The organism is Pseudomonas fluorescens (genome assembly GCF_018614655.1).
GTDB lineage: Bacteria > Pseudomonadota > Gammaproteobacteria > Pseudomonadales > Pseudomonadaceae > Aquipseudomonas > Aquipseudomonas fluorescens_BX.
Genome location: NZ_JAGGOG010000018.1, coordinates 228,533 through 340,034, shown reverse-complemented (window position 1 = coordinate 340,034; position 111,502 = coordinate 228,533). Strand labels below are relative to the sequence as shown.

The window sequence follows — 111,502 nt, the reverse complement described above, 5'->3', positions numbered from 1 at the left end:
GCAGGCACAAAAAAGGCCACTCTTTCGAGTAGCCTTTTTTGATGTTTGGTTGCGGGAGCCGGATTTGAACCGACGACCTTCGGGTTATGAGCCCGACGAGCTACCAGACTGCTCCATCCCGCGTCTGTGTGTCGGCATTCTACAGAGGAACGACCGTGTGTCAACCGTTGATTCAAAGAAAAGCGCTTGTGGTTCAATCGCTTAGCTCTCCACGGCAACATCTTGATAGGGCGCGGGCCAGTCAGGGCGAGGCTTTCAGCTCTATTGAGGGGGCTGTTTCGATTGAGAAAATGAATTCATCAGGGTTTTTTCCTACCGCTTGTGCGGAAGATTCAAAGTACTGGTGCTATATACAGGTGTCAGTGAGATACTTGCATTTTCTGCCTTGGCCGCCTCTTTCTTTATATGACGCAGCGCAAAATCATCCACGTCGACTGTGATTGCTTCTACGCCGCCATCGAGATGCGCGATGACCCGAGCCTGGCACAAAAGCCCTTGGCAGTCGGTGGTTCGGCGGATCGGCGGGGCGTGATTGCCACCTGCAATTACGAGGCGCGGGCTTATGGCGTGCGTTCGGCGATGTCCTCTCGGCATGCCTTGAAGCTCTGCCCGGATTTGACCATCGTCAAGCCGCGCATGGATGCTTATAAAGAAGCGTCGAAGGAAATCCAGACGATCTTTCGTGATTACACCGACCTGATCGAGCCGCTGTCCCTGGACGAGGCTTATCTGGATGTCTCGGACTGCCCGCATTTTGGCGGCAGCGCCACGCGCATCGCCCAGGACATCCGGCGCCGCGTTTCCAATCAACTGCACATCACCGTTTCCGCCGGCGTGGCCCCGAACAAATTCCTGGCCAAGATCGCCAGTGACTGGAAAAAGCCCAACGGCCTGTTTGTGATTACCCCTGATCAGGTGGAAGACTTCGTCTCGGCGCTGCCCGTCAGCAAGCTGCACGGCGTGGGGAAGGTGACGGCGGACAAGTTGGCGCGGTTAGGGATCGAGGACTGTCTGCAGTTGCGGGAGTGGAACAAGCTGGCGCTGGTGCGCGAATTCGGCAGTTTTGGCGAGCGGCTTTGGAGTCTGGCCCGTGGGATTGATGACCGGGTGGTGCAGAACGACAGTCGCCGGCAATCCATCAGTGTGGAAAATACCTACGATGTTGACCTGCCGGATCTGCCCAGTTGCCTGGAAAAATTACCTGAATTGATGGAGACCCTGGCCGGGCGCATAGCGCGCATCGACAGCAGCTACCGGGCGGGCAAGCCGTTCGTCAAAGTGAAATTCCACGACTTCACCCAAACCACGCTGGAGCAGGCGGGGGCAGGGCGGGACCTTGAGAGTTATCAGCAGTTGCTGACGCAGGCGTTCAATCGTGGCGGGAAGCCGGTGCGATTGTTGGGGATTGGGGTGCGGCTACTGGATTTGAGTGGCGGTAATGAGCAGTTGGAGTTGGCCTGGTAGAAACCAGAAACCAATGTACTGGTCTGGTTGGAATGGTGGTGTAGCTGCTGCCGAGGTACGAGGCTGCGATGGGTTGCGTAGCGACCCCGGGGCGCCCCTGCGGACTGCATCGCAGCCTCGTACCTCGGCAGCGGCTACATCGCTATCGCGTAGCTCCCACATTTGGATCGTCTGCGTTGCTGAAAACTCAGCTCGACCCTGGATCCGCCACCAACCGCCCCGCATCCTTGGTCAAGGCCTTGAGGAATTCCTGTTGTAACTCAGGATCATTGCGAGTCAGCTCGATCAGGCTTTGTTCCAGCTCGCTGGCTTCTTCTTCCAGGCCCAGTTCAGACAAGCGCTTGACCCGATGTACCCACTGACTGACTTCGTCATCTTCCAGGTCGTCGTAGATCAAGCCATGGGCTTCCAGCAGTTTGCCCCGCAGGGTATTGCTGATTGCCAGGGAGGAGTCCGAATGCACATCATCCTGGGCATCGTCGACACTGATCTTCAGTGTGCCGATACGGTTCAGGTCCTGCTCGGCAAACGGGCTGTCCAGCAGGTTCAGGCGCAGCACTCCGCTGCGGTCGGTGGTCAGCTCATGAGTCTGCTTGCCTGCGGTAACCTGCACCGGGCGTTCACTCCAGGGCAGTCTTGAAGACTCCAGGCGCTTGTCGCGCTGGACTTCATCAATACCTGCCAGGTTCTGTTGTGCCCGTCCGTGGGATTGCACGTTCATGAACGGGTTGAGCCCGTCCACGCCGTAGCTGAGCCAGTCACGTGTCATGCTGGTGGGAAGGTTACCCAGCGCGAAGACATTGGCCACGTTGGCGCCGACACCTGCCACCAACGCCACCGCGCCCAGCGGCATCTCATAGAGCTTGCGCCATGGCTGGTAGGGCGTGTAGCGATCGTAACGACGGGTCACTTCGAACTCGGTGACCTCGAAGGTCTTTTGCTCATGAATTCGAACCCGGCGTTGCGGCAGCTCAAGCACTTTAGGCTCGCCCACATCAATCTGCAGGCTATGGTCGAGCAATTTGCGCTCGATACGTTCCTCGTGCTCGCTGCGCTGCGACATCTGATTGGCGCAGCCGCTGACCAGCAGGGCACCGCACAAGGCGGCGCCCCCCAGGGCTTGGGTGTTTCGCTTGAACATGACTTCTCTTGATCTGGTTTTCAGCGACGAATACGCGCCTGAAGGAAAGACAGCACGTCAGCCACCGGCAACGGTTGGGCTTCGGCTTCGGTCCGGCTCTTGTATTCCAGATTGCCATCGGCCAGGCCGCGGTCACTGACCACGATCCGGTGCGGGATGCCAATCAGTTCCATGTCGGCGAACTTGATGCCGGGGCTGGTTTTCTTGTCCCGATCATCCAGCAGCACTTCAAAACCGGCGGCCGTCAGTTCGGCATACAGTTTGTCGGTGGCTTCGCGTACCAGTTCGGTTTCGTAGCGCAGCGGTACCAGAGCAATTTGGAAGGGCGCCAGGGCGTCGCTCCAGATGATGCCTTTCTCGTCGTTGTTCTGCTCGATGGCAGCAGCAACCACGCGGGAAACGCCAATGCCGTAGCAGCCCATTTCCAGGGTGATCGGCTTGCCATTCTCGCCCAGTACTTCGCACTTCATCGCCTTGCTGTACTTGTTGCCCAGCTGGAAGATGTGCCCGACTTCGATGCCGCGCTTGATTTCCAGCGTGCCCTTGCCATCCGGGCTTGGGTCGCCGGCCACCACGTTGCGCAGGTCAGCCACGGTTGGCACTGGCAGGTCACGCTCCCAGTTGACGCCGAAGTAGTGTTTGTCATCGAGGTTGGCACCGATGCCGAAGTCGCTCATCAGTTCGACGGAACGGTCGATGATGATCGGCAGCGGCAGGTTCAGCGGGCCGAGGGAGCCCGCACCGGCGCCAATGGCGTCGCGCAGCTCGGCATCGCTGGCCATGACCAGCGGGCTGGCAACGCCAGGTTGCTGGGAAGCCTTGATTTCGTTGAGCTCGTGGTCACCACGGATCACCAGCGCGATCAGCTTGCCTTCTTCTTCGGCATGCACGATCAGGGTCTTGATGGTCTTTTCAATCGGCAGATTGAATTTCTCCACCAGCGCGGCGATGGTCTTGGTCTCTGGTGTATCCACCAGACGCAGTTCTTCAGCCGGTGCTGGACGGGAAGTTTCCCGTGGCACGGCTTCGGCTTTCTCGATGTTCGCCGCGTAGTCGGAACCGTTGCTGAAGGCGATATCGTCTTCACCGGATTCGGCCAGCACATGGAACTCATGGGAGCCGGCACCACCGATGGAGCCGTTGTCCGCTTCAACCGCACGGAATTTCAGGCCCAGGCGAGTGAACACGTTGCAGTAGGCCTGGTGCATGCGGTCGTAGGTGACCTGCAGGGACGGCAGGTCCGCGTGGAACGAATAGGCGTCCTTCATGATGAACTCGCGGCCGCGCATCAAACCGAAGCGTGGGCGGATTTCGTCACGGAATTTGGTCTGGATCTGGTACAGGTTGAGGGGCAGCTGTTTGTAGCTGCTCAACTCATTGCGCATCAGATCGGTGATCACTTCTTCGTGGGTCGGGCCGGCGCAGAAGTCGCGGCCATGACGGTCCTTGAAGCGCAGCAATTCAGGGCCGTACTCTTCCCAGCGCCCGGATTCCTGCCACAGCTCGGCCGGTTGGGTGCTCGGCATCAACACTTCCAGAGAGCCGGCGGCGTTCATTTCTTCACGAACGATCGCTTCGACCTTGCGCATCACCTTCAAGCCCATGGGCAGCCAGGTGTACAGGCCCGAGGCCAGTTTGCGGATCATGCCGGCGCGCAGCATCAACTGATGGCTGATCACGACTGCGTCGGATGGCGTTTCTTTCTGTGTGGCGAGCAAATATTGACTGGTGCGCATGGTAGGCCGTTGTCGGTTGCTTGGACTTGAAATGACTTGGGATTGTACGGGCGCTTGCTGCTCGCGTACAGGCATCAGGTTAAGGGCGGTACATGTAGGAGCGAGCTTGCTCGCGAAGGTCGTCAACGATAACGCGGGAAGCCCGGATAAACGCGGTGTTCCTGAGTTCTTTGCGAGCAAGAACCAGGCGTGCCCCTCGCTCCTACAGCGGATCGCCTTCCTCGGGAGGATTCAACCGTATCCGCCGATTTTCCTGAAACCAGTGCAAGGCAATCAGGAGCAGCGTCGGCACACCCAGCAGGGCGGTGATCAGGAAGAAATTGTGATAACCGAACTTCTCCACCATCACCCCTGAATACCCGCCAATCAAGCGCGGTAGCAACAGCATGATCGAACTGAGCAACGCATATTGGGTGGCAGAGAACTTGAGGTTGGTCAGGCTCGACAGGTAGGCAACAAACGCCGACGTCGCCAGGCCCGAGCTGAAGTTATCCAGGGAAATGGTGAAGATCAGCATCTGCAGGTCCGCGCCCATATCGGCGAGCATCAGGAACAGCAGGTTGGTCCCGGCCGAAGTGATACCGCCGATAAACAGGATCGGCAGGATCCCGAAGCGCACGATCAGCAGGCCGCCCATGCCGGCGCCTACCAGCGTCATGATCAGGCCGAAGACCTTGCTGACACCGGCGATCTGGTCTTTGGTGAAGCCCTGGTCGATATAGAACACGTTAGCCATCACGCCCATGACCGTGTCGGACATGCGATAGGTGGCGATCAGCCCCAGCAGCAGGAATGCCTGCCAGCGATAACGCAGGATAAAGTCGTTGACCGGTGTGAGTACGGGGGCGAGTCCGCGACGCCCCATGGCCGAGAGGCACAGGGTGGTGAGGAGGATGTAGAGGATGGCCCGCAGGAACGCACGGTCTTCCAGCAGCAGGTCGAGCAGGCTGACGCCTTGGAACAGCACGCTGGCGAAGTCGGTGTTGTACAGCTGGGTAAACATTGCGGGTACCGACACCAGCAACACGATCAGCACAAACACCGAGACCAGTTGATGGACGAAGCTGTAGCGCCCGGCTTGAAGTTGGGTGCGCAACGGTACATCGGGTTCGCGCATGAAGAAGGTGGTCAGCAGAGCCGGGACCATCAGCAGGCCGAACAGCACATAGGTGCCGGTCCAGGCCGAATGCTTATAGTTGAAGCCGGTGGAGCCGAAGCCTTCGGCAAAGAACAGCGCGCCGGCGGTGGCCAGCAACGCGGCGATCCGGTAGCCCGACATATAGCTGGCGGCCAGGGCGGCCTGACGGCTGTCGTCGGCGATTTCCAGGCGATAGGCGTCCACGGCGATATCCTGGGTGGCGGACGCGAAGGCGACGACTACGGCAATTGCAATCAGCCAGGACAAGTGTTTCTGCGGATCGCAAAAACCCATGCCGATCAATCCGAGGATCACCAGCGACTGGGCCAGTACCAGCCAGGAACGACGACGCCCAAGCTTGCCGAGTAACGGCAGGCGCCATTGGTCGAGCAGCGGCGACCAGACCCACTTGAAGGCATAAGCCAGGCCGATCAGGCTCGCATAACCGATCGTTTCGCGGGCCACACCGGCTTCACGCAGCCACACCGAGAGCGTCGAGAACACCAACATGTAAGGCATGCCGGCAGCAAAGCCGAGCAGCAACAGCACTAACGTCGAGGGGCTGGCATAGGCAGCGAGCGCGGCGCGCCAGGTTTTACGGGGCATGGGCTGGAGTCTGCCTCAGATTTGCGGAAACAAAGCGCGCACTCTAACCGCTGTGCTCTACCGGGCGCCAGCCATGACGCTGAATATCAACGCGATTGTTCAGGATACTGACACCTTCACTGCGCAAACGCGCACGTTGCTCGTCCCCGGAGGCACTCCCCACGGGCAGACTTATCCGACCGCCGGCACCCAGCACTCGGTGCCAGGGCAGTTTGGTGTCGCCGGGGAGTTGGCTGAGGGTACGGCCGACCCAGCGGGCCGCGCGCCCCAGGCCCGCAAGGTGCGCCAACTCGCCATAACTCACCACACAACCCTCGGGGACCTGGGCGAGGGTCAGGTAGAGCGCCGTTCGGCGTATCTGGGCAGGGCTTTGTTCTTCGTCGGCGGGGTCAATCACTTGGGCGTATCCCGTTGAAATCGTCAGTCTGTTTGTAAGAAACGTCTGTAAAAATGGCAATGAGAATTGAACTCAATATAGAGAGTCGAGTCAGTCCTTGCTAAGACTTTATCCTTGGCGATAATGCCCGTTTTTTTCGCAAACTTGAGTCCATCATCCGCTTATGCTGTCCAGAACCCTGCTATGCCTCGCTGTTTTCAGCGCCTCCACCCCCCTGCTCGCCGATACTGTCTGGTTGAAAAATGGTGATCGCCTGACCGGCAAGATCAAGGTCTTCGACGGCGGTAAATTGCTGATCCAGACCGACTATGCCGGCTCTATTCCGGTGGACTGGAAGCAGGTGAAAACCCTGGAAAGCGACCAGGAGTTGCTGGTCAAGCAAGATGCCTACACGGGCGAGAAAGCCAAATCCCTGCAGGCCGCCGAGCCCGGCAAGGTCACCCTGGCCAATGGCGAGGCACCGAAGACCGTCGAGTTGGCGAGTATCCAGCAGATCATCAAGCCCAAGCCTGTGATCGAAGATCTGGTGTGGAAAGGTAATGTCGACGTGGCGCTGGACTACAAGCGCGCAGAAAAAGACACCAACGACTATGACATCGACTTCAAGACCAGCGCCCGCCATGGCGCCTGGCGGCATACCGCCAAGGGCGAATACAACCGGGAGTTCCAGAACGACGTCGTGACGACCGACAACTGGAGCGCCGAGTACGACCTGGACCGCTTCCTCACCGAACAGTGGTTCTGGCAAGGTCGCTTGACCTACAAACGCGACAAGATCGAAGACCTGTCCCGCCAGCGCACCATCGGTACCGGCCCGGGCTACCAGTTCTGGGATGACGAATTGGGTGCGTTTTCCCTGGGCTCGTTGTTGAACCGTACCGACTACGAATACGCCGACGGCGGTAAAGACAATTTCTACTCGCTGGCCATGAAGTGGAGCTACAACCGTTATCTGGTTGGCAAAACAGTGGAGTTCTTTACCAACGGAGAATTGGGCAAACCCCTGACAGGACCTACCGACTATTCCCTCGATGCGGAGATGGGCTTTCGCTACAAGGTCACCGAATGGGCGTCTCTCAACCTCAAGGCTGAGCGCGACATTATTAGCGGTGGCTCGGACAGTGATTTGAGCAAGACCCGCTACACCGCGGGTTTTGGCGTGACCTGGTAATCGGGTCACGCTCGACCAGAATGTGGGCCCGGGCTTGCGGCGTTTTTAAATCCGCAAGCCGCCATCCATCTCCAGAATCCGGCCGGTGTAATAGTCGTTCTCGAAAATATACGCTGCCGAATGAGCAATTTCCTCGGGCCGTCCCATGCGCTTGAGGGGAATCCCCGACGTCATCTTCTCCAGTGCCTCAGGCTTCATGCCCAAGGTCATCTCGGTCTCGATAAAGCCTGGCGCAATGCCCGCCACACGAATGCCGTAGCGAGCCAGTTCCCTGGCCCAGGTCACGGTTGCCGCCGCGACACCGGCCTTGGCGGCCGAGTAGTTGGTCTGGCCGACATTACCTGCCCGGGAAATCGACGAGATGTTGATGATGGTGCTTTGGTTCTTCAACTCCACCATCTTTGCCGCCACTTCGCGGGTGCACAGGAAGACACCGGTCAGGTTAACGTCGATCACTGCTTGCCACTGAGCCAGGCTCATCGTGGTCATCTCGCCGTCCTTGACCTTGAGCAGCAAGCCATCGCGCAGGATCCCGGCGTTATTGATCAAACCGTGAATGGCACCGAAGTCTTCGGCAATCTGCTTCACCGTCTGGACGACTTGCTCTTCATTGGCCACATTGCACAGATAGGCGCGGGCCTTGACGCCACGGGCCTGGCAAGCGGCGACCGCCTGGTCGAGTTTTTCCTGATTCAGGTCCACCAGGGCCAGGTTGGCGCCTTTGCCTGCAAAATACTCGGCCATGGAGCGGCCCAAACCCTGGCAACCGCCGGTGATAATGATTACTTTGTCGTTGAGATGCATTCGCATGTCCTGTGAGCAGATTTAAGCGCTCACCCTAGTCCGTTTTTTGACGGAATTTACCGAAGGAGTCATAAGTTGAGCGCGCACGTTGCCAAGAATGCCCGAGAACTACTGCTCAAGGAATACCGGGGAGCGCTCTCCACGCTGTCCAAGGCCATGCCTGGATTCCCCTTTGGCTCGGTGGTGCCTTACTGCCTGGATGCCGAAGGCCAGCCGCTGATTCTGATCAGCCGCATCGCGCAGCACACCCATAACCTGCAGAAAGACCCCAAGTGCTCGTTACTGGTGGGGGAGCGCGAGGCGGACGACGTACAGGCGGTAGGGCGTCTGACCTACCTGGCTGAAGCGCAAAAGATCAATGATCCTGCGGCGATCGAATCGGCTGCCGAACGTTATTACCGTTATTTCCCGGATTCGGCGAATTACCACAAGGCCCATGATTTCGATTTCTGGGTGCTCAAGCCGGTGCGCCATCGTTATATCGGTGGTTTTGGCGCGATCCATTGGGTCGATCAACTGACCTTGGCCAATCCGTTCGCTGGCAAGGCCGAGCTGAGCATGATCGAGCATATGAACAGTGACCACGCCAAGGCCATTGCCCACTATGTCGAGCTGGCTGGCCTGCCGACGACAGAGCCCGCTCAGTTGGCCGGTATCGACAGCGAAGGCATGCACCTGCGCATCGGTCAGGCGCTGTATTGGCTGCCTTTTGCCGAGCCTTGCAACACGCCGACACAAGTACGCGAAGCCTTGGTTTTCTTGGCTCACGCGCAGGCCTGGCCGAAAAAAACGGTCGCCGAAGCTTGAATTCACGAAACGGCGACGTCATCTAAGGTGAACTAGCAAGGCATTCTTGCGTTGAGGAACCATTTGATGCGCCCTTTTTTATTGCTCTTTCTGCTGTTCCTGGTGTTGGAGCTGTTCGTATTCGTCAAGGTCAGTGCGGCCATCGGGTTTTTCCCGGCCCTGCTGCTGATTATTCTCGGCTCGATGCTCGGCGTGTTTGTGCTGCGTATCGCCGGCTTGGCCACCGCACTGCGCGCCCGTGAAAGTTTGAATCGCGGCGAGCTGCCGGCCCAGACCATGCTTGAAGGCCTGATGATGGCCTTGGCTGGCGGCTTGTTGATCCTGCCGGGTTTTGTCAGCGACGTGCTCGGCCTTGTGCTGTTGTTGCCATTCACTCGCAAGCTGTTGGCGGGCAAGATGCGCCAGCGTGCCGAAGAGGCTGCGATTCGTCAGCGTGCGTTCTCCGATGACCTGCAGCCACGCGGCGGCCCGGCCCCTCGCCAGCCTCTGGGGCGCGAGGGTGACGTGATCGAAGGTGAGTTCGAACACCGCGACGCCAAGTAGCCCCTTCACTGGCATGGCACCTTCGGGTGCTGTGTTGCTTTTAAAGACACAAAAATTTTCATCCCCAAGCCTTGTAATAAGCTTATGCGCCCTTATGTAACGGTCACCGCAAGGTTTCTGGTGGCGACACCAGACAGACTTCCGCGTTTCGTCCTGCGAACCGCGACCGGCGCCGCCGGAATTTAACCTGCCGGAATTGACACCGGCCGATGAAAAACACAATTAGGAGAGATCGACAATGAGCAAGCTTCGTCCTCTGCATGACCGCGTCGTCATCCGTCGCAGTGAAGAAGAAAAGAAAACCGCTGGTGGGATCGTTCTGCCAGGTTCGGCTGCTGAAAAAGCCAACCACGGTGTGATTCTGGCTGCTGGTCCAGGCAAAACCCTGGAAAACGGTGAAGTACGTGCGCTGGCTGTGAAAGTGGGTGACAAGGTTGTATTCGGCCCTTACTCCGGCAGCAACACTGTGAAAATCGACGGCGAAGACCTGCTGGTAATGGCTGAGAACGAGATTCTCGCTGTTCTGGAAGGCTGATTTCCCCGCTCATTTTCCCGTTACTACAAAGTATTTAAGGAATATCGATCATGGCTGCTAAAGAAGTTAAATTCGGCGACTCCGCCCGTAAGAAAATGCTCGCCGGTGTCAACGTCCTGGCTGACGCAGTAAAAGCGACCCTGGGCCCTAAAGGCCGTAACGTGATCATCGAGAAGAGCTTCGGCGCTCCGACCATCACCAAGGACGGCGTGTCCGTTGCCAAAGAAATCGAGCTGAAAGATCGCTTCGAAAACATGGGCGCGCAGCTGGTCAAAGACGTTGCCTCCCGTGCCAACGATGACGCAGGCGACGGCACCACCACCGCTACCGTTCTGGCTCAGTCGATCGTCAACGAAGGCCTGAAAGCCGTCGCTGCCGGCATGAACCCGATGGACCTGAAACGCGGCATCGACAAGGCGACCATCGCCATTGTCAAAGAGCTGAAGTCCCTGTCCAAGCCATGCGCTGACACCAAGGCTATCGCTCAGGTCGGCACCATCTCGGCCAACTCCGACAGCTCCATCGGCGACATCATTGCCGAAGCCATGGAAAAAGTCGGTAAAGAAGGCGTGATCACCGTTGAAGAAGGCTCGGGCCTGGAAAACGAACTGTCGGTTGTTGAAGGCATGCAGTTCGACCGTGGCTACCTGTCCCCGTACTTCGTCAACAAGCCAGAGACCATGACCGCCGAGCTCGACGGCCCGCTGATCCTGCTGGTCGACAAAAAGATCTCGAACATCCGTGAACTGCTGCCAGTTCTGGAAGCTGTTGCCAAAGCCGGCCGCCCACTGCTGATCGTTTCCGAAGACGTTGAAGGCGAAGCCCTGGCGACTCTGGTTGTGAACAACATGCGCGGTATCGTGAAAGTGGTTGCTGTTAAAGCACCTGGTTTCGGCGATCGTCGTAAGGCCATGCTGCAGGACATCGCTGTTCTGACTGGCGGTACCGTTATCTCCGAAGAGATCGGCCTGAGCCTGGAAAGCGCTACCCTGGAACACCTGGGTAATGCCAAGCGCGTCACCGTGACCAAGGAAAACACCACCGTCATCGACGGCGCTGGCGTCGAATCTGACATCCAGGCTCGTGTGACCCAGATCCGTTCGCAAGTGGCTGATACCACTTCCGACTACGACCGTGAAAAACTGCAAGAGCGTCTGGCCAAGCTGTCCGGCGGCGTTGCAGTGATCAAGGTTGGCGCGGGTTCCGAAGTTGAAATGAAAGAGAAGAAAGCCCGCGTTGAAGACGCCCTGCACGCTACCCGTGCAGCCGTTGAAGAAGGCGTGGTACCTGGCGGTGGCGTGGCACTGGTTCGCGCTCTGCAGGCTATCTCCGGGCTGAAAGGCGACAACGCTGATCAAGACGTCGGTATCGCTCTGCTGCGTCGTGCTGTTGAAGCACCGCTGCGCCAGATCGTTGCCAACTCCGGCGACGAGCCAAGCGTCGTTGTCGACAAGGTCAAGCAGGGTTCGGGTAACTTCGGTTACAACGCTGCTACCGGCGAATACGGCGACATGATCGAAATGGGCATCCTGGACCCAGCTAAAGTGACTCGTTCGGCTCTGCAAGCGGCTTCGTCGATTGCCAGCCTGATGATCACCACCGAAGCAATGATCGCCGAGATCAAAGATGACGCTCCTGCTGGCGGCGGTATGCCAGATATGGGTGGTATGGGCGGTATGGGCGGCATGATGTAAGCCAGCCTTACCCCGATACTGAAAAGCCCCGCCTGCAGTGATGCAGGCGGGGCTTTTTTTATGCTGTTGCAAGACCCATGTGGAAGAGGTCCCGTCAGATGTTCGACGGAGCGCTGTCGCGCAGACAACTGGATATATAGGCAACGCTGTTCACTTAAGCCCTTGCCGAGAAATGTTGGCTTTCGCTCCCTTGTAGCCGCTGGCGCAGCCTGCGATCGGCTGCGCAGCAGTCGCAAGGGTCTTGAAACCGCTGAAGGTCCTACGGCCCTTATCGCAGCCTCATTCTTCGGCAGCGGCTACAGGCCATGTCGATCACCTGTAGCCGCTGGCGCAGCCTGCGATCGGCTGCGCAGCAGTCGCCGGTCTCTTGAAACCGCTGAAGGTCCTACGGCCCTTATCGCAGCCTCGTGCCTCGGCAGCGGCTACAAGAGCCGTGTCGATCACCTGTAGCCGCTGGCGCAGCCTGCGATCGGCTGCGCAGCAGTCGTCAGTATCTTGAAACCGCTGAAGGTCCTACGGCCCTTATCGCAGCCTCGTGCCTCGGCAGCGGCTACAAGAGCCGTGTCGATCACCTGTAGCCGCTGGCGCAGCCTGCGATCGGCTGCGCAGCAGTCGTCAGTATCTTGAAACCGCTGAAAGTCCTACGGCCCTTATCGCAGCCTCATACCTCGGCAGCGGCTACAGGCCATGTCGATCACCTGTAGCCGCTGGCGCAGCCTGCGATCGGCTGCGCAGCAGTCGCCAGGATCTTGAAACCGCTGAAGGTCCTTCGGCCCTTATCGCAGCCTCGTGCCTCGGCAGCGGCTACAAGAGCCGTATCGATCACCTGTAGCCGCTGGCGCAGCCTGCGATCGGCTGCGCAGCAGTCGCAAGGGTCTTGAAACCGCTGAAGGTCCTGCGGCCCTTATCGCAGCCTCATTCTTCGGCAGCGGCTACAGGGTCGTGTCGATCACCTGTAGCCGCTGGCGCAGCCTGCGATCGGCTGCGCAGCAGTCGCAAGGGTCTTGAAACCGCTGAAGGTCCTTCGGCCCTTATCGCAGCCTCGTACCTCGGCAGCGGCTACAGAAAACAAAGCCCGCAAAAGTTGTGTAGATTTTTCGGTGAATCCCAAAAAAACGCCGCTTGCCCATCTCGGGGTAAGCGGCGCTTTTCCTTAAGTGAACAGCATTGGGCTATATACGAGATTTATGGTTTTGAAGGCTAAGGTTTAACCTTTTAAAATCAGTAACTTATTTTATGTTTGATCAGGGCGGGCTCAGCCGTCTTCGCGGGTCGATACAGCAAGAAGTAATACGTCCCCAGGCAGATCAGCCAGCAAAAAATTGCCGTCCACACGTTATGGGAAAAGAAGTGCGCGCCTTGCATCATCCGGCCGATGGAAAACACGGTGCCCAAGCTGGCGGCAAAGATGAAAGCGCTACGTGCCAGGCGCGGCCGACGATCGCGCAACACAAAGAACAAGGCGAACAAAGTGAAGCCGGTAGCCGCGTGACCGCCCGGCCAGCAACGTCCAGGTTTATCGGTTGGCGGGCGGGGGCTTAGCAGTTCGCTGTAGGTTTCCTTGCCGCCGAACTCTTTGAGGCTCCACGGGCATTGCACGGCGGTGACGGCCTTCATCGGCGTGACGAACGCCGTGGCCAGCGCCAGAGACAGCACCAGGCAACCCAGTTCGCGACGATAGGGCTTGAGGCGTTCAAGGATGAATGTGCCGATAAAACCCAGTATCGCCAGCAGCGAGAACAGAATGACCAACTGCTTGGCGCGGTCGTGAAGGATGTCTTCGAGGAAAAAACTGTGGCGACCGATAAAGCCACCCTCGGCCGGACTGTAGAAAAGCTTGGCCAGGCTCATATCCAGTGATGTCAGTTGCAGCAATAGCAAGGTCACTGCCGCGATGGCTGGAACGGCGAGGCATAGCCCAAGGTTGAGGGGGGGTGAAGCCGGTCGGGCAGCGGTGGATGACATGGCGAACTCGGTAGGGTGATATCGAATGGGCGCGATCATCGGCGCGGTGCTGTAGTGAGGTTGTGAACCTATAGTGAAAAACTTGTTAAGACGATCAATTGCTTGAAACACGTTATGGTTGCCCGTTCAACCCTAGCCCTGAAACAGACTTGGCCTTAAGCTGCGCGAGCCAACACGGCTGTTACCGCGTACGGAGACATTGCCCATGCGAATCCTATTGGTTGAAGACAACCGCGATATTCTAGCCAACCTGGCCGATTACCTGGGGCTCAAGGGTTACACCGTGGACTGTGCGCAGGACGGATTGTCGGGCCTGCACCTGGCCGCCACCGAACATTACGACCTGATCGTGCTCGACATCATGCTGCCGGGGATCGATGGTTACACCCTGTGCAAGCGCCTGCGTGAAGACGCCCGCCGTGATACGCCGGTGATCATGCTTACCGCCCGCGACCAACTGGATGACCGGTTGCAAGGCTTCAAGTCGGGTGCCGATGACTACCTGCTCAAGCCGTTCGCCCTGTCGGAACTCGCCGCGCGGATAGAAGCTGTGCTGCGACGCGCCCAGGGTGGCGGTCGCCGTGCCTTGCAAGTGGGCGACTTGAGCTACGACCTCGACACCCTGGAAGTGACCCGCGAGGGGCGCCTGCTTAAGCTCAACCCGGTAGGCCTGAAGCTGCTGGCGGTGTTGATGCAGAAAAGCCCTCACGTATTACGCCGCGAAATTCTCGAAGAGGCCCTGTGGGGTGACGATTGCCCGGACAGCGACAGCCTGCGCAGTCACGTCCATCAATTGCGTCAGGTGATCGATAAGCCCTTCGCCAAACCGTTGCTGCAAACGGTGCATGGTGTGGGCTATCGCCTGGCCGAGGGTCGTGATGGAGTTTAAGCAAAGCCTTGCCCAGCGGATCATCATTGCCTTTGCGTTGATGAGCGCGTTGGTGGCGGGGGCTTTCGCCATGGGCATCGTCGCGACGGTGCATCTGGTGGAAGAGAAGTTGATCTCTGCCGGCCTGGGGGGGGATCTGCAGCGTCTGTTGTTGATGGACAGTGTCGAGGACTGGAGCCACCGTCCCGAGCCGGACCAATTGTTTTACTTCAGCGGTGGCCCGGGCGACTTCGAGTTGCCCAAGGACCTGCGCCACTTGGACGTAGGCTTTCATGAGGTGTTTCGCGAGCAGCTTTCCTACCATGCGATGGTCGAGATCGTCGACGGTCGCCGCTACGTCCTGCTGCAAGACCAGAGCGACTTCGAAGAACGTGAGCGGGTGCTGTTTGCCGTGGTGCTGGTGGGTTTTATCCTCAGCTTGGCGCTGGCAGTGTTCCTCGGCTGGGTCCTGGCCCGCAAGGTGATGGCGCCGGTGGTACGGCTGGCCCGCCAGGTTCGTCATCGCGACCAATTGCTCGGCTTGGCTCCGCCCTTGGCCCCGGACTATGCCGCGGATGAAGTCGGTGAGTTGGCGGTGGCATTCGACGCCACCCTCGGGCGTTTGCGTCAGGCGCTATCCCGGGAGCGGTTGTTTACCAGCGATGTCAGCCATGAGTTGCGCACGCCATTGATGGTATTGGCCAGTTCCTGTGAGCTGTTGCTGGAAAATCCGGCGATTGACCAGCGCGGTCGCAACCAGGTTGAACGCATCGCCCGCGCCTGCGAAGAAATGCGTGAACTGGTGCAGACCTTCCTGATGCTGGCACGGGCTCAGCGGGAAGACGCCAGCATGTCGCCTCAGGTCAACCTGGCCCGGGTGGCCGACGACTTGCTGGGAATCTGGCGTGAGCCGATCAAAGACAAGGGCATCGAACTGATCTATCAGCCGGGTAACCCTCTGGACACCCGCTATAACGCCACCTTCCTGCACGCGGTGATGGGTAACTTGTTGCGTAATGCCCTGCATTACACCGAGCGTGGGTTTATCCGACTGACCCTGGAACCTACCGGGTTCGTGGTGGAGGACAGCGGTGTCGGGATCCCCGAAGACAAGCGTGAGGCGATGTTCGAGCCGTTTGTGCGCGGTAGCGAGAAGCGCGGCGAAGGCCTTGGGTTGGGCTTGTCACTGGTCCAGCGGATCTGCGAGAACCAAGGCTGGACCGTCAGTCTCAGCACCATGGAACCCAACGGCTGCCGTTTCCACGTTGAGTTGAGCCAGGTCAAATCCTGAATCCTGCACTGCCTCTACCCTCGCGGAGAGATCCCGGCCTTTTCGCCGAAGATAGCCCCGTGCCATGATGTTATCTTGTAAAATTTTGTATTGTTTTAGCGTTAGACGGAACGTTTTTTTCACAAAGGGTTGACCGGACGATGACAGACCGAAACATAAGGTCGTAGGCATCAGTAACCGGAGACCCGTTGATGTCTAGTCCGATCAAGCTTGATTTTTCCGAAAAGTACGACGATCAGCACGCGCAGAATTATTTGCTCAAGCATCAGGACACTTTCGCGCGTCGGATGTCCCACAAACGCGATGAGCAATTGGCTCGCGGTGCGTTGGCCATGGCCGGCGAGCCAGGCCTGGTGCTGGATCTGCCTTGCGGGGCGGGGCGTTTTTGGCCGTTGCTGGCAGAAAAACCCAACCGTGTGATCATCGGTGCAGATAACTCAGAGTCGATGTTGAAGATTGCCACCGTTGCCCAACCGGCGGATGTGGTGAAACGGGTACGCCCCTTGCAGACGTCTGCCTTTGATATCGATTTGCCAGATAACGCGGTCGATAGCATTTTCTGCATGCGCCTGATGCACCACATTGGCGAGCCTGAACACCGGCTTGCAATATTGAAGGAATTTCAACGGGTTACACGCGATAGTGTGATTATTTCGTTGTGGGTGGATGGCAATTTCAAGGCTTGGAAACGCAAGCGTTCCGAGGTGCGACGTCGCAACAGAGGGGAGCAGGGCGGTTACCAGAATAGGTTTGTGTTACCGGCTGCTACTGTTGAGGCTGAATTTGAGCAAGCCGGTTTTCGGGTTCAGGAACATTTGGACTTCATTCCGCTCTACGCCATGTGGCGAGTGTATGTATTACGCAAGAGGTAACAGGATGGCAGTTGAGTGTTTAGCCGGTAGTGAAGTAGCTCCCGAAGAGCGATTTGATTATTTCTGGCGCCAGACGGGCGAATGGGTCGAGGAGCCCAACCGTCGTCGCGGCGGTGAAAGTGGTGTGCAACGCGTGGTCGGTACTAACGGGCGTTTGCTCTATAGCAAGCGCCAGACAGGCCATATCTACCGCAGCTGGCTCCATCCTTTTGGACGCCCGACCGTGTTACGCGAGCGTGATGCCCTCAAAGGCCTGCGTTTGCTGGATGTACGTGTGCCGGAACTGGTGTTCTGCGGTGCTCGCCGTGATTCGGAGCATCAGTGGGAGGCCTTGCTGGTGACGGCGGCGCTGGAAGGGTTCGACGAGATCGAAAACTGGTACGCCGCCGGTGGCCGCGAGCAGTACGGTGAGGCAGTGCATGAGCGCCTTCTCCAGGAGTTGGCCGGGACCCTGGCACGTATGCACAAGGGTCGCTGGCAACACGGATGCCTGTATATCAAGCATGTTTTTGTGCGGGTCACGGGTGAAGGTGATTCGGCCACTGTTGAAGTGGCGTTGTTGGACTTCGAGAAGTGCCGCCAGCGCATGACCGCTCGGCAGGCGGCGTCCCACGACATGCGTCAATTGCGTCGCCACTCGTCGTGGAACAGTACCGACTGGCAAAAACTCAGCTACTTTTATGAGACGGCGTTTGGCAGCGCGATCAAAGGTTTAACCTGATGAAGCTAGAAATAGCACGAGGTTTGTTTCTGTTGGGGGCCTTGGGAATTGCTTCCCTGGCCATGGCTGCCTGGGAGCAGCCCCGGACACAAGTGCTCAGTGCGGTGCAAGGTGGCGGACAGTGTCTGTTGCCTCGGATCGCCAAGGTGAGTATTCCGGCCAAGCCAGATCATGAGCTGTTGCTGTTTATGTTCGGGATGTCTCAAGGGATGAGGCCGCAGAGTTGAAACTATTGAAACCCCCTGAAAAGGCCTCGCATAGCGAGGCCTTTTTTTTCGTCGTGTCCTCAGATCAGGTGCAGATGGTTGTCCCAGAGACCGGCTGGCAACTCCAGAGGCATTGCCACCAATGGCGACTGTCGGCAATCGTAGAACCGGCAACGACCCTGGCCGGAGGTCACCACAAACCCATCTGCTACGGCGCCTACGCCAGCACAGTCCGGCAACGGGCCGTCCAGGCGCAACTCACCGCTGTCCATGTCCCAGATAAAGAACCGATTGCCCCGTGGTGCCGTCAGGGCCACCAGGCGCAATTCGCTGTGCACGGCGACGCTGGCGGTGTAGTGCCCCATGGCCTGCAACTGTTCGTCAGCCACCGGAAACGGCACGAAAGGTTGGCCAGGGCGCTTGATCGCCAGCAACTCTGAACGTTCATGGGACGGCCCCATGAACTGCTGCCCGGCGAGGATGGTGCCATCGCTGGCAATCCCCATATGCCGCACGCTGTTCATCTGCTGGGCCAGGGTTTCCTTGCTCAACAGGGTGCCGTCACGTTGCATCAGTACCAGGCTCGGCTCCATGGCGTTGAGGTTCATCTCGACCCGGCTTTCGGCTTCGGTGCGGATGCCGCCATTGGCCACCACCAGGGTTTCACCGTCAGGCATCCATGACACTTGATGCGGACCTACCCCATGGGTGGAAAGCTCGCCGCTGTGCACCAGCCGCTCACCTTCGAATTTGTACACGCCGAGCAGGCCGCGGCCGGGATCGGAGGTGTCGTTTTGCGTGGCATACAGCCAGTCACCGCTTTTGTGAATGACCGCGTGGCCATAGAAGTGGCGATTGGCATGTGAGGTGATGGTTTGCAGGAGCGCACCGTCACGCAAATCGATCAGGTAGCTCTCGGTACCTGGCCTGCGGGCGACAAACAGCGCAATTGGCAGCGTCGGGTGGTCGATGATGTCGTGGCAACGTTGGCCGACCTGGGTGGCAAACACTGGCTTGCCGTCCAGGTGGTAGCCGACGGCGTAGTGCTTGCCATCACCGTCATCGCGCGCCGAGAGCAGCAGCGGGCTTTTGCCCTTCTGCTTGAACAGCGTCCAGCCACCCAGCGTGATCGCACTGAGCAGCACGCTGCCGATGGCCAAAGCCTGTCGCCTGAGCATCATCAGTCACCGTCGTTGGCGTTAAAGCCCAGTTGGATGCCCAGCGCCTTGGCCAGCTCACCTTCGTGCAGGCGGTGGACGACGTTGAGGCTGTCATAGATATCGTTGAGTTGCTGGCGCCCGGCGTCATCGGCCAGCAGTTCATTCAACGAACGCTGGTTACTGGCGAACAGTTTCAGGGACGCTGCATAAGCGGCATCGATCTTGTCGGTCAGCGGCTTCTGATCGGCTGGCAGCAGGCCGCGCAGGCCCTTGTTGTCGACGCCTACCCACACGGTCTGAGCCGCGGCGAGGCTGGCTTCCAGGCTCTGCAGGGACGACTGGCTGCGCCACGCGTCGGCCTGGAACGGTTGCGGGATACCTTTGCTCTGACGGCCCATAGGCGTGCCGAGTTTTTTCTTCAGGGTATCGAGGGCGGTCACCTGGACGCGCAGCAGATCGGCGATGGCTTCGTGGGAATCAGCGTAGCGCTGGTTCGGAAATTTGGTCATCTGCGCGAGCATGCCGTCGGTGGTGTTCCAGCGCGACAGGATCTCTTCGGCGAGGACTTTCTGCCGTTCGCCGATGGCCATCAACAATGGGCAATAGCGGGCTTTCTGCTCGGCATCGGCCAGGTCGACCTTGGCGTCATACAGGATGTATTCGTAGGCGGACAAGCCTTGCACCACGACGCTGGACTTGGCCAGCGCGGCAGCGTCGATCTGCGGTTGGGCGGTGACCAGTTGCTCGACCTGACGGCCCACCAGGTTTTTCTTGTCCGGCCAGAACTGCACCTGCCATGAGCGGTTGCCCTCAGCCAGCGGGCCGATCAGCAGTGGTTGCAACTCGGCCCAGGCCTTTTGCGCATGCAGGAAGTCAGCGCGGGCGGTTTCCAGGGATTCCTTGCCTTGGCAGTAGGCCAGCGCGCTGACGGCCAGTTGGCGGTCGGCGTCGACCCAGCGGCTGTAGGTTGGCAGGATCACTTGTTTGGCGATGGCCGCCGAGGTCACCGCTTGCGGGTCCTGGGGCGAACAGGCGCCGAGCGCGAGGGCGGCCAGGCTGGTGAACAACAACTTGGGACGGAACATGTCGAGCTCCCTTCTGTAATTGTGACAAAGCTTATAGAGAATTCAGGAATGCCAGCAACGCAGCGCGCTGTTCGGCATTAAACGACAACACATGCTGCTGCGCCGCCTGGGCTTCACCGCCGTGCCACAGCACGGCTTCCATCAGGTTACGGGCGCGGCCGTCATGCAAAAACTGGGTATGGCCACTGACGGCTTGTGTCAGGCCAATGCCCCACAACGGCGGCGTGCGCCAGTCGCGGCCACTGGCCTGGAATTCGGTACGGTGATCAGCCAGGCCTTCGCCCATGTCATGCAGCAGCAAATCGCTGTAGGGGCGAATCACTTGATTGGCCAATTCGGGTTCGGCGGCATTTTGTGCGGTGGTGAATGTTGGCGTGTGGCACGACTGGCAACCTGCCTGGAAGAACAGGTTTTTCCCGGCCAACACCTGCCTGGAGTTGACGTCGCGGCGGGCCGGCACCGCGAGGTTACGGGTGTAGAACAGCACCAGGCGCAGGATGTTATCGCTGACTTCCGGCTCGCCATCGGGACCATTGCCGTTGGGCGCCTGTTTGCAAGCCACTTGGGCATCGGTGCAGTCATCGAACGGTCTCAGGCTAGTGGTCAGGCCCATATCACCAGAGAACGCGTGAACATTTTGTTGATTGAGGTTCGGTTGCCCGGCTTTCCAGCCAAATCGGCCGAGGACGGTTTTTTGCTGGGCGTCGTCCCAGACCCAGTTTGCTCGGCCTGCCACGCCGTTTTTATCCGGCTGGGTGGCGGCGTTTTTCAGGAGGTCTGCGTCGGAGATGGCTTCGAGCAAACCCAGGCCGATCATCGGCGGCGCCACGCGGGCGGAGAAGCGTGTGTCCGGGTGCATCGGCCCGTAGCCGAGCTGGGTGATCTGCAGCGTCGGTTTGCGCAGTTCGACCACGGTGCCGTCCTTGAAACTCACGTTCAGCGGTGTGTAGTCGACCCGCACTTTGCCTTCCGGAGCGACGCCGGGTACCGCCATGTCTTGCAATTGGCCGCCGTAGATCGGTTCGGGAACGATCCCCATTTGCTCGATGACCTTGGCGTAGGGCGGCGCATCAGGAATCGACAGACGCACCAGCATCGACACGGCGTTGGGCGCGTCAGGCAGCGGCGGATGGCCACGACCGTCCTTGATATGGCAGTTCTGGCAGGCGTTGGTATTGAACAGCGGCCCCAGGCCGTCCCGGGCGGTGGTGGTGGACGGTGCGATTACCCAGGGACTGCGGAAGAAGCTGTTGCCGACGCTGAAGTCCAGGCGCCGGGTGGGCGCCAGGTTAGCTGATGGCAGGGAGAAGGCATTCTGATCGGTCTTTCTCACTGTCGTCGCGCCGCCGCTCCGCGCTTCACCCGGCTCTGCCTTGGTAAAGCGTGGCGCGTCATCGCAGGCACTCAGGCTCAGGGCCATCAAGCATGCACACAAGCGAAGAGGCGAACGAGACATCAGGTTTCCTGAACGTAGGCAGAAAATAAGGTCGCAAAGTCTAACAGGGCAGGGCTGATTGAATAAGAGCAATTATCGTTTGGTGCTATCGGATTCAATCCCGATAGAATGACCGTACATTTTATTCTGGAGGTGGCCATGCAGGCTCTCGACGCTTTGCTCAACCGTGTTTCCGTGCCGCGATTGCTGGAGCCGTCCCCTACCGCCGAGCAGCGCGAGGTGTTGTTCGCGGCAGCCATGCGTGCGCCTGACCACGGTCAACTGCGGCCTTGGCGTTTTCTGACGGTGGAAGGTACGGCTCGTGAACAGATGGGCACGCTGCTGGCCGAAGCGGCTCGCCTGCAAGATTGCGATGCGCCTCAGGCTGTGATCGACAAGGCACAGGCCGGCCCATTGCGAGCGCCGTTGGTCGTGGTGGTGATTGCTCGCCTGCAGGAGCACTTCAAGATACCCAAGTCCGAACAGCTCCTGGCAGCAGCCTGTGCCGCCCATGGCATCCTGCTGGCGGCTTACGCCCAGGGAATCGGAGCGGTGTGGCGGACCGGTGAGCTGTCCTACTCGGCGCACGTCGCCAAAGGCTTGGGGCTGAGCGCTGGCGAGGAAGTCATTGGCTTCCTCTACCTCGGCACCCCACAGAACCCGCCGCGTACGGCGCCGAAGGAAGACCTGGCGCCATTTGTCAGCGCCTGGACCGGGGACAGATAAACGCCACTCCCCTGTAGCCGCTGGCGCAGCCTGCGATCGGCTGCGCAGCAGTCGCAAGGGTCTTGAACCGCTGAAGGTCCTGCGGCCCTTATCGCAGCCTCGTGCCTCGGTAGCGGCTACAGGGATCTCCGTTGTTTTTTGGGCGGGGTTACACCCGGAACTGATCCATCAGCTTCATCTGCTGGCTGGCCAGCGCATTGAGCTGGCTGCTGATGGCCGCTGACTCGGTGGCCTGGCCTGTCAGGGTTTCGGTCACGGTGCGGATCGCCGAGACGTTGCGGTTGACCTCTTCGGCCACGGCGCTTTGCTGCTCGGCGGCGCTGGCGATTTGCAGGTTCATGTCGCTGATCACCGTTACCGCGTCGCTGATCTTGCCCAGGGCCTGCACCGCTTGTTGAATCTGCCCGGCATTGTTCTGTGCCTGGCTCTGGCTTGAATGCATGGTCGCCACCACACCACGGGTGGCGCCCTGGATACGCTCGATCACCAGGCGAATCTCTTCCACTGAATCCTGGGTGCGCTTGGCCAGGTTGCGCACCTCGTCGGCCACCACTGCAAAACCGCGGCCACTTTCCCCGGCCCGGGCCGCTTCAATCGCGGCGTTCAACGCCAGCAGGTTGGTCTGCTCGGCGATGCTGCGGATGACTTCCAGCACCGAACCGATCTGCTCACTGTTGACCGCCAAGGCTTCAACTTCTATCACGGCCTTGCTGACTTCCTCGGCCAAGGTGGTGATATCCCGCGTACTGCGCTCGATGATCGACAGGCCTTCGCGGGCCGATTGATCAGCGCCGCGGGCGGCACTGGCGGCGTTAGACGCACTGTTGGCCACGTCGTGGGCGGTGGCGCTCATTTCATTGGAGGCGGTGGCCACCTGATCAATTTCGCGGAACTGCACTTGCATGCCTTCGCTGGTCTGACGGGCGATTTCCGAAGATTGGTCGGCGGTGCCGCGCGCCTCGGTGATGCTCTGCTTGATCTGGGCGATGGTCGGTTGCAGCTTGTCGAGGAAACGGTTGAACCAGTTCACCAGTTCCCCCAGTTCGTCTTTTTTGTCGTAGGTCAGGCGTTGGGTAAGGTCGCCGTCGCCGCTGGCTATCTCCTTGAGCATGGCGGCCACGCTGTTGATCGGCCGGGTCACGCCGGTGGCGGTCAGCCAGATCAACAGCAGCCCCAGCAGGCCGGCGGCGGCGCCCACCAGCAAGGCTTTCAGGGTGCCACTGGCCTGGGCCTGGTCAAGCACGCCTTGCAGTTTCACCGCGTCGGCCAGCAGCACTTGCTTGGGCAGCTTGATCACCACGCCCCAGGGTTTGGCCTCGGCAATCGGCTTGACCGGGTACACGGCGCGGATCGTGTCGTCTTGCTCTCGGACCTTATGGGTGTCACTGGCCAGCAGTTGCACTATTTCTTTGCCTTCGCTGCCGAGGGTATCAACGAGGTTCTTGCCGATCATTTCCGGTTGGCCGCTGTAACTGGCGATCAGCCCGGTGCCGGAGAGAATTTCCATGACCCCGGCACCGTCGAACAGCTCTTGTTGCGCCGCGTTGGCTGCCGCTTGCAGGGAATCAAGGGCGAGGTCGACACCGACCACGCCGATCACCTTGCCGTCCGCCAGCAGTGGCAGGGAGATGGTGGTCATCAGCATCGATTTACCGGCCATCTCATCGGCGTACGGGTCCAGCAGACAAGTCCGTTGGGTATCCCGTGGGCAGGTGTACCAGATGTTGTAGGGCGTACCGCTGAGGTTGAGGGTGGTCTTAGTCAGGTCGTCTTCGACCATCACGGTGTTCAAGCCTTCACCGCCGGCACGGCTCCAGTAACTGGAGAAGCGTCCGGCTTCGTTGGAAGCACGCACCTTGTCGTTGACGAAGTCACCGTCCTTGCCATCCAGGGCGTTGGGCTCGAAGGACAGCCAGATGCCCAGCACTTTGGTGTTGCGTTCGAAGGCCGTTTTCAGGCTGCGGTTGAGTTCTTCACGCAGGGCGCTGGCGGGCAGCGACTGTTCGTGGGCGAGGGTGCGCAGGCCCTTGATCTGGTCGGCAAGGGCGGTGACCACCAACAGGTTTTCGCCGAAGGTTTTCTGCAGTTGCACTGCTTGTTCGGCGGCCTTGGCCTGGAGCAGGTTTTCCACGCTGGCAGTGAGCATTCGCGAGCTCGAGGTACTGATCAGTTGGTCGTTCTGGTTGGTCTGGTAGATGTTCATGCTGACAATCAGCGCGATCACCCCCAGCAGGCAAAGGCCGGACAGCAGCACGATTTTCAAGCGGATGGAGAGGGAGTCGAACATAGGATTACTCGCGAATGGACTTATTGGTATGCAAGCAGTGCATGGCCAAGTCCATTCGGCGCCTTGCCCGGAACATCGGCGCGGGCGGCCATTTCATGAGGGGCAGGCGATGAGCGGTAGGGTTGAATCAGGAAGGTTGTGGGAGCTGTTCCGGCCGTGACCAGATCCACAGGTTGCCCAGGCTCATCCCGGCAATGGCCAGGTAGATGGGCCAGCCATGTTCCAGCATCACCAGCATCAAGCCTGCGCAGAGCAGCATGCTCACGGTAGCGCTGACCTTGGCCCGGCGGGCGATGATTCTGCCGTTGCGCCAGTTGGACAGGATCGGCCCGAACAACCGGTGGTTTTCCAGCCAGGCACTCAGGCGCGGCGAACTCTTGGTAGCGGCCCAGGCGGCCAGCAGGATGAACTCGGTGGTGGGCAGGCCCGGCACGACAATCGCGATCAAGCCGATACCCAGGCTGACATAAGCCAGCAGGCCGAACAGCAGGCGCGCGGTTTTCGAGCGTGAAAGGGTAGGTCGAGTCATGGCCAATAATATGAGGTGAGTGTCCGGTCGCCATCAGCGACCGGTTGTTGCACGGCCATGGCCGCCGTTACTTATGCCGGCTGAGGGCTGGTGGCGCGTTTTCCAACGGTGCGCAACAACAGTTCCAGACGTGCGAAGGCATCTCTGGAGGCTTGGTCCACCTCGGCTTCCTCCTCGGCGCTGAGGGGCAGGTTGTCGAAGATAGCATTAAACGCTTTCCAGCCTCGCATGCGGCCGCCTTCGGGTTCTGCCAGATGACGTGCACCGTGGGTTTCGCTGAAACCCAGGGCAACCGCTTGCTTGAAGAGGATGGCGGCGCCCAGTTTCGAGCCTTCCGACACCCTGATCCAGGCCAGTGCCTGGGCCTTGGACGGCGCTTGCAGAGCGCCTGGAACGGCGGCTGGAACCTGTGCGCCGAGGTCGGCCAGATCGGCTTCGGCGGCCTTTACCCGGCAGCGCTCAGGCAGGTCGGCAAACAGTTTGACCAACTCGGGGTCGTGGTACAGCGCCTGGATTTCCGACTGAAACAGGTACTGCATTTGCACGAAACGGGTGAAGCCGGGAAGGGTGTCGGTAGGTGCCCATTCGCCGACGGTGTCCTCGAGGCTTTTGTGCAGGTCCTGGGTCAATTCTCTAACCCGCTGGGAGCGCAGGAGAGGGGCTTGGCCGGCTTCGGTGGTCGGGTGTTGGGGGTTCATGTGATCTTTCCTAGAGAAGTCGAGGTGCTCGGTGACAAGTGCTTATGAACTAGACGAACAAGAAGACGCGCCACCGTAAAAAATCCTCACTGCGCCCGTCACAAAACTGGCGCAGTGGTGTGCAGGGCTTAGATATCCCAGATCAGATTGATCGCAAAGTTGCGGCCCGGCTGGGTCAGGCGGTCCAGGCTGGCAGGTGAGGTCACGCCTGCTTCGCCGACGCCGTCGTAGCTGCGCACGTCATCCCAGTTCCAGTATTTCTTGTCGGTAAGGTTGTACAGGCCACCGTTGATGGTCACGTCGTCGGTAACTTTGTAGAAGCCGGTCAGGTCCACCACACCAAAGCCTGGCGTCTTGAACGGGCCGTTGGCCTTGTTGCCGTCGGGGGCGAAGAAGGTGGTGCTGTCGACGCGGTCCTGTTTCTTGACCAGGGTCCAACTGACCAGCGCACCGTATTTTTCCTGCTCGTAACCCAGGCCGAATACACCCTTGAGTGGGTTGACGCTGTTCAGCGGTTCGCCGGTGTCGTCATTGCGCCCGTGAGCGTAGGCAATCGAACCCTGGGTATACAGGCCGTGCGGCGCGCCCAGTGCGTCGAGGTTCAGGCGGCCTTTGACTTCCACGCCCTTGATGGTGGCGTGCTTGATGTTGTTGGCCTGGAAAGCTTCGACGGTGCCGCCAGGTACAGAGGCGTCTTCGTTGATGAAGTCGCGGTACTTGTTATAGAACACCGCCACATCGAAGTTGCCGGACTCGAAGTTGCCGCGCAGGCCGGTTTCGTAGCTTTTGCTGGTTTCCGGTTTCAGGCCGGAGTTGGGCTCGACAATGTAGCCCACGTCGAGGTTTTCAAAGCGCCCGTACAAGGCCTTGGCCGACGGGGTGCGGAAGCCTTCTGCGTACTGGCCGAACCAGGTGTATTGCTCGGTCAGGGCATAGGTCAGGCCGAACTTGGGCGACACGCGGTGCCAGGTTTTCTTTTCGTCGCTGACCGGATCGGTGCCGTTCGGGTTGACGGTATTGAGGAACTCCTGGGTCAGCTTGGGCTTGAGTTGCACGTAGTCGTAGCGCACGCCGGGCAGGAAGGTCCAGTTATTCCAGCTGATCTGGTCCTGGGCAAACAGGCTGTAGCTGTTGATGGTCGGGTCAGGGAAGTCGCTGGACTTCTTGACGCTGTCGGCGGCGGATGGGCTCGGCGCGCCGATAGCGGTGCAGCCTGCGCCGACGGCCAGGCACGTGGCGCCGCCTTCGCGGGAACCGGTGACTTTCTGCTGCTTGAGCGTGGTGCCGTAGGTCAGCAGGTGGTCGGTTTGGCCGATGTTGAAAGCCTTGTCCAACTGCGCATCGAATACCCACTGCTTTTCTTCGTACAGGGTGTCGCGGGTGCGCAATACCTTACGGGACGGCTGGTAGATTTCCTGGGTGGTCTGGTCGGTCTTGGCGACCTGGTAGTTGAGGCTGGTCTTGATGTGATCGGCAATCGGCGAGTCGAGGCTGAAGCGGTTTTCTATGCCGAAACGCTCGCGGGTGATGGTGTCGTTACCCTGGCGCCCGCGATAGAAGTTGAAGCCTTGCCCGGCGTTGAAGGGGCCGCCCACCGCACTTTTCTGATTGATATCACGGTCGTCCTTGTACTTCTCATAGGTCAGGCCCAGGCGGTTGTCATCGCCATAGTTCCAGCCCAACTTGGCCAGTACGTTGGTGGTGCGCGCATCTTCCGGGTTGGCGCCGGTGCGGGCCAGGCCGTTGGCATTGTTGCCGTCGTAGGACTCGGTTTCATGGCCATTGCGCTGGCTCAGGTGCAGCAAACCGTCGAAGTCCTGGACACGGCCGGCCACAGTGCCGGAGGTCAACCAGCTTTCGTCGGCGGAGCTGTAGCCGGTCTTGAGGCGTGCGCCGAAGTCCTGGCCGGGCTTGATGATGTCGTCAGGGTCGAGGGTGAAGTAGCTCACCGCGCCGCCGATGGCACTGCTGCCGTACAACACCGAGGCTGGCCCACGAAGGATTTCCACGCGCTTGACGATTTCCGGGTCGACGTAGTTGCGGCGAGTCTTGGCATAGGGGCCGTTGAAGAAGTTGTCCGGCACTTCAACGCCGTCGACCTGGGTCAGGATGCGGTCGCCGTCGATACCGCGAATGTTGTAGCCGGCGTTGCCCGAGCGGCTGCCGGTGCCGCTCACCGAGACACCGGGCTCGTAACGCACCAGTTCGCGAATGTTGTTCACGTTCTGGCGGTCCAGTTCTTCACGGTCATGCACGGTGACGGTGCTGGGCACGCTGGACACGTCCTGCTCCTGGCGGGTGGCGCTGATGGTCACCTGTTGCAGGTTGAGGGTGCTGCCGGCGGCACGCTTTTCCAGGACGATATTGTTATTGCCCAGTTTGCGGTAGCTCAGGTTGGTCCCCACCAACAGCCGGTCCAGGGCTTTTTCCGGTGTCAGCGAGCCGCGTGCGCCAGGGGAGGAAACACCCTGGGCCAACTCCGCCGGCAGGCCGATTTGCCAGCCGGTCACCGATGTAAAGGCGTTGAGTGCCGAAACCAGGGATTGTTGCTCGATGCTGAAGCTGTAATTACCGTGGCTGCGAGTGGCAGGCTCGGTGCCGGTGGCGGCCATGACAGGTGCGACCTGACTTCCCGCCAGCAAGATGGCGGCGGTCAGCAGGGACAAGCCATGGCGACGAGCGGGGGAAGAGGACCGATTGAAACGAGAGGACATCGAGAGCGCTCCGGAAGGTACGAATCTTATAGTTGCGAGACTGAATCAAATGGGAATCAGTTGCATTGGCTATAACGAGACGTACCGCCGTTGGCTATCGAGTAAAAATAATTCTCATTTAGTTGAGGATCACCAGCGCGGGGTATTCCGAGAGCTTGGCCGAAGTGATGTGGGCCAGGGAGCGCACCACGTCCAGCGGCTGGTCGAGGCGGTAATTACCCGTGACGTTGACGCTGGCCAATCGGTCGTTGTTGTTGACGATCCAGCCGGGGTAATAGCGGCGCAGTTCGGCCAGCACTTCGCTCATCGGGCAGTTTTCGAAGACCAGCCGGCCCTGAACCCAGGCCAGGTCCTTGCCGGCATCCAGGCGGGCGGGTTGGCCGAAGCCCTTGGGGCCGATGCGAATGCTTTGGCCGGCGCTCAGGCGCACCCGGGCGTCGTCGAAGGTATTGCTCAGGTCGACATCACCGCGTTGCACCTGGACCTGGGCTTCGCCATCGAGGTAACGCACGGCGAAGGTGGTATCACTGACACGGGCCCGTACGGGGCCGGCATCGATTTCCAGGGGCAGTTCGCGATTGGCCACCACTTCAAAAAATGCTTCGCCCTGATACAGGCGGGCAATGCGTTGATGGTCATTGATGGTGCTGGAGAAGGCGGAGTTGGTGTTGAGCAGGACTTTCGAGCCATCGTCCAGTTGCAGGCGCTGGCGCTCGCCCACCACGGTCAGGTGGTCAGCCTGCAAGCGCACCGGCAGGTTGCTGAAACTGAACAATCCCAGCAGTAACACGGCGGCAGTGGCCAAGGGTTTCCAGTGAGGCTTGATGCGACGCCAGGCGCTGGGTTTGCGGGGTGCGTTGAGGGCCACTGCGGCGCTGTGCACCGGTGCACCACCCCAGGCGGACTGGGCCTTGGCGAAAGCCTCGAGGTGCGCCGGGGCGCTGGCCAACCAGGCCTCGAACTCCGCCTGCTGCCCGGGTTGCGGGCACTGCAAGGCGATCAGCCAGTCGAGGGCTTGGTCCATGGTCGTGTCTTGCAACACCTCATGAGCCAGCTCATGGGGCGGCAGTTTATTCGGGTCCGTCACGGTGTTCCTCGGGTCTTCGCCCACGTTTTATTCAATCTTCTTGCCGTTTGAATCGACAGTGCTGTCGGCTTTGTCCGATAAAGCTTAAGGGCGATCCAGCCGTTCGGCCACACCCACACAGATTGCCATGATCAATTTCAGTTCCTTTTGCACCGTACTCAAGGACACATCAAGTTGATCGGCGATCTCCTGGTAACTGCAACCGTGCAGGCGGCTGAGGATGAAAATCTGCTGCTGGCGTGCGCTCAACTGACCGAGGCTGGCACTCAGGTGCTCCAGCAACTGTTCGGCCTGGGTGGCATCTTCGGGGGTACTGACGGGGGAGGCAACGCTCTGCAGGATCTCCATGGGTACATCTTCCTGCAACGTGCGGGCTTGAATCCGACGCGAGCGCAGGTGGTCCAGCGCCAGGTTGCGGGCCGTCTGATAGACGAAGGGTTCGAGGTGGTCGATCGGTCTTTCACTCAGGGCCCGTGTGACACGCAGGTAGGTTTCCTGCAACAGGTCCTCGGCGGTGCTGTGGTTATTCACCATCCGCTGCAAGGTGCGCAGCAGAATGACCCGTTGGCTGAGGAAGACTTGATTGAAGCGAGATTGGCTCACAGTGATACCAGACCGATTTGCAGCAAATGATAATGCTTATCATCAGCGCAAATGGCAAGGGACTAATGTGTGAGCCTGCAGGGTGCCAATGTGGGAGCGGGCTTGCTCGCGAAAGCGGAGTGTCAGTCGATATATCCTGTGACTGACACTCAGCCTTCGCGAGCAAGCCCGCTCCCACACAAGCCCGCTCCCACAAAGGTTATTCGGCGTTACACAGCGCCAGGCAGTTATCCAGCATCCGGTTGGAGAAGCCCCACTCGTTGTCATACCAGGCCAACACTTTCAGCAGCTTGCCGCTGGACTTGGTGTGGTTGGCGTCAAAGATCGACGACAGCGGGTTATGGTTGAAGTCACTGGAAACCAGCGGCAGGGTGTTGTAGCCGAGGATCTTCGAATGTTGGCTGGCCGCCTTGAGCAGGGCGTTGACCTCATCTGCGGACGCTTCGCGCTTGAGTTGTACAGTCAAATCCACCAGGGAGACGTTGATCACCGGCACGCGTACGGCCATCCCGGTCAGCTTGCCCGCCAGTTCAGGCAGTACCAGGCCTACCGCTTCGGCGGCACCGGTCTTGCTCGGGATCATGTTCTGGGTGGCCGAACGAGCCCGGTACGGGTCGGTGTGGTAGACGTCGGTCAGGTTCTGGTCGTTGGTGTAGGCGTGGATGGTGGTCATCAAACCGCTTTCGATGCCCAACTCGCGGTGCAGCACTTGGGCGACCGGCGCCAGGCAGTTGGTGGTGCAGGACGCGTTGGAAATGATCTGGTGGGATTGACGCAGGATGTCATGGTTCACACCGTAGACCACGGTGGCGTCAGCGCCCTTGGCCGGGGCCGAAATGATCACCTTGCGCGCGCCGGCGGTAATATGGGCGGCAGCCTTGGCACGGTCGGTGAACAGACCGGTGCATTCGAACACGACGTCGATCTTCTCGGCAGCCCAGGGCAGGTCGGCCGGGTTGCGAATGGCACTGACGGCAATCCGGTCACCATTGACGGTCAGGCTTTCCTGATCGTGGGCGACCTCTGCATCGAAAGTGCCGTGGACGGTATCGTATTTGAGCAGGTGAGCATTGATCGCGCTGTCGCCAAGATCGTTGATGGCGACGATCTGCAAATCCTGACGGTAACCTTGGGTATAAAGTGCGCGCAGGACATTACGGCCAATACGGCCAAAACCATTGATTGCGATTCGAAGTGTCATTGGAAAGCGCCTGTCGTCGATTTGTTGTAAGAATTACAAGATTATTCGCATAAAAATAGAAAACAAGCCTTTTTAGTGGCAATATTTTGTTCAATCTACAACGAGTGACCTGAATCAACTGGTCCGATGGGTCAAATAACACGCTGCCATCCCACGTGCAGCGGTGTTTGATCAGCATAGACATACAGGTCGCCACATCCGTTAGCCTGGAGTTCTACACATGCATCCCCGCGTACTTGAGGTCACCGAACGGCTTATCGCCCGTAGCCGCGCCACCCGTGAGGCCTACCTTGCACTCATTCGCGGCGCTGCCAGCGACGGTCCGATGCGCGGCAAGCTGCAATGCGCCAACTTTGCCCACGGCGTGGCGGGTTGCGGTACCGAAGACAAACACAGCCTGCGGATGATGAACGCGGCCAACGTGGCAATTGTTTCGTCATATAACGACATGCTCTCGGCGCACCAGCCGTACGAACATTTCCCTGAACAAATCAAAAAAGCCCTGCGTGAGATCGGTTCCGTCGGTCAGTTCGCCGGCGGCACCCCGGCCATGTGCGACGGCGTGACCCAAGGCGAGCCTGGCATGGAGCTGAGCCTGCTGAGCCGTGAAGTCATTGCGATGTCCACGGCGGTAGCGCTGTCCCACAACATGTTCGATGCGGCGCTGATGCTGGGCATCTGCGACAAGATCGTCCCTGGCCTGATGATGGGCGCCTTGCGTTACGGTCACCTGCCGATGATCTTCGTACCGGGCGGGCCGATGCCGTCGGGTATCTCCAACAAGCAGAAGGCCGACGTGCGCCAGCGTTACGCTGAAGGCAAGGCCTCCCGCGAAGAGCTGCTGGAATCGGAGATGAAGTCCTACCACAGCCCCGGCACCTGTACGTTCTACGGCACCGCCAACACCAACCAGTTGCTGATGGAGGTCATGGGCCTGCACTTGCCGGGGGCCTCTTTCGTCAACCCGTACACGCCGCTGCGTGACGCCCTGACCCGTGAAGCCGCGCATCAGGTCACGCGCCTGACCAAGCAGAGCGGCTCGTTCATGCCGATTGGCGAGATCGTCGACGAAAAATCCCTGGTCAACTCCATCGTCGCCCTCAACGCCACCGGCGGTTCCACCAATCACACCTTGCACATGCCGGCCATCGCCATGGCGGCGGGCATCCAGTTGACCTGGCAAGACATGGCCGACCTCTCCGAGGTGGTGCCGACCCTGTCCCATGTTTATCCAAACGGCAAGGCTGACATCAACCACTTCCAGGCGGCGGGCGGCATGTCGTTCCTGATCCGCGAACTGCTGGAAGCCGGCTTGCTTCATGAAGACGTCAACACCGTCGCCGGCCACGGCCTGAGCCGCTACACCCAGGAGCCGTTCCTGGTGGACGGCGAACTGGTGTGGCGTGAAGGCCCGATCGAAAGCCTCGACGAAACCATCCTGCGCCCTGTGGCCCGTGCGTTCTCCCCGGAAGGTGGATTGCGGGTGATGGAAGGCAACCTGGGTCGCGGAGTGATGAAAGTCTCCGCCGTGGCCCTCGAACATCAAATCGTCGAAGCCCCGGCCGTGGTGTTCCAGGATCAACAGGACTTGGCCGATGCCTTCAAGGCCGGCCAGTTGGAGAAAGACTTTGTTGCGGTGATGCGTTTCCAGGGCCCGCGTTCCAATGGCATGCCGGAACTGCACAAGATGACGCCGTTCCTGGGTGTGTTGCAGGACCGTGGCTTCAAGGTGGCGTTGGTAACAGATGGGCGGATGTCCGGCGCCTCGGGTAAGATCCCGGCCGCGATTCATGTCAGCCCCGAGGCTCAGCGCGGCGGTGCGCTGGCGCGGGTGCGAGATGGCGATATCATTCGTGTGGATGGCGTCAAAGGCACCTTGGAGCTTAAGGTGGACGCCGAAGAATTTGCAGCGCGCGCGCCTGCCACGGGCCTGTTGGGTAATAACGTGGGGGCCGGTCGCGAGCTGTTTGCATTTATGCGCCTGGCCGCAAGCTCCGCAGAGCAGGGCGCCAGCGCCTTTACGTCTGCCCTGGAGAGTCTTAAGTGAAGCTTGCGCTGGTCGGTGACATCGGCGGTACCAACGCCCGTTTTGCGTTGTGGCGGGATCAAGCGCTGCACTCGATTCGCGTCCATGCGACGGCGGATCATGCCAGCCCCGAGGAGGCCATCCAGGCCTACCTCAAGGAGGAGGGCCTGGCGCTGGGTGCCATCGGTGCGGTCTGTCTGTCGGTCGCCGGACCGGTGAGCGGAGATGAATTTAAATTCACCAACAATCACTGGCGCCTGAGCAAGACTGCCTTTTGTAAAACCTTGCAGGTGGATGAGCTGCTGCTGGTCAATGACTTCTCGGCTATGGCCCTGGGCATGACTCGTCTGCAGCCGGATGAATTTCGCGTGGTCTGCGAAGGCACGCCGGAGCCGTTGCGCCCGGCAGTGGTGATCGGCCCGGGCACCGGCCTGGGCGTGGGCACCCTGCTGGACCTGGGCGCCGGGCGCTGGGCGGCATTGCCGGGGGAGGGCGGCCATGTCGACCTGCCCCTGAGCAGTCCGCGAGAAGCGCAACTGTGGCAGCACATTTACAACGAGATCGGCCATGTCAGCGCCGAAACCGTGCTGAGCGGTGGCGGTTTGCCGCGTTTGTATAGGGCGATCTGTGCGGTGGACGGCCACACGCCGGTGCTGGAAACCCCCGAAGCCGTAACGGCGGCGGGTCTTGCTGGCGATCCGGTGGCTCTGGAAGTGCTGGATCAGTTCAGTATCTGGCTCGGCCGGGTGGCCGGTAACAACGTGTTGACCACCGGCGGTCGTGGCGGGGTGTATATCGTCGGGGGCGTGATCCCACGGTTTGCCGACTTCTTTATCAAGAGTGGTTTTGCCAAGAGCTTTGGTGACAAAGGCTGCATGAGTGACTACTTCAAGGGCATTCCGGTGTGGCTGGTCACGGCGCCGTATTCCGGGTTGACCGGGGCTGGTGTCGCGTTGGAACAGGCGTTTGCGTAGTACCGCCCCCAACCCTGTAGCCGCTGCCGAAGGCTGCGATGACCTCGAAGAGGCACAGGTTCTTGAAATCGCTGAAGGCCTTTGGCCTTATCGCAGCCTGCGGCAGCGGCTACAGGGTTAGCCATAACAAAAATAAGGATGATCCCCGTGAGCGTAACCAGTAAGTCCATTCTCCTTGTCGACGACGACCAGGAAATCCGCGAGTTGCTGCAAACCTACCTCTGTCGCGCCGGCTTCCAGGTCCGTGGCGTGTCGGACGGTGCGGGGTTTCGTCAGGCGATGAACGAGGCGCCGTGCGACCTGGTGATCCTTGATGTGATGCTACCCGACGAAGATGGCTTCAGCCTCTGCCGCTGGATCCGCCAGCACCCGCGCCAGGCGCAGGTGCCAATCATCATGCTCACTGCCAGCTCCGATGAGGCCGACCGGGTGATTGGCCTGGAGCTGGGGGCCGACGACTACATCGGCAAACCGTTCAGCCCGCGTGAATTGCAGGCACGAATCAAGGCCCTGTTGCGCCGTGCCCAGTTCGGGCAAGAGCGTAGCGGTGGCGAGGTGCTGGTGTTCGATGAGTGGCGCCTGGACATGGTCAGCCACCGCCTGTTTCATCTGGACGGGGAGGAAGTGATTCTCTCCGGCGCCGACTTTGCCTTGTTGAAGCTGTTCCTCGACCACCCCCAACAAATCCTCGACCGCGACACCATCGGCAACGCCACCCGTGGCCGCGACCTGATGCCACTGGACCGAATCGTCGACATGGCCGTCAGCCGCTTGCGCCAACGCCTGCGGGACACCGAAAAACCACCTCGGCTGATTCGCACGGTGCGTGGCAGTGGCTATCAACTGGCGGCCAGTGTGGTTGCCAGTAATGCCCACTGAACGCTTGAACGAACAACGCCGGCGGTTTCCGGTACCTCGCTCGCTGTTGGGGCGGATGTTGCTCCTGACCCTGCTGGCGGTGTTGTTTGCCCAAGCGTTGTCCAGCGTGATCTGGGTCTCGCAACTGCGGGCCACCCAACTGGAAGGCCTGGTCACCAGCGCCCGCAGCCTGGCCCATTCGATGACCGCCAGTGTCAGTTATTTCCGCTCTCTACCGGTCGCTTACCGCCCGTTGGTGCTGGACCAATTGCGCAGCATGGGCGGCACGCGTTTCGTGGTGACCCTCAACGACAAACCGCTGGACATGGCCATATTGCCCGAGACCCCGCGCAAGCAGGCGGTGCTCAAAGCCGTGGATGAAGTGCTGCGCCAGACCATGGGCAGCGACGTGCACGTCTCGGTGGAGTTTGTCAGCGCCGAGGACCTGCGAATCTTTAACGCGGGCCTGAAGCTAGACGAACTGCCGCGCTCCTGGGCGCATTACGCCTTGACCCTGGAACCGGTCAATCCGCCTGTGCTGGTGACCCAGATTCAACTGGCTCCCGGCGAATGGCTGTACATCGCCTCGCTGTTGCCGGAACCCTACACCAGCCTCGAAGAACAAGGCCTGCCGTCTCAGCAGGTATGGTTTATCGTGCTGACCAGTGCGTTCCTGCTGCTGTTCATCGGCCTGCTGGTGCATTGGCAGAGCCGGCCGCTCAAGCGCCTGGCGCGGGCAGCGCGGGACATGTCCCTGGGCGCTGACGTGGAACCGGTGGCCGAAGGTGGTGGCAGTGAAGTGGTGGAAGTAGGACGGGCCTTCAATGCCATGCGCGAACGCATCAGCCGCTACCTGACCGAGCGCAGCCAATTGTTCAGCGCCATTTCCCACGACCTGCGCACACCGATCACGCGTCTGCGGTTACGGGTGGAATTGCTGGAAGATGAAAAACTGCAGGCCAAGTTCGGTCGGGACCTGGATGAGCTGGAGTTGTTGGTCAAAGGCGCATTGCAGTGCGTCAAGGACACCGACATCCACGAGAACATCGAACCGGTGGACCTCAATTACGTGCTCGATTGCCTGGTGGAACCTTACCTGGCACCCAACGGCAACGGCCGGGTGACTCAGCATGGACGGGCGCTGGCGCTCTACCAGGGCAAACCGCTGGCTCTCAAGCGCTGCATGGGCAACCTGATCGACAACGCCCTGAAGTATGGGCAGAACGCCCATTTGTACATCGAAGATGACGGCGCGGAGTTCATCCTCCACGTCGATGACGAAGGCCCCGGCGTGCCCGAACAGCGCCTGGAACAAGTCTTCGAACCGCACTTCCGCCTCGCCGGGCAGCAGCAAGGCTACGGCCTGGGCCTGGGCATCGCGCGCAACATCGCCCATAGCCATGGCGGTGAGGTGAATTTGCAGAATTTGCGTGAGGGTGGCTTGCGGGTGACCTTGCAGTTGCCCCGCAGTCTGGATTAAACCCCTGTAGCCGCTGCCGAGGCACGAGGCTGCGATGGGCTGCGAAGCAGGCCCCGAGGGCGGTCCTGCGGACACGCATCGCAGCCTCGTGCCTCGGCAGCGGCTACAGGTTTGCAGTGTTAAACGCTCAAGCGCAAGCGTGCCAAATCCCGCAACGGCGGCGCCCCAAACAACCGGCTGTATTCACGGCTGAATTGCGAGGGGCTTTCATACCCCACCCGATATCCAGCCGCGGAGGCCTCCAGGCCTTCGGCAATCATCAGACGCCGCGCCTCTTGCAGGCGCAGTTGCTTCTGATATTGCAACGGACTCATGGCCGTCATCGCCTTGAAACGGTGGTGCAAGGTCGAGACGCTGAGGTTCACTTCCTTGGCCAGGTCATCAATGCGCAGCGGCTGTTCATAGTTGCCGTTCAACCACTTGATGGCCTGGCTGACCCGATGGCTCTGGCTGTTGGCGACGGCAATTTCATACAGTCGATAGCCCTGTGGGCTACGCAACAGGCGATACAGAATCTCGCGGCTGATCAGCGGCGCGAGCATGGCAATGTCTTTGGGCGTGTCCAGCAGGCGCGTCAGGCGCAGCACCGCGTCCAGCAACTGGCTGTCGAGACGGTCGACATACAAGCCTCGCGCCGTCGGGCGAGTGGGCACACCCATGGGCCCAGCCTCGGCGATCAGCGCGGTGATTTGCGCCGGGTCGATGTCCAGGCGAAGTGACAGGTTAGGGTTTTCCGGCGAGGCCTCGATAATGCGTCCGGCTACCGGCATCGACACCGAAAACACTAGGTAATTAAGCGGGTCATACGCGAAGGTTTCGTCTGCCAGGCGCACTTCCTTGCTGCCGTGGGCGAGGATGCACAACGCCGGTTGCGCCAGCACGGGCATGAAGTCCCGTGGCGCGTTATGCCGGTTGAGCACGAACGAATTGATCGCCGTGGCGTAGGAGCCGTCCTCACAGGTGTGACGCAGAACGATATCGGCCAACTCTGCGCGTTGCTTTTCCATGTCGGGGTCGAGGGGGGCAGGGCGATGTTCTAGCGACGACATGGGGCATCCTCTGGGCGCTTTGACGATGGGCACAGCTTAAAGGCGGGTTTCCAAACAGTGTTACGCCAATTCTGCACAATCCTTGCCTGATCCTGCGATAAATCATGGATCAGGCAAGCAGGGTCGCTGTCACCTGGCGGTAACCCGCATGAAACAAGGCCGTCATGCTCAGCGTAAAACCTGTGGCTTGAACGCTATCTCTACGCTTCTCGCAGGATTGTGCAATAAGCCGGCAGGAATCGACTAACCACGCGTGCGGGGGCGCCGTTATCTTTGATCCTGTGGCAACACACCCCCACCGTGTTGCCGAGCATCACTTCTCAACGGGAGAGTCGAACATGTCCACCCCCATTCCCGCGAGCCATATGGCCTTTATCCGTGCCCGTACCGGGTGCAGCACCGAACTGGGTGCACGCTTGAGCAGTTTGATCGAACCGGGCCGTCAGGCTCAGGGTTGCCTGCAATTCTCGTTGCAGCATTCCCTGTCTGATCCGGATGTGTGGCTGATCTCGGGTTTCTGGAGCAGCGAACAGGCGATGAGTGCCTATTTCAGTTCCCCGGCCTTGATGATCTTTACCGAGTTGGTCAATGACCTGGTGATCCGCAGCATGGACTTCCAGACCTTCACGGATACCTCTGCCGTCAACGCTTACGGCGAATACCTGCAACTGGCTGGATGAGTGTTTAGAATGGCCAACTTTCCATTGGCCAGGACCTGCAACATGGCACGTAAAGAGTTTTCCCATCACGAAGCCGTTTCCGCCGTAGTGCCGGGAGAAGGTGGCTACAGCGCCGCCGTCGCCGTCAAGGCACTGGATGGCATGGGCGCACCGCGCTTTCACAAGATCCTTGATGAGCAGAAGTTCAAGACCGCCGATGACGCCGACGACGCTGCCGCGCAGCAACTTGAGCGATTGATCGACGTCGACGAAGACGGTCAGTTGACGTGGGCTGTTGCTGCCGGCTGAGGCCGTAACACTGAAGATCAAATGTGGGAGCGGCGGTGCGACGATTCGACTTGCTCGCGAATGCGTCCTATCAGTTGAAATATTTATATCTGATACACCGCCTTCGCGAGCAAGTCGAATCGTCGCACCGCCGCTCCCACACTTTGACTGCATTCCAGTCAAACTTTGTTTGTGCCTGGCCGGTACATCTTGAACAAGGCCTCAGGCCCCAACTGGAAGTAATCTGCCGGGCCGCCGCCGCGCAGAATAGGCTCGGCGGCAGCGGTGTCGTACACCCCATCCTTGAGCAACCACTTGGCGATGTGCACGGCGACTACTTCGCCGAGCACCAGCCAGCTGGGCACCAATTCCTGGTCGGCTCGCTGCAACTGAATGATCTGCGTCACCTTGCACTCGAACGACACCGGGCTCTCGCCCACCCGCGGTACGCCGACGATTTTCGAGGCCACCGGCGTCAGGCCGGACAATTCGAACTCGTTGACCTCGGGTGACACGGGCGCGCAGCTCTGGTTCATCTGCTCGGCCAACGGGCGGGTGGCCAGGTTCCATACAAACTCGCCGGTCTGTTCGATGTTGTTCAGGCTGTCTTTGCGTCCGACACTGGAAAAGCCAATGATCGGCGGAATGTAGTTGAAGGCGTTGAAGAAGCTGTAGGGCGCCAGGTTCAGGCGGCCTTCGCGGTCCTGGGACGAAATCCAGCCAATCGGCCGAGGGCCGACGATGGCATTGAACGGGTCGTGGGGCAGGCCGTGGCCGTTGGCGGGTTCGTAGAAATGGATATCGTCGGACATGGCCGGGGTTCCTGCTGGGCGGTTCTGGAAGGGCATCATAGTGCAAGCCATGGCGATGGATTTCCACCGATGTCTGCGGCGAAGCATGGAATTTTCATGCACTGCCCACCTATTTTTCACAGCTCTGCGTTCAGTCTGCGCGCCAGGTCGACACCCCTCTGTGTCGGCCTTCAAGACTGAACTCTGGAGCCTTCTGCGTCATGAACAAACTTCCTCAGATCACCCTGGCGTTCTGGGTCATGAAAATCTGCGCGACGACCCTGGGCGAAACGGCCGGGGACTTGCTGTCGATGACCTTGAATGTCGGTTATGCCATCAGTTCGATGATCCTGATCAGCGTGTTTCTGGTCACCCTGGTGACGCAACTCTGGTCGAAAACCTACAACCCGGTGCTGTACTGGATCGTGATCTTGTCCACCAGCACTGCCGGCACCACCCTGTCGGACTTTATGGACCGCACCTTGGGCTTGGGTTACGCCACGGGCTCCCTGATCCTGATCTCGATACTGGTGGCGATCTTTGCTCTATGGCGTGTCAGCGGCGACTCGCTGAACGTGAACAAGGTCCAGACCTTTCGCGGTGAGCTGTTCTACTGGGTAGCGATCCTGTTCTCCAACACCTTGGGTACGGCGCTGGGGGATTTCCTCGCCGACGATTCGGGGCTTGGTTTTGCCGGTGGTGCCTTGCTGATCGGCGCGAGTATCGCGGTGGTGGTGTTGCTCAAGTACTTCACGAAGATTTCGTCGGTGCTGCTGTTCTGGGTGGCGTTTGTGTTGACCCGGCCGTTCGGCGCTACGTTGGGCGACTTCCTGACCAAACCCCTTGAAAAGGGTGGGCTGGATTTCGGCACCATTGGCTCGTCAGCAGTGTTGGCGGCGGTGCTGGTGGTGATGATTGCCGGGGCTTCGTATGCGCAGCGCCGGTATGGGCAGCAGGGGGTTGCAGAGTTGTCTTGAGGTAGGTGCGATTCGTCAAACGATGAGATCGAAATGTGGGAGCGGGCTTGCTCGCGAAAGCGGAGTGTCAGTCACTGATGTGCTGAATGACACACTGCTTTCGCGAGCAAGCCCGCCCCCACATTTTTTAGTCCGTGGTAATCCGCGAATGCTTGCGGGTGTCTTTCATGGTCACATAAACCACCAGCGACACCGCGATACACGCGGTCACGTACCAGTAGTAGCCGGTTTCCATGCCGATGCTCTTGAACCACAGCGCGATGTATTCAGCGGTACCGCCGAAGATCGACACGGTCAGTGCATACGGCAAGCCAACGCCCAGGGCGCGGATTTCGGTAGGGAACAGCTCGGCTTTCACCACAGCGTTGATCGAGGTGTAGCCGCTGACGATGATCAGCGCCGCCATGATCAGGAAGAACGCGCCCCACCAGCTCTGGATGGTGTGCAGGGTGGTGAGGATCGGTACGGTGAACAACGTCCCCAGGATGCCGAAGGCAATCAGGATCGGCCGGCGACCGACCTTGTCCGATAGCCCGCCGACAATGGGTTGCAGGCACATGAACAGAAACAGTGTGGCCGCCGAGATGGTGGTGGAGTCGGAGATGCTCATGCCGACGGTGTTCACCAGGTACTTCTGCATGTAGGTGGTGTAGGTGTAGAACGCCAGGGTGCCGCCCATGGTCAGGCCGACCACGGTCATCAGTTCCTTGGGGTGACGCATCAAGGTGCGCATGGCGCTTTCCTTGGCTTTTTCCTTCTTGGTGAACGACTCGGTTTCTTCCATGCCGCGACGCAGGTACAGCGCAACGATTGCACAGAGGGCGCCGATGACGAACGGGATACGCCAGCCCCAGTCGTACAGTTGCTCGGTGGTCAGCGTCTGTTGCAGCACGATCAGCACACCGAGGGCGATGAGCTGGCCGGAGATCAGGGTCACGTACTGGAAGCTGGAGAAGAAGCCGCGACGTTCCTTGGTCGCCATTTCACTCAGGTAAGTGGCCGAGGTACCGTATTCGCCACCCACCGACAGCCCTTGCAGCAGACGGGCGAACACCAGCAGGATCGGCGCGCCGACACCGATGGTTTCATAACCAGGGGTCAGGGCGATGATCAGCGAGCCGAAGCACATCAGCAGTACCGAGGCCATCAGCGCGGCTTTGCGGCCCTTGCGGTCGGCATACAGGCCCATCAGCCAGCCACCGATAGGGCGCATCAGGAAGCCCACGGCGAAGATCGCGGCGGTGTTGAGCAGTTGGGCGGTGGTGTCGCCTTTGGGGAAGAAGGCTTTGGCGAAGTACAGCGAGAAAGCGGCGTAGACGTACCAGTCGTACCACTCGACCATGTTGCCGACCGATCCACTGAAGATCGACTTGATCCGGCTGGAGGTGGTGCGTTCTTTTGCCGGCGCAGCCGCCGACCCTAGAGGCAGGGAGTTGGAGTTATCCATTGAAGGATCCTTCATCTAATTGTTTTTGTGGAGCGCGTGCAAACGCAGCCTGGTCGGGTTATAGCAGGAGCTGTGCCAAGCAGACGAAGGCCCGGTCTAGAAGGGTTGCAGGTTTTTATTGAGCGGAAAGTCGCTGATGATTTGTGAGTGATGAGCGGAAAACCGCTCAATGGCCTGGCAAGTGGGTTGTCTTTAAGGGCCTCATCGCAGGCAATCCCGACTCTCACATTTGATCGGTGCTGTTGCTGATAACTCGGTCAAAGGTGGGGGCTGGCTTGCAATGAGCATGGGTATCTACACATTTCTTGAATCTCCTTAAAAACCCTGTAGCCGCTGCCGAGGCACGAGGCTGCGATAAGGGTCGCAGGACCTTCGGCGGTTTCAAGAGACTGGCGACTGCTACGCAGCCGATCGCAGGCTGCGCCAGCGGCTACAGAGGACGGCATTTATCTCGCGGTATTTATCTGTAGCCGCTGCCGAGGCACGAGGCTGCGACAAGGGCCGCAGGACCTTCGGCGGTTTCAAGAGACTGGCGACTGCTGCGCAGCCGATCGCAGGCTGCGCCAGCGGCTACAGAGGACGGCGTTTATCTGAGCATCCGAGGCAGAAAGCCAAGTCTGCGAAGTTGTGTTGATACCTATCCTGCGATGAGGCCCACGCGGGCAACACGACGTCAGCCTAGAGAAACGTCTCCCGTGCCAACCCGTGCCGCTGCATCTTTTCATTAAAGGTGCGCCGTGGCAGTTGCAACTCCGCCAGCACCGCCTTGATATCGCCTTTGTGCCGGGTCAGCGCCGCTTTCAGGCAGTGGGCTTCAAAGGCTTCCTGTTGCGCCGCCAGTGATTGCCCCGCCTCGATGCCTTCCGGCTCCGGTTCGCCAAGCCCCAACACTTGGCGCTCGGCGACGTTGGCCAACTCACGTACATTGCCCGGCCAGTCATGGCTGAGCAGCCGCCCCAATTGCGGCCCACTCAGTGGCACAAAACTGCGGCCCAGGCGCTCGGCGGCACTGTGTGCGAAGTGTTCGAACAGCAGCGGAATATCTTCCCGGCGCTCGCGCAAGGGCGGCAGGCGCAACTGCGCGACGTTCAGCCGATAGGCCAAGTCCTCGCGAAAACGCCCGGCCCGTGCTTCGTCCAAGAGGTCCGGCTTGGTCGCGGCAATGATCCGCAAATCCACCTTGATGCTCTGGTTGGAGCCCAGCCGTTCGAGCTTCTGCTCCTGCAACACCCGCAGCAACTTCACTTGCTGGGCCAAGGGCATGCTTTCGATTTCATCGAGAAACAGCGTTCCGCCATCGGCATATTCCAGTTTGCCAATACGCTTGCCTTGGGCGCCGGTAAAGGCGCCGCTTTCATGGCCGAACAGCTCGGCCTCGAACAACTGCTCGGGAATCGCTGCGCAGTTCAATGCCACAAACGGTTTCTTGGCTCTGGGCCCGAAATCGTGCAGGCAACGGGCAACCAGTTCTTTGCCGCTGCCGGTCTCGCCACGGATCAACACGTTGACCGGCAGGGTTGCCAGGTCCAGCACTTGCCGGCGCAGGTTCTGCAAGCTGCGGGAGACGCCGAGGAGGCTTGCGTCCAACTTGGCCCGGTGATCGGCCTGTTGATGCAGGCGACGGTTTTCCAGGACCAACCCGCGCTTGTCCAGCGCTCGGCGCAGGCTGCTGAGCAGGGCCTCGGGGCTGAAGGGTTTTTCCAGGAAGTCGTAGGCACCATCGCGCATGGCCTCCACGGCCATCGGTACATCACCGTGGCCAGTGAGCAGGATCACCGGCAGGTCGGTATCGCGCCGCTGCACCTCGGCCAATAACTCCAGGCCACTGAGCCCCGGCATGCGCACATCGCTGAGGATTACCCCGGGGAAATCCCTGGGCAACTGCAGCAGGCATTCCTCGGCGCGGCTGAACAGCTGCACTTCGAAGCCCGCCAGGCTCAGCCATTGTTCGACGGCCGTGCGGATGCTGGCTTCATCGTCGACCACAATCACCGCGTTCAACATAGGTCTGGCGTCTCCAGGGCGATGGGCAAGGTCAGGGTGAAGATCGCGCCGTCACCCTGGTTGGCGGCGCTCAGGCGGCCGCCCAGTTCGTGGACGATAGCGTAGGACACCGCCAGCCCCAAGCCGAGCCCGTCACCCACCGGTTTAGTGGTGAAGAACGGGTCAAACACGTTATTGAGGTGATCTTCGGCAATGCCGCCGCCGCTGTCGCTGACCGTGAGTTGCCACAGTTGTTGATCGGCGTGCAGGCGAATTTCCAGGCGTTTGCGCGGTTTGTCGGCCATGGCGTCCAGGGCATTGCGCAGCAGGTTGATCAGCACCTGCTCCAGGCGAATTGCATCACCGCGTACCCAGGCCGGACGAGTCAGGTCCAGCACCGCGCCGATGGATTCGTCCCGCAGGCGAGCGTCGAGCAAGTGCAGGGACTGATCCACCACCGTTGCCAGGTCCAGGCGTTCACGCAGCCCACTGGGGCTTTTGCGGGCGAAGGTCTTGAGGTGGCCGGTGAGGGCGGCCATGCGGGTGAGCATGTCATCCAGCGGGGTCAGGGCCTTGTAGGCGTCATCCACCCGGCCGTGATCCAGCAGCAGCCGCAGCGTCGCCAGCTGCATGCGCTGGGCGGTCAGTGGTTGGTTGATCTCATGGGCGAGTGCGGCGGACATCTGCCCCAGTGCCGCCAGCTTGGCCGACTGCACCAGGCCATCCTGGGCGGTGCGCAGGTCGCGGGTGCGCGCTTCTACCAACTGCTCAAGTTCTTCCCGGCTGCGCTGACGCAAACGGGCCAGGCGCCAGCGTTGGGTCAGGAACAGCAGCAGGAACACCAGCGTCAGCCACAACCCGGCCGCGGCGAGGCCGGCATTACGTTGTTCTTCGGCCGCCCGCTGGGGTTTGCGCAGCAGGTGCAGGGTCCAGCCTTCAGCTTTCAGCGGCAGGGATTCCCACAGGTAGTCGGTAACGCCCTCAGGGCCATCGACGCGCATCAGGTGGCTGTTGTCGCCAAAACGCTGCAAGGCCTGGGTGTCCAGGGGCAGCAGCTGCTTCTTGTCGTATTGCCGGGTGGCCTTGAGTTCGGCATGGTCGCTGTCCGACAGCGGGCGCAAGGCGCGATAGCGCCAGCCCGGTTGATTGGCGATAAACACAATGCCTCGGGCATCGCTGACCAGCAGCAAATCATTGCCCTGCGCCCACTCACGCTCCAGCTCCGGAAACTCCAGCTTGACCACCATGGCGCCGAGGAACTGCTGGTGTTCATCCAGGACCGCGCTGGAGAGGAAATAACCCGGAATGCCGGTGGTCACCCCCACGGCGTAAAAGCGCCCAGTACCCTGGCTCAGGGTCTGGCTGAAATAGGGGCGAAACGCGTAGTTGTGCCCGACATAACTGCTGGGCAAGTTCCAGTTGCTGGCGGCTACGGCCAGGCCGGTGCGGTCCATCAATTCCAGGGTTGAAGACTGGGCCGCGCCGTTGATGCGCTCCAGTTTTCGGTTGAGCAGGTCCTGGGTCGCGGCGTCCAGCGGGCCCTTCAAGGCGCTGATCATTTCCGAGTCCAGGGCCAGCACGGCGGGCAGGGCGCGGTAGCGTTCGATCAGGGTATGCAGGGAGTTACCGTACAGCCCAAGTTGTTGATTGGCGCGGGCCGCATCGTCCACCAGGGACTGGCGTTCGGCGTGACGCATCGCCAGGCCGGCAGCGAGCACGGCGCCGGCCACGATCAGTAGGGTGTAGAGGGTCAAACGCAATGGGCGGGAAATCGCGATCATATGCAGATGAACGAGGGTAATTAGGGGCGAGCACCATAGCATGTGCAATAAAAAAGGCGACCGGGCCATGTAGCCCAGGTCGCCTTTTATCCTTGCAGTGAAATGCTTACTGCACTTCTACCGCCAGGCTCTCACTGATCTTTTTCTGCCAGATGGCGGGACCTGTGATGTGTACCGATTCACCCTTGCTGTCTACCGCAACGGTCACCGGCATGTCTTTCACGTCGAACTCGTAGATCGCCTCCATGCCCAGTTCGGCGAAAGCCACCACGCGGGATTTCTTGATGGCTTGGGCCACCAGGTAAGCCGCGCCGCCGACAGCCATCAGGTAAACGGCCTTGTGGTCCTTGATCGCTTCGATAGCGGTCGGGCCGCGCTCGGATTTGCCGATCATGCCCAACAAGCCGGTTTGCTCGAGGATCTGGCGGGTGAACTTGTCCATCCGCGTGGCGGTGGTAGGACCGGCTGGGCCGACGACTTCTTCGCGCACCGGATCAACCGGGCCGACGTAGTAGATAAAGCGACCCTTGAGGTCCACCGGCAGGGTTTCGCCCTTGTTCAGCATCTCGACCATGCGCTTGTGCGCTGCGTCGCGACCGGTGAGCATCTTGCCGTTGAGCAGCACGGTTTCGCCCGGCTTCCAGCTCTGCACGTCTTCCGGGGTCAGGGTGTCGAGGTTGACGCGACGGGCCGACGGGCCAGCTTCCCAGACGATTTCCGGGTAGGCATCCAGCGGTGGCGCTTCCAGCGAGGCCGGGCCGGAACCGTCGAGCACGAAGTGTGCGTGGCGGGTAGCGGCGCAGTTCGGGATCATGCACACCGGCAAGGAGGCTGCGTGAGTCGGGTAGTCCATGATCTTCACGTCGAGCACGGTGGTCAGGCCACCCAGGCCCTGAGCGCCGATGCCCAGTTGGTTGACCTTCTCGAACAGCTCCAGGCGCATCTCTTCGATACGGTTGGAGGGGCCGCGTTTTTTCAGCTCGTGGATGTCGATGGACTCCATCAACACTTCCTTGGCCATCACTGCGGCTTTCTCGGCGGTGCCGCCGATGCCGATGCCCAGCATGCCCGGTGGGCACCAGCCGGCGCCCATGGTCGGAACGGTCTTGAGCACCCAGTCGACGATCGAGTCGGACGGGTTGAGCATGGCCATTTTCGACTTGTTCTCGGAGCCGCCGCCCTTGGCTGCCACGTCCACTTCCACGGTGTTACCCGGGACGATGGAGTAGTGGATTACTGCTGGGGTGTTGTCCTTGGTATTTTTGCGCGCGCCTGCCGGGTCGGCGAGGATCGAGGCCCGCAGGACGTTTTCCGGCAGGTTGTAAGCCTGGCGCACGCCTTGGTTGATCATATCGTCCAGGCTCATGGTGGCGCCATCCCAGCGCACGTCCATGCCTACGCGTACGAAAACGGTGACGATCCCGGTGTCCTGGCAGATCGGGCGGTGGCCGGTGGCACACATGCGCGAGTTGATCAGGATCTGCGCCATGGAGTCACGGGCTGCTGGCGATTCTTCGCGCAGGTAGGCTTCGTGCATGGCCTGGATGAAGTCAACGGGGTGGTAGTAGGAAATGAACTGCAGGGCGTCGGCAACGCTCTGAATCAGGTCGTCTTGCTTGATCACGGTCATGAGTCGCGCTCCTCTATAAGACGGGAACATTCAATAAAGGTGTCTTCAGTGGGGTGCATCGGTCGGCTGAAGGCACCTTTCCAAGGCACGCCGGTAGTGCTGGGGTAGTGCTGGCGCGACGCTAAAAAGGCGCGGCAGTATAACCCGGCGCGGTGGCTGATACACCCGACTATGGTCATAAATGCTGGATGCGCTCCACGGTAGGAGCGAGGGGGACGCCTGGTTCTTGCTCGCGAAAAATGTGAATGTGATGGGTTTCGTCATATGCCCCGCGTTATCGTTAGCGACCATCGCGAGCAAGCTCGCTCCTACATTTAGAGAAGGTTTCATGCCTGAGCTCCACGTCGGCGAACGCCGCTGGTCGGTACCCACCGGCAGCAACCTGCTGGACGCCCTGAACCAGGCGGGGGTCGCCGTGCCCTACAGTTGCCGGGCGGGCAGTTGCCATGCCTGTCTGGTGCGTTGCCAGGGCGAGGTTCAGGACAAACAACCCGATGCCTTGAGCCCGACGCAACGCCAGGACGGCTGGCGCCTGGCATGCCAGTGCCAGGTCACGGGCGACCTGCAGGTGGAAGCCTTCGACCCGCGCACGGATGGCCTGGTTGCGCACGTACTGCGCGCCGACTGGTTGAACCCGGCGGTGCTGCGTCTGCGTCTGCAACCGGAAATTGGCCTGCGCTACCAGGCCGGGCAGCACCTGGTGTTGTGGGCGGGGAGGGTCGCGAGGCCGTATTCCCTGGCCAGCCTGCCCCAGGTCGACCCGTATCTGGAGTTTCACCTCGATTGCCGTCTGCCCGGCGAATTCAGCGATGCCGCCCGAAAGCTGAAGACGGGCGACAGCCTGCGCCTGGGCGAACTGCGGGGTGGCGCGTTGCACTACGACCCGGACTGGCAGGCCCGTCCGCTCTGGTTGCTGGGCTCCGGCACCGGCATGGCACCGTTATGGGGTGTGCTGCGCGAGGCGTTGCGTCAGGATCATCAGGGCGCCATCCGGGTCATTCACCTGGCGCATGATGCCAACGGGCATTACTTGGCCGAGCCTTTGGCAGCGCTGGCTGCCAGCCATCCCAACCTCAGCGTCGAGCTATGGACGGCGGCTGAGCTGACTGAGGCTTTGGCGCAACTGCGGCTTGTTTCAAGGCAAACTCTGGCTTTACTCTGCGGGCACCCTGCCAGCGTCGAGGCCTTTTCAAAGCGCCTGTTCCTGGCGGGACTGCCGCGCAATCAACTGCTGGCCGACGTCTTCCTGCCCCGTGGTTGAGCGCTGAATTTCCCAGCCGCGAGATATGCCATGACCGACGCCATCCTGCTGCAACGCGAACGTGGGCTGCTGATCTTGCAGCTCAATCGCCCGGACAAGAAAAACGCCCTGACCCGCGCCATGTACAGTCAGTTGGCCGAGGCGCTGGAGCAGGCTGACGCAGATGCCACCGTGAATGCTGTATTGATCCAGGGCAGTTGCGAGTGCTTCACCGCAGGTAACGACATCGGCGACTTCCTCGAACAGCCGCCGACCGACCTCGACAGCCCGCCTTTTCACTTTATGAAGAGTCTGCTCAATTGCCGTAAACCGGTGATTGCTGGCGTGGCGGGGGCGGCAGTGGGTATTGGTACGACGCTGCTGTTGCATTGTGACTTGGTTTACATCAGCCGGGATGCGCGGTTGCGCATGCCGTTCGTCAACTTGGGGCTGTGCCCGGAGTTCGGCTCCAGCCTGATCCTTCCGCGTTTGTTAGGGCATGCCAAGGCAGCCGAACTGTTGCTGTTGGGTGAGGGGTTTACCGGTGAACAGGCTGCCGCTTGGGGTATTGCCACTGAAGCATTGGGCAGCGGCGAATCAGCCTTGGCCAAGGCACGAGAAGTGGCTGAGCGTTTCGAAACCCTGGCGCCCGGTGCGGTACAGGTCAGCAAACAGCTGATGAAAAGTGTCGACCGCGAACAGTTGCGCCGCGTGATCGAGGAAGAAGGTGCCTTGTTTACCCAGCGGCTGAAGTCGCCGGAGGCGATTGCGGCGTTGTCGGGGTTTATCAACCGACGCTAACCAAATGTGGGAGGGGGCTTGCTCCCGATGGCGGTTGATCAGTGACGGATAAGCTGACTGTCACACCGCTATCGGGAGCAAGCCCCCTCCCACATTGTTTTTCAGTGTGTCACTCAGACCATCTTGTCGCCAACGTGCAGGATCTTCATGCCGTTAGTGCCACCAATGGTGTGGTAGCTGTCGCCCTTGGTCAGGATGACCCAGTCGCCTTTCTCCACAACGCCACGCTTGAGCAACTCGTCGATCGCGGCCTGGCTGACTTGCTCAGGCGGCAGCGATGCCGGGTCGAACGGTACGGTGTAGACGCCACGGAACATGGCCGCGCGGGCCTGGGTTTCGCGGTGCGGGGAGAACGCGTAGATCGGGATCGAGGAACGGATACGCGACATGATCAACGGCGTGTAGCCACTTTCGGTCAAGGCGATGATCGCTTTCACGCCCGGGAAGTGGTTGGCGGTGTACATGGCGGCCAGGGCGATGCTCTGGTCGCAGCTTTCGAACACCTTGCCGATGCGGTGGCTGGAGGTCTTGCTGGTCGGGTGCTTTTCAGCGCCGACGCAGATCCGCGCCATGGCCTGGACGGCTTCCAGAGGGTACGGGCCTGCGGCACTTTCAGCCGAGAGCATCACGGCGTCGGTGTAGTCCAGCACGGCGTTGGCCACGTCGGACACTTCGGCGCGGGTCGGCATCGGGTTCTGGATCATCGACTCCATCATCTGGGTCGCCACGATCACCGCTTTGTTGTGGCGGCGAGCGTGCAGGATGATCTTCTTCTGGATACCGATCAGTTCGGCGTCACCGATTTCCACGCCCAGGTCGCCACGGGCAACCATCACCGCGTCGGACGCCTTGATCAGGCCGTCGAGGGTTTCGTCATCGGCCACGGCTTCGGCGCGTTCGATCTTCGCCACCAGCCAGGCGGTACCGCCAGCTTCATCGCGCAGCTTACGGGCGTATTCCATGTCGGCGGCGTCGCGCGGGAAGGACACGGCGAGGTAGTCCACTTCCATTTCGGCGGCGAGCTTGATGTCGGCCTTGTCTTTCTCGGTCAGGGCCGGCGCCGTCAGGCCACCGCCGCGACGGTTGATGCCTTTGTGGTCGGACAGCGGGCCGCCGATGATCACGGTGCAGTTCAGCTCAGTGACGGTAGCGGTGTCGACGCGCATGACCACGCGACCGTCGTCCAGCAGCAGCTCGTCGCCGACGCCGCAATCTTTCACCAGGTCCGGGTAGTCGATACCCACGACTTGCTGGTTGCCGTCGGTCAGCGGATGGCTGGTGGAGAAGGTGAACTTGTCACCGATCTTCAGCTCGATCCGCTTGTTGGTAAATTTGGCGATACGGATTTTCGGGCCTTGCAGGTCACCCAGCAGTGCAACGAAGCGGCCATGCTTGGCGGCCAGGTCACGCACCAGCTTGGCGCGAGCCTTGTGCTCGTCCGGGGTGCCGTGGGAGAAGTTCAGACGGGCAACGTCCAGGCCAGCCAGAATCAGCTGTTCGAGGACTTCCGGCGAGTTACTGGCCGGGCCAAGGGTGGCGACGATTTTGGTACGACGGACGGACATGCACGGACTCCTGAGTTCAAGCGCTGAGGAAGGCTACTATGCTCTTTGGTTGTAGTCATTGTTCGTTTGCACTACTTATCGACGTTTCGCTTGTTTTCACCTGTTTGGACAGGTGATCAACCTTGAAGATTTTTGCACAGGGGTCGATACACTGCACAAGACAGGAGAACCCCCATGCGAATCGTGATCATTGCTGCCCTGGCCGTCAGTGTTGTCGGCTGTACCCGTTGGTCGATGGACCATCATTTGAACAATGCCTATCGCGCCTATGGTGTCGGCGATTGTCAGCGGGTAACTCTTGAGTTGTCCCAGGTCGACCGTGAAAGTCGGTCCCGGCGCTATGTGCAACCGGAGGTCTCGATGCTGCGCGGGCAGTGCCTGGAGCGGCAGAAGCTGTTCGTCGATGCGGCGCAAACCTATCAGTTCATCATCAGTCAGTACCCGGCCAGCGAGTATGCCTTTCGGGCACGTGCACGTCTGGACACCTTGCAGCAACTGGGGCACTACCCAGGCGTCAGTGCCGCTCGACCGCGTCCGGCATCATTGTAATGATATTTATCATTGCATAGCTGGCCCCTTGCCAGTCTTCGGCTAATCTTTGAATGTCTGTTTGTACAAGTTTTTTGTTTGAACGGATGCTAGACCCGGATTCGGCAGCTGTAACGTGACAAGGCGCTTGCTGTTGTCGCACCGAAATCGAGGGAGAGCAGGCCATAGCGGCCTGTTCCGAATCACTGGAGCGGCCAGAGTCATGGCCATTGGATGGCGAACTCATCATGTTTACCGACCGAAGGATTGAGCGGCATCAATTGCCCTGCTTTCTGCAAGTCTTCAACCGTCTGACGGACAGGCCCATTGGTTACTTGGGCAATGTCTCTGAAGAGGGTCTGATGTTGATCAGTCAATTGCCCATTATGGTCCACGCAGACTTCGAGCTACGTTTGAAGATCCCCGGGCCTGAGGGCGATGTACAGGCAGTTGATCTTACGGCCAGTTGCCTGTGGAGCCATGAAGATATAAACCCACTGCATTACGACTCAGGGTTCAGTGTGTTGCGAGCACCCGTCGAATACGGGCAACTGATCAATGCACTGTTGCAGTACTTCAGCTTTGATCCCTTGCAGGCCTCGGCTTAGCCCAGCAGTGAATCACTTTCGCTTAACTGACGGGCATCAGGCTGTGCGCCGCTTTTATAACACTCCCGCTTTCTTCCAGCCCAGGTAGCGTGTCACCAGGGCGGCGCCGAGCTCCGAGGGTTGTGTGTCCAGCACCGACAGACCGTGGGCGCTCAACCGGTCATGGAGTTCGTTGCGGGCGTTGACGTAATCGACGGTGCCACAATAGGCCAGTGCTTCGGGCAGGGTTTCGACCGGCGACTGGCGTAATTGGTCCAGGACTTCCTCCCGCAGGCTCGCCACCAGTACCCGATGCTGGCGGCCAATACGTTTGACCGCTGTCAGCAGTTCTTCATCGTCCTCATCGCGCAGATTACTCTCCACGATTACCAGCGCCCGACGCTTCTGCCGGGCCAACAGTTGGCTGGCTGCAGCCTGGTAGTCAGCCGCACGTCGGGTGGTGTTCAGGTCATACACCGTGTTGAGCAACAGGTTGAGCTGGCCGCTGCCCTTGACGGGCGCCAGGTAGCGGGGCTGGTCGCAAGCAAAGGTGCACAGCCCCACGGCATCGCCCTGGCGCAAAGCGACGTAGCTGAGCAGCAGGCAGGCATTCAGTGCGTGATCGAAGTGGGATAATTCGCCATCCTGGCTGTGCATGCGCCGGCCGCAGTCGAGCATGAACACGATCTGTTGATCGCGCTCATCCTGATACTCGCGGGCAATCGGGGTACGCTGGCGGGCGGTGGCTTTCCAGTCGATCTGGCGCAGGCTGTCGCCCTCGCGAAATTCACGCAACTGGTGAAACTCCAGACCCAGCCCGCGACGCTGGCGCTGGCGTACACCGAGCTGGCTGAGCCAGTTGTCTACGGCCAGCAACTGTGCACCATACAAACGGGCGAAGTCCGGGTAGACCCGGGTCGCATCGTGGGCCTTTATAAAGCGTCGTGCCGCCCACAGCCCCAGAGGGCTCGGAAGGTGGACTTCACACCGCTCGAAACTGAAATGCCCGCGCCGCAACGGTCGCAGGCGATAGCCCAGCTCGCTGTGTTCGCCGGGTCGCAGTTCGATGGACTGTGGCAGGTTCTCCAGCGTCAGGCCATCGGGCACGTGGTCGAACACCTCTACGGCCAATAGCTGTGGGTAATCGTGTTCAAGCGTGATCCGCACCTCTCCCCAGCGTCCCAGGGCGAGGCTGCCGGGCATCTGCCGTCGCACCCGTGGCGAAGGTCGGCGACGCAGGCGAACGGCATCCAGCAGGGCCAGCAACAGCAGAGCCAGGAGCAGGCCCCAGGTGATCGAGTGCAGCGTGCCCGGCACGTTGAACTGCAACGCCGTACAGGCGCCCAGCAGAATGCTCAACCCCAGCAATACGCCGAGCCAGATCAGCAGCAGACGGGTGGGCTTCATGGGCGGGTCATTGCCGAGGCGCCGGGACCTGGTCCAGCAGTTGTTTAAGTACTTGGTCCACCTCCAGCCCGTCAATGTCCAGCTCCGGGGCGATGCGCACCCGATGACGCAACACTGCCAGGGCGCAGCCCTTGATGTCGTCGGGGGTCACGAATTCACCGCCGCGCAGCAGCGCCCTGGCCCGTGCGCCGCGCACTAGGGCAATGGAGGCGCGAGGCCCCGCGCCGATGGTCAGGCCCGGCCAACTACGGGTGGTGCGGGCCAGGCGTACGGCATAGTCGAGTACCTGTTCATCCAGGGGCAGCTCGCTGGCGATCTGTTGCAACAGCAGTACGTCTTCGGCCTGGAGCACGGTGCGCAGTGGTTGCACGTCGAGCATGTCGGCCCTGGACGAGCGGGTCACTTCACGCACCATGTCCAGTTCCTGTTGTGCCTCGGGGTAGTCCATGCGCACTTTGAGCATGAAGCGATCCAGTTCGGCCTCGGGCAGCGGGTAAGTGCCTTCCTGTTCGATCGGGTTCTGGGTGGCCAGCACCATGAACGGTTGCCCGATGGGCAGTGCTTCGCCTTCGAGGGTGACCTGGCGTTCCTGCATGGCTTCCAGCAGTGCCGCCTGGGTTTTCGCCGGCGCGCGGTTGATCTCATCGGCCAGCAGCAGGTTGGTGAACAAGGGGCCTTTGCGCAGCTTGAATTGCTCGCTGTGCAGGTCGTACACGGCATGGCCGGTGACGTCGCTGGGCATCAAGTCCGGAGTGAACTGGATGCGCGCGAACTCGCCACCAAAACAGCGCGCCAAGGCGCGCACCAGGAGGGTCTTGCCCAGGCCCGGAACGCCCTCGAGCAGCACATGGCCGCCGGCGATCAGCGCAGTGAGTACGTCATCGATCACCTGATCCTGGCCGATCACCGCCTTGCGCAGCTCAACGCGCAAGGCCTGGGCCAACTCGCTGGCGTGCTGAAGGGGTTGCGCTGGAAATTCGCTCATCTTTTTCCGGATCCTTACTGGTTGTTACAGATACTTACCTAATCGAACGTTCTTCGTGAGTTTTCATGGGCGGAACGAGTGAGTGCCATCCTGCACAATTGCAGTTCCATAGTAACCTCTCTTTTCGCGCGATCTTCAGAAGTGGAGGTTAGGCCATCACCGTCAGGTTCTGTCGGAGTAATGCCGCCAAGCGCCGGTCAGTTCTCGCCCTTCGGTCTTTACCGCGCCCGTTCCATGCTCGGTGTGCACTGCGATTTCACGTCAAGCGATGGAAATCCAGCTCAACGAATCGTCAGATAAAACACCGGCCTCAATAAAATCCTGCGGCTGCGAGTCGCACACCATTCACAGTGGCGTCGCCGGTTCGTTCCTATCTGCACCTATCCAGCAGAAGGAATGCACCATGAACAACACCGAACTCAGCCATCTCATCTTGAACGACCACTCACGTATCGCGGCCGCGATCAGTACGGGCGCGGCCTGGGAAGTCTGGTTCCAGGTCGAGTTTCTCATGTTACTGCGTGCCGCCAATCTGGGCGTTGCCCGCGAAGTGCCGTACCCACCGCCGAACCAGGCGTTGCACCTCGACGTGCTGGTCGGCCAGAACGTCGAGCGTTATGCCATTGAGGTGAAAGTCGAGAGCGCCACCAACGCCGGCAACAAGCTGATGGCGGAAACCCGCAAGGATATCGAGAAAATTGTCAAATACACCCAGCCCGTCGAGGCCCGTTGGGTGGTTTCCCTGGCTTACAGCGACGTAGCCAAAAACGCATTGCGTGGGTTCACCCTGCAGAACAGCGGCCACGTCATCTACCATGAGTCCGGCGCGATCGGCTGCATGATCGTCACGGTTTGACCCCCACCGCCACCGGCTACACAGAAGGGCCATGGCCCCTCTGTTGCCGGGTTTCTTTCCCGCGGGCGCTTAAGGCTTCAGAGCCTGACTTTCAGGCTTCTGACATTCAGACCTACCGTGATGGCCATAGGCTGAGGATCTCAATAAAGCATCAGCTTAAGCCCCGGCAATGGCTTCGTGGACGAAGTCCTCATAGGTGCGCAGCGGGTGCCCGATGATCGCCTCCAGTCGGCCCACCGTTCCTTCAGTTGCTTGCATGCCGAACTTTTGGATACCCGCCATCATCAGGCGCATGTCGTAAGCCAACCAGGCGGGGCCGTACGAAGCTAGTTGTCCTTCGAAGGCCGCTACATCGTCACCACCGTAGGCGATCTCGCGATCCAGGGCGGCGCTCCAGGCTTTCGCCACGCTGGCACCTGTCAGTGCTTGTGGCCCGACCAACTCCAGCGTTACACGATCCAGGGCGGACGGTGCCTTGTCGCGTCGCAGCAACTCTGCAACGGCAATATCGGCGATGTCGCGCGCATCTATCATCGAGACACCCGCCGAGCCGATTGGCATCGGGTATACCGAGTAGTTCTGAATCGTCTGTTGGACCATGCGCTCGTTTTGCATGAAATAAGCTGGTCGCAGAATAGTTGCGGGGATGTCGAGGCTCTCGATCATGCGCTCAACCGTATGCTTGCCGGTGAAGTGCGGAACATTGGTGAATTTGTCTGCATGGATCACCGACAGGTAGACGATGCGCTCGATGCCAGCCTCCTGAGCGAGGTTCAGCGTGATGAGCGCTTGCGTGACTTCGTCGGGCGTAACAGCGTTGAGCAGGAACAGCGTACGCACCGACGACAGCGCGACGCGCATCGACGGCACATCGGTGAGGTCTGCGACAACTTCAGTGACGCCTGCGGGGAAGGCCCGCTTACCCGGTTGGCGCACAAGGGCTTTGACCTCGGCGCCTGCGTCGGCAAGGCCTTGAGTGATGAGTGAACCAATGGTGCCCGTGGCACCGATTACGAGAATGCTCATTTTTGAAGCTCCTGCCTTGAGAGTATTGAATGGGTTAGCGGCGCCAGTAGCTCGGGGTCAGGTTTGTTCATGAGCCAGAGGCCCCGACGATTCGCCGGCGTGCGCGCGAGGATGTCGGGTAGTGACGTGCCGACACCTCGTATCGAGTTCCGATGACGAGAAGATATGCTGTTGCGCAGGTAAAGCGCAGACGCCAAAATGCAGACACTTCGTTTCAAAAGTGGAACACCTATGAGCCTGAACGCTTTGATCGATTTCACGCTCGTCGCAACGAATGAGGGGCTCGGAAAGGCGAGCCGTGCGAGCGGCATATCCAAAGCAACGCTATCGCGCCGAATCAGCGACCTTGAGGAACAACTGGGCGTGAGGCTGATAGAGCGCAGCGCTCGTGGCCTGAAGCTCACTGAGGCCGGCGAAAGGCTGATGGCTCGAACAGAAGGTCCGCTGGGCGAGGTGGCCGAAGCCATGGCTGCGGCCCGTGAGGGCGTTTCGACGCCACGCGGACGCTTGCGTGTCGCCTCCCCAGTCCTGTTCTCCCAGCTTGCAATGGGCCGCATTGGCGCCGAATTCTGTACCGCCTACCCGGAGGTCGAAATCGAAGTCGTGGCGGAGGATCGTCTGGTTGACCTTGTGGAAGAACAATTTGACGTCGCCATCCGGATCAACCCGAGCCCAGACAGCAGTTTGGTCGGCCGGTGCTTCGCCAAAGACCGGCTGGTAGTCGTGGCTGCGCCAGAAGTACCTAAGCCGATGCCCGGCGCAATCAGACCTATTCCAGGCATCGTAACTTCGAGTTTCCAGCCCACCCACTGGAGTCTCGATGGAGGGCAGTTGGTCCTGGAACCGATCCCGAAGCTGCGGTTCTCTTCGCTATTGATGGTCCGCGATGCTGCTATCGCCGGTGGTGGTGTTGCCCTGATTCCACAGTCCATCGCATGGAACCAACTGGCCTGTGGCGAGTTGGTCCAGTGGGGCACGGTATCGGGTGTAGAACCCGAGTTGTGGGTCTTGCACACCTCCAGGCGCCTTACTGCTCCGAAGGTTCGCGCCTTCGTCGATTTCATGTGCGCCAGATACCCTGACATGTCTCTGGTACTAAAGGGATAGAAGACCGCTTACTGGTCTGGGGTATTGATTTGAACGTCCGGGTTGACCAAAAACAGTCTCGGCACCTTGCCTATGAACGTCTTGGGGCGGTTCCTGATAGGGCACATATCTAACGGTCGTCAACACCGGATCACAGGGCGTTCCTGAGGGTTTGCAGGCACGCCACCTGGCGGCTGAAGTCGGCGCTGGAAAGTCGTTTTGCCGGGAGTGGGCCGAGGGCCTGGCTGATGACAAGGGTGGGTTGGCGGGTCAGGCGTTCAAGGGCCTGCCACTGTTCAGCGGTGTCGAGGTGTTCGAAGCCGGGATGGCGGCGCCGGGCGGTACGCAGGATGTCGTGCTGCAGGGCCTGCAACAGACTGTTTTGTCCGCTGCGGCGCAGCAGGAAGTCAGCGCTGGCTTTCAAGTGCTCCTGCAATTGCCGGCGCGCCCTGGAGGCGGGTGGTTGAATCGGTCCCTGGCGCATGCCCGCGTGCCACAAACCCAAGGCTATCAGCGCCGCGAGCGCCGTCAGGGCTTGAGGAAAGTAACGCAGCAACAGGCTGAAAAAGTCATCAACGTCGCTGTTGAACAGCAGTGTGACGGTGGTGCCCTGGTTCAGGTACCACAGCAACCAGGCGTTATCGTGCCGACCGATATTGCGGTTTTTCCACAAGTCGCTGTCGGTGACCACCGTGACGCTCCCTTGCCCGAGATTGACCTGCATCAAGTGGCTGGCCTTGGCGCTGTTGGCTGAAAACTGGGCCAGGTGCTTGGGGTCGGTAAGGTTGAAGTCGGTGTCGAAGCTGAAATAGGCCGCAGGGGTTTCGTTGTCGACATACAGCTTGGTCAGGTCAGGCGCAGGCTTTTTACCGGCCGGTACCGGCTTGTCGAAGCCCTCGCTGAAGGCTTGGCGCAGTTGCACACGGTCCAGCAACAGATCGTCGCTTTTACCGGTTTCATCATCCCACAGCGCTTCAGCCACCAGCAGCAGATGGCCGCCAGACTTGGCCCATTCCAGCAGTTGGTCAGCCTGGCGCGGGGTCATGTTGCTGCGCTCGCCCAGCAACAACAGGCTGCTGCCCTTGGGTGCAAGGCTCGTCAGTTGTTCAAGGCCGTTGGCGTGTTCGACCACCAGGCCTTGCTGACGCAGAAAATGCTCCGCCGCGAGGTAAGGATTGGCCTGGACTTCGGGAGAGGGGCCGCGGTCGACCACCTCCTGGTAGGGAATTGCCTTGTGCCAGGCGTAGAGACCGCCCGCTGTCAGCAAGCAACCGAGCACCAGCCCGACCCACAACAATGGCCGATTCATTGCGCCGCTCCCGAGCCGAACAGCGCTCGCCAATCACCACACAGTTGTTGCTGTGCCTGCGTCGGCGGCAGGCGGTGACCATAGGCAAGGTTCTGCCAGTGCCGGGTCAGGTCAGCGCTGAACGCCAGTAACTGGGGTTGTTGCAACCGATGAATGCGCTCCAGGACCTGGCCTTCGGTGTCGGCGTCTTTCAAGGGCAGGTTGAAGTCGTGCAACAGGCGGCTGAGCAAGCCGCGGTAGAGCAGGCCAAGGGCTTCCCGTGGCTGGGTTGGCCAGAGCTGTTCGGCGGTGCCGGCAATGTCGTCGGGCAAGGTTTCGGTGCCCAGTTCCAGACCGAATAGTTGCGTGGGGGTGGGCTTGGCGATTTTTGGATTGTACGGCGCGCGTCGGCTGACAAAGGCCCGCAGCCAGTCGCGATAGCGCCAGATCAGCAAGGCCAATGCCCCCAGCAGCAAGCTCCAGAGCAGCACTTCAAGGCCCTTGGCCAGGTGTTTGAACGAGTTGCTGTTGAGGTTGTTCAGCAGTGCTTCCAGCCAGGCCGGTAGCTTGGCATCGCCCCCCGATTTGTCTTTCTCGCTGGGTTTGTCGGGTCCGAAGCGATAGCGGGTAACGGTTTCAGGATTCTTGAACGGTGGTTGTTCCAGCAACGCCTTGATCGACTGATTGGCGGCTTGTGTGCTGAGCGGCTTCGCAGTGATCGGCTCATCGGCCATGGCCGGTTGGATCGCCGGGATTAGCAGCAGTCCGATGGCCAGCAGTAGAACCGTTGCCATCGGGCTCAGGCGCTGGCGCAGGCGGCGGAATACCAGTTCCAGGTCCCAGGCCTCCAGCGTGGTGCGGCGATTCAGGTACAGGCTGAAACCGCAGGCCACATAGATCGGCTCCCAGAACACCAGGATCAAGGCGTAGAAGGCATTGGTCAGGTGCTCCAGCCACAGCCAATCGTGCCCGGTCGCGAGTATCAGCTGTTGCCAGTCCCAATCCCGTTCAACCTGCTGTGGCAGGAACAGATAGAACAGCACCATCAAGCCGATCCACAACGCCATTTCCAGGTGTACGCCGATCAGGGTCAGCCAGCGTGCGGCGCCGGCGTTGCGTTGTTGCAGCACTCCCAGGCGTTGCTGGCGGGCCTGGCCTTCCAGGCCTTCGAGCTGGACCACCGGCATTATGAAGCTGCGGCTGAGACTGAATCGCCGCCAGGTCAGGCTGACCAACAGTTGACCTTTGAGCAGGCGTGGCCATTGGCGCAGGGCCTGCTTGAGGGTAGGCGTCTCACCGAACAGGGCCTTGGACAGGATATACAACGGCAGACGGTCAAAGGCCGGTTTCAGCCACCAGAACAGCAGCAGCGCGGCAGACGGGTAATTCCATAGCAGCGCGCTGAACAGGGTAAAAATCGGCAGGGTTATCAGTGCCCAACTGCTCATCAACAACCCACGGTGTTCACGGGCCATCAGGACACCGAGGTCCATGGCTTCCCAGGACGTACGGGGGCGAATCACCACACTGGCGTCACTCAGGCGCATGGCGACTCCGTCCAGCGAGCAACAGATAGGCGGCCATCAATAGCCAGAGCGCGGCGCCCACTACGTACTTGATCCAGGGCGCCACGGTGGTAGTGGAGGACCAATAGGCTTCGATAAAGGCCGCAATCAGCAGAAACACCATGACACCACAGATCATTTGCACGCTTTTGCGCGCAGCCAGCCGCAGGGACTCGCTTCTGGCCAAATGTCCCGGGGCGATCAATGCCCAACCCAGTTGCAGGCCGGCGGCACCTGCCAGGGCGATGGCGCTCAGTTCGAAAGCACCATGGCCAATGACGAATGACCAGAAGGTCTCGCCGTAGCCGATTTGCGTCAGGTGCCCGGCAACGGCACCGATGATCAGCCCGTTGAAGAACAGGAAGAACACGCTGCCCAGGCCAAACAGCAAGCCGGCGGCAAACGTCTGGAAGGCAATGCCGATGTTATGCATGACGTAATAGCCGAACATCATCCAGTCTTCGCTCGATGCGCGTTCGGCAGCTCGCCCCAGGCGGCTGGCGTCGGGGTCGTACATGCTTTGCATCTCGGCCACCTGTTGGGGGCTGACGATGCTGTAGATCAGGTCCGGAAACAGGTACACCAGCAGGGCAATACCCAGCAGGCTGCCAAAGAACAGCAGGCTGGCCACCAGCACGAACCGCCATTGCTCGCGCACCAGCCGGGGGAAGTCGGCGAGTACGAAACCCAGCACATTGGCCCCCAGCTGGCTGCGATGCCGGTACAGCTGTTGGTGACCGCGCAGGGCCAGTTGTTGCAGCGGGTCCACCAGGTAACTGCTGTAGCCGCGCTCCTGAGCCAGGGCCAGGTGCTGACACAAACGTCGGTAATGATGAGGGAAATCGGCAAAGTCCGAGGTATCGGCCTTGCCCTGTTCAAGCTGCGTCAGTTGGTCGGCAAAGGCTTGCCATTGGGGCTGATGACGGCTTTCGAAAAGACTCTGCTTCATGTCGGCCCCAACAAACCACGTGCCACGCCGTTGAGTTCGCTCACGGCGCGGCCGGGGGAAACCTGCAAGGGCGTGGCCAGGATCGCGGCCAGCTCGTTGGCGCGCTCAGTGGACAGTTCTCCCTGGCGCTCGGCGAAACCGAGTATGGCCCGCTGCTCGTTCAGGTCCAAGGCAAACGGGAGGCGCAGCGCCGGGGCCTGGGGAAGTCGCGGGCGTGACAACGGTTGTTCGCGGTAAATCACCAGGGTCCCGGCGGCCAGGTCGCCGAGTCGTTTGAAGTGGGGATGCTGCAGGCAACTGATAGCACCGAGGAAGTAGCCGAAGGGCAACATATCGGCAAAGCGCAGCAGGTTACGAATCAGCGAAGCGGACCAGCCGATGGGCGTGCCATCGTCCTGTACTACCCGCAGGCCCATGATCTGTTTGCCGGGCGAGCAGCCTTGGTTGAGGACTTCGAACAGCACCATGTACCACCAACTGACAAGGAACAGCAGGATCGAACCGAGACCAATCCCCAGGTTGCCAAGAAACGCCAGGGCCAGGAACAGGACACCGAGGATCAGGCCGCGCAGGCCCAGGTCGAAGGCAAACGCTAGGGAGCGAGGCAGCAGGCCGGCCGGGCGCAGGGGCAGGTCGATGCCCTCCGGGGTCTCGATCTGGTAGCGGGTGTCCAATGGCGCTGATGGCATCGCGGTCCTTGGCAGTGCAGGGCTGTCGCGCCGGGCGACAGCAGGCGTATAGAGAGACGGATGCTAGCAGTGTCGACGGTGGAAGCAACCACTCAAAGTGCTGCAACGTTTCACTGAATGTTTGTACAGCTCACGCAGCGCTGGCCTCAGGTATCTTCCAGCGCCTAGACTTTGTCGGTCTTCAGTACAGGAATAGCCCGTGACCACCATCTTCTGGTACGACTATGAAACCACCGGCATCAACCCGCGTAACGACCGTCCGCTGCAGGTAGCGGGGATTCGTACCGACCTCGACCTCAACGAGGTGGGACCGCCGGTCAACCTCTATTGCCAGCTCAGCGACGATATCCTGCCTCACCCGGCGGCCTGTGCAATTACCGGTATCACGCCGAGCGTGTTGGCTGAGAAGGGCTTGGTCGAGGCCGATTTCATGACCCGGGTCCACGCCGAACTTGCTGCCCCCGGTACCTGTGGTGCCGGTTACAACACCTTGCGTTTTGACGATGAAATGACGCGCTACAGTTTGTATCGCAACTTCTTCGACCCGTATGCGCGTGAGTGGCAGGGTGGTAATAGCCGCTGGGACCTGATCGACGTGGTTCGCACGGCCTACGCCCTGCGTCCGCAGGGCATTGTCTGGCCGGAGCAGGACGGGCGGGTCACCCTCAAGCTTGAACGCCTGACCGCCGCCAATGGCATCGACCATGGGCAGGCTCATGACGCTTTGTCCGATGTCCGCGCTACCATTGCCCTGGCCCGATTGATTCGCGAGAAACAACCCAAGCTGTATGACTGGCTGTTTCAGTTGCGCAGCAAACAACGGGTCATGGACCAGGTCCGGCTGTTGCAGCCGATGGTGCATATCTCCGGTCGTTTTTCTGCCGAGCGCCATTATCTGGGGGTGGTGTTGCCATTGGCCTGGCATCCGCGTAACCGCAATGCCTTGATCGTCTGTGACCTGGGGCTCGATCCCCAAGGCTTGCTCGACCTGGACGCCGATACCCTGCGCCAGCGCTTGTATACCCGGCGTGATGACCTGGCGGAGGGTGAACTGCCAGTGCCGCTCAAGCTGTTGCACATCAATCGCTGCCCAGTGGTGGCCCCTTTGAATGTGCTGCGGGCCGAAGACCGCCAGCGTTTACAACTGGACATGGAGCTGTATCAGGCACGTGCCCTGCGGCTAACTGACGCACAGGAAGTTTGGCGCGATAAGTTACCGGCGATTTATGCCGAAGAAGACTTTGCATCGAGCACCGACCCCGAGCAGCAGCTATACGATGGTTTTGTCGGTGATCGTGATCGGCGTTTATGTGAGCAAGTCAGACTCGCCGAGCCTGGGCAATTAGCGCGTCAGTGGCCTTTTGATGATCAGCGTTTGCCTGAATTGTTATTTCGCTACCGCGCTCGAAACTTTCCGCATACCTTGAATAGCGAGGAGCAAGAGCGCTGGAGACTTTTCTGTCAGCAACGTTTGTCAGACGCTGAATGGGGCGCACCGAATACCCTTGAGAGTTTTAAGCAGACCCGGCTGGAATTGGCTGTTAGTGCTACATCATTTCAGCGTCAGGTGCTTGATGAATGGCAAGAGTATGCAGACTCTTTGGGCGCACGTTTGAGCCTGTAATCAGTTTATGGAAAAATCCGGACAATAAAAAACGCCAGCATGCTGGCGTTTTTTATTGTGTCGCGAATCAAGCTGCGACCGTGCGAGGCTTAGCCCAGCAGGGTAGCCCAGCCTTCAACCACGTCGCCGCCCCACTTGGCTTTCCACTCTTTCAGGGTCTTGTGGTTGCCACCTTTGGTTTCAATCACTTCGCCGTTGTGCGGGTTTTTGTACTGTTTAACCTTGCGAGCACGTTTGGTGCCGGTAGTTTTCACAGCGCCACGTGGTGCTTTAACTTTCGACTCTGGATCCAGCAGCGCGATGATGTCACGCAGGGATTTGGAGTACTCACCCATCAGGGTGCGCAATTTGCCTTCGAATTCCAGCTCGGTTTGCAGTTTGTCGTCTTGGGACAGGTTCTTCAAACGGGCTTGCAGCTCTTTAATAGCTTCTTCGGTGGCGCGGTATTCGTTGATCAGGGACATGAGGGCTACCTTATGTAGGGCGCAGGGTGACAGGGGATAGTGGCCTAATAATAGTCAGACAGTTTCCTCAAGTAAACATTTAAGGGGACTTTTATGTAATTTACTTTGGTTGTTTGTGGCAAAAGCGTGGAATTGAGTTAATTAGTAAGGGGGACGGGATAAAGATACTCTCGTTAAATCTTGACTAACTGCCCAAACTCAAGCGATCAGGCACATATAGCGAGGTAAAACCTTACGCTATTAAGGGGCCGCCCCGACGCGCGCAGACAGAATAAGCGTTAAGGAATACTGCAGTTTTTCTGCGTAATCGCTAGAATGGCGGCCTTTGCGAAGTTCTGGAGTTTCCCCCTAATGCGCACTTTTCGGCTGGTGATTGCTTGCCCGGACCGCGTCGGTATCGTTGCTAAAGTCAGTAACTTTCTGGCGTCCCACAACGGCTGGATCACTGAAGCGAGCCATCACTCGGACAATCTCAGCGGTTGGTTCTTCATGCGTCACGAGATCCGTGCCGACACACTGCCCTTTGGTCTTGAGGCTTTTCGCGAGGCATTTGCGCCGATCGCCGAAGAGTTTTCGATGACCTGGCGCATCACCGACACGGAACAGAAAAAGCGCGTGGTCCTTATGGCCAGCCGCGAGTCTCACTGCCTGGCAGACTTGCTGCACCGCTGGCACAGTGATGAACTGGACTGCGAAATTTCCTGCGTGGTCTCCAACCATGACGACCTGCGCAGCATGGTCGAGTGGCACGGTATTCCGTATTACCACGTTCCGGTCGACCCGCAGAACAAGGAACCGGCGTTTGCCGAAGTGTCGCGCCTGGTCAAGCAGCACGACGCCGATGTCGTGGTGCTGGCGCGTTACATGCAGATCCTGCCGCCGGAACTGTGCCGTGAATACGCCGGCAAGGTGATCAACATTCACCACAGCTTCCTGCCGTCGTTTGTCGGTGCCAAGCCATATCACCAGGCGTCCCTGCGTGGCGTGAAGTTGATTGGCGCAACGTGCCACTATGTCACCGAAGAACTGGACGCCGGTCCGATCATCGAGCAGGACGTGGTACGGGTCAGCCACAGCGACAGCATCGAAGACATGGTGCGCTTCGGCCGTGATGTCGAGAAGATGGTTCTGGCACGTGGCCTGCGTTATCACCTGGAAGACCGTGTGCTGGTGCATGGCAACAAGACGGTGGTGTTCTGATTGAAGTGTGAAGGGCCTGGGCGTTAAATCGCTGCAGGCTCTTTTCCTTTACAGGCAGACGAGGATGGATTGATGACTGACCCACTCGATAAAGCTACTTCCAAGGCCCCCGCGACTTTGGGTGAGGGGTGTCTGAGTCGCTATGACCCGGATGCTCTTGACGCAGAAGACGGTACCGATTTTCCGGATGCTGCTCGGTTGTGGGAAGTATTACAGAAGGAGTCCGATCCTCCTGCCTCCCCTGAATCAATCGTTTGAGCAAGGGCTTGCCCACCATCAAGAGAAACACGGGCCCACCCGCCAGCAGATAAAAGTAATAGGTCACCGCCCGCCAGATCAAAATCGCGGCTGCCGCGGTTGATTTTCCCACCATCGGTGCCAGTAAGGCCGCCGATGTCAATTCCGCCGCTCCTGCGCCGCCCGGCAACAGACTGAATTGCCCGGCTGTCAGCGACAGCATCTGGATCAAAAAACTCCAGGCCCACTGCACATTGGCGCCCAGACCATTCAAGGCCAGGTACAGCACGCTGTATCGTAATGTCCAGTGCACGCAGGTCAGCAAGAACACCAGCGCCAGGGTGTGCCACGGCAACTTGAGCGTGTCGCGGAAGGCCGCCAGAAAGTGCAGTAATTTGCGCGCCCAGCGGCGTAGGGTAATGTCTTGCACCTTAATGATCTTGAGGAGAAAGCCCGTCAGGCGAATCAAACGTCGGTAATAACGGGCCAGTAAAAAACAACTGAACAGCCCGCCCACCATCGAGACCGCGCTAAACCCCAGCAGCCATTCCAGTCTCGGATTGAGGGTGTGAAAGAGCGCGTACAGCACGATCCCGATCAATGCACAAAGAAAGAACAGCAGGTCGCTCAATTGATCCATGGCAAATACCGCACTGCCATGGGCTGGGCGTACGCCGTTACGTGCCAGTAATGCCATCAGGGTGAGTGGCCCACCGCTGCCGCCTGGGGTGGCGCACATGGCGAATTCGGTGGACATCACCACACCGAAACTCTTTATCCGTCCTAACTGGCCGAGGTGTTCGCCCAATAGCAGGCGGATACGTAAGGTATTGATCAGCCAGCACAGCCCAATCATGCCGAACATCACCAGCAACAGGGGCCGGGGGAATTGCTGTAGACGCGCGCCGATTTCATTACCGCCCAGCCACAAGGGAATCAGTAGTGCGGCCAGCAACGCGACGAACAGCCAGATCAACCGGTTCATGGCTGGGTCGCCAGCCAGGCGGATTTGGTCAGTGGAGCTCGGCCCGTGTTCAGTAATCGTTGCAGGGTGTCGAACCAATATCGGCGAGAAAAGTCGTGGCGCATGTCCACCGGGTGCAAACCCAGGCGGATCACCCGTGCGGATTGCCAGCGCTGTTCGCGTCGTTCACTGATAACTTTCGACAAGCCTCGACGCCATGCGCTACGAGCGCTCCAGACCAGGCCCGGGGCCTCTATCGAGGTAAAGTCGGGAAGGCGATACAGGTGCTGTGGATCACTGGTATAGGCCAGTGGTAACTGGCACAGCGCTTGGCGAGTGCCTGCGCTCATCAGCCAGGCGGGAGCGACGAAGCCCTGTAGCGGCCAGTCATGGCGTCGAAACAATTCAATGCCATCGGCCAGCCGTGACAGCGCCTGGGCTTTGGAGAGTCGGTAAAACTCACCCTCATGGGTATACACCCGCCGCATGAACCAATCCTTGGGCGTGCGGGGTGTCGGTTGGTCATCGCAGTGGTAGTGGCCGTGCAAGGCCAGTTCATCGCCCTTGGCCACCCGCTTGTCGAGCTGGCGGATAAAGTCGCCATGGGCATCGACGGCGTTGTGTCGGTGAAAGTCCGGTACCACCAGCCAAGTTATGGGCACATTGCCCAAGGCGTCCACGGCTTCGACGAAAAGCTGGTAATCCGCCCATGTTTGCGGCGTCACATCATGCAGCACCAGCAACACCGAGCGCTCAACCACGGGCAAGCATCGGTTGTTGAGTACCGAGCACCGCGTGGTAATGCCCCAATAGACTGTCGACTACGGCGTCCCAGGCGTAATGCTGTTCGACATGGCACCGAGCTTGCGCGCCGAGCCGCCGACTGTCGGCACCGAACAGTTCAAACACCGAGTCGGCCATGGCGCGAGGATCATTGGGCGTACACAGCAAGCCGCAACGCTCGTCAACGATTTCATTGAACGCACCGGCGGCCACCGCGACCACCGGCAGACCGCAGGCCATGGCCTCGAGAATCACCAGGCCAAAGGTTTCCTGGTCGCCGCCGTGCAGCAGTGCATCGGCGCTGGCCATCAGCCGGGCGACATGTTGGGCGGGACGGAATCCGTCGACGATGGTGACATTGTCCGGCACGGCAGCGGGCATGCCCGAGCCTACCAGCAGCAGATGGTAACCCTCGCCGAGGCGCCTCATGCAGTTGAGCAGCACCGGCAGGTTTTTCTCCTTGGAGCCACGGCCTGCGAATATCAGCAGGCGAGTCTCTTCACTGATGCCCAATTCGGCCCGTAGCCCAGGATCCCGGGCGGCCGGGTTAAAAACTTGCAAGTCGACGCCCAAGGGCTGGACGAACACATTCTTCACACCCATACCGATCAGTTTGTCGGCCATCACCAGGCTTGGCGCCAGGACTCGGTCAAAATTCCCATAGAGTTTGCTGACATAGGCTTCGACATTGGGTGTAAACCAACTGCCCATGCGGTTGCTCACCAGCAGTGGCAAATCGGAGTGGTAAAAGCCGATCACCGGCACATCCAGCTGGCGCCGAGCATCCAGCGCGGCCCAGGCGGTCAGGTAGGGGTCGCCGACCTCGATCAGATCAGGCTGTAAATCGTGCAGGACATTGCGCCATGGAGCCAGACGCAGCGGGAAGCGGTAGCCTTTGCCGAAGGGCAGGGCGGGCGCGGGGACCTTGAACACGCCGTCCTGCTCACTCAAGTGGGCGCCAGGGATCAGCAAGCTGTGGCGAATGCCGGTCCTGAGTGCAAGGCGACGGTGCTTGGCATCCAGATACGTGCGTACGCCACCGCTGGCTGGGGCGTAGAACATGGTTATGTCAGCGATATGCACGATAAACATCCCTCCGATCCATTGCTCTCCTTATCGTGGACCTTAGGTAAGGATAGATGTTCGGTTCGGTTGTAGCTGCTGCCGAGGTACGAGGCTGTGATAAGGGCCGAAGGATCTTCGCAGTTTCAAGAGGCTGGCGACGGCTGCGCAGCCGATCGCAGGCTGCGCCAGCGGCTACAGGGGAGCGGTGTTTTTTAGTCGTTGTACAGGGTAAACACGCAAAAAAAGGCAATGACGATAAGGGCCGCGGCAAGCAGTATCTTGTGGCTGAAACGCAGTTTTTTATTCAGGGCTTGTAGGGTCCGCTAAGGTCTTAATGTCTGAGGTGCGTCTTTGTAAAAGCGCGCAAAATGGCAGCTTCAGAAGAAGTGTGATATTTCCATCTATCTCTGTAAGAAGTATCTGATTCTGCTTTTAGACTTTTTAGGTCTCTCAGTTGTCTGTATCGACCGTGCAGCGTTAAAGATTAACCATGGGTGACAAAATGCCAGACTCCTCGCAACTGATTATTGGTGCAGACCTTAAAGGCCAACCTATTGCCCAGGCCATGCGCCTGGCTAACCGCCACGGCCTGATCGCTGGCGCCACGGGGACCGGCAAAACCGTCACTTTGCAGCGCTTGGCGGAAGCCTTCAGCGATGCGGGAGTCGCCGTGTTCGCTGCAGATATCAAGGGCGACCTGTGCGGCCTGGGTGCTGCGGCCAATCCCCAGGGCAAGGTGGCCGAGCGGATCGCCGGCATGCCGTTCCTCAATTACACGCCCAAGGCTTATCCGGTGACGTTGTGGGATGTCCACGGGCAGTCAGGTCATCCACTTCGTACCACGATTAGCGAAATGGGCCCGCTGTTGTTGGGCGCCCTGTTGGAGTTGACCGATAGTCAGCAGTCGGCCTTGTACGCGGCGTTCAAAGTGGCCGATCGCGAAGGCTTGCTGCTACTGGATCTCAAGGACCTCAAGGCGCTGCTCAATCACCTCAAGTTCCACCCGGAACTGTTGGGTGAGGACGCAGCCTTGATGACCACCGGCTCCAGCCAGGCCCTGTTGCGGCGTCTGGCGATCCTTGAACAGCAAGGCGCCGAAGCCTTGTTCGGCGAGCCGGCGTTGCAGTTGGAAGATATTCTGCAGCCCTCCAGCGATGGTCGCGGGCGGATTCATCTGCTGGATGCCAGCCGACTAGTGCATGAGTCGCCCAAGGTCTACGCGACCTTCCTGTTGTGGTTGCTGGCGGAACTGTTTGAGCAATTGCCGGAGCGTGGCGATGCCGAAAAGCCACTGCTGGCGTTGTTCTTCGATGAGGCTCACTTGCTGTTTGCCGACACACCGAAGGCTCTGCAGGATCGTCTGGAGCAAGTGGTACGGCTGATTCGCTCCAAAGGCGTCGGGGTGTATTTCGTCACCCAATCGCCGAGCGACCTGCCGGACAACGTCCTGGCGCAGTTGGGGTTGCGTATTCAGCACGGCTTGCGGGCATTCACCAGCAAAGAACAGAAGTCCCTGCGGGCAGTGGCCGATGGATTCCGGCCCAATCCGGCATTCGATGCCTTGGCGGTACTCACTGAGTTGGGTACGGGTGAGGCGTTGGTGGGCACCCTGCAGGAAAAAGGCACTCCGGAGGTAGTCCAGCGCGTGCTGGTAGCGCCACCGCAATCGCGGATCGGGCCGTTGACCGAGGCTGAGCGGGTGGCGTTGATCGCCAGTTCGCCGTTGCTGGGCCGCTATGACAAGCCGATAGACCGGGAGTCGGCCTATGAAGTACTGATGGCGCGCAAAGACCTGGCGCCGCAGGAGGGGGCTGCGCCTGCCGCTGAAGAGCCGAGTTTCACTGATAAGGCGGGTGCATTCCTGGGTACCACCGCAGGCAAAGCGCTGAAGTCGGCCATGCAGCAAGCAGCCAATCAGATGGGGCGACAGTTGGTGCGTGGGTTGTTGGGGTCGTTGCTGGGAGGCAGCAAGCGTAAATAGCTATATAGGCAGGCTGTGTGCCAGGCTCAGGTTTTGGGCTTGGCATGAGCCGCCAGGCGCTCCAGCGCCGCTCGTAAGTTCGGATCAGTGATACCGTCCGCCGTGGCCTGAATGGTCTCGGCGGCATCCGTCGACAAATCCATCGTATGCCCCACCGCGCCTTGCTGAACGGTCGGCGGCTGCACCTTGAACTGGATGCGTGTCAGGCTGGCGAACTCGTCAAAGGCCTGCAATTGGCGCTGCAAGCGTTTTTGCTGATAGCGCAAGCGAGTTGCCCAATGGCCGTCGGTGACGATCAACAACAGGTTGCCTTCGCGCCAGGACGCGACATGACAATGTTCGCGGGCAGCCGGTTGCAACTGGCTATCCACCAGACGTTGCAGGTGGCCCAGGCGTTGCGCGTGGCCGAAGATGGCTTTTAAGGGCTTGGCTTCGCGAAGCAACACGGCAGGAGCGCGGGCCGTAAGAGGGCGAAATGCCATGATCAGACACCTTAAGTAACAGAGCTGCCATGGTAGCAGAAAGCGTCTGACCCGCCCCGAGCAATGCTTTGTCAGGGGTTTCTCCATTAAATCAATAAGTAACTTCTGTGCTCCATGGGTTGAAGTTCTGCCAAAAGCCCTTATTTTAAACAAGCCCTCTAATAGCGCCGTACCAGCATCGGGGAACAACGCCACTTTCCTCACCCACGTTTCCGGGTAGAATGCGCGTTCGCATGCGGCCATGAGGGCTGCTCGGGCGACTCACGGGGCGCCCTCCATCCCTATGTGTGGAAGAACCTGCCGATATGTTTGCGCCTTTGTTAAAGAAACTTTTTGGAAGCAAGAATGAGCGCGAAGTCAAACGCATGCTCAAGACGGTGCAGCTGGTCAATGCCTTCGAAGAGCAGATGGTTGCCCTTTCGGACGAGCAACTGCGCGCCAAGACCGAAGAGTTCAAGGCCCGCATAGCCAAAGGTGAAACCCTCGACAAGCTGCTTCCCGAAGCCTTTGCGGTTGCCCGCGAAGCCGGTAAGCGTGTCATGGGCATGCGCCACTTCGACGTGCAGTTGATCGGTGGCATGACCTTGCATGAAGGCATGATTGCCGAAATGCGCACCGGTGAAGGCAAGACCCTGGTGGCAACCCTGGGTGTTTACCTCAACGCATTGTCCGGCAAGGGCGTGCACGTTGTGACGGTGAACGACTACCTGGCTCGCCGGGACGCCAACTGGATGCGCCCGCTCTATGAATTCCTCGGCCTGACCGTCGGCGTCGTGACGCCGTTCCAGCCGCCGGAAGAGAAGCGTGCCGCCTACGCTGCCGACATTACCTACGGCACCAACAACGAATTCGGTTTCGACTACCTGCGCGACAACATGGCGTTCAGCATGGAAGAAAAATTCCAGCGCGAACTCAACTTTGCCGTGATCGACGAAGTCGACTCCATCCTGATCGACGAAGCCCGTACCCCGCTGATCATTTCCGGTCAGGCCGAGGACAGCTCGCGACTGTACATCGAAATCAACAAGCTGATTCCGCGCCTTGAGCAACATATCGAGGAAGTGGAAGGCGTGGTGACCAAAGAAGGTCACTACTCCATCGACGAAAAGACCCGTCAGGTCGAACTCAACGAGGCTGGTCACCAGTTCGTCGAAGACATGCTGACCCAGATCGGCCTGTTGGCTGAAGGCGAGAGCCTGTACTCCTCGCACAACCTGGGCTTGTTGACCCACGTTTATTCCGGCCTGCGTGCCCACAAGCTGTTCAACCGTAACGTCGAATACATCGTCCAGGACGGCCAGGTCGTGCTGGTGGACGAACACACCGGTCGTACCATGCCCGGTCGCCGTTTGTCGGAAGGCTTGCACCAGGCGATCGAAGCCAAGGAAGCGCTGAACATCCAGGCCGAAAGCCAGACGTTGGCCTCGACGACCTTCCAGAACTACTTCCGTCTGTACAACAAACTGTCCGGCATGACCGGTACAGCCGACACCGAAGCGTTCGAATTCCACCAGATCTACGGTCTGTCGGTGATGGTTATCCCGCCGAACAAGCCACTGGCGCGTAAGGACTACAACGACCTGGTGTTCCTGACCGCCGACGAGAAATACGCTGCCATCGTCGCCGACATCAAGGAATGCATGACCCAGGGCCGTCCAGTGCTGGTGGGTACTGCCACCATCGAAACGTCCGAGCACATGTCGAGCCTGCTGAACAAGGAAGGCATCGAGCACAAGGTCCTCAACGCCAAGTTCCACGAAAAAGAAGCCGAGATCATTGCCCAGGCCGGTCGCCCAGGCGCATTGACCATCGCCACCAACATGGCCGGTCGTGGTACCGATATCCTGTTGGGCGGTAACTGGGAAGTGGAAGTGGCTTCCCTGGACAACCCGACGCCTGAGCAGATCGCCCAGATCAAGGCCGACTGGCAAAAGCGTCACCAGCAAGTGCTGGAGTCCGGTGGCTTGCAGGTGATCGCCTCCGAGCGTCACGAATCGCGTCGTATCGACAACCAGTTGCGTGGTCGTGCCGGTCGTCAGGGTGACGCCGGTTCCAGCCGTTTCTACTTGTCCCTGGAAGACAGCCTGATGCGTATCTTTGCCTCGGATCGGGTGAAGAACTTCATGAAGGCCCTGGGCATGCAGTCCGGTGAAGCGATTGAGCACCGCATGGTGACCAACGCCATCGAAAAGGCTCAGCGCAAGGTTGAAGGCCGCAACTTCGATATTCGTAAACAGCTGCTCGAGTTCGATGACGTCAACAATGAACAGCGTAAAGTGATTTATCACATGCGTAACACGTTGCTGGCTGCCGACAACATTGGCGAAACCATTGCCGACTTCCGCCAGGATGTACTCAACGCAACGGTCAGTGCTCACATCCCACCACAATCGCTGCCTGAGCAGTGGGACGTGGCCGGTCTGGAAGCTGCGTTGAAGAGTGACTTCGGTGTCGACTTGCCGGTCCAGCAATGGCTTGACGAAGACGACCACCTGTATGAAGAAACCCTGCGCGAGAAGCTGATGGTCGAGCTGTTGGCCGCGTACAACGAGAAAGAAGAGCAGGCCAGTGCCGAAGCACTGCGCACCTTCGAGAAGCAAATCGTATTGCGCGTGCTGGACGACCTGTGGAAAGACCACCTGTCGACCATGGATCACCTGCGTCACGGTATCCACTTGCGCGGCTATGCCCAGAAGAACCCGAAGCAGGAGTACAAGCGCGAGTCGTTCACGCTGTTCTCCGAGTTGTTGGATTCGATCAAGCGCGATTCGATTCGTGTCCTGTCTCACGTACAGGTACGTCGCGAAGACCCGATTGAGGAAGAAGCCCGTCTGCGCCAGGAAGCCGAAGCCTTGGCTGCACGCATGCAGTTCCAGCACGATGAGGCCCCAGGTCTTGAGCAGCCGCAAGTGTTGGGCGAAGAGGTCGATGTGGCCTTGGCTCAAACTCCGGTTCGCAACGAGCAGAAGCTGGGTCGCAACGAACTGTGCTGGTGCGGTTCGGGCAAGAAGTTCAAACACTGCCACGGCGAAATCAACTAAGATTTTCGCCTGACGCTGCAGCACCCCGCGCCGCGACCGGCATCAGCCGTCGCGGCGTTTTGCCATTTAATCACCGTCGATAACGGCGGCGCAGATATCACATATTTTAAGGAGCGCATTCATGGCTGTTGGTCTTGGTCCTTTGCCCACGTTGCACCCGGTGGCCGGTTTTGAACTCGGTATCGCTTCGGCCGGCATCAAGCGCCCGGGGCGCAAGGATGTGGTGGTGATGCGCTGTGCTGAAGGCTCGACTGTTGCCGGTGTGTTTACCCTGAACGCGTTTTGCGCAGCTCCGGTGATCCTGGCCAAGCAACGTGTGGAAGGCCCGGTGCGTTATCTGCTGACCAACACCGGCAATGCCAACGCCGGCACCGGCGAACCCGGCCTGGCCGCCGCCGCTCGTACCTGCGCCAAACTGGCGGAGTTGACCGGCATTGATGCCAATCAAGTGCTGCCGTACTCCACCGGTGTGATCGGCGAACCGCTGCCAGTGGAAAAAATCGAAGGCGCGCTGCAAGCCGCACTGGATGACCTGTCTGTGGACAACTGGGCGGCAGCGGCCACCGGGATCATGACCACTGACACCTTGCCCAAGGGCGCGAGCCGGCAGTTTGTGCATGACGGGGTGACCATCACCGTGACCGGCATCAGCAAGGGCGCGGGGATGATTCGTCCGAACATGGCGACCATGCTCGGCTACATTGCCACCGACGCCAAAGTCGCCCGCGACGTGTTGCAGAACCTGATGCTGGACGGTGCCAACAAGTCGTTCAACCGCATCACCATCGACGGCGATACCTCGACCAACGACTGCTGCATGTTGATTGCTACCGGTAAGGCCGACTTGCCGGAAATCACTTCGTCCAACGGTCCGTTGTTCGCTGCGTTGAAGCAAGCCGTGTTCGAAGTGTGCATGGACGTGGCCCAGGCCATCGTGCGTGACGGCGAAGGTGCTACCAAGTTTGTGACTGTTGAAGTCAACGGTGGCGGTAATCACCAGGAATGCCTGGATGTGGGCTACACCGTGGCCCATTCGCCACTGATCAAGACCGCGTTGTTTGCGTCCGACCCGAACTGGGGTCGTATCCTGGCCGCCGTTGGCCGGGCCGGTGTACCGAACCTGGACGTGAGCAAGATCGACGTGTTCCTGGGTGACGTCTGCATCGCCAGCCGTGGCGCGCGTGCCGAGACCTACACCGAGGCTCAGGGCTCGGCGGTGATGCAACAGGAAGAAATCACCATCCGCATCGAACTGGGACGGGGTAAGTGCAGTGAAACCATCTGGACTACCGATCTGTCCCACGAGTACGTGAAGATCAACGCTGAATACCGCACCTGATACGGGACGGCGAGCGTAGATCATTGTAGGAACAAGCTCGCTCCTACAAATTGTTTACGGTTTAGAGGGCATAGTGCGGTGAAACGAGTTCATGTAGCAGCAGCGGTCATCCGTGGTGTCGACGGCAGGATTCTGCTGGCGCGCCGCGCCGATACTCAGCATCAGGGCGGGCTCTGGGAGTTTCCCGGCGGCAAGGTGGAGGCCGATGAGTCGGTGGCTACTGCGTTGAGCCGGGAGCTGCTGGAAGAGCTGGGTATCCAGGTCACCACGGCCCGGCCGTTGATCAAGGTGCAGCATGACTACCCAGACAAGCAGGTGTTACTGGATGTCTGGGAAGTCTCGGCCTTTACCGGCGAGCCACACGGCGCCGAAGGGCAGCCTCTTGAGTGGGTGACTCCACGGGATCTGGTGAACTACGAGTTTCCGGCGGCCAACGCGCCGATCGTCTCGGCCGCGCGTCTGCCGGGCGAATACCTGATTACCCCGGGTGAACTGGAAACGCCGACGTTGTTGCGCGGCATCCAGAAAGCCATTGCTGGCGGCATCAAGCTGGTCCAACTGCGGGCGCCCAACGGTTATGACCCGAAGTACCGCGACCTGGCGGTGGACGCCGTGGGCTTGTGTGCCGGTAAGGCACAACTGATGCTCAAGGGGCCTTTTGAATGGCTGGGGGATTTTCCATCGGCCGGCTGGCACATGACGTCGGCGCAACTGCGCAAATATGCCAGCAAGGGCCGACCATTACCCAAGGACCGTTGGTTGGCGGCGTCTTGCCACAATGCCGAAGAACTGGCCCTGGCGGAGTTGATGGACGTGGATTTTGTCACCCTGTCGCCCGTGCAGCCGACCCAGACTCATCCCGATGCGCAGCCGTTGGGTTGGGAGCAGGCGGCGCAGTTGATCGCGGGCTTCAGTAAGCCGGTGTTTCTCTTGGGTGGGGTAGGGCCTGCCGAGCGGGAACAGGCCTGGGAAGCAGGGGCTCAAGGTGTTGCCGGGATCAGAGCGTTCTGGCCTGAGGTCTGAGGTGTGTAGTTAAGGGCCTCTTCGCGAGCAAGTCGCACCGCCGCTCCCACATTCGACTGTGTTCCAAAGGTGGAATTCGGTCCAATGTGGGAGCGGGCTTGCTCGCGAAGAGGCCGGCTCAGGCACCGACTAATCTGCAGGTGATCAATGCGGTTTGGCCGCCGCCTGCCACAAAACCTCCGCAACCCCCTGACGCTTGGCAATCACCCGCGCGGCGACAAACAGCAAGTCCGACAGCCGATTGATATACGCCAACCCCACGCCCTCCAGCGGCTCAATCGCATTCAAATGTTGGCACCGCCGTTCCGCGCTCCGCGCCAGGCTCCGGCAAACATGGGCCTGGGCAATCAGCGCCGAACCACCTGGCAAAATAAAGTTCTCCAGCGGCCCTACCTCTTCATTCCAACGGTCAATCGCGGCTTCCAGGCGGTCGACTTCAGCCGCATTGAGTGCCTTGTACACCGGCATCGCCAATTCACCACCGAGGTCAAACAAACGGTGTTGGCAAGGGGTGAGCACCTCGATCACATCCTTCAAGCCTGGATGCTGGCCGCTCTGTTCTTCCAGGCTCGCCAGCAGCAAGCCCAACTGGCTATTCAGCGTATCGACTTCGCCAATCGCCTCCACGCGGGGATGATCCTTGGGCACACGACGTCCGTCGCCGAGGCCGGTTTCGCCCTTGTCGCCGGTACGGGTGTAAATCTTCGACAGGCGAAAGCCCATGGTTAGCGCTCCAGTTGAATGAGTTCGTTGGGTGGCAGTTGGCTGCTGGCCAGGGGTAGACGCAAGGTGAAGCAGGTGCCTTGGCCCTGTGTCGATTGCACCTCCATCTGGCCCTTGTGATTGTTGGTGATGATGAAGTAGGAAACCGACAGGCCAAGCCCGGTGCCCTGGCCGATTTCCTTGGTGGTGAAGAACGGCTCGAAGATACGTTTGCGCACGTTTTCGCTCATGCCGACGCCATTGTCCTCCACTTGGATCTCGGCCCAGGGTGGATTGAGTCGGGTGCGCAGGATGATGCGTCCCGGCTCGCTGTCATCTGCACGCTGGTGAATGGCCTGGGCGGCGTTTTTCAGCAAGTTGAGCAACACCTGCTCCAATTCGTTGGCGGTACCAGGCACCGGGCCCAGTTGCGGATCGAACTGGCGGATGATTGCCTGGCCCTTGAAGTCGAAGCCGATGGCCAGGTCGAAGTCGTTGCCGGCAATCTCCACCGCCTGATCGATCAGCGCCGGCAAGTCGCACGGTGCCATCTGGCGGTTGCTGCGGCGGCTGAAGCTGAGCATATGGGTGACGATCTTCGCCGCCCGCGCACCGGCTTGTTGAATGCCATCGAGCAGCTTTGGCACTTCGCGGCTTTGCAGGTAGCGGTTGACCGTGTCCAACTCGATGCCGACCTGTTCGGCATGCTCTCGATTTTTCGGCAGTTCGGGGGACAACCGGCGACGAATGTTCTGCACGTTATGCAAGATGGCGCCCAAGGGGTTGTTGATTTCATGGGCCATACCGGCCGCCAAGCCACCCACTGAAAGCATCTTTTCCGACTGCACCATCATTTCTTCCAGGGACAGGCGCTGGGTGATGTCGTCGATACGAATCACTACCCCGCGGCCGGCCCCCCCCATCAATGGGTAGAAGGTCAGGGCGTAATGCTTGGGCTCGTCGTCCTTGATCCAGGTGACTCGCTCGATCCGCTCAACGGTGTGTTGCTCCACCGTGGCCTTGAGTTGCGGCAAGAACGGCTTGAGCGGCTCGAAAGCGAGGAAGATCGGCTGGTTCAGTGCTTCGTCCAGGCGCGTGCCGGAAAGCGCGCTGGCTTCCTGGTTCCATTGGGTGACATACAGCTGTTCATCCAGCGCGATCAGCGCGGATGGCATCGAGTCGATGATGCTGTTGAGGTAGTTCTGGAACCCGGTGAGTTTCTTCTCGATCTTGCTGCGCACCTGGACTTCCAGCTCCAGCTTGCGATTGGTGTGGCGGGTTTCTTCGGCGAGGCCCTGGGCCTGATCATAGGCCGCCTGGGAGTCATCCCGTGCCCGCTTCAGTTGCTGCTCACGGGCTTCGATGCGCGAGAGCATGGTGTTGAAGGCTTCCGCCAGGCTGCCGATTTCGTCATGGTTGCCGCGACTGGCGCGCAGGGCGTAGTTTTCTTCCCGTGTCACCTGGCGCGACAGTTCTTCCAACTGATGAATCGGACGGGTGATCAGGCGTTTGATCTGCTGGGCGATGACCATCCACAGGAGCACGCTGAAAATCAGGATGCCCAGACTGGCGGTCAGGGTCCCGGTGTAGAAGGCTCCCGGCAGTTCGCTACTGGCCACCAGCAATAGATGCCCGGAGGGTTTGCCGGAGCGGGGCAGGGTGATGACCTGGTTGCTGCGAAACTCGGTGACGCGCCAGGCTTCTATCTGTCGGTAGTGGTCCGGCAGGTGCAAGCGATCACCGTGTTGCATCTGGGCCAGGCGGTTTCCGTCGCCGTCATACAGGGCCGCAGCCCGCAGTGGCGAGTAACTGGTCAATTCGTTGAGCAGGCTTTCGGCCTTGAGCGGCGAGTCCAGGGCCTCAGTGGCCAGGGACGGGTTGGAAACCAGCCGGCCGATGGACTGCAGGGCCTGGGGGGCCATGCTTTCTTGGGAAATCCAGTAGGCAGCGCTGATAAACGTCAGGTTGGCCACCAGCAACACTGTGGTGAGCAGAACCAGTAAGGCTGCCAGCAGTTTCTGCCCAACCGGTAGATTTTCGAGACGCTGGCGCAGTGGCATCTGGGTTTTCGCTGCAAAGGAACAAGCAGGCAGGGTAGCGCGTGCTTCAGTCGCTGGGCAATCCACGTGCGGCCAGGTGGTTCACCAATCGCACCTGTAGCTGTTGCAGGTGAGGCAGGGCCAACTGATGGCGCGCGGCTGCCTGGCAAGCGTAGCCCAGCAGATAACTGATTTCCGTGCGCCGTGCGCTGGCCACATCCTGATACATCGATGAGTAATTGGCGGCCGTGGCCTGGATCACACGTTCCACTTCAGTCTGTAGATCCTGGGCCGCTGCCGGCTGGCCGCAGCGTTCCAGCAGTTCAGCCAGTTCGGCGCACAGGGTGGCGACTTCGCAATAATGGGTTTGCAGCTCGCCGTTGCGGCACTGGTGCAGGACTGTCAGCGGGTTGATGGCGCAGTTGAGGGCCAGTTTTCGCCATAGCCGGGTTAGGATGTCGATGCTCCATTCGTGAGGGATACCGGCGGCGTGCAGGTCGTCCAACCAGAGCGGCGGTGTCGGCTGGCTCGCGTCTCCCAGCCAGGTAAAACCATGACCGGCGAACACCACACGCCAGTCACCCTCGCGAAACGCGCCTTCGGTGCTGGAGGCGAAAATGCAACGCGCCTGGGGCAACTGGGCGGCCACGGCATCCTGGCTGCCCAAGCCGTTTTGCAGCAGGATTACTTCGGCGTCGGCAGTCAGGCGCTGGGCCAGCTGTGCGACGGCGGCCTGGGCGTCATAGGCTTTGCACGCTACTAACAGGCGATGAATTGGCTCTGGGCTGTCGGATGTTTCGCCGATGACGGGGTAAGCATGAGCTTGGCCTTGCTCGACCAGCACCAGTCCCGGCCCGGCTTGATAGCTCGCAAGGCGGGCTTTATCCCGCAGAATCAACCTGACCGGCAGACCCGCGCGGGCCAGGCGAGTTGCCCACAAGGTCCCGAGACTGCCAGCGCCGAGGACATGCCAGGTGGTCGACATCAGGTTTTTGCTCCGCAAAAGCTCACAGTGAAGGAAGGAAAAGAACCGTTATAATGAGCGCGCATTTTACCCCAGGCGTGCTCCATCTCCATTGAGTCGCGCCCCTTTTTACTGGAGAAATTACATGCCGTCGTTCGACGTGGTATCCGAACTGGACAAGCACGAACTCACCAACGCCGTCGAAAACGCCGTCAAGGAACTGGACCGTCGCTATGACTTGAAAGGCAAGGGCAGCTTTGAATTCAAGGAAAAGGACCTGACCGTCAACCTGACCGCTGAAGCCGACTACCAGTTGGAAGCGATGATCGAGATCCTCAAGCTGGCGCTGGTCAAGCGCAAGATTGATGTGCAGTGCCTTGAAGTCAAGGATTCCTACGCTTCCGGCAAGCTGATGAAGCAGGAAGCCGTCCTCAAGGAAGGTATCGACAAGGAGCTGGCGAAGAAAATCGTCGCTCACGTCAAGGACGCCAAGCTCAAGGTTCAGGCCGCCATCCAGGGCGAGCAAGTGCGCATCACCGGCAAAAAACGTGATGACCTGCAGGAAGCTATTGCCGCCTTGCGCGCCAAGTCATTCGACATGCCGCTGCAGTTCAACAATTTCCGCGACTGACTCCCCGCCCTTGGGGAACCTGTAGACATTTTCAACGTCCCACGCCCCAGAACTTGCAGAAACGATTGAGCTCTTCGGGGCTCAATTGCTGTGGGCACTATTTTTGAGCCGCATGTCCGGTAAACAGGAGAATAATGATGGACTTGAACGCTGAAGTGGATCACTTGATCAAGGCTTCCCAATCCTGGATCCCGATGATTATGGAATACGGCAGCCGGGTATTGCTGGCCGTGATCACCCTGGCCATTGGCTGGTGGTTGATCAATAAACTGACCCACAAGATGGGCCGCCTGCTGGCCATGCGTAACGCCGACATGGCATTGCAGGGTTTTGTCACCAGCCTGACCAACATCATCCTCAAGGTGATGCTGATTGTCAGCGTGGCCTCAATGATCGGTGTCGAAACCACCTCGTTCGTAGCGGCAATCGGCGCCGCAACCCTGGCTATCGGCTTGGCGTTGCAAGGCAGCCTGGCCAACTTCGCCGGTGGCGTGCTGATCCTGCTGTTCCGTCCATTCCGCATCGGCGACTGGATCGAAGCCCAGGGCACGTCGGGTACCGTCGACAGCATCCTGATCTTTCACACAGTGATTCGTACCGGCGACAACAAGACCGTCATCGTGCCCAACGGCATTCTGTCCAACGGCATCATCACCAATACCAACCGCCAGCCGACCCGCAAGGTCGTGTTTGATGTGGGTGTTGATTACGACGCCGATTTGCAGAAGGCCCGTGAAGTACTGCTGGAACTGGCCAAAGATCCTCGGGTACTGGCTGATCCGGCACCGGTTGCTGTGGTTTCGACCCTGGGTGATAGTTCTATTACTGTTTCTCTGCGGGCCTGGACCAAGACTGCGGATTATTGGGATGTGGTGTTCCTGTTTAATGAAATGTCCCGCGATCGTTTGAAAGCGGCGGGAATTGATATTCCGTTTCCGCAGCGGGTTATTCGCGTCATGCAGGAAACACCAGTCAAGTAAGAGCACATTTCTCGATTGAACTTGGCCATGTGGTCAAGTTCACTTCAGGACATATGTCGTTAGCTAGCTTGCTAGTTTCCAGTCGTTGAAACAGAACTGCAATAAAAAAGCCGCTCACTTGTGAACAAGTGAGCGGCTTTTTATTTAGAGCCCTGGCTCTAGGTCATCCATGTAACCAAATGGCTAATTACAGGATGTTCAACGGGTATTGCGCGATCAGACGCAGTTCGTCGATCGACGGCGAACCGTAGTACACGCCATCACCGGAACGGTAGGTGGCTTGACGCAGACGCAAGCTCAGGTCTTTGGCCGGGCCGTTCTGAATCACGTACTTGGCTTCGATGTCGCGTTCCCACTCTTTACCGTTGTTAGTGGTGCCGGTATTGGCGCCGCTACCGCTGACGTAACGAGTCATGAAGCTCAGACCAGGTACACCGAAGGTGGCCATGTTGATGTCATAGCGAGCCTGCCAGGATTTCTCACCCTCGGCGTTGAAGTCGGAACGAGCCACGGAGTTGGCCAGGAACACAGTGCCGCCGCCGTCTACGCCGTAACCGTAGTCACCGTCACCGCTAACCTTTTGCGCGGCCAGGGTGAAGGTATGAGCGCCAATGGTATAGGCGCCCTGCAGGCTGAATGCGCGGTTGTCGAGCTTGGTCACGCCATCTTTTTCAGCGCGCTGCAGGCCGGCACCATCGCTTTTGGTGTCGTAGATGTTGAAGTCGATGGCGAAGGACTGGTCGTCGCTCAGCGCGTGGGTGTAGTTGAGGTTGCTATAGATTTTGCGGAAGTAGTCTTCCACTTTCGAGTAGTACAGGCTGCCGGTGAATTCTGGAGTGAAGGAATACACGCCGCCGACGAAGTTGGCCTCGGTCAGGTGCAGGCTGTCACGATAGGTCTGCGCTTGAGCCTTGATCCCGGTGAAGTGACCGGCTTCCAGTTTCAGGCCTTTGATTTCGTTGCTGGTCAACGAGATACCTTCCGGTACCTCTGGCAGCAGACGGCTGTCATCGGAAGCAAATACTGGAGCGGTAGTGTACTGGTCACCGATTTTCAGGACAGTGTTGGAGAGGCGGAATTTGATCGCGCCACCGCCGCTTGAGTAGTCATCCTGGGAGCGACCGTCGGAGCCGGTAGGGAACAGGCCCGTGCCGGCACGCCCTTTGCCGCTGTCTAGCTTGATGCCCAGCAGGCCAATGGCGTCCACACCGACACCGATGGTGCCTTGGGTGAAGCCTGACTGGTACAGGGCGTTGAAGCCCAGGCCAGACTCTTCGGCACGGCTCTTGGAACCGGGGCCCGACGGGTTATTGCGGAAGTCGCGGCTGAAATACAGGGCGCGAGTGTTGATGCTGAAAGTACTGTCTTCAACAAAGCCCTTGGAATCGTCCTGGGCGGACGCCATTGCGAACTGCGAGGTGCCTGCTGAAACAGCCAGGGCGATCATGCTCCACTTCATCACGCGCATCGTGATTTGCTCCTTTGGTTTTAGGAAGAGTACTGCCGTCCCACCTGTATTTTTATCTGGGCGGCTCTTTCTTTTTTGTGTCGGCGCAAAGTTATATCACGCTGACATTATTGACGATACTTGCTTACCTATCCTTTCAGTTTCTTTACGGGCCTGTCGTAAACTGCTAGGTCCATGTCGCAAATTCACAGTCCGTTTGTAACCGGACTGACAACTTCAATACTGTTTTTTTAACTTTAAGCACAGGAAAAAGTACAGTGCTAAAAGTTTAAACTCTTCCTTGAAAAGCATTGAGTCACTACTGTTTTCGGTAGTGAAACACCTGCTTCCCATCAGGTACCGTTGTCGACGATGTGGGTGTGAATGCAACAAGCGTGCTCAAACCGGTAACTGAATGTCATTTTTTCGTGAAAAGCTTCCTGGCAGTGTAAAAACCGCATAAGCACGGGCTTTTTACGCCGTTTGGTTTGGCCTTGACGGCAGGGCTTTGCTGCTGTTCGGTGGTACATAAACCTCGCACCCGGGGAAAACGTTACCCGTTCACCCCGCACAGTGAGTAATCGGCGGATGCGGCTTGCACGATGTGGGGCATAAACGGATCATTTTGGTGCGTGCCTGTTTGCTCGGAGGTGCCCGGGTGCTTTCGCCGTGAAGCAGCGCTCATTCGCAGGTATGCTGGGCGCCTGAAACCTGACCAGCCGAACGGAGTGACTGCGGTGTTCGCCTTAGATCCACGTCTTCAACAAGACACGCTGCCCATCGGGGATTTCCCCTTGAGCCGGCTGCTGCTGTCCAATGACTCGAATTACCCTTGGTTCATCCTGGTGCCGCGTATTGACGGTATCAGCGAAGTGTTTCAACTGGATGTCGTTGACCAGCAGCGTTTGTGGCAGGAAAGCACTGCCCTGGCGCAGTTGCTGAATGAAGGGTTTGCTGCCGATAAAATGAACATCGGTGCCTTGGGCAACGTTGTCAGCCAACTGCATGTACACGTCATCGTGCGCAAGCGAGATGATGCAGCGTGGCCCGCCCCTGTCTGGGGCAAGCATCCGGCGCAGCCTTACACTGACGAACAGGTCGCGGCCATTCGTACACGTTTGCGCGCATTGTTGCCCACTGATTTCATCTTTACCCAGGACTGAGCCATGGACCTGCAAGATCGTGTGACGGACCTTGAAAGCCGCCTGGCCTTCCAGGACGACACCATTGAGACGCTGAATGACATTCTGGTCACTCAGCAGCGCGCAGTCGAACGCCTGCAACTGCAAATGACGGCGTTACTCAAGCGTCAGGAAGAAATGGGTGGGCAGTTCGAGTCTTCCGAAGAAGAGGCTCCGCCGCCTCATTATTGATTGTCCCGATCAAATGACGGGCAATAAAAAACCGCGATGCAGCATGGCTGCATCGCGGTTTCTTTTTTTCAGGGGCTGAGATCAGCGACGCGGCAAGGCGGCGATCACGTCTTCAGCTTGTAGGCCCTTGTCACGGTTCATCACGGAGAACTCCACGCGCTGGCCTTCGACCAGGACGCGATGGCCCTCACCGCGGATGGCTCGGAAGTGGACGAAGATATCGTCGCCTGAATCCCGGGAGATAAAGCCGAAGCCTTTGGAGGTGTTGAACCACTTGACGGTCCCGGTATCCCGGTTGGTCATGTCGTAGTTTTGCGACGAGGCCGCAGGGGACGAACGGTAGAAGCTGATGGCCAGATGAAGAACGATGGCGACCACAGCAATCACCAGGCTGAGCAGGATGGCCGGGTGGCCCCCGACTTCAGGCATCGGTGCCAAGAGGGTAAGGGTTTGTACAACAACAGTCAGTACCAGCAGCGCGCTGACCAGGTTTTGCAGTTGATGACGCGTGCCTTTGTTCCAATAAGGGATCACTGGAGCCAGGGTCAGGTTAAGAAGGCCGAACAAGGCCAGGTAGAGAGCGTCGTATTGTTCCAGGTAGGGAGGGCTTCCCTGTTGCAGGCTCGGGATAAAGGACAGCAGCAAGGCTGCAACGCCCGTTAGCAGGTGGACGATTTTCAACATTTTGATTAACTCACGTTAAGACGGATCACGAAGGAAGAGCTGACTGGCACGGTTCGCTTCTGAACAATGGGAGGCGTTGGGCACGTGCGCGGGTATCAGCCTATGTGGCTTGCCGTGAAAAATAACGGCAGCGACACGCTGCCTATTTAACAGCAAAGCCTGTGCCTTCTCAAATCAAGCATTTCGGGCTGTTGCGGCGGTCGCGGTATTTCCGTGGCAAACACTTGTCCTAGACAGGTGCAGGGGCTTTTGGGGAGCGCCCGGTTTTTTTGGTAACGCTTAAAGCCTTGCTCACCGTTGATGTGCACCTGCGCAGGGACGATTTGCCGCACGTCGTGACGGGGCAACGGGCTGCACAGGGCCAGTACTCTTGCTAGAGTGGTTCTGCACCTGATCAATGAATTTTTATCAATTGAAGGGGATAAACATGGCAATCGATATTGGTATCAGTGAAGAAGACCGTAAATCAATCGTCGACGGGCTTTCACGACTACTTTCCGATACCTATGTACTTTACCTGAAGACTCATAACTTCCATTGGAACGTCACGGGCCCGATGTTTCGTACACTGCACTTGATGTTTGAAGAGCAATATAACGAACTGGCATTGGCGGTTGATTTGATCGCCGAACGTATTCGCGCACTGGGCTTTCCGGCGCCGGGAGCTTATTCGGTGTATGCCCGTCTTTCTTCCATCAAGGAAGAAGAGGGTGTGCCCAGCGCGGAAGATATGATCAAGCAATTGGTCGAGGGGCAGGAAGCGGTTACCCGGACCGCCCGCGGGATCTTCCCGTTGCTGGATAAAGTCAGTGATGAACCGACAGCAGACTTGTTGACCCAGCGTATGCAGGTCCACGAAAAAACGGCGTGGATGTTGCGTTCCCTGCTCGAAAATAAGTAATCGCTATTGGCGAGTGACGTCGACCTGGCGTCGCTCGCCTCGATGGGGAGGGCTCCCGGCCTTTCCCGATACGCGCGTTGGCTTGTCCTACGACGATCAACTCCACGTCTTCTGGCTGCACTTGTCTACTTGATGTTTTATAGGCTTAACGACCAATGAGAACAATTCATTGAGTGGTCGTCTGGCAATGGAGTGTCAAGTGTATGTCACGCGGAGTGGGTAGTGGAGTTATGGAGACTTCTGGTTTTCATAAGATAAAAGTTGATCCCTTTGTTAAAGGGTTCGATATGCAACTGGCCAGGCCATTGTCCCGATCAGTCAGGCTTAATGGTTTTTCGACGTGTTTGCGACTTGAAGAAGTCTATTGGAATATCCTCACGGAGATCGCCAGGATCAATGCCTGTTCAGTCAGTGCTTTATTGTCTTACGTGGATCGGGAAGTGCATTTGCGTTATGGAGGTGTGAAGAACTTCAGTGGTCTTGTCCGGGTGGTGTGTGTTGTCCATGTCTTGAAAGGGCGTATAGCGACACCTGACGGCCAGATCGCCCCGGGCTGATCCGCCGCCCGATGCTTGATCCCGTCTTGTGGCGGGTCGGGTATCGGGGGCAGATCCGCCGCCAACCGGATCTATATAAAGAGCAGCGAGCGGCTACGGCTGCACAGCCTCGATTTACCAGATATAATCCCGCTCTTTGCTGTCGCCGGGGCTTTCAGGGGCCGGCGCGGCGCAGTAGTGATCTGATCGCCGAGACATTCCATGCCCATGTACGACTATCAATGTGCTTCCTGTGGTCATCAGTTGGAAGCCATTCAGAAGATCAGCGCAGCGCCGCTGGTCGATTGCCCTGCCTGCCAGGCGCCCGAGCTGAAGAAGATGCTGTCCATGCCAGGCTTTCGCCTGAGCGGCAGCGGCTGGTACGAGACCGACTTCAAGACCGGCTCGAAGAAGAATCTGGCTGGCGGCGACAAAGCAGACTGAGTTGAACTCTACGCGCGAGCTCTTGCATTATCCGACACCTGACTTAATGTGCGGTGACCCGGGCAAGACCTCCACCGAATTTCGAATTACGAGAAGCGAAACCACTACCATGATGCGCAGCCATTATTGCGGCCAACTGAACGAGACCCTGGAAGGTCAGGAAATCACCCTTTGCGGATGGGTTCACCGTCGCCGCGACCACGGCGGGGTGATCTTCCTCGACATCCGTGATCGTGATGGACTGGCCCAGGTGGTGTTCGATCCGGACCGCGCCGAGAGCTTCGCCGCCGCCGATCGCGTGCGCAGCGAGTACGTCGTGAAGATCACCGGTAAGGTGCGCCTGCGTCCAGCCGGTGCCACCAACGCCAACATGGCGTCGGGCATGATCGAAGTCCTCGGCTACGAGCTGGAAGTGCTGAACGAATCGGAAACCCCGCCGTTCCCACTGAACGAGTTCTCCGACGTCGGCGAAGAAACTCGCTTGCGCTATCGCTTCCTCGATCTGCGTCGCCCGGAAATGGCCGAGAAGCTGCGTCTGCGTTCGCGCATGACCACCAGCATTCGCCGCTTCCTGGACGAGAACGGCTTCCTCGACGTCGAGACGCCGATCCTGACCCGTGCTACCCCGGAAGGCGCCCGTGACTACCTGGTACCTAGCCGTACCCACGCCGGCAGCTTCTTCGCCTTGCCGCAGTCGCCGCAACTGTTCAAGCAACTGCTGATGGTGGCCGGCTTCGACCGTTACTACCAGATCGCCAAGTGCTTCCGTGACGAAGACCTGCGCGCCGACCGCCAGCCGGAATTCACCCAGATCGACATCGAGACCAGTTTCCTCGATGAAAAAGAGATCATGGGCATCACCGAACAAATGATCCGCAACCTGTTCAAGGAAGTGCTGGACCTGGAATTCGGCGAATTCCCGCACATGACCTTCGAAGAAGCCATGCGCCGCTACGGTTCCGACAAGCCAGACCTGCGTAACCCGCTGGAACTGGTTGACGTTGCCGACCAACTCAAAGAAGTCGATTTCAAGGTGTTCAGCGGCCCGGCCAACGACCCGAAATGCCGCATCGCCGCCTTGCGTGTGCCTGGCGCTGCGAGCATGCCGCGCAAGCAGATCGACGACTACACCAAGTTCGTTGGCATCTATGGTGCCAAGGGCCTGGCGTACATCAAGGTCAACGAGCGCGCCAAGGGTGTTGAAGGTCTGCAGTCGCCAATCGTCAAGAACATCCCGGAAGCCAACCTCAATGTGATCCTTGATCGCGTTGGTGCGGTTGACGGTGACATCGTGTTCTTTGGCGCCGACAAGGCGAAGATCGTCAGCGAAGCCTTGGGCGCGCTGCGGATCAAGGTGGGTAACGACCTCGACCTGCTGACCTGCAAGTGGGCGCCAATGTGGGTCGTCGACTTCCCGATGTTCGAAGAAAACGACGACGGCAGCTTCAGTGCCTTGCACCACCCGTTCACCGCGCCGAAGTGCACGCCGCAAGAGCTGGAGGCCAACCCGGCCGGCGCTTTGTCCCGTGCCTACGACATGGTTCTGAACGGTACCGAGCTAGGTGGCGGTTCGATCCGTATCCATCGCAAGGAAATGCAGCAATCGGTCTTCCGCCTGCTGGGCATCAACGAAGATGAGCAGCAAGAGAAGTTCGGCTTCCTGCTCGACGCACTGAAGTACGGTGCACCACCCCACGGTGGCTTGGCCTTCGGCCTTGACCGTCTGGTGATGCTGATGACCGGTGCCCAGTCGATCCGTGAAGTGATTGCCTTCCCGAAAACCCAGAGTGCTGCCGATGTGATGACGCAAGCTCCGGGTGTGGTGGATGCCAAGGCGCTGCGTGAACTGCACATCCGTCTGCGTGAAGTGCCAACGGCTGAGTAAGGCTGCTGCGTGAAAACGCGATAAGGTTTTACGCAGTCAAAAAGGCGCATCCTCGGATGCGCCTTTGCGTTAAAGAGCTAAATCCTGCCTGGGGCGGGATCGTTAAGGTTTCTAGAGAATTTCGGAGTTGTGTTATGGCTGGCCATTCCAAGTGGGCGAACATCAAGCACCGCAAAGAGCGTCAGGATGCCAAGAAAGGCAAGATCTTCACCAAGTGGATTCGCGAACTGACCGTCGCTGCCCGCCAGGGCGGCGGTGATCCGGGTTCTAACCCGCGTTTGCGTCTGGCGCTGGACAAGGCACTCGGCGCGAACATGAGCCGTGACATCATCGACCGTGCAGTCGCCCGTGGTGCTGGCGCGGCTGATACCGACGATATGGTCGAGCTGAGTTACGAGGGCTACGGCCCAGGCGGCGTGGCGGTGATGGTCGAGTGCATGACCGACAACCGCAACCGTACTGCCGCAGCGGTGCGCCATGCGTTCAGCAAGTGTGGCGGCAACCTCGGCACTGATGGCTCGGTGGCTTACCTGTTCGAGCGCAAGGGCCAGATTTCCTTTGCGCCGGGTATTGATGAAGACGCGCTGATGGAAGCCGCGATGGAGGCTGATGCCGACGACGTCGTGACCAATGAAGACGGTTCCATCGACGTGTTCACCTCGTTCGCGGGTTTCTACTCGGTGCGTAACGCCTTGGACGCGGCTGGTTTCAAAGGCACTGATGCAGAAATCGTCATGTTGCCGACCACCAGTGCTGAGCTGGATCTGGAGGGTGCCGAGAAGGTGCTCAAGATGCTCGACATGCTGGAAGACCTGGATGACGTGCAGAATGTCTATTCCAATGCTGATATTCCAGAATCGGTAGCTGAGCAGCTCTCCTGAGAGCACCGAAGATCCAATGTGGGAGCTGTCGAGCTTTAGCGAGGCTGCGATGGCATCGCCGCAGTGTCCCTGATACTGCGCGGTGTTCGCATCGCAGGCAATCCAGCTCCCACCCTTGATCTTCGCTGTTTTGAATTATTGTGTTTTTAGCTGACCTGCAGGCGTTATGACTCTAATCCTAGGTATCGACCCCGGTTCGCGAATCACCGGCTTTGGCGTGGTGCAACACACCCCGCGAGGCTGTGTCTACGTCGCCTCGGGCTGTATCCGTACCGGTGCGGGCGAGCTGGCCGAGCGCTTGCAGATCGTTTATCGCGGCGTGCGTGAAGTGATCCAGACCTACGGTCCGGTGACCATGGGTATTGAAAAGGTCTTCATGGCTAAAAACGCCGACTCGGCCCTGAAGCTGGGCCAGGCCCGTGGTGCCGCCATCGTTGCAGGCGCCGAAGAGGGCATGGAGATCGCCGAATACACCGCGACTCAGGTCAAGCAAGCAGTTGTTGGCACCGGTGCGGCCAATAAAGAGCAGGTGCAGATGATGGTCATGCACATGCTCAAGCTCACTGCCAAGCCACAAATCGACGCCTCCGACGCCTTGGCCATTGCTATTTGTCATGCCCACACCCGCTCCAGTCTGCTGCCTCACGGGTTGGGCACGGCACGCAGTCGTGGCGGCCGCCTGCGTCTCTGATAGCATCAGCGCAATCATTCTGTGCGTAGCGTGTGAAAGGCCTGTGTTGTCGGCCATCATGCTTGCGTTATTTCCGGTCAGGCCTCGATCTGACTCAAGCTTTAGGGATTTGAACCGTGATTGGACGTTTGCGCGGCACGTTGGCTGAGAAACAGCCGCCGCACCTGATTCTGGATGTAAACGGGTTGGGGTATGAGCTGGAAGTGCCCATGACCACCCTCTATCGCCTGCCGTCGATCGGTGAGCCGCTGACGTTGCACACGCATCTGGTGGTGCGCGAAGACGCGCAATTGCTCTATGGTTTCATCGGTAAGCGTGACCGCGACTTCTTTCGTGAGCTGATCCGCCTCAATGGTGTCGGGCCGAAGTTGGCGCTGGCCTTGATGTCGAGCCTTGAGGTCGACGAACTGGTGCGTTGTGTCTCCGCCCAGGACACCTCTGCGCTGACCAAGGTGCCCGGTGTCGGCAAGAAAACCGCCGAACGCTTACTGGTGGAACTCAAGGACCGTTTCAAGGCTTGGGAAGTGGTGCCGAGCATGTTCGCGCTGGTACCCAATCAGCCGGATGCTCCGGGTGCGCCGGTGGCCAGTGCTGAAAGCGATGCTGTCAGCGCGCTGATTTCCCTGGGCTACAAGCCTCAGGAGGCCAGCAAAGCGGTGTCGGCAATCAAGGACAAGAACCTGAGCAGTGAAGACATGATCCGCCGTGCCCTGAAGGGAATGATTTAAGTGATTGAAGCTGATCGTCTGATCGCGGCCACCGGCCCCCGTGACCGTGAAGAGGTCCAGGACCGGGCTATCCGCCCCCTGAGCCTGGCCGAATACATCGGCCAGCCCACCGTGCGCGAGCAAATGGAGTTGTTTATCCAGGCCGCACGCGGGCGCAACGAGTCCCTGGACCATACGCTGATCTTCGGCCCGCCCGGCTTGGGTAAAACCACCCTGGCCAATATCATTGCCCAGGAAATGGGGGTGTCCATCAAGAGCACGTCGGGCCCTGTACTGGAGCGTCCGGGTGATCTGGCGGCACTGCTGACCAACCTTGAACCGCATGATGTGCTGTTCATCGATGAGATCCATCGGCTTTCGCCTATCGTCGAAGAAGTGCTGTACCCAGCCATGGAAGACTTCCAGCTGGACATCATGATTGGCGAAGGGCCGGCGGCGCGCTCGATCAAGCTCGACCTGCCCCCGTTCACCCTGGTCGGGGCCACCACCCGCGCCGGGATGCTGACCAACCCGCTGCGAGACCGTTTCGGCATTGTTCAACGTCTAGAGTTTTACAGCACTGCGGATCTGGCCACGATCGTTGGTCGTTCAGCCGGGATTCTTGGTTTACCGCTCGACCCTGAAGGTGGCTTTGAGATCGCCCGTCGCGCCCGTGGTACACCGCGGATTGCCAACCGCTTGTTGCGCCGTGTCCGTGACTTTGCCGAAGTGCGTGCCAAGGGGCACATCACCAAGGCGGTAGCGGACCTGGCGTTGAACCTGCTGGATGTCGATGAGCATGGCTTCGACCACCAGGATCGACGTCTACTCTTGACCATGATCGAGAAGTTCGACGGCGGCCCGGTGGGGGTGGACAGCCTGGCGGCAGCCATCAGTGAGGAGCGTCATACCATCGAGGACGTGCTTGAGCCTTACCTGATTCAGCAGGGCTACATCATGCGTACGCCCCGGGGGCGTGTGGTGACGCGTCATGCTTACCTGCATTTTGGGTTAAACATTCCGTCACGATTGGGGGAGATGCCCGTGGTAGACGAATTCCTCGATGCAGTGGACGATTAAAAGGGCTTCACCAGTCGATTTATTCGACGTTTGTGCTGTCCTAGTGGCTGGCGTCGTCATTCTTTCATTAGAAATGTTTCATAGAATGAAAAACAGTTGCCTGGCCGGATTGGCAACCTGAGGAGTAAGCACTAGAGTATGCGCGCGCAAAACGGGGATCAGTCGTTCGCACATCGCTGTCGCGTTTATTACGAGGACACCGATGCAGGCGGCATCGTGTATTACGTCAACTATCTCAAGTTCATGGAGCGGGCTCGAACCGAGCGGCTACGGGAGCTGGGCTTTGCCCAGTCCGCGCTGGTAGGGGAGGACCTGTTGTTTGTCGTGCATTCCAGCGAGGCCCGTTATTACGCGCCGGCGCGACTGGACGATGAACTGCTGATCAGCGCAGAAATAACCGAATTGAACCGTGCCAGCCTGCGCTTTAAACAGCAGGTCAGGCGGGCTACGGATGCAACGCTGCTCTGTGAGGGGCAGTTCCTGGTGGCCTGTGTGCGCACCAACAGTTTGAAGCCTAGGGCCATTCCCGAAACTCTACGCGCGGCCTTTGCCGGCGTGAGCGGCGCGGGTAAACATTCAGAGCAGGAGATTTAGCGTGGAACCTACCGTCGTCGACCATTCCTCCATGTGGAGCCTGGTCAGCAATGCCAGTGTCGTGGTTCAACTGGTTATGCTGATCCTGGTAGCCGCATCGGTTACCTCTTGGGTCATGATTTTTCAGCGCAGCAACCTGCTGCGCGCCGGTCGACGTGCCCTGGAGAGCTTCGAGGAGCGCTTCTGGTCGGGGATCGACCTGTCCAAGCTGTACCGTCAGGCCGGCAGCAACCCGGATCCGGATTCGGGTGTCGAGCAGATCTTCCGTGCCGGCTTCAAGGAATTCTCCCGTCTGCGCCAGCAGTCAGGCGTTGATCCGGAAGCGGTCATGGAAGGCGTGGCGCGTGCCATGCGTGTCGCCATTTCCCGTGAAGAAGAGAAGCTGGAACAGAGCCTGCCGTTCCTCGCCACTGTCGGTTCCGTCAGCCCGTACATCGGCCTGTTTGGTACCGTATGGGGGATCATGAACTCCTTCCGTGGCCTCGCCACGGCCCAGCAAGCGACCCTGGCCACTGTGGCCCCGGGTATTGCCGAAGCGCTGATCGCCACGGCCATCGGCCTGTTCGCTGCCATTCCCGCAGTAATCGCCTACAACCGTTTTGCTGCAACCAGCGAAACCTTGATCAGCCGTTACTACACCTTCGCCGATGAATTCCAGGCGATCCTGCACCGTAAAGTGCATACCAGCGAAGAATAAGCAGGTAATTTCCAATGGCTTTAATCGCTCGAGCTCGCAAAAAGCGCAAGCCGGTCGCCGAGATGAACGTAGTGCCTTACATCGACGTGATGCTGGTACTGCTGGTTATCTTCATGGTGACCGCGCCGATGCTCAATCAGGGCGTGAAGGTGGATCTGCCCAAGGTTTCCAGCGAAGCCTTGCCGCAGGACAACAACACCCAGGTCCTGACCATTTCGATCAAGGCTGACAAGACCTATTACTGGAACCTTGGCAGCGAAGTCGACACCCAGAAACAGCAAGACAAGGCCATGACCTTGCCGCAGATGACTGATGCTGTGACCAAGATCATTCGCGCCGGTAACGAAGGCGGCAAGCACACCCAGGTGTTCATTCGTGGCGATAAAGTCGTCGACTATGGCTCCGTGATGGGTGCCATGGGCGGGCTGCAGAAGGCCGGGGTCGGTAATGTTGGCTTGATTACCGAGGCGCCCTGATGCAGCAACAGCGAGAGCCGTCCGCCTCGGAAAGCTACTTCTGGCCTGGTGTCTGGGCAATTGCCCTGCACGTCCTGGTGTTTGGCATGCTGTTCGTCAGCTTTGCCATGACCCCGGACCTGCCACCGGCCAAGCCGATCGTGCAGGCGACCCTGTATCAGCTGAAATCGAAAAGCCAGGCCACCACCCAGACCAATCAGAAGATTGCGGGTGAGGCCCAGAAGTCGGCTGCACGCCAGACTGAAGTCGAGCAGATGGAACAGAAGAAGGTCGAGCAGGAGGCGGTAAAAGCGGCTGCGGAACAAAAGAAAGAAGAGTCGGCTCAAAAAGCCGAGGAATCGAAAAAGGCTGATGAGGCCAAGAAAGCTGACGAGGCGAAAAAGGCTGATGAAGCCAAGAAGTCCGAGAAAGCTGCCGAAGCCAAAAAGGCCGAAGAGAAGCAATTGGCTGATATAGCCAAGAAGAAAACTGAAGAAGAAGCCAAGAAAGCTGCTGAAGAAGAGGCCAAGAAAAAGGCCGCTGAAGAAGCGAAGAAAAAGATAGTCGAAGACGCGAAGAAGAAAGCCGCGGACGACGCCAAGAAGAAAGCTGAAGCCGACGAGGCGAAGAAGAAAGTCGCCGACGACGCGAAGAAGAAAGCGGCTGCCGATGCCTCCAAGAAAAAGGCCCAGGAAGCTGCGCGTAAATCGACCGAAGAGAAAAAGGCCCAGGCCTTGGCCGATTTGCTTTCTGACACGCCTCAGCGTCAGCAGGCCTTGGCAGATGAGCGCGGTGATGAAGTCGCGGGCAGTTTCGACGACCTGATTCGGGCTCGGGCAGCAGAAGGGTGGGCACGTCCTCCTTCCGCACGTAAAGGTATGACAGTAGTGCTGCAGATCGGCATGTTGCCGGACGGTACGGTGACTTCGGTCAGCGTGGCCAAGTCCAGTGGCGATGGTTCGTTCGACAGTTCCGCGGTTGCAGCGGTCAAGAATATTGGCCGTTTGACCGAGATGCAGGGAATGAAACCAAGCGACTTCGCTCCCTACCGTTCATTCAAGATGACATTCACACCTGAGGATCTAGCCTTGTGAGAAACCTTCTTCGAGGAATGCTTGTCGTTATTTGCTGCATGGCAGGGATAGCGGCGGCGGATGAAAAGAACATTCTGGTCACCAGCGGTAGCGATCGGGCCACCCCGATCGCGGTTGTACCGTTTGGCTGGCAGGGCGGCAGCGTATTGCCGGACGACATGGCGCAGATCGTGAGTGATGACCTGCGCAACTCGGGTTACTACGCGCCGATTCCGAAACAGAACATGATCAGCCAGCCGACCCAGGCCAGCGAAGTCATCTACCGTGACTGGAAAGCCCTGGGCGCCCAGTACCTGATGGTAGGCAGCATCGTTCCGGCCGGTGGCCGCCTGCAGATTCAATACGCTTTGTTCAACGTCGCGACCGAGCAGCAAGTGCTGACCGGTAGCGTGTCGGGCACCGTGGATCAACTGCGTGACATGGCGCACTACATCTCCGATCAGTCGTTCGAAAAACTGACCGGTATCAAGGGTGCCTTCTCCACGCGTCTGCTCTACGTGACGGCTGAACGTTTCTCGGTGGATAACACTCGCTATACCTTGCAGCGCTCCGACTATGACGGTGCAAGGGCTGTGACCCTGTTGCAATCCCGTGAGCCGATCCTGTCGCCACGTTTTGCTCCGGATGGCAAGCGTATCGCCTACGTATCCTTTGAGCAGCGTCGTCCACGGATCTTCGTTCAGCACATTGATACCGGTCGCCGTGAGCAGATCACCAACTTCGAAGGCCTGAACGGTGCACCTGCGTGGTCGCCGGATGGTTCGCGCCTGGCGTTCGTGCTGTCCAAGGACGGTAACCCTGATATCTACGTGATGAACATGGGCTCGCGCCAGATCTCCCGTGTGACCAGCGGCCCGGGTATCAACACCGAACCGTTCTGGGGCAAGGATGGTTCGACCATCTACTTCACCTCCGACCGGGGTGGCAAGCCACAAATCTACAAGAGCAGTGTTAGCGGTGGTGGTGCGGAACGTGTGACCTTTATTGGTAACTACAACGCCAACCCGAAGCTTTCGGCTGATGAAAAGACGCTGGTAATGATTCACCGTCAGGATGGTTTCACTAATTTCCGGGTTGCGGCCCAGGATTTGCAGCGCGGAACCGTAAAAATCCTTACAGATACCAACCTTGATGAGTCAGCCACTGTTGCGCCCAACGGCACCATGGTAATCTACGCCACCCGCCAGCAGGGCCGGGGAGTCTTGATGCTCGTGTCCATAAATGGACGCGTAAGGCTCCCGCTTCCTACCGCACAAGGCGAAGTCAGAGAACCGTCCTGGTCCCCTTACCTGAACTGACGCGGCGCTACACGTTTTACTTAACACACTGGGGTTCATTAGGAGTTTCACGATGGAAATGCTGAAGTTTGGTAAGTTTGCTGCTCTGGCTCTGGCTCTGTCCGTAGCCGTTGGTTGCTCCTCTAAAGGCGGCGACAATGCCGGTGAAGGCGCAGCTGTTGATCCAAACGCTGGTTACGGCGCTAACACTGGTGCAGTCGACGGCTCCCTGAGCGAAGAAGCTGCTCTGCGCGCTATCACCACTTTCTACTTCGAATACGACAGTTCTGACCTGAAACCAGAAGCCATGCGCGCTCTGGACGTTCACGCCAAGGACCTGAAAGCTAACGGCGCTCGCGTTGTTCTGGAAGGCAACACTGACGAACGTGGTACTCGTGAGTACAACATGGCACTGGGCGAGCGTCGTGCGAAAGCCGTTCAGCGCTACCTGGTACTGCAAGGTGTTGCTCCAGGCCAACTGGAACTGGTTTCCTACGGTAAAGAGCGTCCAGTTGCTACTGGCCACGACGAGCAGTCCTGGGCTCAAAACCGTCGCGTCGAACTGCGTAAGTAATTCGTCATGCGAACGTGCCGTCGTGTTGTAACCGTATTGGCTCTCAGCCTGGCACCGCTTGCGGTGTGGGCTGCGGTTCCTGTGACTGATAGCAACTCTGGCTATAACAATAGCGGGAGCAGTTATCCGCCAGCAGGTTATGGCACGAACGGCGCCTATGCTGGGGGACCGGCTACTGCCGCTCCCTCGGCACAGGGCGAGCTGTTCAATCAACTGCAACGCATGCAGGATCAATTGGCGCAGCAACAGGGCGCTATTGAAGTGCTGCAGAATCAAGTGAACCAGCTCAAGCAAGAAGGTCTGGAGCGTTACCAGGATCTTGATCGACGCATAGGAGCCGGCGCTTCACCCGCCGCTACTCCTGACAATTCTTCTGCCGGTGGTGCCGCAAGCGCCGCCGGTGGTGCAGCCGCAGGAGCCGCGGCTGCCAGCCAGGCTCCTGCTGCCAGCAGCGAACCGGGTGATCCGGCGAAGGAAAAGCTGTATTACGACGCAGCCTTCGACTTGATCAAAGCCAAGGATTTCGACAAGGCCAGCCAGGCCTTTACCGCATTCCTGCGTAAATACCCGAACAGTCAGTACGCGGGCAATGCCCAGTACTGGTTGGGTGAGGTGAACCTGGCCAAAGGTGATCTGCAAGGTGCAGGTCAGGCTTTTGCCAAGGTCAGTCAGCTCTACCCAAAGCACGCCAAGGTGCCTGATTCGCTGTACAAGCTCGCTGACGTAGAACGCCGCCTGGGTCATGCCGACAAGGTCAAAGGCATTCTGCAGCAGGTAGTGGCCCAGTACCCGGGTACTTCCGCCGCTCAGTTGGCTCAGCGTGATTTGCAACGCATGTAAGCGCTGCCCTCCCGTTTAGAAGAAACCCGCGCTTGTCGCGGGTTTTTTCGTTAGAATTCACGCCCTTTTATGAAACACGCTTCCTGGGGTTCACGCGTTGGCGGGATCCCTCGAGGTGCCTGACGGAGGCGGACAGCCTGTTTAGCTGTTACGCCCGTGGCGACTATGCAAGACACATTACGCATCACCGAAGTTTTTTACTCGTTACAGGGTGAAACGCGCACTGCCGGCCTGCCCACAGTATTTGTGCGCCTCACCGGTTGCCCGTTGCGTTGCCAATACTGTGACAGCGCCTACGCCTTCAGTGGCGGAACCGTGCGCACCCTGGACGACATCCTTCAGCAGGTGGCCGGCTACCGGCCGCGCTACGTCTGTGTGACGGGCGGCGAGCCCTTGGCGCAACCCAATGCCATTCCTCTGCTCAAGCAGCTCTGCGACGCCGGTTACGAGGTCTCGCTGGAAACCAGCGGTGCCCTGGATATTTCTGCGGTCGATCCTCGGGTCAGTCGGGTGGTCGACCTCAAGACCCCTGGCTCCAAGGAGGTACAGCGCAATCGCTATGAGAACATCGATTTGCTGACGGCCAACGACCAGGTCAAGTTCGTCATCTGCTCCCGTGAAGACTACGAATGGGCCAGCTCCAAACTGATCCAGTACGGTCTCGATCGGCGTGCCGGTGAAGTGCTGTTCTCTCCAAGCCATCATGACCTGAACGCTCGCGACTTGGCCGACTGGGTGGTTGCGGACAACTTGCCGGTACGCCTGCAACTGCAACTGCACAAGTACCTCTGGAACGACGAGCCGGGGCGCTGACATGACTGATCAAAAACGTGCGGTGATTTTGCTGTCCGGCGTTCATCGAATCCTTTGAGCGCGTGGCCAATCTCGCCACCGAGGCCGGTATAGAAGGGCAGGGCTTTCGTATCCTGGCGCCACTGCTGAGCCTGAGCAAGGCGGATATCGTCAAGGCGGGCGTAGGACTTGGTATCGACTACTCGCTGACTGTTTCCTGCTATCAGGCAGACAATGACGGTCGTGCTTGTGGGAAATGCGACAGCTGCCGACTGCGTGCAGAAGGCTTCAAAGCGGCCGGAATTACCGACCCAACGCGTTATTTCTGATTTATTTCAAATAAGGTGTTGAATAATCCTTAGAAATCAGTATTATACGCGCCACCACACAGCGGGTCGTTAGCTCAGTTGGTAGAGCAGTTGGCTTTTAACCAATTGGTCGTAGGTTCGAATCCCACACGACCCACCATTTTTGGCGGTTTAGAAAATCCGGAAGGCCCACGCAAGTGAGGATTTCCGGGTTTTTTTTTGCCTGAAAAGTAGCCAATAGTTCAAATACGATGCCCCCAAGTGAGAGCGGGCATTTCCGCTCCCCGCTGAGAGACAGCCCGGCTTAATTGACCTTCTGATCAATCCCAGCCTGCAACGCTTGACTGTCATGTTTCAGCTCAGTTCTGCCCTCGAACCAGAATCGACTCATCGATCTGCGCAATCGACGTCACGCCGGTCAGGGTCATGGCCACACGCATTTCCTTGGCGAAGATATCCAGCAGGTTCTCCACCCCTTGCTGCCCGGCAGCCGCCAGCGAATAGGCGGTCGCGCGCCCCAGCAATACGCCCCTGGCTCCGAGCGCAAGCATGCGCACTACGTCCAGCCCGGAACGAACGCCGGAGTCCACCAGCACCGTCAGATCACTGCCAACGGCTTGTGCGATGGGTGGCAAGGCTTTGGCAGTAGACAGCACACCGTCCAGTTGCCGGCCACCGTGGTTGGACACCACGATGCCGTCAGCGCCGAAGCTCACGGCGTCCTTGGCGTCCTGTGGGTCGAGGATGCCTTTGATGATCATTGGGCCCTTCCAGAACTCGCGGATCCACTCCAGGTCTTTCCAGCTGATGGAAGGGTCGAAGTTGTTGGCCAGCCAGCCGATGTAGTCCTCAAGGTGGGTAGGTTTGCCGAGGTATTTGGAGATGTTGCCCAAGTCGTGAGGGCGACCCATAAGGCCGACGTCAAAGGCCCAGGCCGGTTTGGTCATGGCTTGCAGTATCCGGCGTGGAGCGGCATACGGCCCGGACATTCCCGAGTGTGCATCGCGATAACGGGCGCCCGGAGTGGGCATGTCGACGGTAAAGACCAGGGTCTTTACGCCCGCCGCCTGGGCGCGTTCCAGGGCATTCCTCATGAAGCCGCGATCTTTCAGCACGTAGAGTTGAAACCAGATCGACTGGGCACTTTGCGAGGCCACTTCCTCGATCGGGCAAACGGAAACGGTCGACAAGCAGAAAGGAATGCCTTTGTTCGCCGCAGCTTTGGCCGCCTGGACTTCACCGCGCCGTGCATACATGCCGGTCAGCCCCACCGGGCTGAGAATGATCGGCATGGCCAGGGGCTGATCGAACAGCGTCGTCTCAAGGCTCAGGCTCTCGACGTTTCTCAGGATCCGCTGGCGCAGGCTGATGTCGGCCAGGTCCGAGCTGTTGGCCCGGAGTGTGTGTTCGGCGTAAGCGCCGCCGTCGATGTAGTCGAACAGGAAACGCGGCAGCTTTCGGCGCGCGGCTTCGCGGTAATCCGATGCGGACGAGATGATCATGAAGATGAGGCCCCGGAATGAAGAAAGCGGTGGGCCTAGAGTAGACAAAGGTGATTCATGATAAAAACAACTTTTTTAACTTAAATTAAGTCGAAAATGGAATGCTTATGAACCTTCGAACGTTGCGGGCCTTTGTCGAAGTCGTGCGCCAGGGCGGTTTCTCCCAAGCGGCGCAGGTGGTGTCCCTCACACAGTCCACTGTCAGCAAGGCGGTCAAGACGCTGGAGGAAGAACTGGGAACGCCCTTGTTCAGTCGTATTGGCCACCGTAGCGAACTGACGGCTGCCGGGCAGATTACCTACCGCCGGGCGTTGGTATTGCTGGCAGAGCGCAGTGACCTGATTGCCGAGATCAATGAGTTGCGCGGGCTCAAGCGCGGGGTGCTGCGGATCGGTTTGCCGCCAGTGGGCTGCGGTGTGCTGTTTGCGGCGATGTTTGCCCTGTATCGGCGTCGTTATCCCGAGATTGATATCGAGTTGATCGAGCACGGCAGCAAGAAACTGCAGGAGTGCCTCCAGGCGGGTGAGGTGGACCTTGCGGCGCTGTTGGTGCCGGTTGACGGGGAGTTCGAGTATCAGGATGTGCGGGTCGAGCCGTTGATGGTGGTGATGCCGGTGGACCACCCACTGGCGGGGCGCAAGCAGGTGGATTTCGCTGATCTTGCCGACCATCCGTTCATTCTGTTCGAATCCGGCTTTGCCCTGAACCGTATCATCCTCAGCGCCTGCGAGCGTAAAGGTGTGGTGCCCCGGGTGACGGCCCGCAGCGCGCAAATCGACTTCATTGTTGACCTGGTTTCAGCGGGCCTGGGCGTCGCCTTTTTGCCTCGGATGCTGGCTCATAAACACAAACATCCCGGTATCGCGCTGATCCCCTTGGACGAGCCCCAGACCGATTGGCATATTGCCTTGGCCTGGCGACATCAGGCTCATTTGCCCCCGGCGGCGCGGGCGTGGCTGGACCTGGCGAAAGAGATGGGTAATGTTCCGGCGGATCTGAAGTCGTGAGGCACATCGTCGAAAGCCCTCCCTTTTCAACCTGTTGGCTCCACGCCCTATCGTGTCGAGCGGCGGTACATGGCCTTTATCAAAACGGGAAGCCCCGACAGGGTGTTTCGCGTTTTTTTGCTGCGGGTTTCGTGGGCGAAACAAGGCTGCCCCCCAGATTAGGCTTTTGAAGCGAATCGATATTCTGTAGCCTTGCGCAGCTTCACCGTGCTTGATGAACACAATCACTTCGTCCGGCGGTACCCTCAAGGGGGCCAGAGCCGGTGGTACACTCGACTTTCGCGCAACTGCGCCTGCAGGTCTTGCGAACATGACGCAAATTTCTGAACGCCTTCTGGTTCAAGCCCACCTCGACGCCAAGCAGCCCAAGGTGCTCAGTGCTGAAGAGGAAGCGGGTTTACGTTCCGCCATTGCTGCCGAGCTCAAGGCTCAGGATGCGGTGCTGGTGGCGCACTTCTACTGCGACCCGGTGATTCAGGCCCTGGCCGAAGAAACCGGCGGCTGTGTCTCTGACTCCCTGGAAATGGCCCGCTTCGGCGCGGCGCACCCGGCCAAGACCGTGTTGGTCGCCGGAGTGCGTTTCATGGGCGAGACCGCAAAAATCCTCACCCCTGAAAAACGCATCCTGATGCCCACCCTGGAAGCCACTTGCTCCCTGGACCTGGGCTGCCCGGTGGATGAATTTTCGGCGTTTTGCGATCAGCACCCCGAGCGCACGGTGGTGGTCTACGCCAACACCTCGGCGGCGGTAAAAGCTCGCGCCGATTGGGTGGTGACCTCCAGCTGCGCCCTGGAAATCGTCGAAAGCCTGATGGACAACGGCGAGACCATCATCTGGGGCCCGGACAAGCACCTGGGCACCTACATCCAGCGCCAGACAGGCGCCGACATGTTGTTGTGGGACGGTGCATGCATCGTCCACGAAGAGTTCAAATCCAAGCAGTTGGAAGACATGAAGGCGTTGTACCCGGATGCGGCGATTCTGGTGCACCCGGAATCACCGACGTCGGTGATCGAGTTGGCTGATGCTGTGGGTTCCACCAGCCAATTGATCGCTGCCGCGCAGCGTCTGCCGAACAAGACTTTTATCGTCGCCACCGACCGTGGCATTTTCTACAAGATGCAGCAGTTGTGCCCGGACAAGGTCTTCATTGAAGCGCCCACTGCCGGTAACGGTGCCGCATGCCGTAGTTGCGCGCATTGTCCGTGGATGGCGATGAACACCCTGGAGCGCACGCTGCAATGTTTACGTGAGGGGAGTAACGAGATTTTCGTCGAGCCTTCGGTGATTCCTCAGGCGGTGAGGCCGCTCAAGCGCATGCTGGATTTTACCCAGGCGGCGCGACTGAAGCTGGCCGGCAACGCCTGATCCAAAGGCAATCACTGTCAAAATGTGGGAGCGGCGGTGCGACGGTTCGACTTGCTCGCGAAGGCGGTGGATCAATCAGTACATATATTGGCTGACCCACCGCTTTCGCGAGCAAGTCGAATCGTCGCACCGCCGCTCCCACACAAGCCCACTCCCACATTTGGTAGCTTGTATGCTAGGACTTGAAGGGAGGAGAAGGGACAAAGCCCGATTCTGACTGTTGACGCAGTACAGACCGTGGGAGATTTCGCCCCTCCTCCTTTCACCCAAGCGCCGATAAAGAATGCATCTGGCTATGACCGACGATAGGAACAAGCCTGCGCCTCTGGGTGAGCCCTTCAAGTGCTCAAAACCTTAGCTCGGAGGAAGTCCCATGGCAATGCCAGTTTCCGTCTCAAAGCCGATCGTTGGCGTCGATGTCGCTAAAAATGAGCTGGTGATTTACCACGCCGAGCTCGATTTGCTGGAAGTGATCCCGAACAACAAAATCGCTATTAAAAAATGGCTGAAGGCCCTGCCGGGCGCGGTGGCGGTCGCGATTGAAGCAACTAACATCTATCACTTGGAGTTCGCTGATCTGGCCTATGAGGCCGACTGCGTGATCTACATGGTGGGTGGTTATGAGCTCAGCCACTATCGTAAAGGTGTGAATGTCCGGGCTAAAACCGACGCTCTGGATGCCAGGTTGCTCGCACGCTATCTGAAAAACGAAGCCGAGGAGCTTCGCCCCTGGACGCCGCCATCTCCTCTGTATCGCCAGCTTTTGAGCCTTTTCCGTCGCCGGGCGGCCCTGGTTCAGGCACGTGTCAGTCTGACTCAAAGCTGGGCGAATGAGCCGCTGCTGAAGACCTCTTTTGCTGAGCAAGTGAAGTCGATGCAAAAGCTAGAGGGCCTGATCGAAAAGATGATCGGTGATCGCCTGAAAGAAGCTGGACTATCGGATCAGCTAAAGCGTTGTTTGAAAGTTGAAGGTATCGGCTTTTTGACTGGAGCCCGCTTGGTTACTACCTTCCAACGAGGTGATTTTAGAAATGCGGATGCGTTTATCGCTTTCCTGGGCATGGATTTACGCGTTTCCAAGTCAGGACAAAAAGATAATCGTCGCAGCTTGAGCAAGCGTGGCGACTCAGAGGCTCGGCGTCTGTTGCACAACGCCGCAATGGCAGCCAGTCGAACGGCTGCATGGAAGGAGTTTTATCAAGCGCAACGGGCGCGGGGTTATAGCACCACTCAGGTACTGGTAATGCTGGCGCGTAAGCTTGCTCGAGTGGTATTCGCCTTGCTGAAAGGACAAAGCGAATACCAACCGAAGGTTGGTTGAGGGTTGCCCCTCAACCATAGAATCTCCCACATTTGGTAGCTCTCCATTCCTTCAGGATTACTTCTTCCGCTTCGGAACCCGCACTAACTGCGTATCCGAATAGATGTCATGCCAACTGCGCTTCTTCTTGTCGAACAGCGACCAGATAAAGCCCAGCCCAACACATAACCAAGAAGCAATCGACACCACGAATCGCAACAGCGCCTGCCATAAGCTGATCCGCGAACCGTCGGCGTTTTGCACCCGTACGCCCCACACTTGCATACCCAGCGTCTGCCCGGAATGGGTCCAGAACTTGGCAAAAAAACCAAACAGTACAAAAAACAGAATCGTCGACAACAGCGGGTCACCGTCCAGTGCTCCGGACTCAGAGAGCGCACGCAGTTTGGCCTCGCCGACAAAGACCATCCACACCAGCTTGTAGATGAACGCCGTGACGATCAGCAGGGCGGTGCACAACAGGAAGTCATAGAACATCGCTGCCAGACGACGGCCCAGGCCAACGGCGGGAAACTCGCCTTGGGGGCTCAGCAGGTGTTTCGACATGGCATGGCTCTCTGGGGGAAAAAGCCATTTTACGGAATAACGCACATAAAAAAGCCCCTGATGTCACCATCAGGGGCTTTTTGTCGCGCAAGGGATCAACCCTCTGCTTGTACTTCGTCAGCCTGCATGCCTTTCTGGCCTTGCACGGCGATGAAAGTCACTTTCTGGCCTTCTTTCAGGCTCTTGAAGCCGTTGCCCTGAATAGCGCGGAAGTGGACGAACAGATCCGGACCGCTTTCTGGAGTGATAAAACCAAAACCTTTCTCGTCGTTAAACCACTTGACGGTACCGCTCTGACGATCAGCCATTTTCTTCTTTCCTTTGACGCTAAAAATTAATGACAGCCCCTTTCAGATGAAAGAGTACTGGGCTGGATTGCAGGAAAGTAAGAGACATCGAACGGGTTGTAGCAAACTTTGGCTACTGCCCAGGTCCAGGTTCAAAGCGACCCATGCAAACACAGTGGGCAAACTCTACGCCAACTAAGGCCGAAAAAACAAGCCCTCTGCAAGCCACGGTTTTCCTCGGGTTTATGACACTTCGGTCAACAACGGGGAACGGACTTATTCGATAGAGTTGATCACTTGTTATAGGTTAATTCGCATAACATTGACTATCGTCAATGCACTGTTTTATGGCGGTTGCGTTACAGATTAGTGCACGCCAACGCAACCGCGTTACTTATAGAAACAGTCAATCAACCACGATAGTAACGTTGTGGTACGAATGGCATTTTGCTTACACGAAGTGGCACCTTTTTCCCACGTACCAGCGCTGAGACTTCGGTGTCCAGCGTGATGAACGCATTGTCGAGGTAACCCATGGCCAGCGGGCCGCCGAGGCTCGGGCCAAAACCACCGCTGCACACACTGCCGATCACGGTTCCGTGTTCGTCGACGATTTCCGCCCCTTCGCGTACCGGCGTGCGTTCCTGCGGCAGCAGGCCTACACGTTTGCGGCTGACACCGGTTTGCTGCTGGGTGAAGATTCGCTCGGCACCCGGGAAACCTCCGGCGCGAGCACCGTCAGCGCGACGTGCCTTGGAAATGGCCCACAACAGGCTGGCTTCAATCGGCGTGGTCTCGGTGTTCATGTCGTGTCCATAGAGGCACAGACCGGCCTCCAGGCGCAGGGAGTCGCGGGCGCCCAGGCCGATGGCCTGCACTTCGGTTTCCGCCAGCAGGCTGCGGGCCAGGCTTTCAGCGCTGTCTGAGGGGACGGAGATTTCGAAACCGTCTTCGCCGGTATAGCCGGAGCGGCTGACGTAGCAGTCCACGCCGAGCAAACGCAGGGAGGCGAATTGCATGAAGGTCATTTTCGTGACCTCAGGCGCCAGGCGCGCCAGCACCTTCACTGCCGCCGGGCCTTGCAGGGCGAGCAGGGCACGTTCTTCAAACAACGGCTCGATCGTGCATTGATCACCGATGTGCTGGCGCAGGTGGGCCAGGTCCTGATCCTTGCAGGCGGCGTTAACCACCAGGAACAGTTCGTCGTTACCCAGGTTGGCCACCATCAGGTCGTCGAGGATGCCGCCCTGGTCGTTGGTGAACATGGCGTAGCGCTGCATGCCCACTGGCAGGTCAACGATGTCTACTGGCACCAGGGTTTCCAGGGCCTTGGCGGCATTGGCGCCGGTCAGGCGGATCTGGCCCATGTGGGACACATCGAACAACCCGGCCTGTTCACGGGTGTGCAGATGTTCCTTCATCACGCCCAGCGGGTATTGCACCGGCATGTCGTAGCCGGCGAACGGCACCATGCGCGCGCCCAGTTCGATGTGCAGGGCGTGCAACGGGGTTTTCAACAGGGTTTCGGTGGACATATTCAGCTCCTGAAAAACGTGCGGACGCGCTTGTAGGCGTCAGCACTCGATAATGTTGACCGCCAAACCGCCACGTGCGGTTTCCTTGTATTTGCTTTTCATGTCGGCGCCGGTCTGGCGCATGGTGCGGATGACCTTGTCGAGCGAGACGAAGTGTTGCCCGTCGCCGCGCAAGGCCATGCGCACCGCATTGATCGCCTTGACCGAACCCATGGCATTGCGTTCGATGCAGGGCACCTGCACCAGCCCGCCGATGGGGTCGCAGGTCAGGCCGAGGTTGTGTTCCATGCCGATCTCGGCGGCGTTCTCCACCTGGGAAACCGTGCCGCCCAACACTTCGCACAGGGCGCCGGCCGCCATGGAACAAGCGACGCCGACTTCACCCTGGCAACCGACTTCGGCGCCGGAGATAGAAGCGTTTTCCTTATAGAGAATGCCGATGGCTGCAGCGGTGAGCAGGAAGCGCACCACACCGTCTTCGCTCGCGCCGGGGATAAAACGCATGTAGTAGTGCAACACCGCCGGCACGATCCCGGCCGCGCCGTTGGTAGGTGCAGTGACCACGCGTCCGCCATTGGCGTTTTCTTCATTGACCGCCAGGGCGTACAGGTTGACCCAGTCGAGCACCGACAACGGGTCGCGCAGTGAAGACTCCGGGTTCTTGCACAACTGGCGATGCAACGCGGCAGCTCGCCGCTTGACCTTCAGGCCGCCCGGCAAAATGCCTTCGTTGCGACAACCCGCGTCCACGCAGTCTTGCATTACCTGCCAGATATTCAGCAGGCCGCTGCGGGTTTCCGCTTCCGGGCGCCAGGCGCTTTCATTGGTCAGCATCACCTGGCTGATGGACAGCCCATAGGTGGCGCAATGGCCGAGCAAGTCCTTGGCGCTTTTGAACGGGAAGGTCAGGGGCGTGGCGTCTTCGACAATCCGGTCGTGGCCTGCCGCATCCTCATCCACCACGAACCCGCCGCCGACCGAGTAGTACTCGCGGCTGCGAATCTGCAAACCGGCGGCATCAAAGGCGCGGAAGATCATGCCGTTGGGGTGATAGGGCAGGGGTTTGCGAATCATCGCCAGGTGTTCTTTCTCGTTGAGCGCAATGCTGTGTTCGCCGAGCAGGTTCAAGCGCCCGTTGCCACGAATTTCCAATAGGCGTGCGGCAACGGTTTCAGTATTCACGGTGTCGGGGTGTTCGCCTTCCAGGCCCAGTAACACAGCCTTGTCACTGCCGTGGCCTTTGCCGGTGGCGCCGAGTGAACCGTAGAGTTCCACCTTGACGCAGGTGGTCGCGTTCAGCAGGTTGTCACGCTTGAGGCCCTCGACGAATCGAGCCGCCGCACGCATCGGGCCGACGGTGTGGGAGCTGGAGGGGCCGATGCCAATCTTGAACAGGTCGAACACGCTTAAAGACATTGTTGTTCTCCGGTTTCTTGTTATTTATCGGATGTACTCGGTCAACATGTGGGAGCGGCGGTGCGACGATTCGACTTGCTCGCGAAAGCGGAGTGTCAGTTGATATATCTAGTGACTGACCCACCGCATTCGCGAGCAAGTCGAATCGTCGCACCGCCGCTCCCACATTTGACCGAGTGCATCCTCAGGTTACGCGTAGCTTTCGATCGACGGGCACGCACACACCAAATTGCGATCGCCAAACACGTTGTCGACCCGGCCAACCGGCGGCCAATACTTGCCTTCGATCAACGAAGCTACTGGGTACACCGCCTGTTCGCGGCTGTATGGGTGGCTCCATTCGCCAACCAGTTCCGCTGCGGTATGCGGAGCGTTCTTCAGTGGGTTGTCGTCCTTGTCCAGCGTGCCATTTTCCACGGCGCGGATTTCTTCGCGGATGGCGATCATGGCGTTGCAGAAGCGGTCCAGTTCTTCCTTGGATTCACTTTCGGTCGGCTCGATCATCAAGGTGCCGGCTACGGGGAACGACATGGTCGGTGCGTGGAAACCAAAGTCGATCAGGCGCTTGGCCACGTCATCAACGCTGATGCCGCTGCTGTCTTTCAATGGGCGCAGATCGAGGATGCATTCGTGGGCCACCAGGCCGTTGCTGCCGGTGTAGAGGACTGGGTAGTGCTCTTCCAGGCGACGGGAAATGTAATTGGCATTGAGAATCGCCAATTGCGAAGCACGTTTGAGACCGGCGCCGCCCATCATGCTGATGTACATCCAGGTGATCGGCAGGATGCTCGCGCTGCCGAACGGTGCCGCGCAGACTGCGCCTTCCTTGCGTTCCATAGTGCCGTGCCCCGGCAGGAATGGCGTCAGGTGCGACTTCACGCCAATCGGGCCAACGCCTGGGCCGCCACCGCCATGAGGAATGCAGAAGGTCTTGTGCAGGTTCAGGTGGGACACGTCGCCGCCGAACTTGCCGGGTGCGCAGAGGCCAACCATGGCGTTCATGTTGGCGCCGTCGATGTACACCTGGCCGCCGTTGTCATGAATGATCCCGCAGATTTCGCGGATGCCTTCTTCGAACACGCCGTGGGTGGACGGGTAGGTGATCATCAGCGCGGCGAGGTGCTCGCGGTGCTCGATGGCCTTGGCGCGCAGGTCTTCGATGTCGACGTTGCCACGGGCGTCGCAGGCGGTGACGACCACGCGCATGCCGGCCATGTTGGCAGTAGCCGGGTTGGTACCGTGGGCCGAGGAGGGGATCAGGCAGATGTCGCGGCGTTCTTCACCACGGCTCTGGTGATAGGCACGGATCGCCAACAGGCCTGCGTATTCACCCTGGGAACCGGCGTTCGGTTGCAGGGAGATGGCGTCGTAACCGGTGGCCGCACAGAGCATGGCTTCCAGTTCATCAGTCAGTTGCTGGTAGCCCGCACTTTGGGTCGCCGGAGCGAACGGGTGCAGGGCGCCGAATTCAGCCCAGGTCACGGGAATCATTTCGCTGGCGGCGTTGAGTTTCATGGTGCAGGAGCCCAGCGGGATCATGGTGCGATCCAGGGCCAGGTCCTTGTCGGCGAGCTTGCGCAGGTAGCGCATCAGCTCGGTTTCCGAGTGGTAACGGTTGAACACCGGGTGGCTGAGGATCGGCGACTGGCGCAGCAGCGCAGCCGGCAGAGTGCTTTCAACCTTGGCGGCCAAGGCGGTGAAGTCGGGCAGTGCCTTGCCGCCTGCGAACACGCTCCACAGGGTTTCGATATCGGCCTGAGTGGTGGTTTCGTCCACTGACAGGCCCAGGCGCTCACCGTCCACGACGCGCAAGTTGATGCGCTGGGCGCGAGCCTGGTCGTGCAGGGCGGCGGTGTGGGCGCCGGCGGCGAGGGTGAGTGTGTCGAAGAAGTTGGCTTGCTCAACCTTCAGCCCCAACGCGCTCAAGCCTTTGGCGAGAATCGCGGTCAGGTGATGGATGCGGTTGGCGATCTGGGTCAGGCCTTTCGGGCCGTGGTACACGGCGTACATGCTGGCGATGTTGGCCAACAGTACCTGGGCGGTGCAGATGTTGCTGGTGGCTTTCTCGCGGCGGATATGTTGCTCGCGGGTCTGCATGGCCAAGCGCAGGGCCGGCTTGCCGAAACGGTCGACAGAGACGCCTACCAGGCGGCCCGGCATGTCGCGCTTGAACGCATCCTTGGTGGAGAAGTAGGCGGCATGCGGGCCACCAAAGCCCAGCGGCACGCCGAAGCGTTGTGCGCTGCCGATGGCCACGTCGGCACCGAACTCACCCGGTGGGGTCAGCAGGGTCAGGGCCAGCAGGTCAGCGGCTACTGCTACCAGTGCATTGGCAGCGTGGAAGCGTTCGGTCAGTTCACGGTAGTCAAATACGTCACCGTTGCTGGCCGGGTACTGCAGCAAGGCGCCGAAGAACGGGCTGACGTCGGTCAGTTCGCGCTCGTCGCCCACCACCACGTCAATGCCCAGCGGTTCGGCACGGGTGCGCAGCACGTCGAGGGTTTGCGGGTGGCTATGGATCGAGGCAAAGAAGGCATGGCTGCCTTTGTTCTTGCTCAGGCGTTTGCAGAAGGTCATGGCTTCGGCAGCGGCGGTGGCTTCGTCCAGCAACGAGGCGTTGGCGATCGGCAGGCCGGTGAGGTCGCTGATCAGGGTCTGGAAGTTCAGCAGCGCTTCGAGGCGACCTTGGGAAATCTCAGGCTGGTACGGCGTGTAGGCGGTGTACCAGGCCGGGTTTTCCAGGAGGTTGCGCAGGATCGGCGACGGCGTGTGGCAGTTGTAGTAGCCCTGGCCGATGTAGGTCTTGAACAGCTCGTTCTTGGCGGCGATGGCTTTGATCGACGCGAGGGCGGCGGCTTCGCTCAGGCCATCTTCCAGGCCGAGCACGCTGGTGCCCTTGATACTTTCCGGGATCACGCTGGCGGTCAGGGCTTCCAGGGAGTCAAAGCCCAGGCTTGTGAGCATTTGTTGCTCATCTTCCTGACGCGGGCCGATGTGGCGGGCAATGAATTCATTAGCGGTATTCAATTGAACAGTCATGACGCGCTCCTCAGGCTTCAGCGTTGGCTTTGATCAGGCGGTCGTACGCATCCTGATCCAACAGCTTAGCTACTGCATCGGCATCAGCCGGTTTAAAGCGGAAGAACCAGCCTTCGCCCATCGGGTCTTCGTTGACCAGCTCAGGGTTACCGTCCAGTTGGCCGTTCACTTCAAGGACTTCGCCGTCCAGGGGCATGTACACACCGCTGGCCGCCTTGACCGATTCTACGGTTGAGGCTTCTGCACCCTTGTCGTAGGACTGCAACTCAGGCAGTTGCACGAAAACCACATCACCCAGCGCATTCTGCGCGAAAGCGGTAATACCCACGGTCACGCTGCCGTCGGCTTCGGCGCGCAGCCATTCGTGATCTTCAGTAAAGCGCAACTCGCTCATGGAAACTCCTCAGGGCCAGATTCGTCTGGTGGACGGGATTGGAATAATGGGGAGTTGCTTAGCAAAATCGCGGCCAATGTTTTTTAGTCTTTAAAAATCAATAGGTTATTGATTGTTGGGAGCAAGGCTTGAAATGCAGCTGTAGCGATATCGCTACAGCCAAAGGGGCGAAAAAAAGCCTATGAGGATCAAAGCCTTGCATAGCGCCGGCCAATGGGGTGTGTAGCGATATCGTTCCGCTGTAGCGCTTTCAGTACAGCTGGAGGTCGTTTTTGAGGGCGCCGCAGATCAATGTGGGAGCGGGCTTG

The 111,502-nt window shown here is 59.3% G+C and carries 101 protein-coding genes, 2 tRNA genes and 3 pseudogenes; 56 read left to right on the top strand and 50 right to left on the bottom strand.

The window, feature by feature from the left end; all coding sequences use genetic code 11:
- Nucleotides 1-46 precede the first annotated feature (46 nt).
- Nucleotides 47-123 (bottom strand) — tRNA-Met (locus J7E41_RS19635).
- A gap of 282 nt (nt 124-405) precedes the next feature.
- Between J7E41_RS19635 and dinB the strand changes: the two genes are divergently transcribed.
- Nucleotides 406-1,464: a DNA polymerase IV gene (dinB, locus tag J7E41_RS19630; RefSeq protein WP_214995356.1), complete on the top strand. Its 1,059-nt coding sequence runs from the start codon at nt 406-408 to the stop codon at nt 1,462-1,464.
- 187 nt (nt 1,465-1,651) lie between these two features.
- Here dinB and J7E41_RS19625 read toward each other — a convergent pair whose 3' ends face one another.
- The 4 genes from J7E41_RS19625 to J7E41_RS19610 form a co-directional block, all read right to left on the bottom strand.
- Complete coding sequence (locus tag J7E41_RS19625) at nt 1,652-2,605, bottom strand: hypothetical protein (protein ID WP_214995354.1); 954 nt, start codon at nt 2,603-2,605, stop codon at nt 1,652-1,654.
- Nucleotides 2,606-2,625: 20 nt separating this feature from the next.
- The gene (locus tag J7E41_RS19620) at nt 2,626-4,341 is read right to left on the bottom strand and encodes a proline--tRNA ligase (protein ID WP_214995352.1); all 1,716 of its coding nucleotides are present in this window, start codon (nt 4,339-4,341) and stop codon (nt 2,626-2,628) included.
- A gap of 202 nt (nt 4,342-4,543) precedes the next feature.
- Nucleotides 4,544-6,085, bottom strand: coding sequence for an AmpG family muropeptide MFS transporter (locus tag J7E41_RS19615; protein WP_214995350.1), 1,542 nt, complete (start codon nt 6,083-6,085; stop codon nt 4,544-4,546).
- A 43-nt stretch (nt 6,086-6,128) separates the two neighbouring features.
- Nucleotides 6,129-6,482: an MGMT family protein gene (locus tag J7E41_RS19610; RefSeq protein ID WP_214995348.1), complete on the bottom strand. Its 354-nt coding sequence runs from the start codon at nt 6,480-6,482 to the stop codon at nt 6,129-6,131.
- A gap of 163 nt (nt 6,483-6,645) precedes the next feature.
- Between J7E41_RS19610 and J7E41_RS19605 the strand changes: the two genes are divergently transcribed.
- Nucleotides 6,646-7,653 carry a DUF481 domain-containing protein gene (locus J7E41_RS19605; RefSeq protein WP_214995346.1) on the top strand — a complete coding sequence of 336 codons (1,008 nt, stop codon included), beginning with the start codon at nt 6,646-6,648 and terminating at the stop codon, nt 7,651-7,653.
- A 45-nt stretch (nt 7,654-7,698) separates the two neighbouring features.
- Here the strand turns inward: J7E41_RS19605 and J7E41_RS19600 are convergent, their stop codons facing one another.
- The gene (locus J7E41_RS19600; RefSeq protein WP_214995344.1) at nt 7,699-8,457 is read right to left on the bottom strand and encodes an SDR family oxidoreductase; all 759 of its coding nucleotides are present in this window, start codon (nt 8,455-8,457) and stop codon (nt 7,699-7,701) included.
- A 75-nt stretch (nt 8,458-8,532) separates the two neighbouring features.
- Here J7E41_RS19600 and J7E41_RS19595 point away from each other — a divergent pair, with 75 nt between their 5' ends.
- From J7E41_RS19595 to groL, 4 genes are all read left to right on the top strand, one after another.
- Nucleotides 8,533-9,264, top strand: a complete 732-nt coding sequence (locus J7E41_RS19595) for a HugZ family protein (protein WP_214995342.1) — start codon at nt 8,533-8,535, stop codon at nt 9,262-9,264.
- A gap of 66 nt (nt 9,265-9,330) precedes the next feature.
- On the top strand, nt 9,331-9,807 hold the full coding sequence (locus tag J7E41_RS19590; protein ID WP_214995340.1) for an FxsA family protein: 477 nt from the start codon (nt 9,331-9,333) through the stop codon (nt 9,805-9,807).
- A gap of 238 nt (nt 9,808-10,045) precedes the next feature.
- Entirely contained in the window at nt 10,046-10,342 is a 297-nt protein-coding gene (locus tag J7E41_RS19585) for a co-chaperone GroES (protein ID WP_003208599.1), read from the top strand.
- Nucleotides 10,343-10,392: 50 nt separating this feature from the next.
- Nucleotides 10,393-12,036: a chaperonin GroEL gene (groL, locus tag J7E41_RS19580; RefSeq protein ID WP_214995337.1), complete on the top strand. Its 1,644-nt coding sequence runs from the start codon at nt 10,393-10,395 to the stop codon at nt 12,034-12,036.
- Nucleotides 12,037-13,257: 1,221 nt separating this feature from the next.
- Here groL and J7E41_RS19575 read toward each other — a convergent pair.
- The gene (locus J7E41_RS19575) at nt 13,258-14,001 is read right to left on the bottom strand and encodes a phosphatase PAP2 family protein (protein WP_214995335.1); all 744 of its coding nucleotides are present in this window, start codon (nt 13,999-14,001) and stop codon (nt 13,258-13,260) included.
- A gap of 205 nt (nt 14,002-14,206) precedes the next feature.
- Between J7E41_RS19575 and colR the strand changes: the two genes are divergently transcribed.
- The 5 genes from colR (at nt 14,207) to J7E41_RS19550 (ending at nt 17,980) form a co-directional block, all read left to right on the top strand.
- Complete coding sequence (gene colR, locus J7E41_RS19570; protein WP_003175870.1) at nt 14,207-14,890, top strand: two-component system response regulator ColR; 684 nt, start codon at nt 14,207-14,209, stop codon at nt 14,888-14,890.
- Entirely contained in the window at nt 14,880-16,160 is a 1,281-nt protein-coding gene (locus tag J7E41_RS19565) for a sensor histidine kinase (RefSeq protein WP_214995333.1), read from the top strand. Before colR ends, J7E41_RS19565 begins: the two co-directional genes overlap by 11 nt.
- A gap of 191 nt (nt 16,161-16,351) precedes the next feature.
- Nucleotides 16,352-17,032 carry a class I SAM-dependent methyltransferase gene (locus J7E41_RS19560; RefSeq protein ID WP_214995331.1) on the top strand — a complete coding sequence of 227 codons (681 nt, stop codon included), beginning with the start codon at nt 16,352-16,354 and terminating at the stop codon, nt 17,030-17,032.
- Nucleotides 17,033-17,036: 4 nt separating this feature from the next.
- Nucleotides 17,037-17,753 (top strand): lipopolysaccharide kinase InaA family protein, encoded by a 717-nt coding sequence (locus J7E41_RS19555; protein ID WP_214995329.1) that lies wholly within the window; start codon nt 17,037-17,039, stop codon nt 17,751-17,753.
- Nucleotides 17,753-17,980, top strand: a complete 228-nt coding sequence (locus tag J7E41_RS19550) for a hypothetical protein (protein ID WP_214995326.1) — start codon at nt 17,753-17,755, stop codon at nt 17,978-17,980. The genes J7E41_RS19555 and J7E41_RS19550 overlap by 1 nt, the downstream gene beginning before the upstream one ends.
- A 59-nt stretch (nt 17,981-18,039) precedes the next feature.
- On the opposite strand, the gene J7E41_RS19545 is transcribed toward J7E41_RS19550, so the two are convergent.
- Genes J7E41_RS19545 through J7E41_RS19535 form a run of 3 tightly spaced genes read right to left on the bottom strand, consistent with a single transcriptional unit; the run spans nt 18,040 to nt 21,660 of the window.
- Nucleotides 18,040-19,137, bottom strand: a complete 1,098-nt coding sequence (locus J7E41_RS19545; protein ID WP_214995373.1) for a DUF1513 domain-containing protein — start codon at nt 19,135-19,137, stop codon at nt 18,040-18,042.
- 2 nt (nt 19,138-19,139) lie between these two features.
- A complete protein-coding gene (locus tag J7E41_RS19540; protein ID WP_214995324.1) occupies nt 19,140-20,204 on the bottom strand; it encodes an imelysin family protein in 1,065 nt (354 codons plus the stop codon).
- Nucleotides 20,205-20,235: 31 nt separating this feature from the next.
- Nucleotides 20,236-21,660 carry a di-heme oxidoredictase family protein gene (locus J7E41_RS19535; protein WP_214995322.1) on the bottom strand — a complete coding sequence of 475 codons (1,425 nt, stop codon included), beginning with the start codon at nt 21,658-21,660 and terminating at the stop codon, nt 20,236-20,238.
- Nucleotides 21,661-21,798: 138 nt separating this feature from the next.
- Between J7E41_RS19535 and J7E41_RS19530 the strand changes: the two genes are divergently transcribed.
- Nucleotides 21,799-22,365, top strand: coding sequence for a nitroreductase family protein (locus J7E41_RS19530; protein ID WP_214995319.1), 567 nt, complete (start codon nt 21,799-21,801; stop codon nt 22,363-22,365).
- Between the two features lie 148 nt (nt 22,366-22,513).
- Here J7E41_RS19530 and J7E41_RS28570 read toward each other — a convergent pair whose 3' ends face one another.
- The 8 genes and pseudogenes from J7E41_RS28570 to gap all read right to left on the bottom strand — a co-directional run bounded on the left by J7E41_RS28570 (nt 22,514) and on the right by gap (nt 31,484).
- Entirely contained in the window at nt 22,514-23,269 is a 756-nt protein-coding gene (locus J7E41_RS28570; RefSeq protein ID WP_435304132.1) for a methyl-accepting chemotaxis protein, read from the bottom strand.
- 102 nt (nt 23,270-23,371) lie between these two features.
- Nucleotides 23,372-24,511: pseudogene (locus J7E41_RS28565) on the bottom strand (PDC sensor domain-containing protein); the annotation flags it as partial.
- Nucleotides 24,512-24,779: 268 nt separating this feature from the next.
- Nucleotides 24,780-25,181, bottom strand: a complete 402-nt coding sequence (locus J7E41_RS19520) for a YbaN family protein (protein ID WP_214995314.1) — start codon at nt 25,179-25,181, stop codon at nt 24,780-24,782.
- Nucleotides 25,182-25,252: 71 nt separating this feature from the next.
- Nucleotides 25,253-25,879, bottom strand: a complete 627-nt coding sequence (locus J7E41_RS19515) for a biliverdin-producing heme oxygenase (RefSeq protein WP_214995312.1) — start codon at nt 25,877-25,879, stop codon at nt 25,253-25,255.
- 128 nt (nt 25,880-26,007) lie between these two features.
- Complete coding sequence (locus tag J7E41_RS19510) at nt 26,008-28,593, bottom strand: TonB-dependent receptor (protein ID WP_214995310.1); 2,586 nt, start codon at nt 28,591-28,593, stop codon at nt 26,008-26,010.
- A 118-nt stretch (nt 28,594-28,711) separates the two neighbouring features.
- Nucleotides 28,712-29,680 (bottom strand): FecR family protein, encoded by a 969-nt coding sequence (locus J7E41_RS19505; RefSeq protein WP_214995307.1) that lies wholly within the window; start codon nt 29,678-29,680, stop codon nt 28,712-28,714.
- An 84-nt stretch (nt 29,681-29,764) separates the two neighbouring features.
- Nucleotides 29,765-30,283 carry an RNA polymerase sigma factor gene (locus J7E41_RS19500; RefSeq protein WP_214995305.1) on the bottom strand — a complete coding sequence of 173 codons (519 nt, stop codon included), beginning with the start codon at nt 30,281-30,283 and terminating at the stop codon, nt 29,765-29,767.
- A gap of 199 nt (nt 30,284-30,482) precedes the next feature.
- On the bottom strand, nt 30,483-31,484 hold the full coding sequence (gene gap, locus J7E41_RS19495) for a type I glyceraldehyde-3-phosphate dehydrogenase (protein WP_214995303.1): 1,002 nt from the start codon (nt 31,482-31,484) through the stop codon (nt 30,483-30,485).
- Between the two features lie 220 nt (nt 31,485-31,704).
- Here gap and edd point away from each other — a divergent pair, with 220 nt between their 5' ends.
- The 4 genes from edd to J7E41_RS19475 all read left to right on the top strand — a co-directional run bounded on the left by edd (nt 31,705) and on the right by J7E41_RS19475 (nt 36,822).
- Nucleotides 31,705-33,531 carry a phosphogluconate dehydratase gene (gene edd / locus J7E41_RS19490; protein WP_214995301.1) on the top strand — a complete coding sequence of 609 codons (1,827 nt, stop codon included), beginning with the start codon at nt 31,705-31,707 and terminating at the stop codon, nt 33,529-33,531.
- Nucleotides 33,528-34,484, top strand: a complete 957-nt coding sequence (locus J7E41_RS19485) for a glucokinase (RefSeq protein ID WP_214995298.1) — start codon at nt 33,528-33,530, stop codon at nt 34,482-34,484. The genes edd and J7E41_RS19485 overlap by 4 nt, the downstream gene beginning before the upstream one ends.
- Before the next feature lie 147 nt (nt 34,485-34,631).
- Nucleotides 34,632-35,363: a response regulator gene (locus J7E41_RS19480; RefSeq protein ID WP_169356057.1), complete on the top strand. Its 732-nt coding sequence runs from the start codon at nt 34,632-34,634 to the stop codon at nt 35,361-35,363.
- Nucleotides 35,353-36,822, top strand: coding sequence for an ATP-binding protein (locus J7E41_RS19475; RefSeq protein ID WP_214995295.1), 1,470 nt, complete (start codon nt 35,353-35,355; stop codon nt 36,820-36,822). The genes J7E41_RS19480 and J7E41_RS19475 overlap by 11 nt, the downstream gene beginning before the upstream one ends.
- Nucleotides 36,823-36,941: 119 nt before the next feature.
- Here J7E41_RS19475 and J7E41_RS19470 read toward each other — a convergent pair whose 3' ends face one another.
- Nucleotides 36,942-37,871 carry an AraC family transcriptional regulator gene (locus J7E41_RS19470; RefSeq protein WP_214995290.1) on the bottom strand — a complete coding sequence of 310 codons (930 nt, stop codon included), beginning with the start codon at nt 37,869-37,871 and terminating at the stop codon, nt 36,942-36,944.
- Nucleotides 37,872-38,209: 338 nt separating this feature from the next.
- Between J7E41_RS19470 and J7E41_RS19465 the strand changes: the two genes are divergently transcribed.
- Both J7E41_RS19465 and J7E41_RS19460 read left to right on the top strand, forming a co-directional pair.
- Nucleotides 38,210-38,551, top strand: a complete 342-nt coding sequence (locus J7E41_RS19465) for an antibiotic biosynthesis monooxygenase family protein (protein ID WP_155581349.1) — start codon at nt 38,210-38,212, stop codon at nt 38,549-38,551.
- Between the two features lie 9 nt (nt 38,552-38,560).
- Nucleotides 38,561-38,839: a hypothetical protein gene (locus J7E41_RS19460; protein WP_214995285.1), complete on the top strand. Its 279-nt coding sequence runs from the start codon at nt 38,561-38,563 to the stop codon at nt 38,837-38,839.
- Between the two features lie 158 nt (nt 38,840-38,997).
- Here J7E41_RS19460 and J7E41_RS19455 read toward each other — a convergent pair whose 3' ends face one another.
- Nucleotides 38,998-39,630 carry a flavin reductase family protein gene (locus J7E41_RS19455; protein WP_214995283.1) on the bottom strand — a complete coding sequence of 211 codons (633 nt, stop codon included), beginning with the start codon at nt 39,628-39,630 and terminating at the stop codon, nt 38,998-39,000.
- Nucleotides 39,631-39,830: 200 nt separating this feature from the next.
- Between J7E41_RS19455 and J7E41_RS19450 the strand changes: the two genes are divergently transcribed.
- Entirely contained in the window at nt 39,831-40,586 is a 756-nt protein-coding gene (locus J7E41_RS19450) for a COG4705 family protein (protein WP_214995281.1), read from the top strand.
- A 127-nt stretch (nt 40,587-40,713) separates the two neighbouring features.
- On the opposite strand, the gene J7E41_RS19445 is transcribed toward J7E41_RS19450, so the two are convergent.
- The 4 genes from J7E41_RS19445 to J7E41_RS19430 form a co-directional block, all read right to left on the bottom strand.
- Nucleotides 40,714-42,033 (bottom strand): MFS transporter, encoded by a 1,320-nt coding sequence (locus tag J7E41_RS19445; RefSeq protein WP_214995279.1) that lies wholly within the window; start codon nt 42,031-42,033, stop codon nt 40,714-40,716.
- 678 nt (nt 42,034-42,711) lie between these two features.
- Nucleotides 42,712-44,037, bottom strand: coding sequence for a sigma-54-dependent transcriptional regulator (locus tag J7E41_RS19440; protein WP_214995276.1), 1,326 nt, complete (start codon nt 44,035-44,037; stop codon nt 42,712-42,714).
- The gene (locus J7E41_RS19435) at nt 44,031-45,797 is read right to left on the bottom strand and encodes an ATP-binding protein (protein WP_214995274.1); all 1,767 of its coding nucleotides are present in this window, start codon (nt 45,795-45,797) and stop codon (nt 44,031-44,033) included. The genes J7E41_RS19440 and J7E41_RS19435 overlap by 7 nt, the downstream gene beginning before the upstream one ends.
- A 106-nt stretch (nt 45,798-45,903) precedes the next feature.
- On the bottom strand, nt 45,904-47,427 hold the full coding sequence (locus J7E41_RS19430; protein WP_003214142.1) for a fumarate hydratase: 1,524 nt from the start codon (nt 47,425-47,427) through the stop codon (nt 45,904-45,906).
- Nucleotides 47,428-47,755: 328 nt separating this feature from the next.
- Between J7E41_RS19430 and J7E41_RS19425 the strand changes: the two genes are divergently transcribed.
- Nucleotides 47,756-48,688, top strand: coding sequence for an iron-sulfur-binding ferredoxin reductase (locus J7E41_RS19425; RefSeq protein ID WP_214995271.1), 933 nt, complete (start codon nt 47,756-47,758; stop codon nt 48,686-48,688).
- 30 nt (nt 48,689-48,718) lie between these two features.
- On the top strand, nt 48,719-49,468 hold the full coding sequence (locus J7E41_RS19420; RefSeq protein ID WP_214995268.1) for an enoyl-CoA hydratase: 750 nt from the start codon (nt 48,719-48,721) through the stop codon (nt 49,466-49,468).
- Nucleotides 49,469-49,581: 113 nt separating this feature from the next.
- On the opposite strand, the gene pyk is transcribed toward J7E41_RS19420, so the two are convergent.
- On the bottom strand, nt 49,582-51,033 hold the full coding sequence (pyk, locus tag J7E41_RS19415; RefSeq protein WP_214995266.1) for a pyruvate kinase: 1,452 nt from the start codon (nt 51,031-51,033) through the stop codon (nt 49,582-49,584).
- 174 nt (nt 51,034-51,207) lie between these two features.
- On the opposite strand from pyk, the gene J7E41_RS19410 reads away from it, so the two are divergent.
- Together J7E41_RS19410 and J7E41_RS19405 are read left to right on the top strand one after the other, a co-directional pair.
- On the top strand, nt 51,208-51,582 hold the full coding sequence (locus J7E41_RS19410; RefSeq protein ID WP_214995263.1) for a tetratricopeptide repeat protein: 375 nt from the start codon (nt 51,208-51,210) through the stop codon (nt 51,580-51,582).
- Nucleotides 51,583-51,809: 227 nt separating this feature from the next.
- Nucleotides 51,810-52,169, top strand: a complete 360-nt coding sequence (locus J7E41_RS19405; RefSeq protein WP_214995261.1) for a PilZ domain-containing protein — start codon at nt 51,810-51,812, stop codon at nt 52,167-52,169.
- 54 nt (nt 52,170-52,223) lie between these two features.
- On the opposite strand, the gene J7E41_RS19400 is transcribed toward J7E41_RS19405, so the two are convergent.
- Nucleotides 52,224-53,555 (bottom strand): DUF58 domain-containing protein, encoded by a 1,332-nt coding sequence (locus J7E41_RS19400; protein WP_214995259.1) that lies wholly within the window; start codon nt 53,553-53,555, stop codon nt 52,224-52,226.
- Between the two features lie 7 nt (nt 53,556-53,562).
- Nucleotides 53,563-54,540, bottom strand: a complete 978-nt coding sequence (locus J7E41_RS19395) for an AAA family ATPase (protein ID WP_214995257.1) — start codon at nt 54,538-54,540, stop codon at nt 53,563-53,565.
- Between the two features lie 403 nt (nt 54,541-54,943).
- Here J7E41_RS19395 and J7E41_RS19390 point away from each other — a divergent pair, with 403 nt between their 5' ends.
- Nucleotides 54,944-55,396: a hypothetical protein gene (locus J7E41_RS19390; protein ID WP_214995255.1), complete on the top strand. Its 453-nt coding sequence runs from the start codon at nt 54,944-54,946 to the stop codon at nt 55,394-55,396.
- A 156-nt stretch (nt 55,397-55,552) separates the two neighbouring features.
- Here the strand turns inward: J7E41_RS19390 and J7E41_RS19385 are convergent, their stop codons facing one another.
- Nucleotides 55,553-56,422, bottom strand: a complete 870-nt coding sequence (locus J7E41_RS19385) for an NmrA/HSCARG family protein (protein ID WP_214995253.1) — start codon at nt 56,420-56,422, stop codon at nt 55,553-55,555.
- 231 nt (nt 56,423-56,653) lie between these two features.
- On the opposite strand from J7E41_RS19385, the gene J7E41_RS19380 reads away from it, so the two are divergent.
- Nucleotides 56,654-57,529: a LysR family transcriptional regulator gene (locus tag J7E41_RS19380; protein ID WP_214995251.1), complete on the top strand. Its 876-nt coding sequence runs from the start codon at nt 56,654-56,656 to the stop codon at nt 57,527-57,529.
- Nucleotides 57,530-57,659: 130 nt separating this feature from the next.
- Here the strand turns inward: J7E41_RS19380 and J7E41_RS19375 are convergent, their stop codons facing one another.
- The 4 genes from J7E41_RS19375 to J7E41_RS19360 are packed head-to-tail and all read right to left on the bottom strand — an operon-like array spanning nt 57,660 to nt 61,999.
- Nucleotides 57,660-58,817 carry a DUF4350 domain-containing protein gene (locus J7E41_RS19375; RefSeq protein WP_214995249.1) on the bottom strand — a complete coding sequence of 386 codons (1,158 nt, stop codon included), beginning with the start codon at nt 58,815-58,817 and terminating at the stop codon, nt 57,660-57,662.
- The gene (locus J7E41_RS19370) at nt 58,814-60,343 is read right to left on the bottom strand and encodes a DUF4129 domain-containing protein (RefSeq protein WP_214995247.1); all 1,530 of its coding nucleotides are present in this window, start codon (nt 60,341-60,343) and stop codon (nt 58,814-58,816) included. The genes J7E41_RS19375 and J7E41_RS19370 overlap by 4 nt, the downstream gene beginning before the upstream one ends.
- Nucleotides 60,330-61,310 (bottom strand): stage II sporulation protein M, encoded by a 981-nt coding sequence (locus J7E41_RS19365; RefSeq protein WP_214995245.1) that lies wholly within the window; start codon nt 61,308-61,310, stop codon nt 60,330-60,332. The genes J7E41_RS19370 and J7E41_RS19365 overlap by 14 nt, the downstream gene beginning before the upstream one ends.
- Nucleotides 61,307-61,999, bottom strand: coding sequence for an RDD family protein (locus J7E41_RS19360; protein ID WP_214995243.1), 693 nt, complete (start codon nt 61,997-61,999; stop codon nt 61,307-61,309). Before J7E41_RS19360 ends, J7E41_RS19365 begins: the two co-directional genes overlap by 4 nt.
- Before the next feature lie 199 nt (nt 62,000-62,198).
- Here J7E41_RS19360 and sbcB point away from each other — a divergent pair, with 199 nt between their 5' ends.
- Entirely contained in the window at nt 62,199-63,623 is a 1,425-nt protein-coding gene (gene sbcB, locus J7E41_RS19355) for an exodeoxyribonuclease I (protein ID WP_214995240.1), read from the top strand.
- Nucleotides 63,624-63,712: 89 nt separating this feature from the next.
- On the opposite strand, the gene mvaT is transcribed toward sbcB, so the two are convergent.
- The gene (gene mvaT, locus J7E41_RS19350) at nt 63,713-64,087 is read right to left on the bottom strand and encodes a histone-like nucleoid-structuring protein MvaT (protein WP_005790963.1); all 375 of its coding nucleotides are present in this window, start codon (nt 64,085-64,087) and stop codon (nt 63,713-63,715) included.
- 351 nt (nt 64,088-64,438) lie between these two features.
- Between mvaT and purU the strand changes: the two genes are divergently transcribed.
- Nucleotides 64,439-65,287: a formyltetrahydrofolate deformylase gene (purU, locus tag J7E41_RS19345; protein WP_155581367.1), complete on the top strand. Its 849-nt coding sequence runs from the start codon at nt 64,439-64,441 to the stop codon at nt 65,285-65,287.
- Nucleotides 65,288-65,381: 94 nt separating this feature from the next.
- Here the strand turns inward: purU and J7E41_RS19340 are convergent, their stop codons facing one another.
- The 4 genes and pseudogenes from J7E41_RS19340 to J7E41_RS28560 form a co-directional block, all read right to left on the bottom strand.
- Entirely contained in the window at nt 65,382-66,509 is a 1,128-nt protein-coding gene (locus J7E41_RS19340) for a lysylphosphatidylglycerol synthase transmembrane domain-containing protein (protein WP_214995237.1), read from the bottom strand.
- The gene (locus J7E41_RS19335) at nt 66,506-67,249 is read right to left on the bottom strand and encodes a DUF2334 domain-containing protein (protein WP_214995235.1); all 744 of its coding nucleotides are present in this window, start codon (nt 67,247-67,249) and stop codon (nt 66,506-66,508) included. The genes J7E41_RS19340 and J7E41_RS19335 overlap by 4 nt, the downstream gene beginning before the upstream one ends.
- Nucleotides 67,242-68,363: a glycosyltransferase family 4 protein gene (locus J7E41_RS19330; protein ID WP_214995232.1), complete on the bottom strand. Its 1,122-nt coding sequence runs from the start codon at nt 68,361-68,363 to the stop codon at nt 67,242-67,244. Before J7E41_RS19330 ends, J7E41_RS19335 begins: the two co-directional genes overlap by 8 nt.
- A gap of 188 nt (nt 68,364-68,551) precedes the next feature.
- A pseudogene (locus J7E41_RS28560) lies at nt 68,552-68,644 on the bottom strand (hypothetical protein); the annotation flags it as partial.
- Between the two features lie 194 nt (nt 68,645-68,838).
- On the opposite strand from J7E41_RS28560, the gene J7E41_RS19325 reads away from it, so the two are divergent.
- A complete protein-coding gene (locus tag J7E41_RS19325; protein WP_214995371.1) occupies nt 68,839-70,317 on the top strand; it encodes a helicase HerA-like domain-containing protein in 1,479 nt (492 codons plus the stop codon).
- A gap of 26 nt (nt 70,318-70,343) precedes the next feature.
- Here J7E41_RS19325 and J7E41_RS19320 read toward each other — a convergent pair whose 3' ends face one another.
- A complete protein-coding gene (locus J7E41_RS19320) occupies nt 70,344-70,799 on the bottom strand; it encodes a DUF721 domain-containing protein (RefSeq protein ID WP_155581369.1) in 456 nt (151 codons plus the stop codon).
- 305 nt (nt 70,800-71,104) lie between these two features.
- On the opposite strand from J7E41_RS19320, the gene secA reads away from it, so the two are divergent.
- The 3 genes from secA to J7E41_RS19305 all read left to right on the top strand — a co-directional run bounded on the left by secA (nt 71,105) and on the right by J7E41_RS19305 (nt 76,202).
- Nucleotides 71,105-73,840, top strand: coding sequence for a preprotein translocase subunit SecA (secA, locus tag J7E41_RS19315; protein ID WP_214995230.1), 2,736 nt, complete (start codon nt 71,105-71,107; stop codon nt 73,838-73,840).
- A 121-nt stretch (nt 73,841-73,961) separates the two neighbouring features.
- A complete protein-coding gene (argJ, locus tag J7E41_RS19310) occupies nt 73,962-75,179 on the top strand; it encodes a bifunctional glutamate N-acetyltransferase/amino-acid acetyltransferase ArgJ (protein ID WP_214995227.1) in 1,218 nt (405 codons plus the stop codon).
- A gap of 78 nt (nt 75,180-75,257) precedes the next feature.
- Entirely contained in the window at nt 75,258-76,202 is a 945-nt protein-coding gene (locus J7E41_RS19305) for a Nudix family hydrolase (RefSeq protein WP_214995225.1), read from the top strand.
- Between the two features lie 144 nt (nt 76,203-76,346).
- Here the strand turns inward: J7E41_RS19305 and J7E41_RS19300 are convergent, their stop codons facing one another.
- Genes J7E41_RS19300 through J7E41_RS19290 form a run of 3 tightly spaced genes read right to left on the bottom strand, consistent with a single transcriptional unit; the run spans nt 76,347 to nt 79,928 of the window.
- The gene (locus tag J7E41_RS19300; RefSeq protein WP_214995223.1) at nt 76,347-76,925 is read right to left on the bottom strand and encodes a cob(I)yrinic acid a,c-diamide adenosyltransferase; all 579 of its coding nucleotides are present in this window, start codon (nt 76,923-76,925) and stop codon (nt 76,347-76,349) included.
- 2 nt (nt 76,926-76,927) lie between these two features.
- Nucleotides 76,928-78,964: a sensor histidine kinase gene (locus J7E41_RS19295; protein WP_214995221.1), complete on the bottom strand. Its 2,037-nt coding sequence runs from the start codon at nt 78,962-78,964 to the stop codon at nt 76,928-76,930.
- 46 nt (nt 78,965-79,010) lie between these two features.
- Nucleotides 79,011-79,928: a putative 2-dehydropantoate 2-reductase gene (locus J7E41_RS19290; RefSeq protein ID WP_214995219.1), complete on the bottom strand. Its 918-nt coding sequence runs from the start codon at nt 79,926-79,928 to the stop codon at nt 79,011-79,013.
- A 124-nt stretch (nt 79,929-80,052) separates the two neighbouring features.
- Here J7E41_RS19290 and J7E41_RS19285 point away from each other — a divergent pair, with 124 nt between their 5' ends.
- Together J7E41_RS19285 and J7E41_RS19280 are read left to right on the top strand one after the other, a co-directional pair.
- Nucleotides 80,053-80,538 (top strand): YajQ family cyclic di-GMP-binding protein, encoded by a 486-nt coding sequence (locus J7E41_RS19285; RefSeq protein ID WP_214995217.1) that lies wholly within the window; start codon nt 80,053-80,055, stop codon nt 80,536-80,538.
- Between the two features lie 137 nt (nt 80,539-80,675).
- Nucleotides 80,676-81,518, top strand: coding sequence for a mechanosensitive ion channel family protein (locus tag J7E41_RS19280; RefSeq protein ID WP_214995215.1), 843 nt, complete (start codon nt 80,676-80,678; stop codon nt 81,516-81,518).
- A gap of 187 nt (nt 81,519-81,705) precedes the next feature.
- On the opposite strand, the gene J7E41_RS19275 is transcribed toward J7E41_RS19280, so the two are convergent.
- Nucleotides 81,706-82,986, bottom strand: coding sequence for an OprD family porin (locus J7E41_RS19275; protein WP_214995214.1), 1,281 nt, complete (start codon nt 82,984-82,986; stop codon nt 81,706-81,708).
- A 716-nt stretch (nt 82,987-83,702) separates the two neighbouring features.
- Between J7E41_RS19275 and J7E41_RS19270 the strand changes: the two genes are divergently transcribed.
- Together J7E41_RS19270 and J7E41_RS19265 are read left to right on the top strand one after the other, a co-directional pair.
- Nucleotides 83,703-84,128, top strand: a complete 426-nt coding sequence (locus J7E41_RS19270; RefSeq protein ID WP_214995212.1) for an HIT domain-containing protein — start codon at nt 83,703-83,705, stop codon at nt 84,126-84,128.
- Nucleotides 84,129-84,131: 3 nt separating this feature from the next.
- Nucleotides 84,132-84,338 (top strand): SlyX family protein, encoded by a 207-nt coding sequence (locus J7E41_RS19265; RefSeq protein ID WP_017847119.1) that lies wholly within the window; start codon nt 84,132-84,134, stop codon nt 84,336-84,338.
- Between the two features lie 81 nt (nt 84,339-84,419).
- Here the strand turns inward: J7E41_RS19265 and J7E41_RS28355 are convergent, their stop codons facing one another.
- Nucleotides 84,420-85,022: a cold-shock protein gene (locus tag J7E41_RS28355; RefSeq protein WP_169356022.1), complete on the bottom strand. Its 603-nt coding sequence runs from the start codon at nt 85,020-85,022 to the stop codon at nt 84,420-84,422.
- A gap of 427 nt (nt 85,023-85,449) precedes the next feature.
- Here J7E41_RS28355 and J7E41_RS19255 point away from each other — a divergent pair, with 427 nt between their 5' ends.
- The 18 genes and pseudogenes from J7E41_RS19255 (at nt 85,450) to J7E41_RS19170 (ending at nt 98,938) form a co-directional block, all read left to right on the top strand.
- Nucleotides 85,450-85,923 (top strand): Dps family protein, encoded by a 474-nt coding sequence (locus J7E41_RS19255; protein WP_214995210.1) that lies wholly within the window; start codon nt 85,450-85,452, stop codon nt 85,921-85,923.
- Between the two features lie 203 nt (nt 85,924-86,126).
- Nucleotides 86,127-86,480 (top strand): ribbon-helix-helix domain-containing protein, encoded by a 354-nt coding sequence (locus J7E41_RS19250; protein ID WP_214995207.1) that lies wholly within the window; start codon nt 86,127-86,129, stop codon nt 86,478-86,480.
- A 201-nt stretch (nt 86,481-86,681) separates the two neighbouring features.
- Nucleotides 86,682-86,903 (top strand): FmdB family zinc ribbon protein, encoded by a 222-nt coding sequence (locus tag J7E41_RS19245; RefSeq protein WP_010208103.1) that lies wholly within the window; start codon nt 86,682-86,684, stop codon nt 86,901-86,903.
- A gap of 109 nt (nt 86,904-87,012) precedes the next feature.
- Complete coding sequence (gene aspS, locus J7E41_RS19240; protein WP_214995205.1) at nt 87,013-88,788, top strand: aspartate--tRNA ligase; 1,776 nt, start codon at nt 87,013-87,015, stop codon at nt 88,786-88,788.
- A 134-nt stretch (nt 88,789-88,922) separates the two neighbouring features.
- Nucleotides 88,923-89,669 carry a YebC/PmpR family DNA-binding transcriptional regulator gene (locus J7E41_RS19235; protein WP_214995202.1) on the top strand — a complete coding sequence of 249 codons (747 nt, stop codon included), beginning with the start codon at nt 88,923-88,925 and terminating at the stop codon, nt 89,667-89,669.
- 166 nt (nt 89,670-89,835) lie between these two features.
- Nucleotides 89,836-90,360 (top strand): crossover junction endodeoxyribonuclease RuvC, encoded by a 525-nt coding sequence (ruvC, locus tag J7E41_RS19230; RefSeq protein ID WP_155581382.1) that lies wholly within the window; start codon nt 89,836-89,838, stop codon nt 90,358-90,360.
- 116 nt (nt 90,361-90,476) lie between these two features.
- The gene (ruvA, locus tag J7E41_RS19225) at nt 90,477-91,088 is read left to right on the top strand and encodes a Holliday junction branch migration protein RuvA (RefSeq protein WP_214995199.1); all 612 of its coding nucleotides are present in this window, start codon (nt 90,477-90,479) and stop codon (nt 91,086-91,088) included.
- Entirely contained in the window at nt 91,089-92,147 is a 1,059-nt protein-coding gene (ruvB, locus tag J7E41_RS19220) for a Holliday junction branch migration DNA helicase RuvB (RefSeq protein ID WP_169356016.1), read from the top strand.
- A gap of 138 nt (nt 92,148-92,285) precedes the next feature.
- On the top strand, nt 92,286-92,741 hold the full coding sequence (ybgC, locus tag J7E41_RS19215; protein WP_214995197.1) for a tol-pal system-associated acyl-CoA thioesterase: 456 nt from the start codon (nt 92,286-92,288) through the stop codon (nt 92,739-92,741).
- Between the two features lies 1 nt (nt 92,742).
- Entirely contained in the window at nt 92,743-93,438 is a 696-nt protein-coding gene (gene tolQ / locus J7E41_RS19210; protein ID WP_214995194.1) for a protein TolQ, read from the top strand.
- Between the two features lie 23 nt (nt 93,439-93,461).
- Complete coding sequence (tolR, locus tag J7E41_RS19205; protein WP_161635741.1) at nt 93,462-93,914, top strand: protein TolR; 453 nt, start codon at nt 93,462-93,464, stop codon at nt 93,912-93,914.
- Nucleotides 93,914-94,987: a cell envelope integrity protein TolA gene (gene tolA, locus J7E41_RS19200; RefSeq protein WP_214995192.1), complete on the top strand. Its 1,074-nt coding sequence runs from the start codon at nt 93,914-93,916 to the stop codon at nt 94,985-94,987. The genes tolR and tolA overlap by 1 nt, the downstream gene beginning before the upstream one ends.
- 17 nt (nt 94,988-95,004) lie before the next feature.
- Nucleotides 95,005-96,285, top strand: a complete 1,281-nt coding sequence (gene tolB, locus J7E41_RS19195) for a Tol-Pal system beta propeller repeat protein TolB (protein WP_214995190.1) — start codon at nt 95,005-95,007, stop codon at nt 96,283-96,285.
- Nucleotides 96,286-96,337: 52 nt separating this feature from the next.
- A complete protein-coding gene (gene pal, locus J7E41_RS19190) occupies nt 96,338-96,838 on the top strand; it encodes a peptidoglycan-associated lipoprotein Pal (RefSeq protein ID WP_003209827.1) in 501 nt (166 codons plus the stop codon).
- A 6-nt stretch (nt 96,839-96,844) separates the two neighbouring features.
- A complete protein-coding gene (gene ybgF, locus J7E41_RS19185) occupies nt 96,845-97,678 on the top strand; it encodes a tol-pal system protein YbgF (protein WP_214995188.1) in 834 nt (277 codons plus the stop codon).
- Nucleotides 97,679-97,843: 165 nt separating this feature from the next.
- Nucleotides 97,844-98,491: a 7-carboxy-7-deazaguanine synthase QueE gene (gene queE / locus J7E41_RS19180; protein WP_179447768.1), complete on the top strand. Its 648-nt coding sequence runs from the start codon at nt 97,844-97,846 to the stop codon at nt 98,489-98,491.
- Between the two features lie 29 nt (nt 98,492-98,520).
- Nucleotides 98,521-98,799: pseudogene (locus J7E41_RS19175) on the top strand (7-cyano-7-deazaguanine synthase); the annotation flags it as partial.
- A gap of 63 nt (nt 98,800-98,862) precedes the next feature.
- Nucleotides 98,863-98,938: transfer RNA gene (locus J7E41_RS19170), tRNA-Lys, on the top strand.
- A gap of 199 nt (nt 98,939-99,137) precedes the next feature.
- Here the strand turns inward: J7E41_RS19170 and lldD are convergent.
- Nucleotides 99,138-100,280 carry an FMN-dependent L-lactate dehydrogenase LldD gene (gene lldD, locus J7E41_RS19165; protein WP_214995186.1) on the bottom strand — a complete coding sequence of 381 codons (1,143 nt, stop codon included), beginning with the start codon at nt 100,278-100,280 and terminating at the stop codon, nt 99,138-99,140.
- A gap of 107 nt (nt 100,281-100,387) precedes the next feature.
- Between lldD and J7E41_RS19160 the strand changes: the two genes are divergently transcribed.
- The 3 genes from J7E41_RS19160 to J7E41_RS19150 all read left to right on the top strand — a co-directional run bounded on the left by J7E41_RS19160 (nt 100,388) and on the right by J7E41_RS19150 (nt 103,977).
- On the top strand, nt 100,388-101,287 hold the full coding sequence (locus tag J7E41_RS19160) for a LysR family transcriptional regulator (RefSeq protein WP_214995184.1): 900 nt from the start codon (nt 100,388-100,390) through the stop codon (nt 101,285-101,287).
- A 310-nt stretch (nt 101,288-101,597) separates the two neighbouring features.
- Nucleotides 101,598-102,656 carry a quinolinate synthase NadA gene (gene nadA, locus J7E41_RS19155; protein WP_214995182.1) on the top strand — a complete coding sequence of 353 codons (1,059 nt, stop codon included), beginning with the start codon at nt 101,598-101,600 and terminating at the stop codon, nt 102,654-102,656.
- 373 nt (nt 102,657-103,029) lie between these two features.
- On the top strand, nt 103,030-103,977 hold the full coding sequence (locus J7E41_RS19150) for an IS110 family transposase (RefSeq protein ID WP_214995181.1): 948 nt from the start codon (nt 103,030-103,032) through the stop codon (nt 103,975-103,977).
- 57 nt (nt 103,978-104,034) lie between these two features.
- Here the strand turns inward: J7E41_RS19150 and J7E41_RS19145 are convergent, their stop codons facing one another.
- The 6 genes from J7E41_RS19145 to gcvH all read right to left on the bottom strand — a co-directional run bounded on the left by J7E41_RS19145 (nt 104,035) and on the right by gcvH (nt 111,194).
- Entirely contained in the window at nt 104,035-104,523 is a 489-nt protein-coding gene (locus J7E41_RS19145) for an RDD family protein (protein ID WP_214995178.1), read from the bottom strand.
- Between the two features lie 95 nt (nt 104,524-104,618).
- Nucleotides 104,619-104,831, bottom strand: a complete 213-nt coding sequence (locus J7E41_RS19140; protein ID WP_003220045.1) for a cold-shock protein — start codon at nt 104,829-104,831, stop codon at nt 104,619-104,621.
- A 389-nt stretch (nt 104,832-105,220) separates the two neighbouring features.
- Nucleotides 105,221-106,345 (bottom strand): glycine cleavage system aminomethyltransferase GcvT, encoded by a 1,125-nt coding sequence (gene gcvT, locus J7E41_RS19135; RefSeq protein ID WP_214995176.1) that lies wholly within the window; start codon nt 106,343-106,345, stop codon nt 105,221-105,223.
- Nucleotides 106,346-106,384: 39 nt separating this feature from the next.
- Nucleotides 106,385-107,761 carry an L-serine ammonia-lyase gene (locus J7E41_RS19130; RefSeq protein WP_214995174.1) on the bottom strand — a complete coding sequence of 459 codons (1,377 nt, stop codon included), beginning with the start codon at nt 107,759-107,761 and terminating at the stop codon, nt 106,385-106,387.
- A gap of 189 nt (nt 107,762-107,950) precedes the next feature.
- A complete protein-coding gene (gcvP, locus tag J7E41_RS19125) occupies nt 107,951-110,800 on the bottom strand; it encodes an aminomethyl-transferring glycine dehydrogenase (protein WP_214995172.1) in 2,850 nt (949 codons plus the stop codon).
- A 10-nt stretch (nt 110,801-110,810) separates the two neighbouring features.
- The gene (gene gcvH, locus J7E41_RS19120) at nt 110,811-111,194 is read right to left on the bottom strand and encodes a glycine cleavage system protein GcvH (protein ID WP_214995170.1); all 384 of its coding nucleotides are present in this window, start codon (nt 111,192-111,194) and stop codon (nt 110,811-110,813) included.
- Between the last annotated feature and the right edge of the window lie 308 nt (nt 111,195-111,502).

Excerpts from the sequence above, each read along its gene's own strand:
- dinB (WP_214995356.1), top strand. The coding sequence starts at position 406 with ATGACGCAGCGCAAAATCATCCACGTCGACTGTGATTGCTTCTACGCC.
- J7E41_RS19625 (WP_214995354.1), bottom strand. The coding sequence starts at position 2,605 with ATGTTCAAGCGAAACACCCAAGCCCTGGGGGGCGCCGCCTTGTGCGGT.
- J7E41_RS19620 (WP_214995352.1), bottom strand. The coding sequence starts at position 4,341 with ATGCGCACCAGTCAATATTTGCTCGCCACACAGAAAGAAACGCCATCC.
- J7E41_RS19615 (WP_214995350.1), bottom strand. The coding sequence starts at position 6,085 with ATGCCCCGTAAAACCTGGCGCGCCGCGCTCGCTGCCTATGCCAGCCCC.
- J7E41_RS19605 (WP_214995346.1), top strand. The coding sequence starts at position 6,646 with ATGCTGTCCAGAACCCTGCTATGCCTCGCTGTTTTCAGCGCCTCCACC.
- J7E41_RS19600 (WP_214995344.1), bottom strand. The coding sequence starts at position 8,457 with ATGCATCTCAACGACAAAGTAATCATTATCACCGGCGGTTGCCAGGGT.
- J7E41_RS19590 (WP_214995340.1), top strand. The coding sequence starts at position 9,331 with ATGCGCCCTTTTTTATTGCTCTTTCTGCTGTTCCTGGTGTTGGAGCTG.
- J7E41_RS19585 (WP_003208599.1), top strand. The coding sequence starts at position 10,046 with ATGAGCAAGCTTCGTCCTCTGCATGACCGCGTCGTCATCCGTCGCAGT.
- groL (WP_214995337.1), top strand. The coding sequence starts at position 10,393 with ATGGCTGCTAAAGAAGTTAAATTCGGCGACTCCGCCCGTAAGAAAATG.
- J7E41_RS19575 (WP_214995335.1), bottom strand. The coding sequence starts at position 14,001 with ATGTCATCCACCGCTGCCCGACCGGCTTCACCCCCCCTCAACCTTGGG.
- colR (WP_003175870.1), top strand. The coding sequence starts at position 14,207 with ATGCGAATCCTATTGGTTGAAGACAACCGCGATATTCTAGCCAACCTG.
- J7E41_RS19565 (WP_214995333.1), top strand. The coding sequence starts at position 14,880 with ATGGAGTTTAAGCAAAGCCTTGCCCAGCGGATCATCATTGCCTTTGCG.
- J7E41_RS19560 (WP_214995331.1), top strand. The coding sequence starts at position 16,352 with ATGTCTAGTCCGATCAAGCTTGATTTTTCCGAAAAGTACGACGATCAG.
- J7E41_RS19555 (WP_214995329.1), top strand. The coding sequence starts at position 17,037 with ATGGCAGTTGAGTGTTTAGCCGGTAGTGAAGTAGCTCCCGAAGAGCGA.
- J7E41_RS19550 (WP_214995326.1), top strand. The coding sequence starts at position 17,753 with ATGAAGCTAGAAATAGCACGAGGTTTGTTTCTGTTGGGGGCCTTGGGA.
- J7E41_RS19545 (WP_214995373.1), bottom strand. The coding sequence starts at position 19,137 with ATGCTCAGGCGACAGGCTTTGGCCATCGGCAGCGTGCTGCTCAGTGCG.
- J7E41_RS19540 (WP_214995324.1), bottom strand. The coding sequence starts at position 20,204 with ATGTTCCGTCCCAAGTTGTTGTTCACCAGCCTGGCCGCCCTCGCGCTC.
- J7E41_RS19535 (WP_214995322.1), bottom strand. The coding sequence starts at position 21,660 with ATGTCTCGTTCGCCTCTTCGCTTGTGTGCATGCTTGATGGCCCTGAGC.
- J7E41_RS19530 (WP_214995319.1), top strand. The coding sequence starts at position 21,799 with ATGCAGGCTCTCGACGCTTTGCTCAACCGTGTTTCCGTGCCGCGATTG.
- J7E41_RS28570 (WP_435304132.1), bottom strand. The coding sequence starts at position 23,269 with ATGCAAGTGCAGTTCCGCGAAATTGATCAGGTGGCCACCGCCTCCAAT.
- J7E41_RS19520 (WP_214995314.1), bottom strand. The coding sequence starts at position 25,181 with ATGACTCGACCTACCCTTTCACGCTCGAAAACCGCGCGCCTGCTGTTC.
- J7E41_RS19515 (WP_214995312.1), bottom strand. The coding sequence starts at position 25,879 with ATGAACCCCCAACACCCGACCACCGAAGCCGGCCAAGCCCCTCTCCTG.
- J7E41_RS19510 (WP_214995310.1), bottom strand. The coding sequence starts at position 28,593 with ATGTCCTCTCGTTTCAATCGGTCCTCTTCCCCCGCTCGTCGCCATGGC.
- gap (WP_214995303.1), bottom strand. The coding sequence starts at position 31,484 with ATGACACTTCGAATCGCAATCAATGGTTTTGGCCGTATTGGCCGTAAT.
- edd (WP_214995301.1), top strand. The coding sequence starts at position 31,705 with ATGCATCCCCGCGTACTTGAGGTCACCGAACGGCTTATCGCCCGTAGC.
- J7E41_RS19475 (WP_214995295.1), top strand. The coding sequence starts at position 35,353 with ATGCCCACTGAACGCTTGAACGAACAACGCCGGCGGTTTCCGGTACCT.
- J7E41_RS19470 (WP_214995290.1), bottom strand. The coding sequence starts at position 37,871 with ATGTCGTCGCTAGAACATCGCCCTGCCCCCCTCGACCCCGACATGGAA.
- J7E41_RS19465 (WP_155581349.1), top strand. The coding sequence starts at position 38,210 with ATGTCCACCCCCATTCCCGCGAGCCATATGGCCTTTATCCGTGCCCGT.
- J7E41_RS19460 (WP_214995285.1), top strand. The coding sequence starts at position 38,561 with ATGGCCAACTTTCCATTGGCCAGGACCTGCAACATGGCACGTAAAGAG.
- J7E41_RS19455 (WP_214995283.1), bottom strand. The coding sequence starts at position 39,630 with ATGTCCGACGATATCCATTTCTACGAACCCGCCAACGGCCACGGCCTG.
- J7E41_RS19450 (WP_214995281.1), top strand. The coding sequence starts at position 39,831 with ATGAACAAACTTCCTCAGATCACCCTGGCGTTCTGGGTCATGAAAATC.
- J7E41_RS19445 (WP_214995279.1), bottom strand. The coding sequence starts at position 42,033 with ATGGATAACTCCAACTCCCTGCCTCTAGGGTCGGCGGCTGCGCCGGCA.
- J7E41_RS19440 (WP_214995276.1), bottom strand. The coding sequence starts at position 44,037 with ATGTTGAACGCGGTGATTGTGGTCGACGATGAAGCCAGCATCCGCACG.
- J7E41_RS19435 (WP_214995274.1), bottom strand. The coding sequence starts at position 45,797 with ATGATCGCGATTTCCCGCCCATTGCGTTTGACCCTCTACACCCTACTG.
- J7E41_RS19430 (WP_003214142.1), bottom strand. The coding sequence starts at position 47,427 with ATGACCGTGATCAAGCAAGACGACCTGATTCAGAGCGTTGCCGACGCC.
- J7E41_RS19425 (WP_214995271.1), top strand. The coding sequence starts at position 47,756 with ATGCCTGAGCTCCACGTCGGCGAACGCCGCTGGTCGGTACCCACCGGC.
- J7E41_RS19420 (WP_214995268.1), top strand. The coding sequence starts at position 48,719 with ATGACCGACGCCATCCTGCTGCAACGCGAACGTGGGCTGCTGATCTTG.
- pyk (WP_214995266.1), bottom strand. The coding sequence starts at position 51,033 with ATGTCCGTCCGTCGTACCAAAATCGTCGCCACCCTTGGCCCGGCCAGT.
- J7E41_RS19410 (WP_214995263.1), top strand. The coding sequence starts at position 51,208 with ATGCGAATCGTGATCATTGCTGCCCTGGCCGTCAGTGTTGTCGGCTGT.
- J7E41_RS19405 (WP_214995261.1), top strand. The coding sequence starts at position 51,810 with ATGTTTACCGACCGAAGGATTGAGCGGCATCAATTGCCCTGCTTTCTG.
- J7E41_RS19400 (WP_214995259.1), bottom strand. The coding sequence starts at position 53,555 with ATGAAGCCCACCCGTCTGCTGCTGATCTGGCTCGGCGTATTGCTGGGG.
- J7E41_RS19395 (WP_214995257.1), bottom strand. The coding sequence starts at position 54,540 with ATGAGCGAATTTCCAGCGCAACCCCTTCAGCACGCCAGCGAGTTGGCC.
- J7E41_RS19390 (WP_214995255.1), top strand. The coding sequence starts at position 54,944 with ATGAACAACACCGAACTCAGCCATCTCATCTTGAACGACCACTCACGT.
- J7E41_RS19385 (WP_214995253.1), bottom strand. The coding sequence starts at position 56,422 with ATGAGCATTCTCGTAATCGGTGCCACGGGCACCATTGGTTCACTCATC.
- J7E41_RS19380 (WP_214995251.1), top strand. The coding sequence starts at position 56,654 with ATGAGCCTGAACGCTTTGATCGATTTCACGCTCGTCGCAACGAATGAG.
- J7E41_RS19375 (WP_214995249.1), bottom strand. The coding sequence starts at position 58,817 with ATGAATCGGCCATTGTTGTGGGTCGGGCTGGTGCTCGGTTGCTTGCTG.
- J7E41_RS19370 (WP_214995247.1), bottom strand. The coding sequence starts at position 60,343 with ATGCGCCTGAGTGACGCCAGTGTGGTGATTCGCCCCCGTACGTCCTGG.
- J7E41_RS19365 (WP_214995245.1), bottom strand. The coding sequence starts at position 61,310 with ATGAAGCAGAGTCTTTTCGAAAGCCGTCATCAGCCCCAATGGCAAGCC.
- J7E41_RS19360 (WP_214995243.1), bottom strand. The coding sequence starts at position 61,999 with ATGCCATCAGCGCCATTGGACACCCGCTACCAGATCGAGACCCCGGAG.
- mvaT (WP_005790963.1), bottom strand. The coding sequence starts at position 64,087 with ATGTCCCTGATCAACGAATACCGCGCCACCGAAGAAGCTATTAAAGAG.
- purU (WP_155581367.1), top strand. The coding sequence starts at position 64,439 with ATGCGCACTTTTCGGCTGGTGATTGCTTGCCCGGACCGCGTCGGTATC.
- J7E41_RS19340 (WP_214995237.1), bottom strand. The coding sequence starts at position 66,509 with ATGAACCGGTTGATCTGGCTGTTCGTCGCGTTGCTGGCCGCACTACTG.
- J7E41_RS19330 (WP_214995232.1), bottom strand. The coding sequence starts at position 68,363 with ATGTTTATCGTGCATATCGCTGACATAACCATGTTCTACGCCCCAGCC.
- J7E41_RS19325 (WP_214995371.1), top strand. The coding sequence starts at position 68,839 with ATGCCAGACTCCTCGCAACTGATTATTGGTGCAGACCTTAAAGGCCAA.
- J7E41_RS19320 (WP_155581369.1), bottom strand. The coding sequence starts at position 70,799 with ATGGCATTTCGCCCTCTTACGGCCCGCGCTCCTGCCGTGTTGCTTCGC.
- secA (WP_214995230.1), top strand. The coding sequence starts at position 71,105 with ATGTTTGCGCCTTTGTTAAAGAAACTTTTTGGAAGCAAGAATGAGCGC.
- argJ (WP_214995227.1), top strand. The coding sequence starts at position 73,962 with ATGGCTGTTGGTCTTGGTCCTTTGCCCACGTTGCACCCGGTGGCCGGT.
- J7E41_RS19300 (WP_214995223.1), bottom strand. The coding sequence starts at position 76,925 with ATGGGCTTTCGCCTGTCGAAGATTTACACCCGTACCGGCGACAAGGGC.
- J7E41_RS19295 (WP_214995221.1), bottom strand. The coding sequence starts at position 78,964 with ATGCCACTGCGCCAGCGTCTCGAAAATCTACCGGTTGGGCAGAAACTG.
- J7E41_RS19290 (WP_214995219.1), bottom strand. The coding sequence starts at position 79,928 with ATGTCGACCACCTGGCATGTCCTCGGCGCTGGCAGTCTCGGGACCTTG.
- J7E41_RS19285 (WP_214995217.1), top strand. The coding sequence starts at position 80,053 with ATGCCGTCGTTCGACGTGGTATCCGAACTGGACAAGCACGAACTCACC.
- J7E41_RS19280 (WP_214995215.1), top strand. The coding sequence starts at position 80,676 with ATGGACTTGAACGCTGAAGTGGATCACTTGATCAAGGCTTCCCAATCC.
- J7E41_RS19275 (WP_214995214.1), bottom strand. The coding sequence starts at position 82,986 with ATGCGCGTGATGAAGTGGAGCATGATCGCCCTGGCTGTTTCAGCAGGC.
- J7E41_RS19265 (WP_017847119.1), top strand. The coding sequence starts at position 84,132 with ATGGACCTGCAAGATCGTGTGACGGACCTTGAAAGCCGCCTGGCCTTC.
- J7E41_RS28355 (WP_169356022.1), bottom strand. The coding sequence starts at position 85,022 with ATGTTGAAAATCGTCCACCTGCTAACGGGCGTTGCAGCCTTGCTGCTG.
- J7E41_RS19255 (WP_214995210.1), top strand. The coding sequence starts at position 85,450 with ATGGCAATCGATATTGGTATCAGTGAAGAAGACCGTAAATCAATCGTC.
- J7E41_RS19250 (WP_214995207.1), top strand. The coding sequence starts at position 86,127 with ATGTCACGCGGAGTGGGTAGTGGAGTTATGGAGACTTCTGGTTTTCAT.
- J7E41_RS19245 (WP_010208103.1), top strand. The coding sequence starts at position 86,682 with ATGCCCATGTACGACTATCAATGTGCTTCCTGTGGTCATCAGTTGGAA.
- aspS (WP_214995205.1), top strand. The coding sequence starts at position 87,013 with ATGATGCGCAGCCATTATTGCGGCCAACTGAACGAGACCCTGGAAGGT.
- J7E41_RS19235 (WP_214995202.1), top strand. The coding sequence starts at position 88,923 with ATGGCTGGCCATTCCAAGTGGGCGAACATCAAGCACCGCAAAGAGCGT.
- ruvC (WP_155581382.1), top strand. The coding sequence starts at position 89,836 with ATGACTCTAATCCTAGGTATCGACCCCGGTTCGCGAATCACCGGCTTT.
- ybgC (WP_214995197.1), top strand. The coding sequence starts at position 92,286 with ATGCGCGCGCAAAACGGGGATCAGTCGTTCGCACATCGCTGTCGCGTT.
- tolA (WP_214995192.1), top strand. The coding sequence starts at position 93,914 with ATGCAGCAACAGCGAGAGCCGTCCGCCTCGGAAAGCTACTTCTGGCCT.
- tolB (WP_214995190.1), top strand. The coding sequence starts at position 95,005 with ATGCTTGTCGTTATTTGCTGCATGGCAGGGATAGCGGCGGCGGATGAA.
- pal (WP_003209827.1), top strand. The coding sequence starts at position 96,338 with ATGGAAATGCTGAAGTTTGGTAAGTTTGCTGCTCTGGCTCTGGCTCTG.
- ybgF (WP_214995188.1), top strand. The coding sequence starts at position 96,845 with ATGCGAACGTGCCGTCGTGTTGTAACCGTATTGGCTCTCAGCCTGGCA.
- queE (WP_179447768.1), top strand. The coding sequence starts at position 97,844 with ATGCAAGACACATTACGCATCACCGAAGTTTTTTACTCGTTACAGGGT.
- lldD (WP_214995186.1), bottom strand. The coding sequence starts at position 100,280 with ATGATCATCTCGTCCGCATCGGATTACCGCGAAGCCGCGCGCCGAAAG.
- J7E41_RS19160 (WP_214995184.1), top strand. The coding sequence starts at position 100,388 with ATGAACCTTCGAACGTTGCGGGCCTTTGTCGAAGTCGTGCGCCAGGGC.
- nadA (WP_214995182.1), top strand. The coding sequence starts at position 101,598 with ATGACGCAAATTTCTGAACGCCTTCTGGTTCAAGCCCACCTCGACGCC.
- J7E41_RS19150 (WP_214995181.1), top strand. The coding sequence starts at position 103,030 with ATGGCAATGCCAGTTTCCGTCTCAAAGCCGATCGTTGGCGTCGATGTC.
- J7E41_RS19145 (WP_214995178.1), bottom strand. The coding sequence starts at position 104,523 with ATGTCGAAACACCTGCTGAGCCCCCAAGGCGAGTTTCCCGCCGTTGGC.
- J7E41_RS19140 (WP_003220045.1), bottom strand. The coding sequence starts at position 104,831 with ATGGCTGATCGTCAGAGCGGTACCGTCAAGTGGTTTAACGACGAGAAA.
- gcvT (WP_214995176.1), bottom strand. The coding sequence starts at position 106,345 with ATGTCCACCGAAACCCTGTTGAAAACCCCGTTGCACGCCCTGCACATC.
- J7E41_RS19130 (WP_214995174.1), bottom strand. The coding sequence starts at position 107,761 with ATGTCTTTAAGCGTGTTCGACCTGTTCAAGATTGGCATCGGCCCCTCC.
- gcvP (WP_214995172.1), bottom strand. The coding sequence starts at position 110,800 with ATGACTGTTCAATTGAATACCGCTAATGAATTCATTGCCCGCCACATC.
- gcvH (WP_214995170.1), bottom strand. The coding sequence starts at position 111,194 with ATGAGCGAGTTGCGCTTTACTGAAGATCACGAATGGCTGCGCGCCGAA.